General features: G+C 72.6%; 116 protein-coding genes, 1 tRNA gene and 3 pseudogenes (2 of these 120 cut by a window edge). 66 read left to right on the forward strand and 54 right to left on the reverse strand.

Annotated elements, in window-relative coordinates:
• The 7 genes in view from BJ989_RS08165 to BJ989_RS08195 are tightly spaced (at most 56 nt apart) and all read left to right on the forward strand, a layout consistent with a single transcriptional unit that may run on beyond the window.
• Positions 1-626: the 3' end of a hypothetical protein gene (locus BJ989_RS08165; RefSeq protein WP_179517782.1), read on the forward strand. 739 nt of this gene lie to the left of the window's left edge; 626 of the gene's 1365 nt are visible here — the last part of the coding sequence; its start codon lies beyond the left edge, outside the window; it ends in the stop codon at positions 624-626.
• Positions 619-1599, forward strand: a complete 981-nt coding sequence (locus BJ989_RS08170; RefSeq protein WP_218848768.1) for a complex I subunit 1 family protein — start codon at positions 619-621, stop codon at positions 1597-1599. The genes BJ989_RS08165 and BJ989_RS08170 overlap by 8 nt, the downstream gene beginning before the upstream one ends.
• On the forward strand, positions 1596-2165 hold the full coding sequence (locus BJ989_RS08175) for an NADH-quinone oxidoreductase subunit J (RefSeq protein WP_218848769.1): 570 nt from the start codon (positions 1596-1598) through the stop codon (positions 2163-2165). Before BJ989_RS08170 ends, BJ989_RS08175 begins: the two co-directional genes overlap by 4 nt.
• The gene (locus tag BJ989_RS08180; protein WP_179517783.1) at positions 2162-2464 is read left to right on the forward strand and encodes an NADH-quinone oxidoreductase subunit NuoK; all 303 of its coding nucleotides are present in this window, start codon (positions 2162-2164) and stop codon (positions 2462-2464) included. Before BJ989_RS08175 ends, BJ989_RS08180 begins: the two co-directional genes overlap by 4 nt.
• 56 nt (positions 2465-2520) lie before the next feature.
• Positions 2521-4392 carry a proton-conducting transporter transmembrane domain-containing protein gene (locus tag BJ989_RS08185; RefSeq protein ID WP_218848770.1) on the forward strand — a complete coding sequence of 624 codons (1872 nt, stop codon included), beginning with the start codon at positions 2521-2523 and terminating at the stop codon, positions 4390-4392.
• Positions 4389-5885 (forward strand): NADH-quinone oxidoreductase subunit M, encoded by a 1497-nt coding sequence (locus BJ989_RS08190; RefSeq protein WP_218848771.1) that lies wholly within the window; start codon positions 4389-4391, stop codon positions 5883-5885. Before BJ989_RS08185 ends, BJ989_RS08190 begins: the two co-directional genes overlap by 4 nt.
• 15 nt (positions 5886-5900) lie before the next feature.
• Positions 5901-7307 carry an NADH-quinone oxidoreductase subunit N gene (locus tag BJ989_RS08195; RefSeq protein WP_246283887.1) on the forward strand — a complete coding sequence of 469 codons (1407 nt, stop codon included), beginning with the start codon at positions 5901-5903 and terminating at the stop codon, positions 7305-7307.
• 345 nt (positions 7308-7652) lie between these two features.
• On the opposite strand, the gene BJ989_RS08200 is transcribed toward BJ989_RS08195, so the two are convergent.
• The 3 genes from BJ989_RS08200 to BJ989_RS08210 form a co-directional block, all read right to left on the reverse strand.
• Complete coding sequence (locus BJ989_RS08200; protein WP_179517785.1) at positions 7653-7925, reverse strand: hypothetical protein; 273 nt, start codon at positions 7923-7925, stop codon at positions 7653-7655.
• A gap of 5 nt (positions 7926-7930) precedes the next feature.
• Complete coding sequence (locus tag BJ989_RS08205) at positions 7931-8650, reverse strand: hypothetical protein (RefSeq protein ID WP_179517786.1); 720 nt, start codon at positions 8648-8650, stop codon at positions 7931-7933.
• A gap of 111 nt (positions 8651-8761) precedes the next feature.
• Positions 8762-9148 carry a four-helix bundle copper-binding protein gene (locus BJ989_RS08210; RefSeq protein ID WP_246283416.1) on the reverse strand — a complete coding sequence of 129 codons (387 nt, stop codon included), beginning with the start codon at positions 9146-9148 and terminating at the stop codon, positions 8762-8764.
• A 409-nt stretch (positions 9149-9557) separates the two neighbouring features.
• Here BJ989_RS08210 and BJ989_RS08215 point away from each other — a divergent pair.
• Positions 9558-10305, forward strand: a pseudogene (locus BJ989_RS08215) (IS30 family transposase); the annotation flags it as partial.
• Between the two features lie 4 nt (positions 10306-10309).
• Positions 10310-10598 (forward strand): annotated as a pseudogene (locus tag BJ989_RS17640) (IS3 family transposase); the annotation flags it as partial.
• 80 nt (positions 10599-10678) lie between these two features.
• Here BJ989_RS17640 and BJ989_RS08220 read toward each other — a convergent pair.
• The 6 genes from BJ989_RS08220 to BJ989_RS08245 all read right to left on the reverse strand — a co-directional run bounded on the left by BJ989_RS08220 (position 10679) and on the right by BJ989_RS08245 (position 15537).
• Complete coding sequence (locus tag BJ989_RS08220) at positions 10679-11593, reverse strand: F510_1955 family glycosylhydrolase (protein ID WP_218848773.1); 915 nt, start codon at positions 11591-11593, stop codon at positions 10679-10681.
• A gap of 86 nt (positions 11594-11679) precedes the next feature.
• On the reverse strand, positions 11680-11892 hold the full coding sequence (locus BJ989_RS08225) for an SHOCT domain-containing protein (protein ID WP_246283888.1): 213 nt from the start codon (positions 11890-11892) through the stop codon (positions 11680-11682).
• Between the two features lie 175 nt (positions 11893-12067).
• On the reverse strand, positions 12068-12346 hold the full coding sequence (locus BJ989_RS08230) for a DUF2752 domain-containing protein (RefSeq protein WP_179517789.1): 279 nt from the start codon (positions 12344-12346) through the stop codon (positions 12068-12070).
• 175 nt (positions 12347-12521) lie between these two features.
• Positions 12522-13256, reverse strand: coding sequence for a c-type cytochrome biogenesis protein CcsB (gene ccsB / locus BJ989_RS08235; protein ID WP_343049189.1), 735 nt, complete (start codon positions 13254-13256; stop codon positions 12522-12524).
• Between the two features lie 323 nt (positions 13257-13579).
• Positions 13580-15100, reverse strand: coding sequence for a cytochrome c biogenesis protein ResB (gene resB, locus BJ989_RS08240; protein ID WP_218848774.1), 1521 nt, complete (start codon positions 15098-15100; stop codon positions 13580-13582).
• Positions 15101-15231: 131 nt separating this feature from the next.
• Positions 15232-15537 (reverse strand): copper resistance CopC family protein, encoded by a 306-nt coding sequence (locus BJ989_RS08245; protein ID WP_179517792.1) that lies wholly within the window; start codon positions 15535-15537, stop codon positions 15232-15234.
• Between the two features lie 503 nt (positions 15538-16040).
• Here BJ989_RS08245 and BJ989_RS08250 point away from each other — a divergent pair.
• The 5 genes from BJ989_RS08250 to BJ989_RS08265 all read left to right on the forward strand — a co-directional run bounded on the left by BJ989_RS08250 (position 16041) and on the right by BJ989_RS08265 (position 18216).
• Positions 16041-16532 carry a redoxin domain-containing protein gene (locus tag BJ989_RS08250; RefSeq protein WP_218848775.1) on the forward strand — a complete coding sequence of 164 codons (492 nt, stop codon included), beginning with the start codon at positions 16041-16043 and terminating at the stop codon, positions 16530-16532.
• Positions 16510-17394, forward strand: coding sequence for a cytochrome c biogenesis CcdA family protein (locus BJ989_RS08255; RefSeq protein ID WP_179517793.1), 885 nt, complete (start codon positions 16510-16512; stop codon positions 17392-17394). Before BJ989_RS08250 ends, BJ989_RS08255 begins: the two co-directional genes overlap by 23 nt.
• A gap of 239 nt (positions 17395-17633) precedes the next feature.
• On the forward strand, positions 17634-17765 hold the full coding sequence (locus BJ989_RS18230) for a hypothetical protein (protein WP_281363163.1): 132 nt from the start codon (positions 17634-17636) through the stop codon (positions 17763-17765).
• A complete protein-coding gene (locus tag BJ989_RS08260) occupies positions 17765-17995 on the forward strand; it encodes a hypothetical protein (protein WP_179517794.1) in 231 nt (76 codons plus the stop codon). The genes BJ989_RS18230 and BJ989_RS08260 overlap by 1 nt, the downstream gene beginning before the upstream one ends.
• Positions 17992-18216, forward strand: coding sequence for a hypothetical protein (locus BJ989_RS08265; RefSeq protein ID WP_179517795.1), 225 nt, complete (start codon positions 17992-17994; stop codon positions 18214-18216). Before BJ989_RS08260 ends, BJ989_RS08265 begins: the two co-directional genes overlap by 4 nt.
• 250 nt (positions 18217-18466) lie before the next feature.
• Here BJ989_RS08265 and BJ989_RS08270 read toward each other — a convergent pair whose 3' ends face one another.
• Both BJ989_RS08270 and BJ989_RS08275 read right to left on the reverse strand, forming a co-directional pair.
• Positions 18467-19432, reverse strand: a complete 966-nt coding sequence (locus BJ989_RS08270; protein WP_179517796.1) for a M48 family metalloprotease — start codon at positions 19430-19432, stop codon at positions 18467-18469.
• Entirely contained in the window at positions 19429-19815 is a 387-nt protein-coding gene (locus tag BJ989_RS08275; RefSeq protein WP_179517797.1) for a BlaI/MecI/CopY family transcriptional regulator, read from the reverse strand. The genes BJ989_RS08270 and BJ989_RS08275 overlap by 4 nt, the downstream gene beginning before the upstream one ends.
• A 304-nt stretch (positions 19816-20119) precedes the next feature.
• Here BJ989_RS08275 and BJ989_RS18235 point away from each other — a divergent pair, with 304 nt between their 5' ends.
• The gene (locus BJ989_RS18235) at positions 20120-20896 is read left to right on the forward strand and encodes a DUF3152 domain-containing protein (RefSeq protein WP_281363294.1); all 777 of its coding nucleotides are present in this window, start codon (positions 20120-20122) and stop codon (positions 20894-20896) included.
• A 28-nt stretch (positions 20897-20924) separates the two neighbouring features.
• Here the strand turns inward: BJ989_RS18235 and BJ989_RS08285 are convergent, their stop codons facing one another.
• The gene (locus BJ989_RS08285; protein WP_179517799.1) at positions 20925-21596 is read right to left on the reverse strand and encodes a peptidoglycan DD-metalloendopeptidase family protein; all 672 of its coding nucleotides are present in this window, start codon (positions 21594-21596) and stop codon (positions 20925-20927) included.
• A 575-nt stretch (positions 21597-22171) separates the two neighbouring features.
• Here BJ989_RS08285 and BJ989_RS08290 point away from each other — a divergent pair.
• From BJ989_RS08290 to BJ989_RS08300, 3 genes are all read left to right on the forward strand, one after another.
• Complete coding sequence (locus tag BJ989_RS08290; RefSeq protein WP_179517800.1) at positions 22172-22537, forward strand: flagellar basal body-associated FliL family protein; 366 nt, start codon at positions 22172-22174, stop codon at positions 22535-22537.
• A 150-nt stretch (positions 22538-22687) separates the two neighbouring features.
• Positions 22688-23053, forward strand: a complete 366-nt coding sequence (locus tag BJ989_RS08295; RefSeq protein WP_179517801.1) for a BlaI/MecI/CopY family transcriptional regulator — start codon at positions 22688-22690, stop codon at positions 23051-23053.
• Positions 23050-24024, forward strand: coding sequence for a M48 family metalloprotease (locus BJ989_RS08300; RefSeq protein WP_179517802.1), 975 nt, complete (start codon positions 23050-23052; stop codon positions 24022-24024). The genes BJ989_RS08295 and BJ989_RS08300 overlap by 4 nt, the downstream gene beginning before the upstream one ends.
• A gap of 30 nt (positions 24025-24054) precedes the next feature.
• On the opposite strand, the gene BJ989_RS17645 is transcribed toward BJ989_RS08300, so the two are convergent.
• The 8 genes and pseudogenes from BJ989_RS17645 to BJ989_RS08340 form a co-directional block, all read right to left on the reverse strand.
• On the reverse strand, positions 24055-24417 hold the full coding sequence (locus tag BJ989_RS17645; RefSeq protein ID WP_343049190.1) for a M15 family metallopeptidase: 363 nt from the start codon (positions 24415-24417) through the stop codon (positions 24055-24057).
• A gap of 425 nt (positions 24418-24842) precedes the next feature.
• Entirely contained in the window at positions 24843-25565 is a 723-nt protein-coding gene (locus tag BJ989_RS08310; protein ID WP_179517803.1) for a GNAT family N-acetyltransferase, read from the reverse strand.
• Positions 25566-25591: 26 nt separating this feature from the next.
• Positions 25592-27283: an apolipoprotein N-acyltransferase gene (gene lnt / locus BJ989_RS08315; protein WP_179517804.1), complete on the reverse strand. Its 1692-nt coding sequence runs from the start codon at positions 27281-27283 to the stop codon at positions 25592-25594.
• A 137-nt stretch (positions 27284-27420) separates the two neighbouring features.
• Positions 27421-30153 (reverse strand): FG-GAP-like repeat-containing protein, encoded by a 2733-nt coding sequence (locus tag BJ989_RS08320; RefSeq protein ID WP_179517805.1) that lies wholly within the window; start codon positions 30151-30153, stop codon positions 27421-27423.
• Positions 30154-30517: 364 nt separating this feature from the next.
• On the reverse strand, positions 30518-30892 hold the full coding sequence (locus BJ989_RS08325) for a TetR family transcriptional regulator (protein ID WP_179517806.1): 375 nt from the start codon (positions 30890-30892) through the stop codon (positions 30518-30520).
• 643 nt (positions 30893-31535) lie between these two features.
• Positions 31536-32303, reverse strand: coding sequence for a F510_1955 family glycosylhydrolase (locus BJ989_RS08330; RefSeq protein WP_179517807.1), 768 nt, complete (start codon positions 32301-32303; stop codon positions 31536-31538).
• A 199-nt stretch (positions 32304-32502) separates the two neighbouring features.
• The gene (locus tag BJ989_RS08335; protein ID WP_179517808.1) at positions 32503-33105 is read right to left on the reverse strand and encodes a DUF305 domain-containing protein; all 603 of its coding nucleotides are present in this window, start codon (positions 33103-33105) and stop codon (positions 32503-32505) included.
• 730 nt (positions 33106-33835) lie between these two features.
• A pseudogene (locus BJ989_RS08340) lies at positions 33836-35116 on the reverse strand (IS3 family transposase).
• Between the two features lie 473 nt (positions 35117-35589).
• Between BJ989_RS08340 and BJ989_RS08345 the strand changes: the two are divergent.
• The 3 genes from BJ989_RS08345 (at position 35590) to BJ989_RS08355 (ending at position 37607) form a co-directional block, all read left to right on the forward strand.
• Positions 35590-35838, forward strand: coding sequence for a hypothetical protein (locus BJ989_RS08345; RefSeq protein WP_179517809.1), 249 nt, complete (start codon positions 35590-35592; stop codon positions 35836-35838).
• Positions 35839-36226: 388 nt separating this feature from the next.
• Entirely contained in the window at positions 36227-36430 is a 204-nt protein-coding gene (locus tag BJ989_RS08350; protein WP_179517810.1) for a helix-turn-helix transcriptional regulator, read from the forward strand.
• Positions 36423-37607: a tyrosine-type recombinase/integrase gene (locus tag BJ989_RS08355; RefSeq protein ID WP_179517811.1), complete on the forward strand. Its 1185-nt coding sequence runs from the start codon at positions 36423-36425 to the stop codon at positions 37605-37607. Before BJ989_RS08350 ends, BJ989_RS08355 begins: the two co-directional genes overlap by 8 nt.
• On the opposite strand, the gene BJ989_RS08360 is transcribed toward BJ989_RS08355, so the two are convergent.
• Together BJ989_RS08360 and BJ989_RS08365 are read right to left on the reverse strand one after the other, a co-directional pair.
• A complete protein-coding gene (locus tag BJ989_RS08360; RefSeq protein ID WP_179517812.1) occupies positions 37604-38239 on the reverse strand; it encodes a nucleotidyl transferase AbiEii/AbiGii toxin family protein in 636 nt (211 codons plus the stop codon). The two genes, BJ989_RS08355 and BJ989_RS08360, sit on opposite strands and share 4 nt — an antisense overlap.
• On the reverse strand, positions 38236-38748 hold the full coding sequence (locus BJ989_RS08365; protein WP_179517813.1) for a helix-turn-helix domain-containing protein: 513 nt from the start codon (positions 38746-38748) through the stop codon (positions 38236-38238). Before BJ989_RS08365 ends, BJ989_RS08360 begins: the two co-directional genes overlap by 4 nt.
• 137 nt (positions 38749-38885) lie before the next feature.
• Between BJ989_RS08365 and BJ989_RS08370 the strand changes: the two genes are divergently transcribed.
• Positions 38886-39389, forward strand: coding sequence for a hypothetical protein (locus BJ989_RS08370; RefSeq protein WP_179517814.1), 504 nt, complete (start codon positions 38886-38888; stop codon positions 39387-39389).
• A 7-nt stretch (positions 39390-39396) separates the two neighbouring features.
• On the opposite strand, the gene BJ989_RS08375 is transcribed toward BJ989_RS08370, so the two are convergent.
• Positions 39397-40629, reverse strand: coding sequence for a DUF6880 family protein (locus tag BJ989_RS08375; RefSeq protein ID WP_179517815.1), 1233 nt, complete (start codon positions 40627-40629; stop codon positions 39397-39399).
• Positions 40630-41064: 435 nt separating this feature from the next.
• On the opposite strand from BJ989_RS08375, the gene BJ989_RS08380 reads away from it, so the two are divergent.
• On the forward strand, positions 41065-42015 hold the full coding sequence (locus BJ989_RS08380) for an integrase core domain-containing protein (RefSeq protein ID WP_179517816.1): 951 nt from the start codon (positions 41065-41067) through the stop codon (positions 42013-42015).
• Here BJ989_RS08380 and BJ989_RS08385 read toward each other — a convergent pair.
• A complete protein-coding gene (locus BJ989_RS08385) occupies positions 41906-42595 on the reverse strand; it encodes a DUF6361 family protein (RefSeq protein ID WP_179517817.1) in 690 nt (229 codons plus the stop codon). The two genes, BJ989_RS08380 and BJ989_RS08385, sit on opposite strands and share 110 nt — an antisense overlap.
• An 84-nt stretch (positions 42596-42679) precedes the next feature.
• Here BJ989_RS08385 and BJ989_RS08390 point away from each other — a divergent pair, with 84 nt between their 5' ends.
• The 3 genes from BJ989_RS08390 to BJ989_RS08400 all read left to right on the forward strand — a co-directional run bounded on the left by BJ989_RS08390 (position 42680) and on the right by BJ989_RS08400 (position 45344).
• Positions 42680-43162 (forward strand): hypothetical protein, encoded by a 483-nt coding sequence (locus BJ989_RS08390; RefSeq protein WP_179517818.1) that lies wholly within the window; start codon positions 42680-42682, stop codon positions 43160-43162.
• 67 nt (positions 43163-43229) lie between these two features.
• Entirely contained in the window at positions 43230-44372 is a 1143-nt protein-coding gene (locus BJ989_RS08395) for an ADP-ribosylglycohydrolase family protein (RefSeq protein ID WP_179517819.1), read from the forward strand.
• Between the two features lie 351 nt (positions 44373-44723).
• Positions 44724-45344, forward strand: a complete 621-nt coding sequence (locus BJ989_RS08400; protein WP_179517820.1) for a hypothetical protein — start codon at positions 44724-44726, stop codon at positions 45342-45344.
• 32 nt (positions 45345-45376) lie between these two features.
• On the opposite strand, the gene BJ989_RS08405 is transcribed toward BJ989_RS08400, so the two are convergent.
• Together BJ989_RS08405 and BJ989_RS08410 are read right to left on the reverse strand one after the other, a co-directional pair.
• A complete protein-coding gene (locus BJ989_RS08405; RefSeq protein WP_179517821.1) occupies positions 45377-45664 on the reverse strand; it encodes a hypothetical protein in 288 nt (95 codons plus the stop codon).
• Complete coding sequence (locus tag BJ989_RS08410; RefSeq protein ID WP_179517822.1) at positions 45661-46080, reverse strand: DUF1622 domain-containing protein; 420 nt, start codon at positions 46078-46080, stop codon at positions 45661-45663. Before BJ989_RS08410 ends, BJ989_RS08405 begins: the two co-directional genes overlap by 4 nt.
• A gap of 132 nt (positions 46081-46212) precedes the next feature.
• Here BJ989_RS08410 and BJ989_RS08415 point away from each other — a divergent pair, with 132 nt between their 5' ends.
• Positions 46213-46701, forward strand: a complete 489-nt coding sequence (locus BJ989_RS08415) for a pyridoxamine 5'-phosphate oxidase family protein (RefSeq protein WP_179517823.1) — start codon at positions 46213-46215, stop codon at positions 46699-46701.
• On the opposite strand, the gene BJ989_RS08420 is transcribed toward BJ989_RS08415, so the two are convergent.
• On the reverse strand, positions 46650-48260 hold the full coding sequence (locus BJ989_RS08420; protein WP_179517824.1) for a flavin-containing monooxygenase: 1611 nt from the start codon (positions 48258-48260) through the stop codon (positions 46650-46652). The genes BJ989_RS08415 and BJ989_RS08420 overlap by 52 nt on opposite strands.
• Positions 48261-48397: 137 nt before the next feature.
• On the opposite strand from BJ989_RS08420, the gene BJ989_RS08425 reads away from it, so the two are divergent.
• Positions 48398-49627, forward strand: coding sequence for an acetyl-CoA hydrolase/transferase family protein (locus BJ989_RS08425; protein WP_343049192.1), 1230 nt, complete (start codon positions 48398-48400; stop codon positions 49625-49627).
• Between the two features lie 36 nt (positions 49628-49663).
• On the opposite strand, the gene BJ989_RS08430 is transcribed toward BJ989_RS08425, so the two are convergent.
• Positions 49664-50275: an NAD(P)H-dependent oxidoreductase gene (locus tag BJ989_RS08430; protein WP_179517826.1), complete on the reverse strand. Its 612-nt coding sequence runs from the start codon at positions 50273-50275 to the stop codon at positions 49664-49666.
• 48 nt (positions 50276-50323) lie between these two features.
• On the reverse strand, positions 50324-50791 hold the full coding sequence (locus BJ989_RS08435) for an SRPBCC family protein (RefSeq protein WP_179517827.1): 468 nt from the start codon (positions 50789-50791) through the stop codon (positions 50324-50326).
• A gap of 30 nt (positions 50792-50821) precedes the next feature.
• Here BJ989_RS08435 and BJ989_RS08440 point away from each other — a divergent pair, with 30 nt between their 5' ends.
• From BJ989_RS08440 to BJ989_RS08450, 3 genes are read left to right on the forward strand one after another with little or no spacing between them, the layout of a single operon-like run.
• Positions 50822-51574 (forward strand): mycothiol-dependent nitroreductase Rv2466c family protein, encoded by a 753-nt coding sequence (locus BJ989_RS08440; protein ID WP_179517828.1) that lies wholly within the window; start codon positions 50822-50824, stop codon positions 51572-51574.
• Entirely contained in the window at positions 51571-53073 is a 1503-nt protein-coding gene (locus BJ989_RS08445) for a fused MFS/spermidine synthase (RefSeq protein WP_343049194.1), read from the forward strand. The genes BJ989_RS08440 and BJ989_RS08445 overlap by 4 nt, the downstream gene beginning before the upstream one ends.
• Positions 53074-53083: 10 nt before the next feature.
• On the forward strand, positions 53084-54325 hold the full coding sequence (locus tag BJ989_RS08450) for a hypothetical protein (protein ID WP_179517829.1): 1242 nt from the start codon (positions 53084-53086) through the stop codon (positions 54323-54325).
• A gap of 560 nt (positions 54326-54885) precedes the next feature.
• Here BJ989_RS08450 and BJ989_RS08455 read toward each other — a convergent pair.
• A complete protein-coding gene (locus BJ989_RS08455) occupies positions 54886-56094 on the reverse strand; it encodes a chymotrypsin family serine protease (RefSeq protein ID WP_179517830.1) in 1209 nt (402 codons plus the stop codon).
• Positions 56095-56242: 148 nt separating this feature from the next.
• On the opposite strand from BJ989_RS08455, the gene BJ989_RS08460 reads away from it, so the two are divergent.
• A complete protein-coding gene (locus BJ989_RS08460; RefSeq protein WP_179517831.1) occupies positions 56243-56482 on the forward strand; it encodes a hypothetical protein in 240 nt (79 codons plus the stop codon).
• A 13-nt stretch (positions 56483-56495) separates the two neighbouring features.
• Here BJ989_RS08460 and BJ989_RS08465 read toward each other — a convergent pair whose 3' ends face one another.
• The 3 genes from BJ989_RS08465 to BJ989_RS08475 form a co-directional block, all read right to left on the reverse strand.
• Entirely contained in the window at positions 56496-58274 is a 1779-nt protein-coding gene (locus tag BJ989_RS08465; protein WP_179517832.1) for an amidohydrolase family protein, read from the reverse strand.
• A gap of 70 nt (positions 58275-58344) precedes the next feature.
• Complete coding sequence (locus BJ989_RS08470) at positions 58345-59943, reverse strand: MXAN_6640 family putative metalloprotease (RefSeq protein ID WP_179517833.1); 1599 nt, start codon at positions 59941-59943, stop codon at positions 58345-58347.
• 82 nt (positions 59944-60025) lie between these two features.
• Positions 60026-60424 (reverse strand): FAD synthase family protein, encoded by a 399-nt coding sequence (locus tag BJ989_RS08475; RefSeq protein ID WP_179517834.1) that lies wholly within the window; start codon positions 60422-60424, stop codon positions 60026-60028.
• 118 nt (positions 60425-60542) lie between these two features.
• Here BJ989_RS08475 and BJ989_RS08480 point away from each other — a divergent pair, with 118 nt between their 5' ends.
• From BJ989_RS08480 to BJ989_RS08500, 5 genes are all read left to right on the forward strand, one after another.
• Complete coding sequence (locus BJ989_RS08480; RefSeq protein ID WP_179517835.1) at positions 60543-61559, forward strand: extracellular solute-binding protein; 1017 nt, start codon at positions 60543-60545, stop codon at positions 61557-61559.
• Positions 61556-63196, forward strand: a complete 1641-nt coding sequence (locus tag BJ989_RS08485) for an ABC transporter permease subunit (RefSeq protein ID WP_179517836.1) — start codon at positions 61556-61558, stop codon at positions 63194-63196. Before BJ989_RS08480 ends, BJ989_RS08485 begins: the two co-directional genes overlap by 4 nt.
• Positions 63193-64308, forward strand: a complete 1116-nt coding sequence (locus BJ989_RS08490; RefSeq protein WP_179517837.1) for an ATP-binding cassette domain-containing protein — start codon at positions 63193-63195, stop codon at positions 64306-64308. Before BJ989_RS08485 ends, BJ989_RS08490 begins: the two co-directional genes overlap by 4 nt.
• Positions 64305-65573, forward strand: a complete 1269-nt coding sequence (locus tag BJ989_RS08495; RefSeq protein WP_343049195.1) for a DUF445 domain-containing protein — start codon at positions 64305-64307, stop codon at positions 65571-65573. Before BJ989_RS08490 ends, BJ989_RS08495 begins: the two co-directional genes overlap by 4 nt.
• A gap of 100 nt (positions 65574-65673) precedes the next feature.
• Positions 65674-65928, forward strand: a complete 255-nt coding sequence (locus BJ989_RS08500) for an RNA-binding S4 domain-containing protein (protein ID WP_425490016.1) — start codon at positions 65674-65676, stop codon at positions 65926-65928.
• Positions 65929-65966: 38 nt separating this feature from the next.
• Here BJ989_RS08500 and BJ989_RS08505 read toward each other — a convergent pair whose 3' ends face one another.
• The 3 genes from BJ989_RS08505 to hisN all read right to left on the reverse strand — a co-directional run bounded on the left by BJ989_RS08505 (position 65967) and on the right by hisN (position 67832).
• A complete protein-coding gene (locus BJ989_RS08505) occupies positions 65967-66344 on the reverse strand; it encodes an FKBP-type peptidyl-prolyl cis-trans isomerase (protein ID WP_179517839.1) in 378 nt (125 codons plus the stop codon).
• A 46-nt stretch (positions 66345-66390) separates the two neighbouring features.
• Positions 66391-66822 carry a CBS domain-containing protein gene (locus BJ989_RS08510; RefSeq protein WP_179517840.1) on the reverse strand — a complete coding sequence of 144 codons (432 nt, stop codon included), beginning with the start codon at positions 66820-66822 and terminating at the stop codon, positions 66391-66393.
• Between the two features lie 98 nt (positions 66823-66920).
• Positions 66921-67832, reverse strand: coding sequence for a histidinol-phosphatase (gene hisN / locus BJ989_RS08515; RefSeq protein ID WP_179517841.1), 912 nt, complete (start codon positions 67830-67832; stop codon positions 66921-66923).
• A 78-nt stretch (positions 67833-67910) separates the two neighbouring features.
• On the opposite strand from hisN, the gene BJ989_RS08520 reads away from it, so the two are divergent.
• The gene (locus BJ989_RS08520) at positions 67911-68387 is read left to right on the forward strand and encodes a DUF2231 domain-containing protein (RefSeq protein WP_179517842.1); all 477 of its coding nucleotides are present in this window, start codon (positions 67911-67913) and stop codon (positions 68385-68387) included.
• Here BJ989_RS08520 and rsgA read toward each other — a convergent pair.
• The 4 genes from rsgA to BJ989_RS18240 all read right to left on the reverse strand — a co-directional run bounded on the left by rsgA (position 68384) and on the right by BJ989_RS18240 (position 73453).
• The gene (rsgA, locus tag BJ989_RS08525) at positions 68384-69382 is read right to left on the reverse strand and encodes a ribosome small subunit-dependent GTPase A (protein WP_179517843.1); all 999 of its coding nucleotides are present in this window, start codon (positions 69380-69382) and stop codon (positions 68384-68386) included. The genes BJ989_RS08520 and rsgA overlap by 4 nt on opposite strands.
• A complete protein-coding gene (gene aroA, locus BJ989_RS08530) occupies positions 69379-70689 on the reverse strand; it encodes a 3-phosphoshikimate 1-carboxyvinyltransferase (RefSeq protein ID WP_343049197.1) in 1311 nt (436 codons plus the stop codon). The genes rsgA and aroA overlap by 4 nt, the downstream gene beginning before the upstream one ends.
• A gap of 42 nt (positions 70690-70731) precedes the next feature.
• Positions 70732-71262: a DoxX family protein gene (locus BJ989_RS08535; protein WP_179517844.1), complete on the reverse strand. Its 531-nt coding sequence runs from the start codon at positions 71260-71262 to the stop codon at positions 70732-70734.
• Positions 71263-71329: 67 nt separating this feature from the next.
• Positions 71330-73453: a sigma-70 family RNA polymerase sigma factor gene (locus BJ989_RS18240; protein ID WP_343049198.1), complete on the reverse strand. Its 2124-nt coding sequence runs from the start codon at positions 73451-73453 to the stop codon at positions 71330-71332.
• A 72-nt stretch (positions 73454-73525) separates the two neighbouring features.
• On the opposite strand from BJ989_RS18240, the gene BJ989_RS08545 reads away from it, so the two are divergent.
• The 6 genes from BJ989_RS08545 (at position 73526) to BJ989_RS19005 (ending at position 76964) form a co-directional block, all read left to right on the forward strand.
• Complete coding sequence (locus BJ989_RS08545) at positions 73526-74233, forward strand: hypothetical protein (RefSeq protein WP_179517846.1); 708 nt, start codon at positions 73526-73528, stop codon at positions 74231-74233.
• Positions 74234-74277: 44 nt separating this feature from the next.
• Positions 74278-75102 (forward strand): SOS response-associated peptidase, encoded by an 825-nt coding sequence (locus BJ989_RS08550; RefSeq protein WP_179517847.1) that lies wholly within the window; start codon positions 74278-74280, stop codon positions 75100-75102.
• A gap of 1 nt (position 75103) precedes the next feature.
• The gene (locus BJ989_RS08555; protein ID WP_179517848.1) at positions 75104-75757 is read left to right on the forward strand and encodes an alpha/beta family hydrolase; all 654 of its coding nucleotides are present in this window, start codon (positions 75104-75106) and stop codon (positions 75755-75757) included.
• Positions 75758-75840: 83 nt separating this feature from the next.
• Positions 75841-76521 (forward strand): sigma-70 family RNA polymerase sigma factor, encoded by a 681-nt coding sequence (locus tag BJ989_RS08560; RefSeq protein WP_246283419.1) that lies wholly within the window; start codon positions 75841-75843, stop codon positions 76519-76521.
• Positions 76518-76799 carry a mycothiol system anti-sigma-R factor gene (gene rsrA, locus BJ989_RS08565; RefSeq protein ID WP_179517849.1) on the forward strand — a complete coding sequence of 94 codons (282 nt, stop codon included), beginning with the start codon at positions 76518-76520 and terminating at the stop codon, positions 76797-76799. Before BJ989_RS08560 ends, rsrA begins: the two co-directional genes overlap by 4 nt.
• 90 nt (positions 76800-76889) lie before the next feature.
• The gene (locus BJ989_RS19005) at positions 76890-76964 is read left to right on the forward strand and encodes a 50S ribosomal protein bL37 (RefSeq protein ID WP_369759046.1); all 75 of its coding nucleotides are present in this window, start codon (positions 76890-76892) and stop codon (positions 76962-76964) included.
• Positions 76965-77098: 134 nt separating this feature from the next.
• Here BJ989_RS19005 and BJ989_RS08570 read toward each other — a convergent pair whose 3' ends face one another.
• The 4 genes from BJ989_RS08570 to BJ989_RS08585 are packed head-to-tail and all read right to left on the reverse strand — an operon-like array spanning position 77099 to position 80679.
• A complete protein-coding gene (locus BJ989_RS08570; protein WP_179517850.1) occupies positions 77099-77533 on the reverse strand; it encodes a thioesterase family protein in 435 nt (144 codons plus the stop codon).
• Positions 77530-78042: a GNAT family N-acetyltransferase gene (locus BJ989_RS08575; protein WP_179517851.1), complete on the reverse strand. Its 513-nt coding sequence runs from the start codon at positions 78040-78042 to the stop codon at positions 77530-77532. Before BJ989_RS08575 ends, BJ989_RS08570 begins: the two co-directional genes overlap by 4 nt.
• A 6-nt stretch (positions 78043-78048) precedes the next feature.
• Positions 78049-79791, reverse strand: a complete 1743-nt coding sequence (locus BJ989_RS08580; protein WP_179517852.1) for an acetolactate synthase — start codon at positions 79789-79791, stop codon at positions 78049-78051.
• A gap of 42 nt (positions 79792-79833) precedes the next feature.
• A complete protein-coding gene (locus BJ989_RS08585) occupies positions 79834-80679 on the reverse strand; it encodes a DUF2785 domain-containing protein (protein WP_179517853.1) in 846 nt (281 codons plus the stop codon).
• A gap of 67 nt (positions 80680-80746) precedes the next feature.
• Here BJ989_RS08585 and BJ989_RS08590 point away from each other — a divergent pair, with 67 nt between their 5' ends.
• Entirely contained in the window at positions 80747-82222 is a 1476-nt protein-coding gene (locus BJ989_RS08590; protein ID WP_343049199.1) for a histidine kinase N-terminal domain-containing protein, read from the forward strand.
• 27 nt (positions 82223-82249) lie between these two features.
• Here BJ989_RS08590 and BJ989_RS08595 read toward each other — a convergent pair whose 3' ends face one another.
• Positions 82250-82501, reverse strand: coding sequence for a WhiB family transcriptional regulator (locus BJ989_RS08595; protein WP_011755173.1), 252 nt, complete (start codon positions 82499-82501; stop codon positions 82250-82252).
• A gap of 195 nt (positions 82502-82696) precedes the next feature.
• Here BJ989_RS08595 and BJ989_RS08600 point away from each other — a divergent pair, with 195 nt between their 5' ends.
• Positions 82697-83107: a hypothetical protein gene (locus BJ989_RS08600; RefSeq protein WP_179517854.1), complete on the forward strand. Its 411-nt coding sequence runs from the start codon at positions 82697-82699 to the stop codon at positions 83105-83107.
• 9 nt (positions 83108-83116) lie between these two features.
• Here BJ989_RS08600 and BJ989_RS17160 read toward each other — a convergent pair whose 3' ends face one another.
• From BJ989_RS17160 to sodN, 3 genes are all read right to left on the reverse strand, one after another.
• Positions 83117-83920, reverse strand: coding sequence for an RNA polymerase sigma factor SigF (locus tag BJ989_RS17160; RefSeq protein ID WP_343049201.1), 804 nt, complete (start codon positions 83918-83920; stop codon positions 83117-83119).
• A complete protein-coding gene (locus BJ989_RS17165) occupies positions 83917-84354 on the reverse strand; it encodes an ATP-binding protein (RefSeq protein ID WP_218848776.1) in 438 nt (145 codons plus the stop codon). The genes BJ989_RS17160 and BJ989_RS17165 overlap by 4 nt, the downstream gene beginning before the upstream one ends.
• A gap of 125 nt (positions 84355-84479) precedes the next feature.
• Positions 84480-84881 carry a superoxide dismutase, Ni gene (sodN, locus tag BJ989_RS08610; protein ID WP_179517856.1) on the reverse strand — a complete coding sequence of 134 codons (402 nt, stop codon included), beginning with the start codon at positions 84879-84881 and terminating at the stop codon, positions 84480-84482.
• 84 nt (positions 84882-84965) lie between these two features.
• Here sodN and BJ989_RS08615 point away from each other — a divergent pair, with 84 nt between their 5' ends.
• From BJ989_RS08615 to BJ989_RS08640, 6 genes are all read left to right on the forward strand, one after another.
• Positions 84966-85337, forward strand: coding sequence for a S24 family peptidase (locus BJ989_RS08615; protein ID WP_343049202.1), 372 nt, complete (start codon positions 84966-84968; stop codon positions 85335-85337).
• Positions 85338-85587: 250 nt separating this feature from the next.
• Positions 85588-86808, forward strand: coding sequence for an NAD(P)-dependent malic enzyme (locus BJ989_RS08620; protein WP_179517857.1), 1221 nt, complete (start codon positions 85588-85590; stop codon positions 86806-86808).
• A gap of 28 nt (positions 86809-86836) precedes the next feature.
• Positions 86837-87862 carry a serine hydrolase gene (locus tag BJ989_RS08625; RefSeq protein ID WP_179517858.1) on the forward strand — a complete coding sequence of 342 codons (1026 nt, stop codon included), beginning with the start codon at positions 86837-86839 and terminating at the stop codon, positions 87860-87862.
• A 9-nt stretch (positions 87863-87871) separates the two neighbouring features.
• Positions 87872-88840: a zinc-binding dehydrogenase gene (locus tag BJ989_RS08630; RefSeq protein ID WP_179517859.1), complete on the forward strand. Its 969-nt coding sequence runs from the start codon at positions 87872-87874 to the stop codon at positions 88838-88840.
• Entirely contained in the window at positions 88837-89535 is a 699-nt protein-coding gene (locus BJ989_RS08635; protein WP_343049203.1) for an SDR family oxidoreductase, read from the forward strand. The genes BJ989_RS08630 and BJ989_RS08635 overlap by 4 nt, the downstream gene beginning before the upstream one ends.
• A 16-nt stretch (positions 89536-89551) precedes the next feature.
• The gene (locus tag BJ989_RS08640; protein ID WP_179517860.1) at positions 89552-90322 is read left to right on the forward strand and encodes a hypothetical protein; all 771 of its coding nucleotides are present in this window, start codon (positions 89552-89554) and stop codon (positions 90320-90322) included.
• 45 nt (positions 90323-90367) lie between these two features.
• Here the strand turns inward: BJ989_RS08640 and BJ989_RS08645 are convergent, their stop codons facing one another.
• Entirely contained in the window at positions 90368-90541 is a 174-nt protein-coding gene (locus BJ989_RS08645) for a hypothetical protein (protein ID WP_179517861.1), read from the reverse strand.
• A gap of 79 nt (positions 90542-90620) precedes the next feature.
• Positions 90621-91304 (reverse strand): TetR family transcriptional regulator, encoded by a 684-nt coding sequence (locus BJ989_RS08650; RefSeq protein ID WP_179517862.1) that lies wholly within the window; start codon positions 91302-91304, stop codon positions 90621-90623.
• 195 nt (positions 91305-91499) lie between these two features.
• On the opposite strand from BJ989_RS08650, the gene BJ989_RS08655 reads away from it, so the two are divergent.
• The 3 genes from BJ989_RS08655 to BJ989_RS08665 are packed head-to-tail and all read left to right on the forward strand — an operon-like array spanning position 91500 to position 94041.
• A complete protein-coding gene (locus BJ989_RS08655; RefSeq protein ID WP_179517863.1) occupies positions 91500-92615 on the forward strand; it encodes a ferredoxin reductase in 1116 nt (371 codons plus the stop codon).
• Between the two features lie 26 nt (positions 92616-92641).
• Positions 92642-93769 (forward strand): fatty acid desaturase family protein, encoded by a 1128-nt coding sequence (locus BJ989_RS08660; protein ID WP_179517864.1) that lies wholly within the window; start codon positions 92642-92644, stop codon positions 93767-93769.
• A gap of 11 nt (positions 93770-93780) precedes the next feature.
• Positions 93781-94041 (forward strand): hypothetical protein, encoded by a 261-nt coding sequence (locus BJ989_RS08665; RefSeq protein WP_343049204.1) that lies wholly within the window; start codon positions 93781-93783, stop codon positions 94039-94041.
• Positions 94042-94131: 90 nt separating this feature from the next.
• Here the strand turns inward: BJ989_RS08665 and BJ989_RS08670 are convergent, their stop codons facing one another.
• Together BJ989_RS08670 and BJ989_RS08675 are read right to left on the reverse strand one after the other, a co-directional pair.
• Positions 94132-94308 carry a DUF6104 family protein gene (locus tag BJ989_RS08670; protein ID WP_179517865.1) on the reverse strand — a complete coding sequence of 59 codons (177 nt, stop codon included), beginning with the start codon at positions 94306-94308 and terminating at the stop codon, positions 94132-94134.
• A gap of 9 nt (positions 94309-94317) precedes the next feature.
• Positions 94318-98187: a multifunctional oxoglutarate decarboxylase/oxoglutarate dehydrogenase thiamine pyrophosphate-binding subunit/dihydrolipoyllysine-residue succinyltransferase subunit gene (locus BJ989_RS08675; protein ID WP_179517866.1), complete on the reverse strand. Its 3870-nt coding sequence runs from the start codon at positions 98185-98187 to the stop codon at positions 94318-94320.
• 203 nt (positions 98188-98390) lie between these two features.
• Here BJ989_RS08675 and BJ989_RS08680 point away from each other — a divergent pair, with 203 nt between their 5' ends.
• Together BJ989_RS08680 and BJ989_RS08685 are read left to right on the forward strand one after the other, a co-directional pair.
• Positions 98391-98981: a hypothetical protein gene (locus BJ989_RS08680; RefSeq protein ID WP_179517867.1), complete on the forward strand. Its 591-nt coding sequence runs from the start codon at positions 98391-98393 to the stop codon at positions 98979-98981.
• The gene (locus BJ989_RS08685) at positions 98978-99958 is read left to right on the forward strand and encodes an LCP family protein (RefSeq protein ID WP_343049205.1); all 981 of its coding nucleotides are present in this window, start codon (positions 98978-98980) and stop codon (positions 99956-99958) included. Before BJ989_RS08680 ends, BJ989_RS08685 begins: the two co-directional genes overlap by 4 nt.
• 262 nt (positions 99959-100220) lie before the next feature.
• Here the strand turns inward: BJ989_RS08685 and BJ989_RS08690 are convergent, their stop codons facing one another.
• Both BJ989_RS08690 and BJ989_RS08695 read right to left on the reverse strand, forming a co-directional pair.
• Positions 100221-101771, reverse strand: coding sequence for a hypothetical protein (locus tag BJ989_RS08690; protein WP_179517868.1), 1551 nt, complete (start codon positions 101769-101771; stop codon positions 100221-100223).
• Positions 101772-102039: 268 nt separating this feature from the next.
• Positions 102040-102111: transfer RNA gene (locus tag BJ989_RS08695), tRNA-Arg, on the reverse strand.
• Between the two features lie 111 nt (positions 102112-102222).
• Between BJ989_RS08695 and argS the strand changes: the two genes are divergently transcribed.
• The 9 genes from argS to BJ989_RS08740 all read left to right on the forward strand — a co-directional run.
• Positions 102223-103905, forward strand: a complete 1683-nt coding sequence (argS, locus tag BJ989_RS08700; RefSeq protein ID WP_179517869.1) for an arginine--tRNA ligase — start codon at positions 102223-102225, stop codon at positions 103903-103905.
• A gap of 7 nt (positions 103906-103912) precedes the next feature.
• Positions 103913-105316: a diaminopimelate decarboxylase gene (lysA, locus tag BJ989_RS08705; protein ID WP_179517870.1), complete on the forward strand. Its 1404-nt coding sequence runs from the start codon at positions 103913-103915 to the stop codon at positions 105314-105316.
• Positions 105313-106632 (forward strand): homoserine dehydrogenase, encoded by a 1320-nt coding sequence (locus BJ989_RS08710; protein ID WP_343049206.1) that lies wholly within the window; start codon positions 105313-105315, stop codon positions 106630-106632. The genes lysA and BJ989_RS08710 overlap by 4 nt, the downstream gene beginning before the upstream one ends.
• Positions 106629-107726 carry a threonine synthase gene (thrC, locus tag BJ989_RS08715; protein WP_343049207.1) on the forward strand — a complete coding sequence of 366 codons (1098 nt, stop codon included), beginning with the start codon at positions 106629-106631 and terminating at the stop codon, positions 107724-107726. Before BJ989_RS08710 ends, thrC begins: the two co-directional genes overlap by 4 nt.
• A 20-nt stretch (positions 107727-107746) precedes the next feature.
• Complete coding sequence (thrB, locus tag BJ989_RS08720) at positions 107747-108634, forward strand: homoserine kinase (protein ID WP_179517871.1); 888 nt, start codon at positions 107747-107749, stop codon at positions 108632-108634.
• A 183-nt stretch (positions 108635-108817) separates the two neighbouring features.
• The gene (gene rho / locus BJ989_RS08725; RefSeq protein ID WP_343049208.1) at positions 108818-110803 is read left to right on the forward strand and encodes a transcription termination factor Rho; all 1986 of its coding nucleotides are present in this window, start codon (positions 108818-108820) and stop codon (positions 110801-110803) included.
• Between the two features lie 136 nt (positions 110804-110939).
• Positions 110940-111311 (forward strand): response regulator, encoded by a 372-nt coding sequence (locus BJ989_RS08730; RefSeq protein WP_179517872.1) that lies wholly within the window; start codon positions 110940-110942, stop codon positions 111309-111311.
• A gap of 9 nt (positions 111312-111320) precedes the next feature.
• A complete protein-coding gene (locus BJ989_RS08735; protein ID WP_179517873.1) occupies positions 111321-112457 on the forward strand; it encodes a HEAT repeat domain-containing protein in 1137 nt (378 codons plus the stop codon).
• Positions 112454-112726: the start of a glycosyltransferase gene (locus BJ989_RS08740; RefSeq protein WP_179517874.1), read on the forward strand. The gene runs 1194 nt beyond the window's last position; 273 of the gene's 1467 nt are visible here — the first part of the coding sequence; it begins with the start codon at positions 112454-112456; its stop codon lies off the right edge, out of view. The genes BJ989_RS08735 and BJ989_RS08740 overlap by 4 nt, the downstream gene beginning before the upstream one ends.

Below are 112726 nucleotides of genomic sequence, written 5' to 3' on the forward strand. Positions count from 1 at the left end.
ATGTCCTGGACGTTCGGCTGGGGCCCGTGCTGCCACACTGGCCGGCGGGGCTGGTGCTCCGTTGCTCGCTTCAGGGTGACGTCGTAACCGAGGCGCGGGCCGAGCTCCTGGACGGCGAGCAGCCTCGCGAGGCCGCGGCCGCACCGCTCGCCCGCCGGCTCGACAACATCGCCTCGCTGCTGGCGCTGGCCGGGTGGGACGACGCCGCTGCCGAGGCGCGCAGCCTCCGCGACGTCGTTCTCGCGCCCGGCGACGATCCGACGGTCGGCCGGGTCGCAAGGCTTCGCCGCAGGGTGCGGCGTTCCTGGACGTTGCGCTGGTCCCTGCGTGGCGTCCGGCCGCTGAGTGAGGACGACGTGCGCCAGCTCGGTCTGCCGGCGCACGCGGGCGGAGACGCCTACGACCGGCTGATCGGCATGCTCGACCGCGCGGCGGCCGGCGACGAAACCGCGTCCACCGGCGACGCGGCAGGCCACACGCACGACGTCGACAGGACTCTGTCGGCCGACCTGCTGGCACACCTGGTCACGGGTCTGGACCTGGCCACGGCGCGACTGGTCGTGGCGAGCCTCGACCTCGACGGCCTGCGGGCCGGACACGCCGAGCACGAGATGTCGCATGGCTGAGCCCATGCCGATGCCCAGGTCGGGCGCGACGGATTCGACCATCGTCACCGTCGCGCCGGGCTGGGCGGTCGTGGCCGTGGCGATCCTCGGTGCGCTGGTCGTGGCCGCGGCGGCTCTCGACGGAGCACTCTCGGCGCGGGCGAGCGGCGAGGGCGGCGGTGGGTCGGGCGGCGTGGCCAGGCCCTTCGGGGAGGCCGCGCGGTTGATGCGGCAGCGGCGTCGTACCACCGTCGAGGCCGACAGCCTGCTGTGGCGTGCCGGCGGTGGTGGTCTGCTCATCACGGCCGTGCTGATGGTCACGGTGATTCCGCTGGGGGAGTGGACGGTCTTCGACCTCGACGTCGGCGTGATGTGGTTCAACGCCATGGACGTCCTGGTGTGGGCGCTGGTGTGGCTGACCGGGTGGGGACCCAACTCCGCGCACTCGCTGGTCGGCGGCTACCGGTTCCTGGCGCACGGGCTCGGCTACGAGCTCCCGCTCATGTTCGCGCTCGTCGCACCGGCGATCGCCGCCGAGAGCCTGAACGTCGGCGAGGTCGCGGCCGCCCAGGAGGGCCTGTGGTTCGCGGTGTGGATGCCGGTGGCGTTCCTCGTCTACCTGCTCGGAGTGGTGGCCTTCTCGGTCTGGGGTCCCTTCTCCCCGGCCCTCGGCACGGACATCGCGGGCGGGGCACGTGCAGAACTGGCGGGCGTGGACCGGCTGGTCTTCGAGACCGGACGGTACGCGTTGCTCGCGGCCGGAGCGGCGTTCGCGGTCCCGATGTTCCTCGGCGGGGGCGCCGGGCCGCTGCTGCCGACGTGGGCGTGGGTGTTGGTGAAGACTGCGGCGGTGCTCGCGGTGCTGGTGTGGCTGCGTCGGCGGGTGCCGGCGTTCCGGCCCGACAAATTCATGGAGGTGGGCTGGATGGTGCTGATTCCGGCCGTGCTGCTGCAGGACCTGGTTGTTGCCGTCGTCATGGTGGGGAGGTCGTGACCGTGCTGCTCGACATCGCCTTCTGGGCGCTTGGGCTGGTCGCGGTGCTGGCCGGCGCAGCGGTCTTCTACGTCGACTCGATGGCACGGGCGACGTACGCGCTCGCGCTCTCCTTCATCGCGGTGGGGTTGCAGGTGCTCTTCCTGCAGCAGAACTACGTCGGCGTGGTGACGATCCTGATGATGGTCATGGAGATGGCGATCATGGCCGTCTACATGGTCATGTTCATGGGGATGAACCCCGCGCTGATGCCGATGAGCATGGTGCACGACCACCGGGCAGCCCTCGGCGTCGCCGCTGCCACGTTCCTCGGGCTGGCCGCGGGCATCCTCGTCGTCGACTGGCCTGAGCGCCGCGGCAGCCCACCGCCGGACGTGACGGTGGCGCTCGGTGAGGCGCTGATGGGGGAGAAGATGCTGGTGATGGCGGTGATCAGCCCGGTCATGGTGGCCACGATCGTCGCTGGTGTGGTGCTCGCGGCACACCGCACGCGCTACGACCGGTTCGGCGACAACTTGAAGCGGCGCCCCGCGGACGACCCGCAGGCGGGAGGGGTGGGCCGATGACGCTCGATGCGACCCTGCTGATCGCCGCCGGGATCTTCAGTGTCGGCCTGTATGGCGCGATTTCCCAGCAGGTCGTGGTGATGGTGATGATGGGCCTGGAGTTGATGATCAACGCGGTCATCCTCGCGGCCGCCGGCTTCTGGTGGTTCCTCGCACCCGATCCCAGCGGGCAGGTGCTGCTGATGGTGATCATCGCCGCGATGACCCTGGAGATGGCGATGGGCTTCGCTGTCGCCACGCTGTTGCACCGGGAACGCAGCGCCGACATGACCGACATGGCGACGGACCTGTCGGGGTGAGCATGGCGCAGGTCTCCCTGTGGCTGGTCGTGCTGCTGCCCGCTGTGGTGGGCGGCGTGCTCGCCGTGTCCCGGCTGGAGCGGGCAGCGGCGCCCGTGTCGGTTGCGACCGCTGCGGCCAGCACAGCCCTGGCGGTGGTGGTCGCCGTCGCTCGGCCCCGGGTGTCGACGCCGTTCATGGCCGGCAGCGACCTCGCTCTCGGCGTGGACGGTCTCTCGGCGCTCGTCGCGCCCACGGTGGCGGTCGTGACGCTGCTGGTGCTCGTCGTCTCCGCCGGCGAGATCCGCGCGTCGCAAGCCCGGTTCCATGGGCTGATGCTGCTTTTCGCCTCCGCGGCCCTGATGACCGCGACCGCCGAGACGCTGCCGGCGCTGCTGCTCGCGTGGGAGGTCATGGGCGCGACGTCGTACGCCCTGATCGGCTTCTGGTGGCGCGACGACCACCGGGTCTCCGCGGGTCTGACGGCGTTCGTGACCACCCGTACGGCGGACCTCGGCCTCTATCTGGCCGCCGGCGCGGCGCTCGCCGGAGGAGCCGGGCTGACGCTGGCCGCTCTTCCGGCGAGCAGCGAGGGCTGGCGTCACGTGGTCGCCGCAGGTGTCCTGGTCGCGGCGCTCGGCAAGGCCGCGCAGCTGCCGTTCTCGTTCTGGTTGTCCCGGGCGATGGAGGGCCCGAGCCCGGTCAGCGCGCTGCTGCACTCGGCAGCGATGGTCGCCATGGGCGGCTACCTGCTGCTGCGCACCGAGGCGCTGCTCGCGTCGACCGGCTGGGCCGCATCGACGGCGGCCTGGGCCGGCGGGCTGACCGCCCTGCTGCTCGGTGTCGTGGCGGTGGCGCAGCGTGACCTCAAGCAGCTGCTCGCCGCCTCTACTTCGGCGCAGCTGGGGTTCGTGGTGATGGGCGCGGGGCTTGCCTCGGTGAGCGGTGGAGCCGCGCACCTGGTCGCGCACGCCTCGACCAAGGCGCTGCTGTTCCTCGCTGCCGGGGCCTGGCTGACCGCCCTCGGCACGAAGCAGCTCACCGGTCTGCGGGGCGTGGCCCGGCGCTGGCGCCTGGTCGGCTTGACCAGCACGGTTGGCTTGCTCTCGCTCGCGGGCGTCGCCCCGCTGGCGCTGTGGGCGACCAAGGACGCGGTCCTCGCGGCGGCGCTGGAGGAGTCAGCGTGGCTCTACGCCGTCGGGCTCGCCGCGGCCGCTATGTCCGCGGCATACGCCGGGAAGATCCTGGTCGTGTTGTGGCGGCACGTCCCCGACACAGAGCGTGCCGAGGTCGAGCGGCATCATGACGAGGAGGAGCGGGGCACCCGCCATATCGGGATGCTTGAGCAGGCGCCGCTGGTCCTGCTCGCCGGCGGCGCGATCGTGCTTGGTCTGCTCGCCCTGCCGCCCGTGGGTGACACGATCGCCCGCGCGCTCGGGGAGGAGCCGCTCCACCCGTCCCTGGGGGAGATGGCCGCGTCGGTCGTGATCGCGTTGGTGGTGCTGGCGCTCGTGTGGTGGAGGCCGCTGCCGGAGCCACGCTGGGCTCTGGCCTGGCTGGGGCTGGAGCGCGCCACGCAGGCCTCCGTCGTACGCCCGACCGTGCGCCTGGCCGAAGCGCTGGCTCACTTCGACGACCGGATCCTGGACCGGGCTACCACAGGGGCGGCCTCGGCCACGCTCGCGGTTGCACGGCGGGCCGCGACCTTCGACGACCGGGTGCTCGACGCCGCCGTGGAGGCGACCTCCCGTGGCTCGTTGCGCGCCGCTGAGCGCGCCGCCCGGGACGACGACCGGTGGCTCGACGGGGCCGTGGAAGGGATCGCCGGCTGGCTTCGCGGCCTCGGCCGGCTCGCCCGGCAGCCCCAGACCGGTCAGCTGCACCAGTACTACATCCAGGCCGTCGCGGCGCTCGCGGTCGGTGTCCTGCTTCTCGTCACGGTGAGGTGAACGTGCTCAGTCTGATCGTCTTCCTGCCCCTGGCCGCCGCCCTGGTGCTGGTCGGGCTGCCCCGCCTCGGCGACACCGCGGCGCGGTGGACGTGGGTCGCGGTCGCAGCAGTCGACCTGGCTCTCGTGGTCGCGGTGTGGCTGCGCTACCAGACCCCGGAGCCGGGGCGGCTGGCGTTCGAGGAGCGGGCGGAGTGGATCCCCGGCGTGAACAGCAGCTACCACCTCGGCGTCGACGGGCTGTCGCTGCCGCTCATCGCAATGACCGCGGTGATCTTCCTGGCCTGCGCTATCTACGCACTACGCGAAACCGACCGGCCGCGGACCCAGGCCGCACTGTTCCTCTTCCTGCAGAGCGTCAGCATGGGCCTGTTCGTCTCCGCCGACCTGATCTTGTTCTTCCTATTCTTCGACTTGTCCATCGTCGGGATGTACTTCGTGATCGCCGGCTGGGGCCACGGCGACGCCGCCCGCTCGGCGCTCAAGTTCTTCCTCTACACCTTTCTCGGCTCCCTGGCCCTGCTGGTGGGGTTCATCGGCCTCTACATCGCCGCGGATCCGCATACCTTCGACATGATCGAGCTCACCCAGCAGACCCCGCTCGCCGGCTCCGGTCTCGCCGGCGGTCTCGTGCTCGCGGCGATCCTCGTCGGGCTGGCGGTGAAGACACCCACCGTGCCGTTCCACACCTGGCTGCCGCCGGCACACACCGACGCGCCCGCGATCGGTTCGGCGGTGCTGGCCGGCGTCCTGCTGAAGATGGGCACCTACGGCTTCGTCCGGATCGCGATGCCGATGCTGCCCGAGGCGTGGCGGACGTGGGCCTGGGCGATCGTGGTTGTCGGCATCGTGTCGGTCGTGTACGGCGCTCTCGTCGCCCTCGCCCAGACCGACTTCAAGCGGATGGTCGCCTACACGTCGGTGAACCACATGGGCTACATCGCCCTCGCCGTCGGCGCTGCGGGGATTCTCGCCGAGGACACCGCGCAGGCGCGAGGCGTCGCGGTCACCGGCGCCGTCACCCAGATGGTCAGCCACGGCCTGATCACCGGCGCGCTGTTCCTCCTCGCCGGGGTCCTCCAGGACCGGGCCGGCACCTACGACATGGGCTCCTACGGCGGCCTCGCGGCACCCGCACCGCGCTTCGCCGCGCTGTTCGCCGTCGGTGCCTTCGCCTCCCTCGGCCTGCCCGGGCTCTCGGGCTTCATCGCGGAGTTCCAGATCTTCACCGGCAGCATCGCCGCCGCCCCCGTCACCGCGGTCGCGCTCGTCGGCATTCTCATCACCGCCGCGCTGTTCCTGCGCGCGCTGCAGCGGATATTTACCGGCGAGACCCGCGGCCGCTCCGCCGGCTTCGGTGACCTGCGGGCCGCCGAGGTCTGGTCGGTCGGCCCGCTGCTGGCGCTGTCGCTGCTGATTGGGGTCCTGCCCCGTCCGCTGCTCGACGTGATCGAGCCCGCGGCCGAGGTGGCCGTCGAGCTCGTCGGGAGGTAGCCCGCAGTGGAGTCGATGGCCATGCGCCCGGCCCTGCTGCTGCCGGAGATCGTGTTGTTCCTCGGCGGGCTCGTGGTGCTCGTGAGCGGCTCCTTCCTCCCGCGGACCCGGCAGTGGGTCACCCGCGTCGTTGCCGCGGCCGCGCTCGTCGGGACGGCCCTGCTTGCGTTGCTGGACCTGCCCGGCCCGGCCCAGCCAGCGATGGAGGGCACCTTCACCGTCGACACCGCCACCGGAGTGGCGCGGATCGTCGCCGCCCTCGGCACGCTGATCGTCCTCGTGCTGGCCTCCGACGAGATCGCCGGGTCGCCACGGGAGAGCGAGACCTACGCGCTCTTCCTGTTCTCCGCCACCGGCACGCTCGTCCTCGCCGGGGCCGACGACCTGCTCGTCGTAGTGGTTGGGTTCCTGCTCGCGAGCATCCCGCTCTACGGCCTGATCGGCATCGGGCGTACGCCCCGCGGAGCCGAGGCCGCGATGAAGACCTACCTGCTGGGTGCCCTGTTCGGCATCCTCCTGCTGGTGGGAGTCACGCTCCTGTACGGCGTGTCCGCGACGACGTCGTACGCCGACCTCACCGGGCGTCTCGCCGACGCGCCGGCAGGCGCTGTGGCCGCCGGAGTCGTGGCCGTGCTGGGTGGGCTGATGTTCAAGGCCGGCGGTGTCCCCGCGCACTTCTGGGTGCCGGACGCCGCACAGGGCGCGGGTGGCGCGGTGGCGGCCTTCCTCACCACGGTGCCGAAAATCGGCGCTGTCGTCGCCGCCTACCGGCTCGTCGCGATGCTCCCCGACACGCTGGCCTGGCCGTTGCTCGTCGCGGTCCTCGCGGTGGCCAGCATGACGCTGGGCAACCTCGCGGCCTACTGGCAGAGCGACCCGCGGCGGCTGCTCGGCTGGTCCACCGTCAGCCAGATCGGCTACCTGCTGGTGCCGGTCGCGGTGGCCGGGCGCAGCGACCTCGCGCTGCCCTCCCTGCTGCTCTACCTCGCCGGCTACACCGTCACCAACCTGGCTGCGTTCGCGGTCACCACCGCCTTCCCCGATCGGCGAGACCTCGACTCCTACCGCGGCATGGGGCGAGCGCGGCCGTGGCTCGGCGCCTCACTCGTGGTGGCGCTCCTCGGGCTGGTCGGCACACCGCCGACCGTCGTCTTCGTCGGAAAGCTCACCACGACCGCCGCCGCGTGGGACGGCGGCCACGCGTGGCTGGCCGTGGTGGTCTTCGTCAACACCCTGGTCAGCCTCTTCTACTACCTGCGCTGGATCGCCCCCGTCTACGGGCGTGGCGAGCCGCCGGCGCGCACGATGCCCGGCCCTTTCCAGCCGGAGCGGTGGTCCGCGGCGGCGGCGATGACGACTGCCGCGATCAGCGTCGTGCTCGGTGTTGGAGCCGGGGCTCTGTGGGCAGCGTTCTCGACCTGACTCGGTTCTGCGACCGGCATACCGCGAGAGCGAGCCCTGTCGCGACACCTCGATGATGGAGGTGCTGTGGGGCAGACCAGCTGGATGAATGAGCTGATAGGTAGGGCGCCGATGAAGTAGCCCGGGAAGCCGTGGCTTCGCCGCGACGTGGAGCGCTTGTTCTGGCGTGTGAGAACGCCAAGGGACTGATCCGTGTAGACGCCGCGATCACTGTCGGGGCGTCGCAGGCGCCGGCAGCCGTGGGTCTCGAGAGCGCGTCGGGCATGCCCCTGTTCATGCTCGCTTTCCAGATCGTCGCGGGTCCGTGTTGGTGCCAGTAGGGACTTGCGGGTGCAATACGGGCGGCTATCCGGCGCCTTCCCATGACCAGCCGTCGCTGGCCACGAGGCGATGCAACTGGGTGCGGCGTTCCTTGTGGTGCTCGGCGGCCCGGTGGACGGCGGACTGGCTGATCGAGACGCCGGCCTCGATGGTCTGAGTGGTCTCGGGCGGAGGTGGAGCGCTGACTCTTGGTGCCCAGGACGTGCTGGAGGCGGTGCTGAGGTAGCGGCCAATGGACGACCTCAGCGAATCCAGCACCGCCGGCTGGGGGCGCAGCGAGGCGTCCAGGGTCCTCATCAACGTCAACGCCTCGCGAGGTGTCCGATGGCGACTGATGCGGCCAGGTCTCGGCTGCCGTAGTGGAAGTAGTGCAGCACCGGGTACGCGAGGTGCTGCTCGGCCGAGGTGGCCACCGAGGACGACAGCGAGATCAGCTGCTGCTGGAACATAGCGTCGAACCCGTCGCCGGTCCAGCCTTTCCGCAGGATCTGGGAGGGGCTGTCACCGAGGCCATGGATCTCTTGGGCGAGTACGCGGCGGGCGACGACCGCGGAGGGGATCGAGAGCAGGTAGGTGATGGCGAGAGTGATGAGGAACAGACCCGAGAACGCCGCCAGGGCCATGGCGATCCGCCAGCCCGCCGAGGACGCGACGAAGCCACCGGTGCCCAGGGTGAAGATGGTGAAGCCGGTGAAGTAGACGACGTCGGCGATGCCCGCGGGTCGGCCCTGCTGCGCGGTCACGACGGAGTCTGAGCCGAGGAAGAGCAGTGTCCAACCGGCCCAAAGAGCGGTTACCCACGGCAGCACGGTGAGGATGAGCATCATCGGTCCGGCGAACCTCAGAAGGCTGAACGTCTGGTCCCGTCGGTGCAGCCGCAATGCCACCCGCCAGGCGCCACCGAGGATGCGGGTCGTCAGCGGTCCGGCGCCGCCGGACACCGCCAAGGTGGTGGCCAACGCGTCGACGAAGACGAGGGCGACGGCGAGCGCGCCGGCGAGGATCAACCAAGTCTCGAGCAAGACGGTCCTTGGCGGTAGGGAGGCTCGCCGCCCAGCAAGCTTCCGACCCACAGGAGGCGATCAGCGGCCCGCTGCCAGCATGGGACAGCGAGCCGCTGCCGATCCCGGCGGTCAGAGCGCGGCGAGTAGTTCGCGGCAGGCGTTCTCGCACCGGCGGCACGCTTCGGCGCACACTTCGCAGTGCTGGTGCATATCACTGTGCTTGGCGCACTCGTCGCCGCACGCCTTGCAGGCGGCTGCGCAGGCCTCCAGGATCGTGCGGACGACATTGCCGTCACCGGCGGTCTGTCGCGACAGGATGGCCCCGGTCGCGGCGCACACGTCGGCACAGTCGAGGTTGTTGCGGATGCATGCGCGCAGGTCGGCGACCATGTCCTCAGCCAGACAAGCATCAGCGCAAGCCGTGCACACCTGGGCGCACTCGAAGCAGGCGGCGATGCACGCCGCCAACTTCTCCTGGTCGATGTCTCCTACGTCCCCGGGGTACGCCTTGAGCATCTCTTGATGTGTCATCGGTCCTCCTGGTCGATCACGATCGATTCGGGCCGCTCTGGTGGCAGCCCGGGCGCCGGCGGCATCCACGCAGGACGTACCCACCTGGCACTCACACATCGGTATGGGTAGACGGATGTGCGATGGATGCCCGGGTCGCGGCTCGGGCGCCGCCCTCGAGGCCGTCGCCGGCAGGCTGGTCAGTCCTTTCCGGGTGCAGGACGGGGCGGGTGGCGTTGTTGGCGGGCTCGTCTGCACGTCTAGTCTCTTGACCGTCGACATGCCCCGACCGAGCGAGGAGATAACCAGCAAGTGGTTTCTGCTCGATGGATGCGGCAGGGGTGGTCGGTGGACCACACCCCCGGGCGCCACGCCGCGCGGCGAGCTCGTGTGCGTCAGGTCGGGACTCATCGTGTCCATGCAGATCAGCCACGAGGTGACCTATCGAGCGCTCTACGTCGAGGCCGTGGCGCACTCAAACGAGAGCTGGTCTCCTGCCTTCGCACCGGCCGGGCGCTTCGAGTTCCTCGGGCCCGGAACCGATCGAAGGCCTAGGGCCAGGTCACGAACGAGGTGTTGATCAGCGAACGGCAGGCCCGTCGAAGCCGACGACCGGGCGGTTCCCGGGCACTGGGAAGGCGACCTGATCGTCGGGCTGCAGCGCTCCGCCATCGGCACGCTGGTCGAACGCACGACCCGATTCACGATGTCGGTCCACCCGCCTCGTGAGGAGGGTTGCGGCGTGATCGCGCGGACCAAGAACGGTCCGGCGCTGGCCGGCTACGGCGCCATCACCATGAAGAACGCACTGGCGCAGACGATGACCAGCCTGCCCGAGCAGTTGCGCCGGTCGCTGACCTGGGACCGCGGCAAGGAACTCTCCGCCCACGTCGCCTTCGAGATCGAGACCGGCATCCCCGTCTTCTCCGCCGACCCCCATAGCCCTTGGCAACGCGGCACGAACGAGAACACCAATGGCCTCCTGCGCCAGTGCTTCTCCGAAGGCACTGACCTGGCTCGCTGGAACGACGACGAGGTACAGGCCGTCGTAGCCGCCCGGCAACAACCGGCCTCGCAAGACCCTCGGATGGAAAACTCCCTCCGAGGCCTTCGACGACCACCTGCGGTCTGTTCAAGCAGCGGATGGTGCGACGATCGGTTGAACCTAGTCGGTTTCGGCCCGGAAAGCTGGTCCACCAGCTCAACCGTCATCACATGGTCGGCTCCATGGGCCGCGTCGCGCGGCGGGCGACAACGCTGCGATGGAGTCCTCCTTCTGCTGCAGAGGAACGTCTTGGACCGCCGCGCGTAGGCGACCCGAAAAGAGCTGCAGATCGCGATTGTGACCTGGATCGAGAAGACCTACCACCACCGTCGCCGACAGGCCGCCCTCGGCCGATTGACCCCGGTCGAATACGAGTTGATCATGCTCTCAACCGCCACCCAGGCGGCCTAACCGAACCTGACACCCGTTCGTGCAGCAGACCCCCCGCGCGCAGTCCGGGCAGTGTCGGCAGCGCTCGTGAGCCGGCTGGATCAGGCAGACGGGTATCGGGCGAAGGTGCGTGCGCCGTCGGTCGAGCGGTACAGGCGGCCGCTGGCGGAGGCGTAGACCGTTCCGTCGTCCGCTGCCTGGAGTGCCTCTGGTTCGGCGCCGAGTGAGCCGACCTTGTCGAAGTCGGACCCGTCGGCGCTGGCATAGGCGATGCCGGAGGGGTCCAGCCCCACCAGGGTGCCTTCCTCGGCCCAGCTGACCAGCAGGAGCAGGGGCGCGTCCTCGACCAGGGCGAAAGTGCGTCCACCGTCGGTGCTGAGCGCCGGCCCCTCGCCGGTCGTGGCGATGATCGTGTCGGGGTCGGTGGGGCTGATGGCGAAGTCGGCCAATGGCAGGGTGGAGCGGGTGTCCCAGGTCTCCATGTCGTCGCTGACCATGAAGTCGCCGGTCATCGCGTTGGCGCCGTACACGAGGCCGTGCCGGTACTCCAGGGCGTGGAAGTCGGCTTCGCCGGCCAGCGACCTGGTGGTCCAGGTCCGGCCGCCGTCGGTGGACTCGATCAGGCCGAGCGAGCTGGGACCGTCCTGTCCTTCGCCGGGGTGGCCGGAGGCGAGGAAGTGGTCGGGGCCGGCAACGGTGAAGCCCATGTAGTCCTGCACCCGGTCGGCGATCGGGCCGGCGACGGTGCCACTGTCCTCCTGTACCTGGAACAGGCCGTAGTGACTGCCGACGTGCAGGGTGTCGTCCGCCGGGTCGACGCCCAGCCCGTGCACGTGCTCCAGGTCGGCCGAAGCGCCGCCTGAGGCGCCGTCGGTGGCGCTGCGTACGAGCCAGCCGGCGAGTGCGACGACGGCGAGGAGGACGACGATGGGGAGCCACCGTCGACCCGACGTCGCGGTGTCATCCCGGGTGGGCGACGGACGTCGGGACTGCTGGGCGGGTGGGGTCTTCGGCACGGTGTGCTCCTGGAGGCGGATCGGTGTGGTTCGGGCGCGCGGTCAGGCGGGTTCGCTCACGGCGAGGGGGTACGTGGTCGGAGTGGTCACCTCTCCAGCGTCGAGCGGCGGCGCTCGTACTCGTCCTCGTCCAGCTCACCGGCGGCGTAGCGGCGGCGGAGCACCTCGTCGGCGCTCATAGGGCCGGATCCGGCACTGGGAGCGTGGCCGCGGCGAAGCAGCTGCACGACGCCGAAGACCGCCAGCCCTAGGACGACCAGCACCGCCGCGGCTCCGCCCAGCATCCACCAGCCCATCATTGCTCCCACGCCGCCCATTCCATCCATGTCGCAGACTCCGTCCACATCGTCCTCCGGTGCTCGGGCCGTTCGCCACCAGCCTATCTACTAAGCATCATCGTAGTACGTGGGTGGACGGGTGGGATCCCGATCGCCTCGTGGCCGCCGGATCCGGCACGTGTGGGTCCATGCAGCGTCAGCGCTGGACGAGCAGGTCGGCGATGAGCTGCTGCCGGACCCAGAGCGCGAGGAAGGCCGTGGCTGTGAGCGTCCAGGAGGCTCGCGTCGCCGTCCTCGTCGACCGGATGCGCACGTCGATCCACCGACCGCCCACCAGGCCGAGCACCGTCCTGGCGGTGACCGCGAAGGCTGCGAGGACCGCGGCGATGCCCAGCGAGTTGTAGCGCCGGGCCCCTGCCAGGTCGCCTTGCATCGTCAGGCGCGCCGCCCGGGTGCCCCCGCACAGCGGGTCCATCGCTCCCAGGTGGTGCTAGTGGGGGTGGAGGTCGATCGGCGGCAGGCCGAGCAGCAGCAGGGCGGGGCTGGCGGCAGCGCCGAGCGCAGCGGCGTAGGTCAGCCCGCGGTGCCGGTCTGTCCGCGGTGCCGGTCCGACCGGGTGAGGGACAGCTGCAGCTCCATCGGACGCCGTCTCAGACCCCGGCGTAGGAGTGGAGCCCGGAAATCCACAGGTTGACGCCGAAGAAGTTGAACAGGAAGGCCAGGTAGCCCACGAGGGCGAACCAGGAGGCCCGGGAGCCGCGCAGTCCCGCGGTGCTCTGGGCGTGGAGGTAGGCGGCGTAGAAGACCCAGGTGATGAAGGCCCAGGTCTCCTTGGGGTCCCAGCCCCAGTAGCGGCCCCACGCGTTCTCGGCCCAGATAGCTCCGGCGATGACGGCGAACGTCCAGACCGGGAAGGCGAAGACGTGGACGGCGTGGGTCGCCCGGTCCAGCGAGGAGGCCGTGGGGAGGGCGGCGAGGTAGCGGTGCGAGCGGGCTGCGGTGGGTCTGGCTTCCCACCGCTTGCGCACGATGCTCAATGTTGCGGTGGTGGCGCCGACGGTGAAGACGCCGCCGGCCACGATCGCGGCCGCGACGTGGATGATGAGCCAGTAGGAGTCCAGGACCGGCACCAGGTCGTCGACGGGTGTGTAGAGGGTCGTGACGGCCAGGCCAAGCGCCAGCAGCACCAGAGCGACGACCCAGACCCCGGCCTCGCGGACGGCGCGGCGCCGGGCGAGCACGGCGTAGGTACCGCTGGCGGCCAGAGCGATCACCAGGACGAACTCGAACATGTTGCCCCACGGCGCCCGGCCGGCGGCCAGGCCGCGGAAGACGACGCCGGCGGCAAGCAGCAGGGTCGCGAGCACGGTGAGGCTCACTGCCACGGCGCCGACGACGTGTCCGGGTTGCTCACGCTCTGCGGCGCCTGATCCGCTCGCGTCCGCCTCGGAGGGCGAGGGCAACCGGCCATCGCCGATCACGTCGTGGACTCCACCGGTGGACGCCGTGGGCCCCGTGGACCCGATGGCACCCGCGGTGGCCGGCGTGAGCGCACTGGAGGGGGTGTGGTCGGTCGCCGCCGCGTCCGGGTGTCGCCGAGGCAGGGATCGCAGCGCGGTTGCCGCTGCGTGGGCGAGCAGCGCGAGAGCCAGGACGGCGGTGGCGGAGTACACCAGGCCGTCGGAGAGGCTGGCGAGGAGGTCGGTGTTCACGGTGCGTCCTTTCGGCGGGACTGTCGGCGGCGGTCGAGCTCGCGGCGTACCTCGTCGGCGATCTCGTCGATCTCGCCGGGCGGCAGGCCGCGTCGGGTGCTGGCCTGGCCGGCGTACTCGACCGCGACCGTCCCGGCTTCCTCGTGCAATCGCACGTAGGCGCGGCGGCGGCGGACGACCAGCGAGATGGTCAGCCCGCCGAGCAGCATCAGGGCCGCGACCAGCGAGAGCTGCTTGCCGGGATCACGGGCGACCTGGAAGTTGGCGAACCGGCGCACCCCGTCGAAGGTCACGGTGCCCAGGTTTCCGGGCAGCCGCATCGTCTGGCCCGGGGCCAACACGGACCGGAAGGGACGGTCGGAGCCGGGTCGCAGAACCTGCTCCAGCCGGGACTTGTCGAGGGTGTAGACCGACTGCGGCACCCCGTCGTCGAGCCCGAGGTCGCCAGTCCAGGCGGTGAGCAGCAGGCGGGGATTGACCAGGTCCGGGTAGGCCGAGAAGGCGCCGTCGCCGGCGTCGGCCGCGGTCGGCAGGAAAAGTCCTTCGAAGCCAAGCTGGGTTGGGCGGGCGTCCGGTGCCTTGATGACGCCGTCGGAGGTGAAGTTGTTGTCTGCCGGGAGGAAGATCACCGGCCCGGAGTACGCCGTCGCCCCGTTGCCGTCGCGCACCGTCACCACGGGCGCGTAGCCGTGCCCGGTGAGGAAGACCTTCGTGCCGTTGACGTCGAGCGGGTGGTTGGGGCGCACGCGTGCAGTCCACGTGTCGTCGGGGGATTCGACTTCGAGGCGAGCGTCGAACGAGCGTGGCTCGCCCCGGCGGGTCCCGGAGGTCTCGAAGTCGGCGTCGAAGGACTGCAGCCGGAAGCTGAAGGGTTCGAGCCTGTTGACGTCGGTCCACACCGACGGGCTGAAGTCGTCGTACTGGGAGGCGACGTTGGTGAACGACTCGCCCGCCACGACCGCGACCCGGGCCTCATAGCCGTACAGCCTGCCCCCGGCGACCCCGAAGAGGAGGACCAGCAAGGACAAGTGGAAGAGGAGGTTGCCGACCTCACGGACGTGCCCCTTCTCGGCGCTCACCGTCTCGTCGTCGCGCCGGGTGCGGAATCGGCGGCGCCGCAGCACCGTCTCGATCGCGTCGAGTGTCTCGGCTCGCCGTTGCCGGTCGTCACCTTGGTCGAGCGGGTCGGAGACCACGTCCCTGCGGTGCACCTCGAGGTGGGACAGGCGGGTCGGGACTCGTGCCGGCTCGCTGCGGTAGTCCCGCCACAGCTTGGCGCACCGGGGCAGCACGCATCCGGTCATCGACACCAGGAGCATCAGGTAGATCGCGGCGAACCACGGCGAGGCGTAGACCCCGAATAGGCCGAATCGGTCCAGCCAGGGAGAGATGTCCGGGTTCTCGACGTAGAACTGCTGCACCGCGGCGGGGTCGCTCGCCACGCCGCGTTGGGGCAACAGACTGCCGGGTATCGCGCCCAGGGCCAGCATCGTCAGCAAGATCACCGCGGTGCGCATGCTGGTGAGCCGGCGCCAGCCCCACCGCGCCCACCCGACTGCTCCGATGCCCGTGGCCGGTGGCGGCGCGTTCGTCGCGGCAACTACGTCGCTCGAGTCCTCGCGGCGCTGTTCGCCTTCGTGCAGCTGGGTCATCGGGCACCGGCCGTGTCGGCGGCGGAGGGCTGCGGCGATGTGTGCCGTACGGGCAGGAAGGCAACCGCGGTGATTCTCATGACGCGACTCAGACTACTATGACTGTTAGTAGGGATCGGCTGGGGCCGCCGGAACGCGGGTGAAGCCGCCACCACCGGCTCGTTGAAGACCAGGGTGATCGAGCCCGGGGGCTCCGGAACGGCGCCGTCCAAGGCCGGATCGCTGAAGAGCAGGACCGGGTGCGCGCTGGCCGGGGCTGCGGCGGCCAGCGTCGCGACCGCGGCGAGCAGCGCGGCCAGCACCAGCCGAATCGTACGCGCTCGCCGGAGCCGTCGGTGGACGCTCCTGCACATGACATCCTCTTCACTGAACTACGATGCATAGTAGTAGCGGGTGCTGGCCGTCCGCGCGGCCCGTGGTTTCGTTCTGGGGGGGTAGGCGGCGGGTGGGGTTGCTCGCGCCAACGGCCGCGTTCGCCCACGACGCGGTGGTCAGAACCTGGCCGCGAACGGGGAGAAAGGTCGCTGCGCTTCCTTGACACCACGCTGAGTGAGGCGCGGGTGACTTCCCCGTGAGCATCAATGGGTGGCCGTCATTCCGTGCGTACACGCATTGCTACGATGATGCTTAGTAGAGACTCGGCGCTAGAGCGGAGGCGATGATGCGGAGACGCGGGGCGCGCGCTCGTGCCGCGGGGGCTGTGGTGGTAAGCGCAATGGTGCTCGCCGCATGCGGCTCCCCATCTGCTCAAAGCGGTGGCGGGCCCGGGTACGTGACCGGCGAGGGCGTGGTCGAGCAGACTGCCGTGTCTGACCGCGAGCCGCTGCCGCGGCTGCGCGGCGGGACGCTCGACGGCTCGCAGTTCGACACCGCGGAGCACGACGGGTCGGTGCTCGTCGTCAACGTCTGGGGATCGTGGTGCCCGCCCTGCCGCGCCGAGGCGCCGGGGTTGCGGCGAGTCTGGGATGAGAGCCGCGCCGACGGCGTCCAGTTCGTCGGTCTCAACGTCCGCGACACCGATGCCGCCGCGATCGCCTTCGAGCGTAGGTACCGCATCACTTATCCCAGCATCACCACGGAGGAGTCGGGCGAGGCCCTGCTGGCCTTGCGCACCATGCTCCCCCCCAATGCCATCCCCAGCACGTTGGTCGTCGACCGCGACGGCAACGTCGCCGCACGGGTCATCGGTCGGACCACCTACCGCACCCTGCGTGCCCTGGTCGACGACGTGCTCGAGTCGGCGAACGGCGCGGCGAAGTCGAAGGAGGCGGTCGATGTCCGCAGCGACGCTGGCTGAGGGTGTGCAGGAGCTCGTCTTTGAAGGGCCGCTGATCCTGGCCGGTCTCGTGGCGGTGGCGGCGGGACTTCTGTCCTTCTTCTCACCCTGCTGCCTGCCACTGGTGCCCGGCTACCTCTCCTACGTCGGGGGCCTCGCCGGCCAGGACGTGCCGTCCGTCGACGACGCGGCGCGAGGTGTCTCGGTTCCTGCGGCTGCCGGCGGTGCAGCGGCGGGCCGCTGCCGTGACACCTCGCCGCTTGGGTCGGGAGGCGTTCAAGCTGCCGGGCGACGTCGACGAGGGCGCGCCACGACCGGTGCGGTGCTGTTCGTGGCCGGCTTCGCTGCCGTCTTCACCGGGTATGGCGCCCTGTTCGGCTCGCTCGGGGCGCTCCTCTTCGAGCACCAGGAGACCTTGACCCGGATCCTCGGCGCGATGACGATCCTGTTCGGCCTGGTCTTCAGTGGGGTGTTGTGGCGGCTGCCGTGGCTGAACCGAACGGCGCGGATCAATCGGCGCCCGCCCGACGGCCTGGCCGGCGCCCCGCTGGTCGGTGCACTGTTCGGGCTCGGATGGACACCCTGCATCGGGCCCACCCTGGCTGCCGTCCTCTCACTGGCGACCAGCAGCGCCGACGCGGGTCGCGGCGCGGCACTCTCCTTCGCCTACAGCGCCGGGCTGGGCATCCCCTTCATCCTCGTCGCAGCCGGCATGCAACGCTTCATGGGCTCGGTCGCCTGGGCGCGCCGACACGCCCGCGCCGTCACCGCCACCGGCGGCTTCATGCTGGTGCTGCTCGGTCTGCTGCAGGTCACCGGTCTCTGGACCGCGCTCATCAGTCGGATGCAGGGCCTCATCGCAGGCTGGCAACCTCCGATGTAACCGCCGAACCGGCCGGCCGCAGCCCACCCGGCCCGTGATCCAATTCGGTCGGGCTCGCTTGCCCACTGGAACCGGACGGTACTCCACTAATTTGCCTAGTAGAAGGGGGGTTCTCGTGAACTCCCGTACCCGAGTGACGATCATCGTCGCCACCCTCTTCGCCTCTACCGCTGCTGCTGCACCGGCCCTTAGCTGCCGGCCCTGACGACGGGAAGTCGTCCGGCCACCAGGGCATGGGCATGGCACTGATGCACGACCAGATGACGTCTGGTGACGATCGCGGCCTGAAGCGTGCGCACGAGAAGATGAAGTCGGGGGAGAACCCCGCCATGCAGCGGATGCACCGGGCCAGCACGAAGGCGGCGCGTTGATGGGTGAGACGTTGTACGCCCTGGCCGTGCTCGCGTGCCCGGTCGGCTTGGGCGCGACAATGTGGTTCATGATGCGCGGAAACAAGCAGCAGGAGACTGCTTCGCCGGCTGCTGCGGCACATGGTGAAGCCGAGGTCGTCGCGCTGCGCGCCGAGCTGGACCAGTTGCGCGCCGAGCTGCGGGACGAGCGGTCGTCCTCACGCACGACCGCGGAGGATGGTCCGCGGTGAATGAGCTGGTGGTGCCAGGGATCGTCCTGGCGCTGTCTCTGGCGGCCGCGTCGTTACTCTGCCTGCGACCGATGGTCCGGGGGCAGCACGGCGGACTGGCGAGGAACACCCGGGCCACGGCGTCGCCGTCCAGTGACCCGGAGGAGTTGGGACGGCTCCGCGGCGAGTTCGAGGAGCTACGCGCAGAGTTGGTCGCGCACCGCCGCGCGGCGATCGACTGAGCTGTCACTCTCTGCCGTCGAGGTAGGGTCAGGCGCCGCCACCGGCTGATCGCCGGGGCGGCGTTCCTCTGTTCGGTGGAAGGCGATTCACGGTGGTTCGCCGCCGGGTCACGGGCGCTCCCACACGGTGCCTTGAGCGTCCGAAGGTGACCTGAGCTCCGCGCCTCGCGCAGCGCTGGCAAAGCCGATGGCGCCCGCGTGGCCGTAATTTCGAGCAGGGCCCGGCCCGCCACCACGCGTGGTCGCACGATCAGACAATGTCGACCGGAAACTCGATCGGGCACAGGTCGGCGGTCGCTGCGACTACGGCAGGTGCGACCAGGATTCCCACGGGGGCGAGGACCAGCATCGCGGCGGTCGCCAGCGCCGCCGCCACGCCGCCCACCCGCAGCGGGTCCGCTGGTGCGAGCATGCGTCGTACTCGCGCCACGGACGTCGGCCCGCCGGCGCCGAGGGCGGCGGCGGGCGCCTTCGACTCCGCCAGGCGGACCAATGCTGTGGCGATGTTGAGGCGCTCGTTGCAGCTAGCGGCGACGTCGTCGGCGTGCATCTCGACCAGTCGCATCAGCGCCTCGTGTGCGTCGCGGAAGACCGGCACGCGCGGGAACGCCCTTGCCAGTGCGCTCGAGACGGCCAGCACGAGATGGTGACGCGCGTCCAGGTGAGCGCGTTCGTGCGCCAGGACGGCCGCGAACTCCTCGTCGCCCAACGTCTCGAGCGCTGCACTGGTTACCACGACCCGACCGCCACGGCCGGGCAGGCAGTACGCCACCGGTACGCCGTGGTCGAGCACAAGGGCCCCGGTACGTACGTCGGGCTGGGCAAGGACGGCAAGCGAACGCAGGTGCCGCGCCCGCTGGTTGCGCGCCAGTGTGACCTCGGCCGCCAGGCAGTAGAAGACCCGGCCCAGCACGCCCGAAGTCAACACGGTGCCTGTCGCGCTGGCCGCCGTGCCGCCCGGCGTCTCGTACTGCGCGCGCAACGCCGCACCGCAGGCAGAGAGCAGCGCGGCCAGGTCGTCGCTGAGGGGCACCGCAGGCAGTGCGAGCGCCGCTCCCGCCAGCACCGCTGCAGCAATCGCTGAAACGCTGAGACTCTGCCACAGAACGATGCCGACCCACGGCGAACGCTCGATCCATGTGGAGCCTCGCAACAGCCTCGGTCCCGACGTCGCGGCCAGTGCGGCTACCAGGAGGAGAGCGATCTCAGCAATCACTCGTGCTGGCTCCGCCCGAGATCCCGCCGGTCGAGAGCCGCCCGCAGCCGATCCAGCTCCTCGGTCGGCATCTGCTCAACGAAGTGCAACAAGGCATTCGCGCGATCGGCGGTGTCTGCCAGGACTTCACCCATGAGCACGGCCGTGTGCTCGTCGCGACTTTGCGCCGGATAGTAGTGATAGGCCCGACCGACGCGCTTGCGCTGCAACAGGCCCTTGCGGTGAAGGTTGTCCATCACCGTCATCACGGTGGTGTAAGCGAGACCACGGTCGTGCGCCAGCTCATCGAGCACGTCCCGCACGGCCGTGGGGCGGTTGCGCGCCCACAAGTGCTCCATGACGACCGCCTCGAGCGGACCGAGTTTGTTCACCCGCTGGTGCATGCCTCACCGTCCATTTGCCGCGTCGCGGCGCAACGTTCGAGTCCGATCCTACATAGTAGAGACGGCGGTGCTCGACGGGCTCGCCTGCACGTCTAGTGTCTTGACCTTCGACGTTTCCCATCCCGAGCGAGGAGATGATCAGCGCGTGGTTTCTGCTCGATGGATGCGGCAGGGGTGGTCGGTGGACCACACCCCCGGGCGCCACGCCGCGCGGCGAGCTCGTGCGCGTCAGGTCGGGACTCATCGTGGTAGGCCGGAGTGGCGCTGGACGACGACCCGACGGTTGGGCGCGCTGGCTTGCCTGATGGGTCTGGTAGGCGGGGCCATCGTGTTGGCGGGTCTCGACGCCGTAGAGCCATCTGGGGGCGCGCCCCCTGCGCCGGGTGGCTTGCTCGCTCCTCAGCACCACCATCTCGTCGCGCTGCGTCGTGATCCGGGCAGTTTCGAGATCCCGCGTCGAGAGTTGGCGTCGGGAGCTGTCGACGGCGGAGTGGCGACCTATCGTCCACAGGCGCAGCAGTCCACGACTGTCGGCCGGCCCGCTGTGCCGGAGAGGGCCTCTCGCACCTTCGATGCCGCGCGCGTGCCCGAGCTGTCGATGGCGGCGGGTGCGACTCTCTACGCCGTCCAGGTCGAGCGCGGACTGCCGACGAGTGCGCAGAAGTTCGCGCGGGTTGTCGACTCGGTGTTGGGGGACACCCGCGGGTGGGCCTCCCGCGGCCACGTGCTTCGCCGCTCGACCCTGGATCGGGCGGCGTTTCGCGTGGTGTTGGCGTCTCCCAAGACCGCGGACGAGCTGTGTGCGCCGCTCGACACTGACGGTCGTCTGTCGTGCCGCGTCGGAGAGCGAGCAGTCATCAACGCGTGGCGCTGGTGGAACGGCGCGCAAGGTTACGACCGGCTCGAGCGCTATCGGACCTACGTCGTGAACCACGAGGTGGGGCACGCGTTGGGCTACGCCCACGCGGGTTGCACGGGCATCGCGGACGTCGCACCGGTGATGCTGCAGCAGACCATCGGGCTCGACGGCTGCCGCCCGAACCCGTGGCCAGCGTGGGAGAGGCGCGCGGCAGCGCCGTGAGGCACGTGCTGTGCGGGAACTGTTCAGATCAGAGCAGTACGCCGAGGGCGGCTAGTGCGGTTTGGGGGTCGACCGGCGCTCCGCCGCCAGGACGGAACTCCAGGTGCAGGTGCGGCCCGGTCACGTTCCCGGTCGAACCGACGGTTCCCACGCCCTGGCCTGCTTCGACCTGTTGTCCTGTCGTCACCCCGATCGAGTCCATGTGCGCATACCAGGTCTCGGTCCCGTCGTCGTGCCGGACGACCACCTTGTTGCCGTAGGAGCCGTCGTACCCGGCGCTGACGACCTCTCCGGCACCTACGGTGGCGATGGGCACTCCCGTCGCGGCCGCGAGGTCCACGCCGGTGTGCACGGTCGACCACAGATAGCTGCTCTGGCCGAAGGTCGCGGTGATCCGGTAGCCCGTCATGGGCAGGACCCATCGGTTCTCTGTGAGGTACGTGCTCCGTGCAACCGCGCGTTGGGCGAGGGACCTCAGTGCGGTCTGACGCGCACGGGCAATCTCCGTCGCCTCCTGCACGGCATCGTCGGCGGCCCGTTGCTGGGATCGACTCACTCCCGAGGCGCGGTCGAGGAGAGCCGCGCGGGCGTCGGCGGTGTCGACCTGCGCGGCGGGCGAGAACGAATCGGAGGCCGGTCGTGCCGCGGTCAAGATGTCGTTCGGCTGCGACGCCACCGCGGCGGAGGCTCCCAGTGCCACGACCGAGATGCCCGCGAGCGCCAGGACGGGTGGTCGTCGAGCTGGGCTGGGTCGCACCCGTCGCCTGCGGCCGCCCGGCTGCTGCCCGCCCATCGCGGGCGTTGTTGGCTCACGGTGTGCCACGTGCTCGGGCCGCCCCGTGGCGCGGTGCTTCGACAAGCGGATGACCTCCTAGCGCCCGTGGCGAGCGGGCTCTGATTGAGTGAGGCGGCGCGCCGACACGGTGCCGGGGGGAAGTGGCCGGCGCGCCGCCGGCGACTCCTTTCGGGAGCCGTGGTGGACCATACCTGAACTACTAACACTTTTAGGAGTCCGGGCCAGTCGGCCGCTCGACGTTGTGTCGGTCGTTGCACGGCGGCACGACGGGGAGCGTGCTGCGGCGTCTCCGCGACGCGGCCCGCGAGATCACCGGGTCCCGCAGGGCTGTTGGACGCCCGCCCGCTGCGCTGGGAATTCCACCCATCTCTCCTACTCAGATTAGTAGCGGGGTGGTCGATGGTGGCGGCATGAGTACAGCGGAGAACAAGGTCAAGCCTCTTGAGGCTGAGGTGAGGTCGAGTCGGAAGCGGCTCGTCGTGAGCGTGGTGCTGGTGTTGACCGTCGTCGTGGCGGCGGGCTGGATCCTGTGGCGGCCAGCAGCAGGTGGCGAGGCGAAGCCGGAGCTCGGCGAAGTGGTGGCCCTGGAGCCGGTGCAGCTCAATCTGAGCGGCGGGCGGTTTCTGCGGATCGGCATTGCGCTGCAGTTGGCCGAGGGCGCGGAGGAGGTCGAAGGGAGCAGGGCGTTGGACGCGCTGATCAGCGCCGCGAGTGGTCGTCAGCTGGCCGAGATCAACTCGCCGGACGGACGCGAGGCGTTGCAGTCAGAGATCCGACGAGACGTCCTGGAGCGCTACGAGGAGGCAGTGCTCGACGTCTACCTCACCGAGTTCGTCACCCAGTGAGGTGAGAGCCCGCGCCTGCTAGCGGCCGCTGCTCCGACGCAGCCGGCATGAGAGGGCGTCACCACTTCCCGCGGTGGGGTGAGCACGGGGTGTCACCACAGAGCTCGCGAGCTGGAGTGCGCCGGCGGGGGCGCGTGAGACGATGGCTGCGTGAAGCAGTTCGGCGATCTCGAAACAGTGCTCATGGACGTGCTTTGGGCCAGTCGTAGGCCGCTCACGACGCGTGACGTGCTCGAACTCCTCGACGAGGACCACAAGCGCGCCTACACCACCGTGATGACTGTCCTGGACAACCTGCACCGCAAGGGTTACGTCTCGCGACGACGCGACGGTCGCGCTTTCGCCTACCGTCCCGTGCGCTCGCGCGAGGAGCACACCGCGGCGCTCATGGAACAGCTCCTGACGGTCGGCGGCGACCCCGCCGCGACCTTGCTGCACTTTGTCGAGCACCTCGAGGAGGAGGAGGCCACGCAGTTGCGGGCCATGCTGGATCGTCTCGGGGAGGGAGAATCGTGACCGCGCCGGTGTTGTTGACGCTGCTCGCGGTCGTCGCTGGGGCGCTGGGGCCACAGGTGCGGCGGCTTCGGTGGCTGCGCCGTTCACCTCGTGGTGGCATCTTGGTGTGGCAGGCACTGAGTTGGTGCTTCTTGTCATCGGTCTTCCTCGCTGGCGTCGCCCTGATGTTGCCGGCCGTTCCGCTCGAGGTGGATCACGGGTTCGCCGCGTTGCTCGGAGCCTGTGCCGAGGCGATCGGCAAGCACTACTCGAGTCCCGCACAAGGGGTGGTCTCACTCGCCGGTGTGCTGACCGTCGCTGGCCTGGTGCGATTGTCGTTGCTGGGGCTGCGAGAGTCCCGCGAGTTGCGAGCTGCGCGCACGCGGCAACGTGGTGCACTGCAGCTCGTCGCCCGGCCTGGTCCGGGCGCGGGCGTGTGGGTCGTCGACGACCCGCGGACCGCGGCCTATTGCTTGCCGGGGTCGCGGGGGATGGTGGTGATCTCGACCGGTGTGGTGGACCGGCTCTCGCCGGATGAGCTCTCGGCGGTGCTGGCTCACGAGCGCGCCCACCTGCGTGGGCGACACCACCTCGCGCGCCACCTCAGTGACGTGCTCTCGCGTGCTTTTCCACTGGTCCCGTTGCTTCGGACGGCCGCCGAAGAGGTGCCGAAGCTGCTCGAGCTGCGGGCCGACGACGTCGCGGCTGCGGTTCACGGGCGGCGCGCCTTGGCGCGCGCGCTGGTGCGGTTGGCCGCGGCGCCGGCGACACCGGTGCCGGCGACCTCGGGGGCGTTGCACGCTGCCGCGATGCAGACGCTGGCGAGGGTGGAGCGGCTCACGGCTCCGTCTGACCGGCGACGTGGACCGTTGACCGCCGGGATCGTCGCGCTGTCGGTCAGCGCCGTGAGCATCGCTCCGCTCGTGGCAGTCGCAGCGCCAGCCGTGCTTGCACTAGCTCATCACTACTGCCCGGAACTCCTCCCGTTCTGAGGGATCGCGCTCGGCCACCCCTCGTGCTCGTCAGCTGCTGGGTGTGGACGGTGTCGGCACCCGGCGGGGCGGTTCGAAAGGCGCGGAGGGGTAGCCGGTGTCGAAGTGCATGTAGTCCGGAACGTCGATGTTCTGCCAGATCCAGCCCTCGCGCGTGAAGGCCCGCCACACGGGGCCGCCGCGCAAGATCACACCGGGGCCGGGGCGGCGGAACCGGGTCCCCGCCGTGGGGGACCAGCAGTCGCACCGCAGGTCCAGCCAGGGGTTCTCGCGCGGATTGACGTCGATGGCGCGGCCGTTGGCGTGCGGTGAGGCGAGGACCGGGGCGTTGATCTGGTCTGCGCGACGGCAGTTGAAGCCGGAGGTGCTGTCGGCCTCCAGGCTGGCATCCACGTCTCCGCCGTAGAACTCGGCTGGCCGCATCCTGCGGATGGGGAATCGCTCTTCGTACAGGGACGTGAAGATCCTCGCGACGCTCTCTGCTACGTCAGCGTTGACGACCAGGACACCGCGCGTCGTGCCCCCGGCGAACGTCCAGTGGTTGACCTCGACGCGTCGTAGTTCGTCACGTCCCACCGGGCACTCGGGTCGCCACACTCCCGTGGCGACGATCCGGCGCCACTGCTGGCGCGGTACAGGTGTGATCCGAGGCGAGGCCGATAGTGGGGGTGTCGGAGAGCTGGGGCCAGCCGTGGGGGTTCGCGTGGCTGGGGTGTCCGTCTCGGGGGAGGTGCCTGTGGGGGAGGTCGTCGCGGTGCAAGCACTCATGAGAAGGGTGACGCCGACAGCCCAGGCGGTCGTGCGTCGAACGGTGCCGATCACGAGGTGCGGTCCTCCTTCTCGTAGGGAGCGTCGTCGTCGCGGTGCTGGTGAGCTGGACCTTCGTCTTGGGCTTCGCTGCGGTTCGGCCCCAGGCACAGGCTGAACGCCGTGAGCCACGTGCCGTCCATCGTGCAGTGGGGTTCACGACGGGTCCACCCGCGGGCCACGTAGAAGTCCTCGGCCGGCCCGCCTGTGCGGGTCACCAGGATGATCTGCTCACGTCGCGCCGTGGCGGCGGCGTCCACGAAGAACTCCAGCAACGCGGTTCCTACGCCGCGACCCTCGGCGGACGGATCAACGACGATGTGCTGCAGCACGGCGATGCGCTGACCCTCGCCGGGGCCGACTCTGTCCGGCGGGGCGAACAACTTGCGCGTGTAGGGCACGAGGCGGGTTTGGACGAACCGCGGCCACAGGTGCGGTCGTGTCACCAATGCTGCGATGCCGGCAACCGCGAGCCTTGATCGGTGGGTCTCCAGCAAGTGAACGCGGTGCGCGCGGGGGTCGATGACGCCTACGGCGAAACCGACGGTACGGCCGTCGCGGTCGGCCGCCACTGCAGCGGCGGCGTCCGAGCTGTCGAGGTAGGTGCGGTAGTACGTGCGGAGGTACTGCGAACCCAAGCGAGCGAAGAAGCCGGTCGGGAAATGTTCGAGGTGTTGCTGCACCACGACGTCGAGGTCACTCGACGTCATGGGGCGGATCGAAATCGTCGTCACTGCTCACCTGCTTTCTACTAACGAGACTAGTACGGCGCGGGACCTAGTCGCCCATTCGACGTGTCCGCCCGCCCGACCGCCAGTCGAGGCACCTCGCTCGGCGCAACCGACGCCGACCTCACCTCGCCTGAGCTCACGGGATCGACTGAGGTCATCGGCACCGTCGCGGACCTCGGGTGGAGGTGCGCGTGCGGGTCCGCCCGGCCGGCTCGCCGGCGAAGGTGCACGATGCCCGCCCCCATGAGCAGGGCGGCGAGCGCCACGCGGGACACCCAGGGCCCGACGACGATGGCGGGCGCGATGCGGCTGCGCAACGGCGCCGAAGCGGTCAACACCTGCCCAGTTCGGCCCCTCGATCGCACCGAGACCTCGCCATCCGGAGTGATGATCGCTGAGACGCCGGTGGTCGAGGCCACCACCACGGTCCTGCCCGCCTCGACAGCTCGTGCCCGCGTGATCGCCAGTTGTTGCTCGAGTTGGCGGGTGCCGGTGAAGGTGGCGTTGCTGGTCTGGACGACCAGGAGTTCGGCGCCGTCGATCACCAGGTCAGAGACGGAGTCGCGGGCCGCGACGTCGAAGCAGATGAGGATGCCCAGGGTCGCGCCGGCGACCCGAACCGGGCGCTGGCGTGGCCCCGGGAGCATGTCGCGGGGCACCTCTGTAACGCGTCCGACACCCAGGCGGGTGAGGGTGTCGCGCCACGGCACGTATTCCCCGAAGGGGACGACATTGCGCTTGGTGTACACGGCCCCTTGGTCGGCACCACGCTGCCAGACTCGGGCCTGGTTGTAAGCCGTGTCTGGGGTCGGGCCGTCAGTGATCGTCCCGACCAGCAGGGGAGCGTCGATCGCCGCGCTGGCCCGCTCAAGTTCCTCGCGGACTCGGTCAGAGCGCCGCGGGTCAGCCGCGGTGGCGTTCTCTGGCCACACCACAAGATCTGGTCGCTGAGTTCCCAGCTCGTCGACGGTCAGGCTGGCGAGGGACGCTGTCACGGCTTCACCGTTGGCAGCAACATCTCTGCTGCCTCCTGGCACGCCGCTCTGCACTGCGGCAACACGCAGGGCCGCGGTGGACTCGACGTCCAGCGGGGCGACCAGGGCGGCGAAGAGCGGCGACAGTGCCACCAGGGAGGTGGCGATCGCGATCGAGGCCCGGGTCGCGAGCGTCGGCGGTGCGGGCTGCGCCCACCCGGGCCTGTGTCCGACGAATGCTGCGAGCACGCAGCCACAGCCAGCGACCACTGTGGTCGCCGCCGAGACGCCGCCCCACCTCAGCCAGCCCTCCCACGGCGCATCCACCACCGTCCACGCCAGCCGCAACCAGGGGAACCCCCCGAGCGGCCAGCTCGCCCACGCGTCCTCCGCGACCGTCCAGACCAGGGCAGTCCACAACGGCCAGCCAGGCCATCGAGTGACGAGTCGAGCAACCGCAGCGACGAGGGTCAGCCACAGCGCCATCACGGCGCTGAGGGCCACGAGAGCGGCGCCCCCGACTGTCGTGATCCACGACGCTGTCAGCACCGTCCAGGCCACGCCGGTGACCCCGCCCAGCAGCAGCACGTCAGTGGCTGAAGGTGTGCGTGCCGACGACACGAAGACGGCCACCGCGAACGGTGCAGCCCACCACCACCCCAATGGCTGCGCGGCGGCAGCGAGCCCCGCTCCGCTGACGACGCCAGCCGCCACGGACATCGAGTGCGTGCGGAGGGAGGCAGTCACCCCACCCACTCTACTATGTTGGTTAGTTGAGAAGCTCTCCTCCGGGGTCCTCGCGACGTCGGGCTGCGTCGAGGTCGGCTCGCAGCGGCGCGCGAGGCAGGACAAGCGGGCGGGCACGCGACAGCGCGGGCGTCGCTTCAGCCCACCAGGTCCGCCGCAGACGGCGCCGCAAGCCGCCGCAGACCGGAGAAGCGTGGGCCACTGCGCGGTAGCAGCCACAGGTCGGCCCCACTGCTGCTGCTACGCAGTAGCAGCAGGTCTGCTCGTCCGTCACCCGTCAGGTCCCCGGCGGCGATCACGTCGATCGCCCACCGCGGCACCCGGCCCACGACGCGTGCGGCCCCGAATCGTCCTGTCCCGGTGCCGCGGCGGAGCCGCACCTGCCCGCCCGCCGAGACTTGGACCAGGTCCGGCTTGCGGTCGCGGTCCCACTGGACAGTTCCGGCGAGGTGACGGGCTGCGGGTCCTAGATCGATCGAGCGCCGAAACCTGCCGAGTCCACGCCCGGGTGCAATAACGGTCCGGCCGTTGCTGATGCCGACCACGTCCGGCCATCGGTCACCTGTGAGGTCGCCCGCACCTCGCACCTGCGTGAGGCCCTTCGGGTTGCCTGCGAGGAGCTTGGGGGCGTCGAAACCACCTTCGCCGTTCCCGGGCACGAGCAGCACACGATCGTCGCCTCGTAGGAACGCGACATCGCCGTCGCCGTCAAGGTCCCAGTCCCCCGCACTCAGCACGGCTCGAGCGCGACGCAGGGAGACTCGCGTCCGCACCGCGGGCTCCACGTCGGCTCGGCCGACGCGCGACAACAGCACAAGATCTCCAGAGGGAGCCGTCGCGAGAACCGACGCGTTGCGCGTCGTCCGGCGACCCCACCTGCCGAGGGCGACCGGCGTTACGTCACGGAGCCCGGGAACGGCTCCCACTGCGCTGGTCCACCCGCCACCGGGCCGGCCCGGCAAGATGACGAGTGCCCCGCCGGGTCTCCGAGCGACTAGGTCAGGGTGTCCGTCGAGCGTGAGGTCCACGCCGCTCGCGATGGCGTTGAAGGGCCACGAACCAGGAACCGGTACGGGGTCGCCGAGTCGCCGCGCACCGATGTCGTGGGTCCAGGCGCGACCATCACGAGTGAGGAGCACCTCCCACATGCCGTCGCCATCGTGATCGGCAAGCGGGGTCGCGGTGGAGATGTCGGACCAGTCGGTGCGCATGAGGCGTGATCTGGTCAGCGCTCCGCCGCGCTGACCAGAGAGCAGCACGACGCTGCCGTCGCTTCGGCGACCGAGGACGTCGGCGAACCCGTCCCGGTCGACGTCTCCCGCGCCCACGAGTTGGTCAAGGCCACGTAGATCGTCGACGCGGGGGCCAGCGCGCAGGGGTCCGCGCCGCGTGCTGAGGTAGCTGCGGAGCACCCCATCGACCTCCAGCACCAGGTCTCGGCGGCCGTCGCGGTTGAGGTCGCCCGGCGCCAGCACGAGCCGCGCACCGGCAGGGACGCCGTCGATCGGGGCCGGAGCCGCGAATACCAAGCCACCTCCGCCAGGCAGCACCTGAAGCCTCTTGGTGCCGGGGTCGCGGAGGAGCACGTCGGCTATCGGTGAGCCGAGGACCTGTCGAGTGGGCACGGGAGGTGTGCTCGATGTCGGTGGACCCTCGGTAGGTGGTCGACTGGGCTCGGGTGTTGCGGCTGCGACCCGTGCTCGGATGTCCGCCAGCCGCTGGTAGAGGTACCGGCCGGGGCATGCAGTGCTGTCGGCGTCGCTGTGTCCGCTGACCACGTCGAAGCTGTTGCCGTCGACGGTGACCCGTCCGGAGCGCATGACGCCGTGGAGGTCGAGCTTCCACGCGAACAGTGAGGTGTACGCGTCGAGCATCGCTTGGGTGGGGCGGGTGGTCTCGAAGTTGCCGAGGGCCGACATCGCGAACGAGTCCTCGTTGAAGCCACGCGTGTGAGCGCCGACCACCGCACGTTCTACGCCGCCGGCACGCCCTTCCCAGATGCGGCCGAAACGGTCGACGAGGAAGTTGTAGCCGATGTCGCTCCACCCACGCGACCGCGTGTGGTACGCGTAGATCCCCCTCAGCAGCGCTGGGACGTCAGCAGCCGTGTAGTCGTTCGCGTTGACAGTGTGGTGGACGAAACCCATGCGAACGGTGCCGAAGTGGAGCGAGTCCTTGTCGCGGAGCGTCTCGTCGGCCCCCCACTGACGCCGAGAGAAGATCGGCGGCGCGGTCGCGGATCGCTCCCCGTCTTGGCCGACGGTGGCCGCGTCGCCCGCGGGCGCGAGCTCCGCTCTTTCCTCGCGGACAAGCCGAGGGGTTCCTGGATCCACCACGGACAGGGTCAAGCTCGGGGGCACCCGTTGGCCGGGGGGCACGGTGGCCCGGACCTGCACAGAGTCGACCCGCCCGACCGGGTAGGGATCCGTTCCGGCCCGAGAACGACGTCCTTCGGGCGTCGAGAGATCAGCGTCGTGCTCGGCGTCGTACTCCATGTCGACCCACTGGCTTGCTTCGCCTGCGGTCATGGTGCGGACCTCGAGACGCAGATCCGGTGCCCGCGGGGACTCGTCCCGATCCCACACCAGGCCGACGGTGGCGTAGCCCGCTGCCGGCACCGCCAGCGACCGCACCACCCTCAGTGCATCCGTTCGCCCACCGGCAGTTCGGGAGTAGCCGAGCCTCCCCGGCACAGTCGGCAACACCGGGTACTCCTCGACGACGACGTCGATCGGCGCCATCGACACCAGCGCCACCGCCCGACGACCCTCGGGTGCAGCGCGAGGCAACGCGACGACGGCCGTCACGCCGACGAGGGCAAGGGTCACCAAGAGGGCCAGCGCTCGGAACCGCCACGATTCGGGGCTCACCGGTCGAGTCATCGCGCGGCATCCTTCGCAAGTCAGGAGAGCAGGGACGTACCGGCAGTCACATCAGGCACACCATACTAAGCCGATTAGTAGGAGCGGGCTCCTTCGCCGATGTTCGTGTCGCACGAACTTCGACGTTCAGCAGCATGCGTTCTGAAGCCCTGGTCGCGCGAAGCCGACCGGCGCGTGACCTGACCGAAGAGTTCAGGCCTGGTCGAGGTGCAGCATCTCGCTCACCAGCGAGATGAGCCGGGACAGCGCGGCATCGTCCTGAACGTCGGTCGCAGCGCTCATGGCGTGTTCGACCACCGAGGCGAGCTCGGGCGCGTCGAGGTCATCACGCGCTTGTCCCGCGACCTGCGCCTCAGTGATAGCGCAGGTGAGCAGGTCGCGGATGGCAGATCGATGACGTGCGTGCTGTGCCCGGCGTGGACGAGGGCGTCGACGTCGAGCGGCACTGGTGGCCACGATGCGCGCAAATTTGGCCGTAGCTGCCCAACAAGATCGCCAGCGCGTCGCCGGGGGTGCTGGCGCAGGAACGCGCCGCTTCGAGGGCTGCGAGGTGGCTCGCGACGTGCTCGGCATGCGCGGCGACGAGAATGTCATCGACGCCTGGAAAGTACTTGTACAACGCCGCGCGGCTGATGCCGGCCGCGTTGGCGATGAGGCCCATGGAGATGCCTCTGACGCCGCGGGCGTGGGCCAGTGTCATGGCGGCCTTGAGGACGGCCGCTCGCACGTCGCGGCGATGCTCCTCGACGGTGGCAACTGGTTCGCGAGGTGAAGGCGGGGCCGCGTGGCCGGCGCCTGCTCCTCTCTGCCCACCTAACGGCCTCGGTAAGGTGGGTCGGCGCCGTTCTCGCCTACCTCTCGCTGGCGCTGGCTGTGCCGGCGACTCAAGACCCTGGGGTCGTGCAGGCTGTGTGGGTCGGGATGGACGTGATCGGTTGGCGAGTGATCGTGCCTCTCGCAGTTGCCACGGTCGTGTCCGGTGTGGCGTTGGCGAGGACGAGCAGGTGGGGGCTGTTGCGACGTTGGTGGGTCGTGGTGTCCCTGGTGGGCATCACCGTGCTGGCAGCGGTGCTGGTGCTGCACATGCCGGACGTGAGCACCAGGGTGACCTCGCTCGAGTGGCAAATGACGAGGTGCTGTTGCGGATGGGCAGCGACGTCGGGCACGCCATGCTCCGCCGGGTGTGCTTGATGAGTCTTATTGTGCTCAACGTTGTGTCAAGCCTCGCGGGGTGACAAGGTACGGCTGGCGCAAGGACCGCGCGGAGCGAGCCCGGGCTCCGGGCGGAGCGTATGTCGGTAGGCCGCTGACCTCGAACAGGGATGCCGCTTTCCCGTGATCGGACTCGGCAACACGGCAGCAGCAGCTGGTCAGCGAAAGCGGACGAGTGGCTGCCAATTGGCGCCTTCATCATACGACCGGAGCACGGCGGTGTCCGTCGCAGCCAGCCAGACCTCGTCGCTCACGTCGAGCGCTTGCACCGGTCCGGAGACCGACCCTGCGGCGACCCAGGTGCGTCCTCGGTCCGCGCTGCGGTGGAGCCCACCTCGGGCGTCGGCGCCGACCAGGAGCGTGTCGGTGGGCCAGTCGACGGGGCCGAGGCGCGGCGCGTTCGGCAAGGGCGTCGACCGGGCTCCGTCGCGGTGCAGTGTCAGGCGGCCCTCCGGGTCGGAGACGAGGACGGCGCCGGTTCGTGCGGGATGAGCCGCGAGGTCGAGCACTGGTCCGGCGTACAGCTCCGTCCATGCTTCCTGTCCGGACGACCGCAGGACCCGCCCGGTGAGCGAGTCGTAGCCGAAGACCGTGTTGTCCGCGACGTCCAGCGCGTGGAAGTCGGCCCCGCCGGCTAGCGAACGGGCCTGCCAGGTCTGCGCGGCGTCGTCGCTGGCGATGAGTCCGAGGTGGATCGGGAGATCGAGCTCGCTGCGCTCCTGGAGGTCGGGGTGACCGCTGGCGAGGAATTGGTCGGGCCCAACCACGGTGAAGCCCATCGTGTCCTGGTAGCGGTCCGCAACCCTTCGCGGAGCCGCATCATCCGAGACGCGGTACACGCCCGTGTGAGTAGCGACGTAGACGTCGTCGTCGGCCGGGTTCATCCCAATGCCGTGCACGTGTCCCATCGCGGGCAGCACGGGCACGGAACCGGAGGAGAGGCCGCCTGGCCTGCTCGCAGGCTCACTGCATGCCCCGAGTGTCAGCGCCGTCAGGGTCACCCCGACAGCCAGTCGTGACAAGGCGCGGAAACGGTGTTGCGGCACGGAAGCTCCCGTGGTCAACGGTGAAAGGGTGGCGGCCCCGGGACAGGTGCGATCGCATGTCACGGGGCCGCCGTAGGGGTCAGAGCTGCTCGAGCAACGCCTGCATCCGCTCGATCTCCTCAGCTTGCGCGTCGGCGATCTCGCCGGCGAGGTCGACGGCGGGGTCGAATTCGCCCTGGTCCTGCTCGGTCTCGGCCATCTCGATGGCCCCCTGGTGGTGTTCGACCATCATCGAGAGCCACAGCTGCTCGAACTGGGCACCCTCGGCCGTCTCGAGAGCGGCCATGTCCTCGGCGGTCATCATGCCGGGCATCTCCATATCCATTCCCATGTCACCAGAGCCCATGTCCATGCCGGAGTGGTCCATGGCAGCCGGGTCCGGCACGTCCTCGCCCCACTGCTCGAGCCAGCCGCTCATCTGCTCGATTTCGGGTGCCTGCGCGGCCTCGATCTCGGCGGCGAGTTCCTCTACTTCGGACGAGACCTCCTTGCCGTCGACCATCTGCGCCATGTCCAGCGCTTGCGCGTGGTGGACGATCATGTCGCTGGCGAAGGCCACGTCGGCCTCGTTGTGGTCGGCCCCGGACGAAGCCTCGTCGCTGGAGCAGGCGGCGAGGGTGATCGCGGCGAGCAGGGCCGTGACGGTGCCGGCGGTGGCGCGGCGAAGTTGTGTTGTGTGCATGTTCAATTCCTCTCAGGTAGCGGATCGGTTGCTGTTCGCGCACGAAGGCACGCTCAGCAGCGCATCACCTGGAGGGCGTATGGCGGTGGGTGTGGTCGGTGCGTCCGCGCTGGAGCGGGGAGGGGGAGGGCAGATGACCCGAGAAAGCCGACCCAGCCCACCGACCAGCCCCGTCGAACCCGTCCCACCGTCGTCGCGACGAACCAAAGGATCGCCAGGCAAAGACCGGTCACGAGGGCATCGGTTGCGCGGTCCGGCTGGCCCGACTGCGTGGCGGCGTGCGACCCCCCAACGATCACCTGTTCGATGTGTGCCACCGCGCCGGCTCGAGCCGGCGCCGGGTCCGCGTGGGACCCATGCGCGGACAGTCCGTGCATGCCAAACAACCCAAGGAGCACCAACAGAGCGGACGCAAGCCACCCGGCAGGTGAAGCGTTCGACGCGGACCAGTGCACGCCACGAGTCTAGGAGCAGCCCTGCAACAACCACAGTCGCGGTGGCCAGATCTGCCGCAGTATCGGCTTGAACGCCAGCGAGAGCCCCGGTGATGCCAAGACCCTCGCTCTCCGAACAGTGAGTCCGAACTTCACGTGCGTAGATGACTCGAGTTCGTAGTTCCGACCGCAGAATCCGGTCTGACCCGCTCAAATCACCCCGCCAAGATGGTCAGGGTCGCACGCGGGGCCGCTCACGTCAGGCTGAACCGCACTGGGTTTGATGGAGGCTCTGGTCATTTGATTTCAACCAGGGCCTGGTCGCCCTGCTGGGTAGCGTAGGACCTCCCCTCGAACTCTGCTGGCGGTACGTCGTCGAGGTAGCCGTGCAGCCGCTGGTGGTTGTGCCAGTGCACCCACCCCAGGGTCGCGAGCTCGACGTCCTCGATGGTGCGCCACGGCCCCGGCCGGGCAGGCCCGCGGATCAGTTCGGCTTTGTAGTAGCCGTTCACGGTCTCGGCGAGCGCGTTATCGAAGGAGTCCCCCCACGGTCCCGATCGACGGCACGGCACCGATCTCGGCCAGCCGCTCGCCGTAGCGCAGGCTCGTGAATTGCGACCCGGCATCGCTGTGGCATCGCAGCCCGGTCAGCCGGGTGCCGCGGGACCAGCGGGCCATCTCGATGGCATCGAGCACCATCTCGGTGCGCATGTGCGAGGCGACCCGCCACCCCACGATCGTGCGGGAGTAGGCGTCGACGATGAAGCACACGTAGGCGATCCCGGCGAACGTTGGCACGAACGTCAGGTCGGTGACCCAGAGCTGGTTCGGGCCGGTGGCGGTGAAGTCCCGCTTGACCAGGTCCGGATGACGCGCCGCTGTGTCGTCACGCCGGGTCGTGCGGACCCGCTTGGTCCGCATCGCGCCGGCGATATCTTCGGCGCGCATCAGCCGTGCGACCTGGTCACGCCCGACCTCCCAGCCGCCACGCCTTGCGGCTTTCCACAGTTTCCTCGCGCCGTAGACCCTGTAGTTGTCCTCCCACAGCTGGCGGATCGCCGGGCGAAGCACCGCATCACGCGTCGCCCTTGCTGAGTTCGGCCGGGTCTTGGCGGCGTAGTAGGTGCTCGGAGCCACCTGCAGCCCCGCCCTGGTGAGCGTGGTGCAGATGGACTCGGCTCCGAGCTTCTTACCCTCCACGACGTCGTCGCGGTTGGCGTCGATGAACGCGACTACTTCTTGTGTTGGCGGTCGAGTTCCGCCCCGAAGAAAGAGGCCGCTCGCTTCAGGATCTCGTTGGCTCGCTTGAGTTCGCGGTTCTCCTGCTCGAGCTCTCGGATCCGCCGCGCCTCCACCGTGCTCACACCCGGGGTGTGGCCGTCGTCGACGTCGGCCTGCTTGACCCACTGACGCACCGACTCCACGCCGTAGCCCAACTGCGAGGCGACCCGCTGGACCGTCCCATGCTCGGTCCCGAGCTCTGCACGCAACGTGCGGACCATCCGGACCGCCGCTGCCTTCTCCTCCGGGGAGTATCGCCGCGTCTGCGGCTTCCCGGGCACCTGCTCCTTGGGCATGTGCTCATCCTCGTTTCCAAGGTCACGAGCCTCCAGGAAACCCAGTGCGGTTCAAACCTCCAGCGCGTGCGCTCTATTGTAAACGTCGAGGTCGACTTCGAGCCGTTTCGCCCCACTGCTCGGGCCCTGGTGAGTGCAAAAGCGCTACTACTGGTGCTTCTGCGATCCGAGTTGAGAGAGCTCCTTGTGTGGCCGGACGAACAGACAGGTGCAGATGACCTCACCCGCGTAACTGCAGCTGTGCTGGCTGGCCGGCTGCGCGGCCTGGCGCGAGAGTCGACCACGCTCCGATCGTTGGCGCTCGACGATCTCACCGCTGATTGGGCTGTGCGCGTCGCCCGAGGGGGACCCAATGCCCTAGGGAAGGTGCGGTTCTCTGCCACCCCCGTGGCACCTCCCTCAAACTTGATGGTGTTGAGCTGTCGACGCAGGCTGCCTTCTTGCCTGATCCCGTTGCCAAGTACCAGAGGGTCGTGGCGACCAGGAAGGAAGCTGTACGGATCGCCGTCTCGCGCGCGGTTGGCTGGCCGGTCACGCACCGTCTCTCGGTGCCCCCCGGCGCGACCACCACCGAGGATGCTGGAGTGCTCACAATTCTCACGTCCGCTGAAGTCGGGTTGTCGGTATCGGTCGATGAGGAAGAGTTCCTCTCCAAGCTCGGTGCGCTCACCGGAGAGGGCAAGCGCCGGCCGCTGTCTGCCTTCGACCTTCGCAAGCGATAGCCGGGCGGGCCGCAAGGACATGCCCCGGGCGCGGCCCCTCGTTGCCCGCCCGCGACACGGGCGCGACAGGGCCGTAGGGGCGGCGGTGTCGCAGGTCTGTGCTTCGATCGGGTCATGACGAACGGGTGGCAGTTGCCCTGGCAGGCGTCCAGCGCCGCGGGATCAGGACGAGGGGCAACAGAGAGATCGCAGGTCTGCGATCTCCCCCCGCTACGAAGGAAGTCCAGGTCAGCCCATGGTTGACCTGGACTTTCGCTTTGGGGGCGAGATGCGATCCCATCGTTTACCCATCACATTGACAGGTGCGCAGCGCCGCCCAGGCGGGCAACAGCGCCGTTGCTTCCGGTCGCTTCGGGCTCGCTCGGCAGCGGTCGTCCACCTACTCGGCATGAGTACGACGAAGCTGGGGCTCGAGCCCCTGATCGGGGTCGAGGAGCTCGCCGACTACCTCGGTGTCCCCGTGCAGACCATCTACGACTGGCGGCTCTCCGGTCGGGCGCCGCGGGCCTTCAAGCTCGGTAAGCACCTGCGGTTCGCGGTCAGAGACGTGCAGCAGTGGCTCGAGGACCACCACGAGGCCGACCATGAGTAGGCCGCGGATCCCGATCGGCGGGTACGGCGAGATCGCGTTCATCACGCGCGGCAGGGGCAAGGTCGAGGCGCGCACGCGTTTCCGGGACTGGGACGGCCGGACCCGTCTCGTCCAGGCGACCGCGTCGTCACGGCCGGCGGCAGAGGTGGCGCTGAAGAAGAAGCTCACGCAGCGCAACGCCTTCCAGCCCGTCGACACGACGCTGACGCCGGACAGCCCGTTCCCGGCGCTCGTCGACTACTGGCTCGCCGACCTCGACCTCGAAGGCCGGATCGCACCCGCGACCCGGTTCAACTACGAGCGCGACATGCGCCGCCTGGCCCTGCCGGCGTTCCAGGGCTTCACCCTGCGCGAGATCGGGGTCGCCCGTTGCGATGCCCTGCTGAAGCAGTTGGGCAACAGCTCGTACTCGTCGGCCAAGCGCGCTCGGACCGTGCTGCGGCAGTCGTTCGCACTCGCGGTGAGGCACGAGGTGCTCCCGCGCAACCCGATCGACAACGTCTCCCGCCTCCACAAGCCGAAGCGCACACCGACCGCCCTGACCGCGGCGGAGGTCAACGCCATCCGCGCGGTGATCAAGGCCTGGGAGTCCGCAACGGGCACCTCCGGCCCGAACCCCGATGGACAGCTCGGCCAGATCGTCGAGGTCATGCTCGGCACCTCCGCCCGGATCGGCGAGGTGCTGGCCATCCGCCGCCGCGACCTAGACCTGACCACGCCGGCCGCGACGCTGCGGATCTGCGGAACGGTGATCTCCGAGCGTGGCACGGGGAGCTATCGCCAGGAGCATCCCAAGACCGACGCGTCGAGCCGGGTGATCGCGCTGCCGAGCTTCACCGCCGAGGCCTTGCGTCGGCGGATGGCGATCATGCGGGACCACTCGCTCGACGCCCTGGTGTTCTGCAGCCGCGAGGGCACGCCGCTGACGACCGCGAACGTGCGCCGGCAGCTCCGCAAGGTCCTCGGCGACGCTGGCATCGAGGGCGTCACGCCCCACATGTTCCGGCGGACCGTCGCCACCGTGGTGAACGAGCAGGCAAGTCTCAATCTCGCCTCCGAACTGCTCGGTCACACCGACCCGAAGGTGACCGTCGAGCACTACGTCCGCCGCAACGAGCAGGTGAACCCGCTGACCGCCGAGCTGCTCGACCAAGCGTTCGCTCGGGAGGACGACTAACGCGGGTCGATTTCGTCGGCCCAGGCGTCGAAGTAGGTCCGGATGTCGGTGATGGGTACGCCGACGTCCGGGAAGTCCTGGTCCTGGATGCGGCCATGGGTCCGCAGCGTCGCGGCGAACATCGCGAGATCGAAGCCCGGATCGGCCTCGGCCGCCTTCCGGAGCGTCTCCTCGCGGTCGAACCGCTGGTGCAGCACGTAGACGTCGACGAAGTCACGCGGCTCCGCACGGCCGAACAGCGCGAGCGTCTTGCGGATCGCGAGTTCGTCGGGAGCGAAGCTCGGCCCGGCGATCGTGACGGTCGGAGTGCTGGCGGCGGGACTGTCGACCGCGAGGTCCACGAGAACCGTCTCCGGGCCGGTGATCGACCACCGCCGAAACTCCTCGCCGGTCCGCACCAACTTGTGGCTCCACCCGCGAGCCGTGACCGCGGCGATGAGCGCTTCGCTTGCCGCCTCGACGCTGCCCGCGCGACGCGATGTGAAGAAGTCGAGGTCTTCGGTCGGCCTCGGCACGATCCCCTGGGCGATCAGAGCCCCGCCGCCGGCGAGCAGGAAGCCTGCCGACTCGGGCAGGGCGAAGAACACGTTGGCCAGTTCGACCTGGAAGTCGCTCAGCCTTGAGTCGCTCACGCGATGGCACCGAATGACACGATGAGCGGCTCCCAGGCGCTGCGGATCGTCCGCGGGATGACGAGGTCGTCCCAGAGGTCGACGAGCAGGGCCCCGTCCAGGTAGGCGAGCAGGTCGGCCGGCTCACCTTCGCGAAGAACGATCTCGTAGACCCTGGCCCGGTCGCGCCGGTCGCGAAGGTTGTAGGGACGCGACGGGCCGGACCAGTGCAGATGCTGGGGCAGCGTCACCGTCGCGAAGGCTGTGGCAGTGTCGAGACGCCACAGGCGATCAGGGACGACGAACGGCTCGCCACGGGCACCGGAGTGGATGGTGAACTCGACGCGGGGCACGAGGTCGAGATCGAAGCCACTGCTGTTGACGATCCGCTCGGCCACAGCGAGCGTCGGCGACTTGGTGCCGTGCTCGTAGGTCGAGAGCGTTGGCTGCGAGGTGCCCGAACGGCGCGCCAGTTCCCGCTGCGACAGTCCACTGCCGCGGCGTGCGCGCGCGATGATCGTCCCGGCCATGTCCACCACGATATCCGCTTAGATATCGCTCCTCAAGGTCTCGCCGGCGCGCCACCGGAAATCGCTTGGTCATGTCGGAGGCGATCCGTAGCGTCGATCGCGCCCAGGAGGCAGTCAGAGGAGCAGAGGGGCCGGCTGTGCAGAAGATCGTCGTGAACGCGAAGCCCGGAGGCTTCGGGCTGTCCCGCGAAGCCGCCGCTGCGCTCGGACTGGAAGTCGACGAGAAGTCGTCGTTCATGCAGCCATGCCGAGTCATCGGCGAGAACGCGCTCCGCAGAAACGATTCTCGCCTCGTTGACGTCGTGGAGACCCTCGGCCAGGCCGCGAGCGGCCCCAACGCCGAGCTCGTCGTGATCTGCATCCCCGACGGCGTCGACTGGGGAATCGCCGACTATGACGGTGCCGAGTGGGTGGCCGAACGGCATCGCACATGGACACCGAAGGAGAGCGACGTAGAAGGCTACGGGGGTGTGCTCCAGGCACCTGCAGCCGTTGTCGCGCCGCGCCGCCACATAGCCGCGCTGCTCGCTGCGGAAGCCGAGGTTGCCGAACGTGCGGAGGCGACCAGCGACCCGAACGAGCCGCTGCCGCCCCACGTCAAGGTCACCCGCGGCAGGTCGCCTCGGGCCGACGGAGACTGACGCGCCGTCAGGGCAGCCCTGCCCGGTCGAACTCCTGCTGCAACCGCGGGCGACGCCGATGGATCTCGCGCAGGTCCGCGATCAGGTCGTTGACCTCCGCCGACTTCTCGGACCCGGCACTGAGCTTCCGCATCTTGGCCAGTCTCCGGGCTGCCAGCCGGTAGTGCTGGGCGCTGGCCTCGACCAGCTCGTTCTCGACGAGGCGCTGATGGATCGGCAGCGTGGCGATCGGGTCGACCTTCTCGTACGCCTTCACCAGTTCACTCCAGGTGTGGTCGCTATCGAGGGCCAACGAGTGAGCGAGGTTCCAGGCGAACTCGGGCTCCTTCAGGGTGAGGAGCGCGAACAGGACCGCGTCCCGCGGACTCGCCGCCAGCGTCGCTACAACCTCGTCGCGATAGTCCGGCCAGGACTTGCCCGCCGCCTTGTGCACCCGTGCCGCCGACGACGAAGACGGCCACTTGCGGAACACCGAGAGCCGGGCGTCCAGCGCTTCGCTCGGTCGGTGGGCTTCCAGCAGACCGCACCAGTAGTCCGCGGCCTTGAGCGACTGGTGCCCGCGGTCGAGGTCCGTGGCCTGCTTCGCCCAGTCGATGGCCAGATCGATCTCGCCGATCTCCTCGAACGCCTCCGCCGTGTCCTGCAGCCACGCCGCGACCTTCCGGTCCTTCGCATGGGTGCGGATGATCGCGTCAATGTCGTGGTCGAGGACGGCGAGCCGCTGCGCGTTCCAGTCGAGTGTGAACCACGCGTGCGAGTGAGCTGACGACAATCGCTCGCCCTCCGATGGGCGCGGCCCGAGCGTCGCCTCGACCTCCGCCAGGCTCTTCCGATAGGCGGCCATGCCGGCGTCGCCGAGCGCCGACGCGTAGGCCACCGGGTCGAGTTCGAAGTAGTCGACCCCGTCGTCGTCGAACTGGAACTTGATCATCCAGTCGATCAGCTTGCCGACCGGCGTCCGGGCTGCAGCGGCCGCCTGCGGGTGGAGTTCCAGCAATCGGCGACAGGCGTCGCCGATGATCCCGGCGGAGTCGTCCGCGCGAGCGATGACCCTGACTGAGGACGCGAGCGCCTTGTGGGTCACGGCATAGATCTCGACAGGGTCCGTCGTCGGGATCGCCTGCTCCAGGATGTCGATCGCCTCGTGCATGTCCCTGCCGTGCGAGTAGGCGGCGCTGTAGCTGTGAAGATCCGAGCGGGTCCGGATCAACGGGAGAACGGCGTCGGCCAGCGAGGTCACCCGCTCATTCTTCACACCCCAGGATCCATCCCTTCAACCCCTCGGCGCCCCGCCCCGTCTGTCGCGCGTCAGGATTTCTGGCAGGGACGTTTAGTCAGTCCCTGAAGGAGAATCCACGACATGGGTAGACCCCCTGTGATCCCGGCCGAGCAGAAGACTCGGATCGTGCTGAGCGTGTTGGCCGGAGAGATGACCGCTCGCCGAGGCGGCTCGGCGGGAGAAGGTCAGCGAGCAGTCCATCGGCCGGTGGAAGGCCGACTTCCTCGAAGCCGGGAAGACGGCGCTGGCGGCCGGCAGGTCCGGGCCGTCGACACGGGAGCAGCAGCTCGAGGCCGAGGTCGCTGATCTGACCCAGGCGCTCGGCGAGGCCGCGGTCGAGCTACGCGTGTGGAAGAAGTCAGCGGAGGGCAGGTTGGGCCCTTCGAGGACCTCGAGGTGATCCGCATCGAGGCGGGCATGTCGACCGCGAGGTTCTGCCAGCTCATCGCCATGCCCGAGCGGACATGGCGACGTTGGCAGGCCAAGACCAGGGCCGGTGGCCAGACCAAGGGACCGTGGCCGCAGCCGGCGCGCGAGTCGGCTCGCGACCGGGTGCTCTTCCACGCCAACAAGCGCCCGGCCTGGGGCCACCGCAAGATCTGGGCCATGGTCCGCCACGACGGGCACGTCGTCAGCGAGGCGACCGTGCTACGGCTCCTGCGCGACGAGGGGCTGATCCTGCCGGCGCACTACCAGCGCGAACGCCGCAAGCTTGCCGAGCGACGCAAGGCAGCGTTCGCAAACGACCCGACCGGGCCGAACCAGGTCTGGCAGATGGACTTCTCCGAGTTCGAGACCACCACCGGCGGCACCTGGCGGCTGGCGGGCTGTCGGGACTATTGGAGCAAGTACGAGCATCCGTTCCACGTCTCGCCGACCGCGAACCAGTTCGACGCGATCGATGCCGTCGAACTCGCGCTGGCCGACTACGAAGCCATGTTCGGCCACCCACTCGCATATCTCTGCGAGATCGACACCGAGACAGGTGAGATCAAGCCGGTCGTCACGATCGTCACCGACAACGGCGGCCCGTTCCGGTCCTTCAGGTTCGAGGCCTTCATCCTCGCCCACCCCGAGCTGAGCCACGTCCGCACCCGGGTGAAGTCGCCCGGCCAGAACGGGTCACGCGAGCGCGGGTTCGGCACGCTGAAGTACGAGCGGCTCTACATCGACGAGATCGACGACGCCGTCATGCTCGCCAAGCACGCCGAGGAGTACCGCATCGAGTACAACCAGATCAGGCCCCACGAAGCACTGGCCTGGAACCGGCCCAAGGAGGTGCACCTCGGCCTGGCCAGCCCGACCGTCCCGACATTCCAAACCACCGAAAACCTGCCAACTCCTTGACGCGGGACATGAGCTGGAAGTCGACCGCCTTCAACCAGTCGTTCGGAGCGGGCGGAACGTGAGGATCGAGGCCCGAGCCGGGGAGCAACTCGCGCGCCTCGAGGTCATCGGCCTTCACGGTTCGTGTCGAGAGTTGGCGGTAGTCGTGTTGGCGGCGGAAGTAGCCCTCTGTAGAGAAGTCGCCCTGCCGGATCTGCCAGGAGCCGAGAGCTGCCCAGTACATGCCACTGGGCATGCGCTTGAGGTTGTTCCGAGCGCGGTTGCCGATGACTCCCAGTTCTTCGCCGCCAGCCATGAGGCTGCCGATGAGTCGGTACTCGAGTGTCCGGAACTCGGCGCTCATTTCCGTGGGGGAGGGCTTGTGCGCCGCTTGCTGCATCAACCAGGGAATGAACATGACGTACCGCAGGCGGGTGTGCAGCACGGACGTTCCGGGGAAGAGTGAGTCGGCGAGAGCGTCGCGAATGGAGCCGATGCCGAGCTCGTCGACGGTGCCCTCTTCTTTGAAGAGGTCGACGACTTCCAGCATCTTCCTGCGCTGCTCGCTGTCTGTGTCGAGCCACCCGAACGTCGAAACCACGGTCCGATCATGCCGCGAGCGGCCGACAGAAGTGGCCGCTGCCGTCGAACGTCCTTCGGCCGCGGCCGCCGTAGGTTGGCGTCTATGACCACTCACCAGAGCGACTCCGCCGTCCAGCGGGATGCCGAGCGAGCCATCATCGACGCCCTCGCCGCCCAACTCGGAGTGGTTCTGGTCGGCGGCGGAGCCTTGTCGCTCAGCGGGGGAGTGCGCATCCAGCTCGACGCCCGCAGCGAGGACGGGAGATTCGCGGTGGAGGCCTACGCGCGACAGGGAACGCTGAAGGGCGGGCAGTTGAAGAAGATCGCGCAGGACGTCCTGAAGCTGGCACTCCTTCGACAGGAGCCGGACCATGCCGACGTGCGACCGATCATCGTCTTCGCTAGCGAGGACGCCCGCTCTTCAATCACGGGCTGGGTCAGGCGGGCCGCTGATGTCTTCGGTGTCGAACTGCACGTGGTCGACATCGCCCCTGAGCTTCGCGAGGAAATTCTCGCCACCCAGGAAGCGCAGAAGATGGTCAACGTCGAGCTTCCAACTGCGGCGGACGACCTCACCATCGAGTGAGCGCAGAGCGGCTTCTCGTCGCTCGAATCCGCCGGATCTGTCGGCCCTGCCCCATAGCGTTGCATTCATGACAACCGGTAGGGCGCCCGAGCGACACGGACTCGAGAACTATCGCTCTCGAGTCCGAGGCAGCCTGCTGGGCGGGGCAATCGGGGACGCCCTCGGGGGCCCGGTCGAGTTCTGGAGCCTCGATCGGATTCGTGCCGAGTGCGGACGGGACGGAGTCAAGGAGTACCTCCCGGAAAGCGTCGACGGCGCCCGCATCTACGGCCGCATCACCGACGACACCCAGATGACCCTCTTCACCGTCGACGGGATGATTCGTGCCTCGGTCCGCCAAGACCGCGGTCTCGGCTTCACCGTGGGGGTTCTGCATCACGCTTACGACCGGTGGCTCGACACGCAGCTTCAGGACGGCCCCGACGGCGAGCGCGACGGCTGGCTGATCAACGAACGATGGCTGTACTCCCGGAGGGCTCCCGGCAACACCTGCATCTCTGCACTCGAAGTCCCGCGGGGCGGTCGCCGCAAGTTGGAGCAGTTTGGCGCGGAGGCGACCAACTCCTCCAAGGGGTGCGGCGGGGTCATGCGCAGCGCTCCGTTTGGTCTCGTACCTCCCTGGGTGTGGCCGTTGGAATGGCAGTTTGACGCGGCGGCGGAGGCCGCCGGCTACACGCACGGCCACCCCACCGGACAGATGGTTTCGGGGGCGCTGGCGGTTCTCATTGGCGCGCTGATGCGTGGAAACAATCTCGATCGAGCGATCGGTGAGGCGATGACCCAGCTGCGTGCTCGTCACGGCCACGCGGAGGTCTATCAAGCGATTGAGCAGGCGATCGAGACGGCCCGCCGCGGCCCGAGCCCTGAACACATCGAGTCGCTCAGGGGAGGCTGGGTCGCCGAGGAGGCTCTAGCCATGGCGATCTATGCCTCGCTCGTTTACCCAGAACCCAGCCAGGTGGTCGATGCCCTGGCCCTGTCCGTGACGCACTCGGGAGACAGCGACTCGACCGGCGCGATCTGCGGCAACATCCTCGGAGCACTTTACGGCGAGACGGCGTTGCCGCCCCAGCTCGCTTTCGAAGTCGAGGGCCGCGACACGATCCTCACCCTGGCCGATGACTTCGTCTTCGAGTTCGCATCCGGCGATCGCCTCCATGGCGACTACGGCCCGTTCACCAGATGGACGGACCGGTACCCGGGATGGTGAGCGGATCGGAACCGATGCTCCGCGGTGGGGATTCGACCCGGTACCACCTACTGTCCAGAAACGGTCGGATGCTCTCGGCACCACTCGGGTATCGTGAGGTTTGGAAGCGAGGGCGAACCCCTCACCAAACCGAGCGAATCGGTAGCTTCCGACCCGAGACCGACGTAGTCGCGAAGCCTCTGAGTTAGTCCAGAGGTCGCAGGTTCAAATCCTGCCCCCGCTACCACTCACCAGAGGCGGCCACCGGATTCCGGTGGCCGCCTCCGGTGCTTCCGGGGACGGGCACTGCACGCCGGTCCTCGCCGGCCGAGGGCGACGGGCCCGCCTTCGCCCCGGCGCTATCGTCGCGGCGTGCCCGGCTTCCAGCGCATCCACGTCGTGAGCACCGCCGCCGGACCCGACGACGTCCGCGTGCTCGGCCGCGAGGTGGGCCGCGGCGCCCTGGTGCTGACCGCGCCGACGGGGGAGGCCAAGGCGGTGGCGCGGGGCATCACCGAGGCGGTGGCGGGCGAGGCACGACCCGAGGTGCCGCTCGCCCCGGTGCGCTTCCCCGACGCCGGCCGTGGCGACCGGCTCGACGCGCTCGTGCGGGAGCATGCGCTGCGCGACCGCTTCCGCGACGTCGTGGTCGTGGCCGACCAGGCGACGCTGACGCTGCTCCTGCGCGCGCTCGCCCCGGACCAGCTCGCCGACGGGGGACCGGTCACGGTGGTGGGGCTGCCGCGCGCCGACCCACCCGTGTCGCTGCGGCGGGTCGCGGTGCTCGGCGGCGTGGTCGGCGTGCTGTCGGCAGGCCTGCAGGGGCTCGCGCCGCTCTTCGCCCTCCCGCTTGCCACGGCGGCCGTCGGGCTGGTGCTGCTCGCCGTGCCGTCGCGCCGGCACACGGGCCGCGAGGTGCTGCTGGCGGCGGCGCTCGGCGCGGTCGTCTTCGTGATGATCGTGGCGGGGTCGCGCCGCTTCCCGGCGGCGTAGGTCGACGGCCGCGCCGGTGCACGCCGCGCGGCTCAGGTGGGGAGCAGCCGGACCGGCGGGGCGCCGGCAGCCTCCTCTGCCCGCCCGCTGCGACGCTCGACGAGCGTGACCCCTCGGCGCACCAGCACCAGCACAGCGGCCGCGGCGACGGCGCGCCAGTCCGGGTCGGCCGCGAGCCGCAGCAGTCCGGCGGCGAGCAGCAGCTCGAGCAGGACCGGGACGGCGGGGGACCACGCGCGCGTGACGGCGTACACGAGGGCGGCCACGACGACGGCCGCGCCGGTCACGAGCACGGCGAGCCCGGCGAGCAGCGCGGTCACGGCGGGTCCGCCGGGCCGGGCGCGGCGCCCCTCGTGGCCGCGCGCTCGTGCCGGCTGCGCGCGACCTGCTCGCTCTCCTCGCGGATCTCGCGGGCCAGGAAGTAGTTCAGCGCGGTGCGGATGGCGGCGACGGCGGCCAGCTTGCCGAGCTCCTCGAAGCTCGGCGCGACCGCGGTGCGCAGCACGTCGGACGCGAGCTGGAACTCCAGCCCCAGCGCCAGGAAGCGGCCGAGGGTGAGCCGGACCTCGGTGAAGCGCGACGGCCGCCGGCTCGGCAGCACGCGCAGGAACTGCACGACGGCCACGACGGCGCCGAGGAAGATGACCGCTGCTCCAGCGGCCTCGACCAGACGCACGAGCAGGTCGACGCCCTCGCGCAGCGTCTCCTCGGGCAGGACCTCAACAGCGCTCAGCACGAGGTCTGGTACCCCTGCGCGGCCCCCTCACGCGGTCGGCGCGAGCGCCCCACGCCTGCCGCCGCCCGCCGCGGGTACCGGCCGGTCGGCGGCGCGGAGGGCGTCGCCGACCCGAGCACCGGAGGAGCACCTGTGGACACCGACGGCACGACGAAGGTCGCGGCACTGGTCGACGACGCCCGCACCTGCCTGCTGACCACCATGACCGACGACGGCCGCCACGTGAGCCGGCCGATGGCGCTGCAGGAGGTGGAGTTCGACGGCGACCTGTGGTTCTTCACCTACGACGACTCCGACAAGGTGCGGCAGGTCCGTGCCCACCCGCAGGTCAACGTCGCCTTCGAGGGCAAGGACGCGTGGACCTCGGTGTCGGGCGCGGCCGAGGTCGTGCACGACCGGGCGCAGGCGGAGCGGCTCTGGTCAGCGCCGCTCGAGGTGTGGTTCCCCGACGGCCTCGACACCGCCGGGCTCGCGCTGCTCAAGGTGCACGCCGAGACCGCGGAGGTCTGGGAGTCCTCCCACAGCCGAGTGAAGAAGCTGGTCGGCGGCGTCCGCGCCGCCGTCAGCGGTCAGCCCGAGAAGTTCCCCTCCACCAACGAGACGGTCGAGCTCGACCGCTGAGCAACACCGGGCGACGCGGCGCGGTCGGCCGGCCCCGAGAAGTGCAGCCCCTCCGAGACGAGGGGGCCGCTCAGCAGCTTGCGGTCGGCCTGGTAGTCCATCGACATCACCCACGGCGCCTCGGGACCCTGCTTCGGCAGGTCGGCGAGCGAGCGCTGCACGTAGCCCGCGCCGAAGTCGAGCAGGGGTCGCAGCGCCATGTCGGGGTCGGCCTCGACCCAGGCGGTGTCGAGGCCGTGCTCGTCGAGGTGGCGCAGCAGCTGACAGAGGTACTCGCAGAGGATGCCGACCTTGAGCGTCCACGACGAGTTCGTGTAGCCGATGGCGATCGAGAAGTTCGGCACGCCGGTCAGCATCGTGCCGCGGTGCACGACGGTCTCGGAGGGCACGACCGGCTTGCCGTCGACGGCCAGCTCGATGCCGCCGAAGAGCTGGAGGTTCAGCCCGGTCGCGGTGACCACGACGTCGGCGTCGAGGTGCTCGCCGCCCTCGAGCTGCAGGCCGGTCTCGGTGAAGGTCGTGATCCGGTCGGTGACGACGTGCGCCTTCCCGGCGCGGATCGCCTTGAACAGGTCGCCGTCGGGCACGGCGCACAACCGCTGGTCCCACGGGTCGTAGGGCGGGTTGAAGTGGGTGTCGACGTCGAAGCCGTCCGGCAGCTGCTTGGTGTTGACCCACCGGATCACCTTGCGCGCCGGGCCGGGGAAGCGCTGGCACAGCTGCCAGACCAGCCGCTGCTGCGCGATGTTCTTGCGCCGGGCCAGCGCGTAGCCGCGCGCGGGGCCGAGCCACTTCTGCAGCGCCACCGCGATCGCGTCGACCCGCGGCACCGGCAGGACGTACGTCGGGGTGCGCTGCAGCATCGTCACGTCGGCGCCGAGGTCGGCCAGCGCGGGCACCAGCGTCACGGCGGTCGCGCCGGAGCCGATGACCACGACCCGCTTGCCGGCGACCTCGAGGTCCTCGGGCCAGTGCTGCGGGTGGACCAGCTCGCCGGCGAAGCGGTCACGGCCCTCGAAGACGGGGGAGAAGCCCTGCTCGTAGTCGTAGTAGCCGGTGCCCGCGAAGACCCACCCGGCCGTCATCGCGAACCGCTCACCGGTGTCGCCCCGCTCGACGGTCACGGTCCACCGCGCGTCGTCGCTCGACCAGTCGGCGGAGACGACGCGGTGCCGGTAGCGCACCTTCTCGGCGATCCCGTTCTCCGCCATCGTCTCCTCGAGGTAGCGCAGGATCTGCGGCGCCCCGGCGATCGACTCCTCGTCGCGCCACGGCTTGAACTCGTAGCCGAAGGTGTGCAGGTCGGAGTCCGAGCGGATGCCCGGGTAGCGGAAGAGGTCCCAGGTGCCGCCGGGGCGCTCGCGGCCCTCGAGGACCACCACCGTGCGGTGCGGGTGCTCGACGGCGAGGTAGCGCGCCGCGCCGATGCCGGAGATGCCGGCGCCGACGACGAGCACGTCGACGTGCTCGGTGGGAGAGCCGTGCTGCTCCGGGCGGCCGACGGGCTGCTCGGCCGTCGATCCGGTCGTGACGTCGGCGGGCGGGGTGGTGGTGCTCATCGGGACCTCCGGCGGGCGGCGTCGTGCTGCGGTCGTCGCTCCGGGCGGCGGGGCAGCAGGGGTGTGGCCGCTAGTGTGCACCGGTTCAGCAGCGGGTGGGGGTCGCGGTCGCCCACCGGCCTGCTGTCATGGGAGGGGTGGACGCCTCGCTGACCCTCGCCGCCGCCCTCCGCCGGCTGCCGGAGGACCCCCGCGTCGTCGTGACCGGCAACCACGCCACCCCGTGGCACCTCCTGGGTCTCGTCGACGCCGCGCTGCCGGCGTACCGCCTGTGGACCCTCAACGGGCAGCCGGGGCTCCCGGACCGCGAGGGCGTCGTGCTCGAGACCTGCTTCGTCGGGCCGGGGCAGCGGCGCAGCCCGCGGCTGTCCTACGTGCCGTCGCGGCTCTCGCTGGTGCCGACGCTCTTCTCGACCTCGCTCCCGCCCGACGCGGTGCTGCTGCACACCACGCGGCCCGAGGGCGGCCGGGTCTCGCTCGGCACCGAGGTCAACGTGCTCCCGGCCGCCGTGGAGGCCGTGCGGGCGCGGGGCGGGCTCGTGGTCGCGCAGGTCGACGCGCACGTCCCGTGGACCTACGGCGACGCCGAGCTCGACCTCGACCTCGTCGACGTGCTGGTCGAGGCCGACGAGCCGCCCGTGCACGCCCCCCTCGTCCGGGTCGACGACGAGGCCGCCCGCATCGGCGAGCTCGTGGCCGGGAGGGTGGCCGACGGCTCGACGCTGCAGGCCGGCATCGGTGCCGTGCCCGACGCCGCGCTGCGCGGGCTCGCCGACCGGCGCGGGCTGCGGGTGTGGACCGAGATGTTCTCCGACTCCGTGCTCGCGCTCGAGCGGGCGGGCGCGCTCGACGCCGACGTGCCGGTGACCGCGTCGTTCCTCTTCGGCTCCGAGGAGATGCACGACTGGGTCGACCGCAACGAGCGCGTGCGCCTGCTGCGCACCGAGACCACCAACGACCCCGCCCTCATCGCGCGCAACCCGCGGATGGTGAGCGTCAACACCGCGCTGCAGGTCGACCTCTTCGGCCAGGCCAACGCCTCACGGATCGCCGCGCGCATCCACTCCGGCTTCGGCGGCCAGACCGACTTCATCGTGGGGGCGCTCCACAGCGCGGGCGGCCAGGCGGTCATCGCGCTGCGCTCGTGGCACCCCAAGGCCGACGTCTCGACGATCGTGCCGCTGGTCGAGGAGCCGGTGACGTCGTTCCAGATGAGCGCGGTGGTCACCGAGCAGGGCGTCGCCGAGGTCTTCGGCCGCGACCAGGGCGAGCAGGCGCGCCAGCTGGTCGAGCACGCCGCCCACCCGCAGGTCCGCGAGGAGCTGCGGGAGGAGGGCGTCGCGCTCGGCCTGCTGCCGCCGCGCTGAGCCGGGGTCCCGGGGGCGGGCCCGCGGGCCGGGGGGTCAGCCCTGGGCGGGGTACGGCGCGCCCTGCAGCAGGCGGGCGAGGTGCACGGCGTTGGCGGCCGCGGTGTCGTTGGTGCCGGCGGTCGCCTCGGGCTCCGGGCTCTTCTCGGAGTAGTCGGTGCCCTGCATGGCCTCGCCGACCCAGTAGGTGCTGCCGTTGGCCGGGACGGTGAAGCCGACGTCGTTGAGGGCCTGGAAGCACTCGGCGTGGCTGTGGTGGGCGCCGTCCTCGTTGCCGACGACGGCCACGATCGCGACCTTGCCGTACATCAGGGGCCGGCCCTCGTCGTCGGTCTCGCTGATCTCGGCGTCGAGGCGCTCGAGCACCATCTTGGCCACCGAGCTCGGCTGGCCCATCCAGATCGGCGTGGCGAGCACCAGCACGTCGGCGTCGAGCACCTTCTCGCGGATCGCGGGCCACTCGTCGCCGTCGCCCTCGTCGGTGCTCACGCCGAAGCGGACGTCGTGGTCGACCACCCGCACCACCTCGCCGGTGGCGCCGTGGGCCTCGAGCCGCTCGAGGACGCGGCGGCCGATCAGCTCGGAGCTGGACTCCGACGGGCTGGGCTTGAGGGTGCAGACGAGGACGAGGGCGCGGATGTCGGACACGTTTCTCCCAGGGTCGAGGTCGGGGTCGAGGTCGGGCCGACCGGACGGTCAGTCGGGTTCGACGGTGCCACGGCGGTGGGAGACCCGACCCTCCACGAGGAGGGCGAGGCGGCGCAGCGCCTCGTGGTTGCGCCACAGCATCGGCGGCTGCCGCACGAAGGCCGGCACGAGGCGGCCCGGGCCCTGGTGGGCGTCCTCCGACATGGTCACGTCGGTGGCGCCCCCCTCGGCGGGGGCGAGCTCCATGACGACGCGGGCGGTGCCGAGCGGCCAGCCCTTGGCGTGCAGCTGCAGCAGCCGGTCCGGCTCGGACTCCTCGACCACGGTCTGGTCGTCGATCACGAGCGGCCAGGCGCCGACGGAGTGGTGCAACCGGGAGCCGACCGCCGGCCAGTGGTCGTCGACCGCCCGCATCCGCGTCGCGCCGACGACCCACAGCGGGTAGAGCCAACCGTCCGCCAGGACCTCCCAGACCTGGGCGGGCGTGGCCTCGATGCGTCGCGTGTGGGAGATCATGCCTGCAGGTCCCCACCTAGGCTCCTCCGCATGAGTGATGCGAGCACCACACCTGCGCCGGCCGACGTGCGCTTCTGGTTCGACCCCGTGTGCCCCTTCGCCTGGATGACCTCGCGGTGGCTGCGGATGGTCGCCGAGCAGCGCGGCGACACCGTGGAGTGGCGGCTGATCTCGCTGCGCCTGCTCAACGCCCACGTCGACTACGACAGCCACTTCCCGGCCGACTACGAGGCGGGCCACACCGCCGGCCTGCGATTGCTGCGGGTGTGCCACCGGGTGCGCGAGGAGCACGGCGGCGACGCCGTCGGGAGGTTGTACGCCGCGCTGGGTGCCCGCACCTTCGACGCGCCGCCGCTCGACGAGCCGGTCCGCGACGGCGTCGACGTGCGCGGCACCGCGGGGTTCCTGGCTCCCGCCCTGGCCGAGGCGGGCCTGCCCGAGCACCTCGTGGCCGCGCTCGAGGACACCGAGCGCGACGAGGCGATCCGGGCGGAGACCGACGAGGCGCTCGCCCTCACCGGCAAGGACGTCGGCACGCCGATCATCCAGGTGGACCCGCCCGACGGGGTCGCCTTCTTCGGCCCCGTCATCAGCCGCCTGCCCGACCCCGAGGGGGCCGTGGCGCTGTGGGACCACGTGCTGGGCCTGGCACGCTTCCCCGGCTTCGCCGAGCTCAAGCGCAGCCTGCGCGAGCTGCCGCAGCTGCGTGCCCTCGGTGTCGAGGAGGGCGAGGTCGGCGCGAGCGAGGACTGGCACGGCGGCAGCCGTCGCCAGAAGAAGTGAGCGGACGCGTCGCGGGCGCGCTGGTCTTCTGGACCAACGCCGCGGTGCTCGTCGTCGAGCTGGTCGCGCTGCGCCTGCTCGCGCCCTACCTCGGCCTGACGCTGCAGACCAACACCCTCGTCATCGGCACCGCGCTCGCGGCCATCGCCGCCGGCTCGTGGCTCGGCGGACGCGCCGCCGACCGGGTCGCCCCGCGGCTCGTGCTGGGGCCGCTGGTCGGGGTGTCGGGCGCGGCGGTCGCCGTCACGCCGTTCCTCGTGCGCGGGGCCGGCGCGACCGGCGACGGGCTGCTGCTCCTGCTCGCTGCCGGCGGCACGATCCTGGTGCCGGGGGCGCTGCTCTCGGCCGTCACGCCGATGGTCACCAAGCTGGTGCTCACCGACCTCGACGAGACCGGCACCGTCGTGGGACGGCTCTCGGGGATCGGCACGGCCGGCGCGATCGTCGGCACGGTCGTCACCGGCTTCGTGCTGGTCTCGACCGTGCCCGTCACCGGCATCCTCGTGGGCCTCGGCGTCGCGCTGCTGCTCACCGCCCTCGCCGTCGACCTCGGCGTGCGCGGGTGGAGCCGGCGCGGCCGCGCGGTCACCGCCGGCGTCGTGGCGGCCGGCGGGCTGCTCGCCGTCGTCGCGCCGGGCGGCTGCGACGTCGAGACGACCTACCACTGCGCGCGGGTCGAGGCCGACCCCGAGCGCGAGGGCGGCCGGGTGCTGGTGCTCGACACGCTCCGCCACTCCTACGTCGACCTCGACGACCCCGAGCACCTCGAGTTCGCCTACGTGCAGGCCATCGCGTCGGTCGCCGACACCGCGTTCCCGGCCGGCGAGGCGCTGCGCGCGCACCACCTCGGCGGCGGCGGGCTCACGCTGCCGCGCTACCTCGCGGCGGTGCGTCCCGGCACCACCAGCACCGTCTCGGAGATCGACCCCGGCGTGGTGCAGGTCGACGAGGAGCGGCTGGACCTCGGCGACGTGCCCGGCGTCGAGGTGCGGGTGGAGGACGCCCGGCTCGGCCTCGAGCGGGTCGCCGACGACAGCGTCGACCTCGTCGTCGGCGACGCCTTCGGCGGGGTCAGCGTGCCCTTCCACCTCGCCACCCGCGAGGCGATGGTGCAGGTGCGGCGTGTGCTGGTCGACGACGGCGTCTACGCCGCCAACCTCATCGACTACGGCCCGCTCGCCTTCGCCCGCGCCGAGCTCGCGACCCTGGGCGCGGTGTGGGAGCACGTCGCGCTGCTCGGCGACCCCGACACCCTCGCGCGGCGCGACACCCCGGAGGCCGGCGGCAACGTCGTCGCGGTCGCCTCCGACGCGCCGCTCGACACCACCGCGCTGGCGCGGCGCCTCGATGAGCGGGGCGTCGGCTGGGACGTGCTGAGCGGCGACGCCCTCGAGGCGTGGGTGGACGGTGCGCAGGTCCTCACCGACGACCACGCGCCGGTCGACCAGCTGCTCACCCCCTACCCCGCCGTCGTCCGCTCGGGCCACACCCGCAGGTAGGTTCGAGGCCATGAGCGACAGCCTGGTGTCGGTGGGCGACGACGGCGTGCTGGTGGCCGCCGGGGTGGCCGGCACGCCCGACGACGCCCAGGTGCTGCGGTGGTACCCCGCGCTCGACCACGACCTCGCCGACCCGGCCGACCGGGCGGTCACGCCGGGTGACGGACGGGTGGCGCAGGTGGCGCGCACGCATGCGCTGCTGCTCTCCCAGCCGTGGTGGTCGTGGGGTGCCGAGACGGGCGCCAACGAGCACGGCGTCGTGGTCGTCCGCACCCCGGCGGCGGTCAAGGCGCGGGTGCGCGGGGGCGACGCGCTCGGCTCGCGCGACCTCGTGCGGCTCGCCCTCGAGCGCGGTGCCGACCGCCGCGAGGCCGCCGAGCACCTCGTGACGCTGCTCGAGGAGCACGGGCAGGGGGGAGACGGACGCGGCGAGGCCGGCACGGCGTACGTCGTGGCCGACCGGGAGGGCGCGACCGTCGTCGAGACCGCGGGCCGTGCCCACGCCACCGCCGAGGTCGACGGCACCCGCGCCCTCAGCGGCGGGCTGACCATCCCCGACTTCGCCGCCGCCCACGCCGACCGGCGCGCCGAGCGGCGGCTGCTCGTCACCCAGCGCCGCACGCGCGGCGAGGCCTACCTCGCCACGCTCGGCGAGGGTGCGGACGGCGCCGGGGCCGACCCGGTCGGCCGACTGACCACCGCCCTGCGCGACCACGGCCCCAAGTCGCGCGGCCTCGGCCCGCACTACCGCCGCCGCGCCGGCGCGGTGGGCGGCGCCTGCATGCACGCCGGCGGCCTGCTGTCGTCGACGCAGACCGTCTCGGCGTGGGTCTCCGACCTGCGCGGGCCGGCCGGCCTGCACTGGGCCACCGGCACCTCGACGCCGTGCACGTCGGTCTTCGTGCCGCTGCGCGTCGACGACCCCGCCCCCCTCGACCCCGTCGACCCGCCGCTCGGGCAGGAGTACGACGGCCGCTACCTGTGGTGGCGCCACGAGCGGTTGCACCGCCTCGCCCTGCGCGACCCCGAGCGGGCGCTGCCGGTCGTGACGCAGGTGCGCGACCGGCTCGAGGCCGACTGGCGCGCGGCACCGCCCACGACCGACGAGGCGCTGGCGCTGGGCGACGCGTGGCGCGACGACCTCGTCGACCACCTCACGGTCATGACCGAGATGCAGCTCGGCGACACCCGCCCCGTGCGCGTCGCCGCCCAGTGGCGGCGCTGGAACCGCGACGCCGGCCTCGGCGCCTGACGGGGCGGCCTCGAGACGGCCCTGGCGGGCCTCCTCGACCACCCGACTCCGCTGGTCGAGGAAGGCCGCCAGGCTATGACTTGCCCGCACCCGCCTTGTCCGCGCTAACGCGCAGTGAGCGAGCTGAAACCCACGCGAGAACTAACGGGCTAGCTCGATCCCATTCGCCGTGCGTCAGGGCGCGCTGAGCGGGAGGACCAAATCGTTCCGACCATCGACAATGGTTCGGTCCCCCACTATGGCCTTGAGCTCGACAGTCGCCGTAGCAAGACGGGCGGAGGCCGGGCAGTCGCCTGTCGGGCCTTTGTCTACTAGCGCATGGATGACGACTCTCGACGCGGACTCCTCGACCTCAATCCGACTTTCGGCTCCACAAGAAGCGGGCGGGGCCAGGTAGGTCACCTCGAGAACTTTCGAATCGTCACGTCCCGCAACCGAGCGCACCTGTGTGGATTCCGCGCCCTCCAGGAACCGCCATGTCAAGAATCCCACTGTCAAGAGGAGTGCGAGCGCGACGAGGGCTACCCGCACGGGGCGTTCGAGCCTTAGTAGGGTGCTGTTCACGTTCCCAGTACCGGCCCGTCAGTGAGCACGGCCTGGACGCCAACCTGATTCATTGCATGCTGAATGTGGACGTAGACGCACGTATCGTTGAACGCTTTCCTTACCTTGACGCTGATGAGGCCCCTCGCCTGAGTGCCTGATAGAGCTGGGCCTCTGGAGTCACCGGGATTGCAATCCACCCTGATCTCTCTCCCTGTGCTGTAACTCAAGAATCTCCCGTCATCCAGTGGAATGCCTACCGCATAGGACCGGGTCAGAATCTCGCCACACCGGAGGTCTGCAAAGTTCTGCCCTGTGATGCAGCTAATCTGGCCGACAACATCGTTCGACGGAAGCTGGGAGGAACTGATCGTGCGATAGCGCGCTTCAGTTGCAAGCGTGGGTGTAAACCACAGTGTGACTTCGTTGGTCAGGAAATTTGTCTTGACTGGAACTCGCAGCGCGTCAGTCCCGGTGACGTCAGACAAATCCGTAATTTCGACAAATGTTCCAATCTGGTCCCACACATCCCCGCGCTGTGCGCAGTGGCCCGCAGTGAGGACGGCCAGACCCTCCGCTCCTCTCACTGCGAAGCCGGACGTGCACGAAGTGCCCGCTGTACTATTCATGGCCTGTCCGCCGCGGAGGGGGGGAGAATTGTTGAACTGTGTTCCGACCGCTTCAATGCTTGCTGCCACGAATTGCACTGGCGCCTCGCCGCCAACTTTTGCCTCTACCCATCCTCGGACCTGGTCTAGCGGCTGGGGTGTGACTACAACAATGACATTGGCCCGTTCGTCAACACGGATGCCGTCAAAGTACGTTGCGTTCTCTCCTTGTGCGGTAACCAATGTTTCCGCTACGTCATTTAGGGCACGAAGTGAATGACGTGCGCTGACAACTCGAAGCGCTTCTGGATATTGAACCAAACCCTTCAGGTAACGCTCGACCTCATCTGGGGCAGAAGTAACGGCAACTGTCAGCACACCTCCGGCGTCGTGATCCATCCACAACCCTGCTAGGGCGATAGGGTCACGGAAGGAGCGCATTGCCTTGCGAACACGTGGAACGTCGGCGGCGATGATCTGCTCACGACGACGCAACTCATTCAGCTCATTGTCCGTCAATGCTGCTCCAAATTCGGATCGCGACGCGTTTGTCGTGGCCTCAGCCGCTTTGAGGGCTTCCGTCGACGTGCTGAATCCTAGACTGCGCCGGAGGCTCAAGGCTGTATGCTGATCGGGGAAGCGTCTGAGTAGACTGGTCTGAAGTATGGGTTGCGTTTGCGGAAGATGCCGGCGTCAGCAATCCGAGAATCGTCGCGAGAATCGATACGCATAGGCCGGCCTGCAGCGCTTCGCCCGAGAATGAGTCATGCGAGCCCAACGATTCAGTGGCGAGCAGGTTACGCCTTCACGCCGTGCGCCCCTGCAAGCAGCCGATGGTGCGGCGCCGCCCACGACCGACGAGGCGCTGGCGCTGGGCGACGCCTGGCGCGACGACCTGGTCGACCACCTCACGGTCATGACCGAGATGCAGCTCGGCGACACCCGCCCCGTGCGCGTCGCCGCCCAGTGGCGGCGCTGGAACCGCGACGCCGGCCTCGGCGCCTGACGGGGCCGCCGCCTCAGCCGGCGCGCAGGAAGCGGCCGGTGCGCTGCTCGCCGAGCAGGGCCGTGGGCACGCCGTCGACCACGACGTGCTCGCCGGCGACGAGCACCGACGGCACGGCGGCGTCGTTGCGGTTGACCATGCGCGGCAGCCCGTCGTACGCCGGCACGGGCGCCTCGGCGTAGGCGTCGAGGCGGTCGTCGAGCGCGGCGGGGTCGACGACCACGAGGTCGGCGCGGTCGCCCTGGCGCAGGTGGCCCGCGTCGAGGGAGTACCAGTCGGCGAGCTCGCCGGTGAGGCGGTGCACGGCCCGCTCGAGGGTGAGGAACGGCGTGCCCGCGCGCTCCGCGTCGTGCACGTGGCGCAGGAAGCGCAGCCCGAAGTTGTAGAAGGCCATGTTGCGCAGGTGGGCACCGGCATCGGAGAAGCCGAGCTGCACGCCGGGGTCGCGGGCCAGCTTGCGCAGCACCGACGGGCGGTGGTTGGAGATGGTCGTGCGCCACCGGACCTTGGTGCCGTGCTCGACGACGAGGTCGAGGAAGGCGTCGACCGGGTGCAGGCCGCCGCGCTCCTGGCCGACCTGGCCGAAGGTCTTGCCGATGACGGCGTCGTCGGGGCACTCCACGACCTGGGCGTCGAAGAAGTCGCGGTGCCACACTCGCATCCCGAAGCGGGAGTCGTAGTCCTTGCGGAACCAGCGGCGGTAGTCCTCGTCCTGCAGCAGCGCGTTGCGCTCGACCTCGTCGGCCAGGTGCAGCGCGGCCGCGCCCGAGCCGAACTCCTCGAAGATCACCAGGTCGATGCCGTCGGCGTAGACCTCGAAGGGCACCGGCAGGTGCTGCCAGCGGAAGTCGCCGCCGAGCCGGTTCACCGCGGCCGCCATCGGGCCCATGATCGAGACCAGCGCCGGGTTGGCCTTGATGTCGGCGGCCGAGAGCAGGCTGGTCTTCAGCTGCCGGCGGCCGCGCCCGCCCGGCCCGGGCAGCGTGCCGAGCACCATCGAGGCGATCGAGCGCGGCGAGGCGATGTCGGGCCCGCCCTGCAGCACCCGGCCGCGCTCCCGCAGCACCGACTCGAGCCGGCGGCGCTCACGGGCCTTCGCGTAGGTCGACGGCAGCGTGCGGGAGCGGCACCGCTCGCCGTCGAGCTTGTCGAAGAGCAGCTGCTGGGCCGACATGCCGACGAAGCCGGCGTCGAGGGCCTCGGCCAGCCGCAGCTGCATGGTGGCCAGCTCCGCCTCGGTGGGGCGCACCTCGTCGCGCGTGGCGCGGTCGAGGCCCATGCCTGCGGCCCGGATGTCGGAGTGGCCGAGGAAGGCCGCGACGTTGGGGCCGAGGGGCAGGGCGTCGAGCGCCTCGGCGTACTCGGCGGCGCTGGTCCACCTCTGGTGGCGCTCCAGGGTGTCGACCACGTGGCGGCGCGGGATGGCTTCCACCCGGCCGAAGAGGTCACCGGCGTCCTCGGGGGAGCAGTGCACCGTCGACAGCGAGCACGAGCCGAGCAGCACCGTCGTGGTGCCGTGCCGCACCGACTCGGCCAGCCCCGGCTGGTCGAGCACCTCCACGTCGTAGTGGGTGTGGACGTCGACCATACCCGGCATCACCCACCGGCCGGTCGCGTCGACCAGGCGGGCGCCCTCCTCGGGCAGCGGGCTCGCCGAGACCGCGGCGACCACGCCGTCGCGGATGCCGAGGTGCCGCACGCTGCTCGGCGCGCCGGACCCGTCGAACCAGCGCCCGCCGCGCACGACGGTGTCGAAGGGACCGCGGGTGGCACGGGGAGTGTCGGAGGTCACGTGCAGATGACACCCCGGCGGGGGCTCAGCGGTCAAGCATGCCGACGGTACGCGAGCGCCGCCCGGGGCCTCAGCGCACGGCGTAGACGCTGAAGCGGTAGCGGGCACCGTCGTCGAGCGGCACGCCCCGGCACGACCACTCCGTGCCGCGGCCGCAGCGGTAGCGGGTCGAGGCGTTGGCCAGCGTGACGGTCACCTTGGTCACGCCGGTGTGGAACGGCAGCCGCACCCGGGCCCCGCCCGAGCGGTCCAGGCGCACCACGCGCCGCTGCACCTCGCCGCCGCGCAGGTGCACGAGCGCGTGGGCCGCCGGGCTGGTCGCGCGACCGGGACCGTCGACGCGCAGCAGCAGGCGCCAGCGACCCGGGAGGGCGCCGCGGCGCACGTCCCAGCTGGTCGAGGACAGGTGGGCGAGCCGGGTGGCGACCTGCCCGGTCCCGCGCTTGCCAAGACGCAGCGTCCAGGAGCCCTTCACCGGGGTGCGGGGCCACGCGGCGCCCTCGCTGTAGGACTGCGCGGGGACGGTGCCGGCCGCGGCGTACTGCGCGAAGAGGGTCGGGAAGGCGACCTTGCGCGCGGCGACCACGCTGCGCACGGCGGCGGTGCTGTGCTGGTCGGGTGCGCCGCGGAAGTCGCCCGCGCGCCGCCACACGGCCTTGACCACGCCGCGGCCGAAGCGCTGCGAGAGGTGCTCGAAGAAGACCCAGTTGCCGTAGGGCGTGGAGGAGCCATAGTCGAAGAAGTCCAGCGACGTGCGCGGACGGCGCAGCTGGCTAGCGAACAAGTACTGACGGTTGTCGTCGACGTCGTCGGCGAACTGCTCCTCGATCCAGGTGGCGGTGGCCTCGAGCAGCCAGCGGTCCTCGGCGAAGTCGTAGGCGTACTGCACGGCGTGGAAGAACTCGTGGGCAGCGGTGACCCGCAGCGTGTCGAGCGGCACGCCGCCGAACTCGTCCTTTGCGAAGTCGTCGTCGAGCACGCAGTAGCCCGGGGCGGTGCGCGGCGCGGAGGCGCGGCGCCCGCCGGGGATCTCGGGCGCGCAGTAGCCGTAGTAGCCCTGACCACCGAGACTTCCGAGGTCCTTCAGGTAGACGTCGAACTTGCGGTCGCCGCCGCGGGCGCCGTCGAAGAGCGGCGCGCGGTAGCCCAGGGTCCCCACGTGGTGGTCCCACACCTGCTGCACCACGTCGAGCGTCGTGCGCTCCCAGCCGGCCGGCGGGCGGTCGTTGCCGGAGGTCACGTGGTGCACGCAGACGTTCTTCGTGCAGTTGACCTCGGGCTTCGTGGTGTACGGCGCCGAGCCCTCCGGGGCGACCGGGTCGCGAGGGTCGGTGGGCCGGGCGTCGGGGCGGGCCAGGGCCGCCTCGGCCTCGCGGCGGTCGGTGCCGCGCAGCGCGGGCAGCGCAAGGGCCAGGTCGCGCAGCGCGACGGTGGGGGAGGCGTCGCCCGGCAGCGCGTCGCCCTCGAGCACCCGGGTGGCCGTCTCGAGGGCCTCCTCGGCCGCCGGCGCCGCCGACCCGGGCAACACGGGGAGCACGGGTGACGCGCCGGCCCCGCCGGGCTGACCGGGGTGACCGGGGTGACCGGGGTCCGCCGCGGCGGGCAGCGCGGCCGCGCCGAGGGCGGCGACGAGCAGGACGGTGGCGACGGTGCGGGCCGAGCGGCGCAAGGTTCCCCCGGGGAAGGATCGCGTCAGGCGGACGCTGGGGCGTCCGGGTGGGCTGCGCCCGATCCTCCCACAGCGCGGCCGTCTAGACCGAGCCGGCGATCTTCTCGATCAGCGCGGTCGTCGAGATCGCGGGGGTGCGGGGCAGGTAGACGACCTCGCACACGTCCTCGAACTCGTCGAAGCGGCCCGCCCAGTCGTCGCCCATCACCAGCACGTCGGCGCCGTGCTCGAGGATGTAGTCGCGCTTCTGCTCCAGGCTCTCCTCGACGAAGACCGCGGAGACCGGCTTGAGCGCGGCCACGATCGCGAGCCGCTCGTCCTGGCTGAAGACCGGCTCGCGGCCCTTCTTGCGCAGGTTGAGCGCGTCGGCCGACACCCCGACGACGAGGCGGTCGCCGAGCGCCGCGGCCCGCTCGATGACGCGCAGGTGCCCGACGTGGAAGACGTCGAAGGTCCCGAAGGTGATGACGGTGCGCGGCATGACGCGCATCCTGCCACTGCGCGACGGGCAGGCCCCGGCCCGACCCCGCCAGGGGCAGGTTAGCCTTGCCTCACCTGTCCGTGCCGGTGATGCCGGCCCGCCGCCCCCGAGGTGCCCGATGCGTCGACCTGCCCTGATGACCGCGAGCGCCCTGCTCGCCTGCACCGCGCTCTCCGGTTGCGGCGTCCTCGGCGAGGAGGAGGCGGACCTGCAGGTCTACTCGGCCCGCAAGTACGGCTCCGAGGACGTCTTCGCGCAGTTCACCGAGGAGACCGGCATCACCGTCGACTTCCTCTTCGCCGACAACGCGGCCCTGCTCGAGCGCATCCGCACCGAGGGCGCCGACAGCCCCGCCGACGTCTACATGACCGTCGACGCGGGCAACCTGTGGAACGCCGACCAGCAGGGCATCCTCGCGCCCCTCGACAGCGAGGTGCTCGAGGCCGCCGTCCCCGCCGCGGACCGCGCCGACGACGGCACGTGGTTCGGCCTGGCCAAGCGCGCCCGCACGGTGATCTACGACCCCGACCAGGTCGACCCGGCCGACTTCGACGCCGAGGACACCTACACCGGCCTCACCGACCCGCAGTGGCGCGGTCGGCTGTGCATGCGCGACCTCGACGAGACCTACATGACCTCGCTCGTCGCCTCGCTCATCGACCTGCACGGCGAGGAGGGCGCCCGGGAGATCGTCGAGGGCTGGCAGGCCAACGAGGTCGAGGTCATGGGCAACGACGTCCTCGTGATCGAGGCCGTCGAGGCCGGCACCTGCGAGGTCGGCATCGTCAACCACTACTACCTCGCGCGTGAGCAGGCGGAGGGCAAGGCGCAGGGCGTCGAGCTCTACTGGGCCTCGCAGGAGGGTGCGGGCACCCACGTCAACGTCTCCGGTGCCGGTGTCGTGGAGACCAGCGACAACCCCGCCGACGCGCAGCGGCTGCTCGAGTGGCTGGCCACGGAGGGGCAGGCCGCCCTGATCGACGGCAACCACGAGTTCCCCGTGAACCCCGACGTCGAGCCCGACGCCGAGGCGGCGGCCTACGGTCCGTTCACCGAGATGACCCTCGACGCCGAGGTCTACGGCAGCCTCAACGCGAGGGCCGCCGAGCTGCTCGTCGACGCCGGCTGGGAGTGAGCGCCGGCCGGGGCCGCGCGGCCTGGTCGGGCGCCGTCGTCCTGGCCGCCGCCCTCGTGGTGGCGCCGGTCGCGGCAGTGCTCCTCGACGCGGTCGCGGGCTCGGGCCGGACGGCGGGGTGGGAGGTGCCCGCCGGCCTGGCGCGGATGGTGCAGCAGACGACGCTGCTGCTGCTCGGCGTCGCCGCCGGCACGCTGGTGCTGGGCTGCGGCCTCGCGTGGCTGGTGACCGCGCACCGCTTCCCCGGGCGCGACGTGCTCGTGTGGCTGCTCGTGCTGCCCCTGGCGATGCCCGCCTACATCCTCGGCTTCGTCTTCCTCTCCACCTTCGACGTGGCCGGCGACGTGCAGGTGTGGCTGCGCGAGGTCACCGGCACCGGGCTGCAGGTGCCGGTGCGCGGGGTCGGCGGCGCCGCGGTGGTCATGAGCCTCACGCTCTACCCCTACGTCTACCTCCTCGCCCGCGCCGCCTTCGCCCAGCAGTCGCCCACCACCTGGGAGGCAGCGCGGTTGCTCGGCGCGAGCCGGCGCCGCGCCTTCGCGGGCGTGCTGCTGCCGCTCGCCCGGCCCTCCCTCGCCGCCGGCCTGGCGCTGGTGATGATGGAGGTCCTCACCGACTTCGCCACCGTGCAGTACTTCGGCGTGCGGACCGTGTCGGTCGGCGTCTACACGACGTGGCGCCAGACCTACCGCTTCGACCTCGCGGTGCAGCTCGCCGGGGTCGTGCTGCTCTTCGCCGTGGCGGTGCTCGCGGGCGAGCGGCTGCTGCGCGGGCGGGCCCGCTTCACCCAGCGCGGCGGCCGCGGCGGCGGCCCGACGCCGAGCCGGCTCGCGGGCTGGCGCGGGTGGCTGGCCACCGGCGTCTGCGTCCTGGTGCTGGCGGGCGGCTTCGCGGTGCCGCTGCTGCGCCTGGTGCTGTGGGCCGCGGCGCAGCTGGCCGGGGACGGCCAGCCGGTCGACCCCCGCTTCGGCGGCTACCTCCTCAACTCCGTCGTCGTCGCCGTGCTCGTCGCGCTCGCGTGCGTGGCCCTCGCGCTCGTCGTGGGGCACGCCGTCCGTCTCGGCGGCGGGCGCGTCGTGCGCGGTGCCGCGCAGCTGACCACCGTCGGGTACGCCGTGCCCGGCGCGGTCGTCGGCATCGGCACGCTCCTGGCCCTGGGCGCGGTCGACGACCTGCTCGAGGCGCTGGGGGTCCCCGGCGGCACCGGCCTGCTGGTGACCGGCTCCCTGGTGGCGATCGTGCTCGCCTACGTCGTGCGCTTCCTCGGGCCCGCCCACCAGGCCGTGGACGCGTCGTACGCGCAGGTGCGCCCCCAGCTCACGCAGTCGGCGCTCTCGCTGGGGGCCGGGCCCTGGCGGGTGCTGACCCGGGTGCACCTCCCGCTCGTGCGCCCCGGTGTCGGCGTCGCCCTGGTGCTCGTGTCCGTCGACGCGGTCAAGGAGCTGCCGGTGGTGCTGATGCTGCGCCCGTTCGGCTTCACTACGGTGTCGGTGTGGGTGCACGAGCTGGCGTCGGAGAACCTGTGGAGCCTCGCCGCGCTCCCGGCCGTGGTGATCGTCGCCCTCGCGACCGTGCCGGTCGTGCTGCTCTTCGGCCAGGTCCGGCGCGCCGACCGGCGCGAGCAGGCGAGCCGGTGAGCGCGCCCGGGCCCGACGGCGCCGACCTGCCGCCGGCGCTGGTGCTGCGCGGCGTCTCGAAGCGCTTCGGAGCGGTCGAGGCGGTGCGCGCCGTCGACCTCGAGGTGACGCCGGGAGAGGTGCTCGCGGTCATCGGTCCGTCGGGCTGCGGCAAGTCGACGGTGCTGCGGCTCGTGGCCGGGCTCGAGTCACCCGACGCCGGCGAGGTGCTGATCGCGGGAGCGACGGTCGCCGTCGGCGGCGGCCGCGCCGTCCCGCCGGAGCGCCGCCGGGTCGGCATGGTCTTCCAGGACCACGCGCTCTTCCCGCACCTGACGGTGGCCCGCAACGTCGCCTTCGGCCTGCACGGCCGTCCGGCCGCCGAGCGCGAGGCCCGGGTGTCGGAGGTGCTCGAGCTGGCCCGGCTCGCCGACAAGGGCGACCGCTACCCCCACGAGCTCTCCGGCGGCGAGCAGCAGCGGGTCGCCCTCGCGCGCGCCCTGGCGCCCCGGCCCGCGGTCGTGCTGCTCGACGAGCCCTTCTCGAGCCTCGACGAGAGCCTGCGCGCGCAGGTGCGCGCCGAGCTCGTCGGCGTGCTCCGCGCGAGCGGCGCGACGGCGCTCCTCGTCACCCACGACCAGACCGAGGCGCTCTCGGTGGGCGACCGGGTGGCGGTGCTGCGCGACGGGGTCGTCGAGCAGGTCGGCACCCCCGACGCGGTCTTCGAGCGCCCCGCCACGCGCTTCGTGGCCTCCTTCATGGGCGACGCCGACTTCCTGCCGGCGCAGGTGCACCACGCGCTGCTGACGTGCGAGATCGGGGTGGTCTCCACCGTCCCGGGCTGGGGCGCCGCCGACACCGCGGTCGAGGTGGTGCTGCGCCCGCACGAGGTCGCGCTCGAGGTCGCGCCGCCCGGCACGGCCGAGCCCGCGGTGGTGGTCGGCGTGGAGTACCACGGCGCCTTCCTGCTCCACACGGTCCGCCTGGCGTCGGGGCGCACCCTGCGCTCCTGGCAGCCCCACGGCGTGCGCCACCCCGTCGGCACCGCGGTGACCGCCCGGGTGCGGCCCGGCCTGGTGCCGACGCTGCTCGTCGACGACCGCGCCGTCAGCGGCCCTCCGGGTGCGCCGTGAGCGCCCCCGCCGCTCCCGTCCTCGCCGCCGACCCCGTCGCCGACGAGCTGCGCCGCCGCGGCCTGCAACGGATGCGCACGGTGGCGGTCTCGCTGCTCGTGCTCGCCGCGGTGGTCTACCTCCTCACCCGCGGGCAGGACGGCGTGTGGGGCTTCGTCAACGCCGGCGCCGAGGCGTCGATGGTGGGCGCGATCGCCGACTGGTTCGCCGTGACCGCGCTCTTCCGCCACCCGCTCGGCCTGCCCGTGCCCCACACCGCGCTCATCCCGAGGCGCAAGGACGAGCTGGGGCGTGGGCTGCAGGAGTTCGTGGGGGAGAACTTCCTGCAGGAGGACATCGTCCGCGACCGGGTCGCCGTCGCCCAGGTGGCCTCCCGCGTGGGGCGCTGGCTCGCCGTGCCGGCCCACCAGCAGCGCGTCGTCGACGAGGCCTCCGAGGTGGTCGCCGCCGGGCTGCGCCGCGTGCGCGACGAGCACGTCGCTGCCCTGGTCACCGACGCCCTCGTGCCGCGCTTCCGCGAGGAGCCCGTGGCGCCGCTCGCAGGTGGCCTGCTCGCCGAGGTCGTGCGCGACGGCACCCACCGGGGCCTGGTCGACCTCGCGGTCACCGAGCTGCACGACTGGCTGGTGGAGAACCCCGAGACCTTCGCGGAGGTGCTCGGCGAGCGCGCGCCGTGGTGGAGCCCGCCGCGGGTCAACGAGGCCGTCACCGCCCGCATCCACGTCGAGGTGGTGCGCTGGGTCGCCGACATCCGCGACGAGCCGCAGCACCGGGCCCGCGCCGCGCTCGACTCGATGCTCGCCCAGCTCGCCGACGACCTGCTGCACGACCCGGCGACCCAGGAGCGCACCGAGCGGCTCAAGGAGCGCGTGCTCGACCACCCGCAGGTCGTCGCGACCGGCACGTCGCTGTGGAACGCCCTGCGCCGCGCCCTCCTCGGCTCGCTCGAGGACCCGCACGGCGCCGTGCGCGAGCGCGCGCTGCTCGAGCTGCGCGGCCTCGCCCGCCGCCTCGCCGACGACCCCGCCCTGCGCGCCCGCCTCGACGGCCTCGTCGCCGACGCGGTCGTCTTCGTCGTCGGCCGCTACGGCGAGGAGCTCACCGCCGTCATCACCAGCACCATCGAGCGCTGGGACGGCCGCGAGGCGGCCCGGCGCATCGAGCTGCACGTCGGGCGCGACCTGCAGTTCATCCGCATCAACGGCACCGTCGTCGGCGGTCTCGTCGGCGTGCTGATCCACGCCGTCGACGTGCTGCTCGCCTGAGCCGCCTGCGGCGCGCCCGCCCCTCGTGCCGGCTCCCGCCGTCGGGCGGGGGAGGATGGGCTGCGTGAGCGCCGCAGACCCCCAGCCCGTCGACGTGTCGATCCGCGACGAGGCGATCCGCCTCGGGCAGTTCCTGAAGCTGGCCGACCTCGTCGAGACCGGGGCCGAGGCCAAGCCGGTGGTCGCCGAGGGGCTCGTGCGCGTCAACGGCGAGGTCGAGACCCGGCGGGGCCGGCAGCTCGTCGTGGGCGACGTGGTCGAGCTGGGCGGGGTGGCGGCGCGGGTCGCCGGGCCCGCTGGCCGCGACGGGGGTGCCGGGGGAGACGACGACGGCGGGGAAGGCCTGCCCTGGTGAGCCGGCCGCCCCCGCCGCGGGGTCGGTGAGGGGTCGGGTCAGGAGACCCCGAGCAGGTCGACGACGAAGATGAGGGTCTCGCCGGGCTTGATGACGCCGCCGGCACCGCGGTCGCCGTAGCCCAGGTGGGGCGGGATGACGAGCTGGCGGCGGCCGCCGACCTTCATGCCCTGCACGCCCTGGTCCCAGCCCGAGATGACCTGGCCGATGCCGAGGCGGAAGCGCAGCGGCTCGCCGCGGTTCCAGCTGGCGTCGAACTCCTCGCCGGTGGAGTGGGCCACGCCCACGTAGTGCACCGACACGGTCTGGCCGGCGGCGGCCTCGGGGCCGTCGCCCTCGCTCAGGTCGGTGACGACGAGGTCGGCGGGCGGGTCGAAGTCGGGGAAGTCGATCTCGGGCTTCTCGGGGGTTGCCATGCGCCCGAGTCTGGCACGCGACGGGAGGGCGGCCGGGCCCCGGGGCTCAGGACTGGTGGACGTAGGAGTCGAGCTGGTCGCGCTCGAACTCGAGCTGGTCGATGCGGCTCTTCACCACGTCGCCGATGCTCACGATGCCGACGAGGAGACCGTCGTCGACGACCGGCACGTGCCGCACGCGACGCGCGGTCATCGTGCGCATCAGGTCGTCGACGGGGGTGTCGGGCGGGCAGGTGTGCACGTCGGCGGTCATGATCGCGGCCACGGTGTTGTGCACCACCGTCCCGTCGCGGTGCAGGTGGCGCACCACGTCGCGCTCGCTCACGATGCCCTCGACGCGCCGGCCGTCGCGGCTGACGACGAGCGCGCCGACGTCGTGCTCGGCGAGCAGGGTGAGCAGGTCGCGGACCCCGGCGTCGGGGCTGACGGTCACGACCTCGCGGTCGGTCTTCGCCTGCAGCACGTCGCTGATCTTCACCGCGGACCTCCTCGCCGGCGGGCGCGCGCCGCACCGTGCGACCACGCTAGGGCCTGCGGGCCCCGCCGGGAAGACTCGGGAGCCCTGCCCTGGGCGCGTCAGCCCAGCGGGACGTCGCCGGGGCCGGCCTGGTCGGCGCGGCTGCGGTGGCGGCGCAGGTCGGAGACCGAGCCGGGCCCGGTGCGCGGGCGCTCGTCGTCGGGGTCGTCGCCGCTGGCGCTGCCGAGGAAGGCGAGGGCGGCCTCGTGGAGGTGGCCGTTGCTGGCCACGGCCGCACCGCCCCACGGGCCGGGGGTGCCGTCGAGGGAGGTGAAGGTGCCGCCGGCCTCGCGCACGACGACGTCGAGCGCGGCCATGTCGTAGAGCTCGAGCTCGGGCTCGGCGGCCAGGTCGACCGCCCCCTCGGCGAGCAGCACGTAGGACCAGAAGTCGCCGTAGGCGCGGGTGCGCCAGCAGCGCCGCGACAGCGACAGCACGTCGTCGAGCTGACCGCGCTCCTCCCAGCCGGTGAGCGAGGAGTAGGAGAACGAGGCGTCCTCGAGCCGCCGCACGTCGGAGACGCGGCACTCGGTGGCCTTCATCAGCGAGCGGCCGGTCCAGGCGCCGCCGCCCTTGCTGGCCCACCAGCGACGCTGCAGCTGCGGGGCGGAGACGACGCCGACGACGACCTCGCCGTCGACCGCCAGCGCGATCAGCGTGGCCCACACCGGCACCCCGCGCACGAAGTTCTTCGTGCCGTCGATGGGGTCCACGATCCACTGCCGCTGGCTGTGGCCGGTGCTGCCCTGCTCCTCGCCGAGCACCGCGTCGCGCGAGCGGGTGCGCGACAGCGTGCGGCGGATGCCCTCCTCGACGGCCTGGTCGGCGTCGGTGACCGGCGTGAGGTCGGGCTTGCTCATCACGTGCAGGTCGAGGGCGCGGAAGCGGGCGGACGTCAGCGAGTCGGCGTCGTCGGCGAGCACGTGGGCCAGGCGCAGGTCGTCGGTGAAGTCGGCGGCTCCGGGGGGCATGGGCGACAGGCTAGGCCACCGGCCCGCGGGGCCGGCGCTCACAGGTTCTCCCGAGGATCGGCCGCTACGTTGCGCAGCATGACCGTCAACGGCCTGCCGCTCCACGCCCTCGTCGTCCACGCCGCCGTCGTGCTCGGCCCCCTCGCGGCCGTCGCCGGGGTGGTGCTCGCGCTGGTGCCGCGGTGGCGGTGGGCCACGCGCTGGCCCACCCTCGGGCTCGCGGCCGCGGCCGTGGTCTCCGTCGTGGCGGCCTACACCTCGGGCAGCAGCCACCTCGACGCCAACCCCGCGCTGGCGCAGCTGCCGGCGGTGGCGACCCACCAGGAGCGCGCGGTCGTGCTGCTCGCGGTGGTCGCGGCGTACGGCGTGGTGGCGGTCGCCGCGGCGCTGCTGCTGCCGGGTCCGACAGCGCTCGCCTCCGGTCGCGGTGCACGCGCGTCGCGCGGGGTGGTGCTCGACCGCTTGCTGGTCGCGGGCGTGCTGGCGCTGTCGGTGCTGATGGCGGTCTACGTCGTGCTGGTCGGCGACGCCGGCGCCCGCGCGGTCTGGGGCTAGTCGGCCGCGCCCTCGCGGGCGGCGAGCAGGCGGCGGAAGGACTCGACGCGGTCGGGGTCGGCCTCGCCGGCCGCGAGGGCGGTGTCGAGCCCGCACTCCGGCTCGTCGGCCCCGTGGGTGCACCCGCGGGGGCACTCCTCGGTGAGCTCCTCGAGGTCGGGGAAGGCGCCGATGAGGTCCTCGGGGCGCACGTGGGCGAGCCCGAAGCTGCGGATGCCCGGGGTGTCGACGATCCAGCCGCCGTCGCCCCACTCGTCCGGGAGCGGCAGCATCAGCGCCGAGGTGGAGGTGTGCCGGCCGCGGCCGGTCACGGCGTTGACGTGGCCGATCTGGCGGTCGGTGCCGGGCACGAGCGCGTTGACCAGCGTCGACTTGCCGACGCCGCTGTGGCCCAGCAGCACCGAGGAGCGGCCGGCGAGGCGCGCGCGCACCTCGCCCAGGTCACCGCCGCGCGCGGTCACCACCCACGGCACGCCCAGTGAGCGGTAGGTCGACAGCAGCGTGTCGGGGGAGGCGAGGTCGGCCTTGGTGAGGCAGAGCAGCGGCGCCATCCCGGCGTCGTACGCCGCCACGAGGGCGCGGTCGATGAGCCGCGGGCGGGGCTCGGGGTCGGCGAGGGCCGCGACGACCACCAGCTGCTCGGCGTTGGCGACGATGACCCGCTCGACGGGGTCGTCGTCGTCGGCGGTGCGGCGCAGCACGGTGCGCCGCTCGGCCACCTCGACGACCCGGGCGAGGGTGTCCTCGTCGCCGGAGACGTCGCCCACCACGCGCACGCGGTCGCCGGTGACGACCCCCTTGCGGCCCAGCGGCCGGGCCTTGACCGCCATGACCAGGCGCCCGTCGACGCGCACCGTGAGCCGGCCGCGGTCGACGGTGACGACGACCCCGTCGACCGCGTCGTCGTAGGTCGGGCGGTCCTTCGTGCGCGGCCGCGTGCGGCGCCGGGGGCGCTCGTAGTGCTCGTGGTCGTGCTCGTCGTAGCGCCGGCTCACAGCAGTCGCGACCAGGCCTCGGCGAAGTCGGGGAAGGTCTTCGCCGTGGTGGCGACGTCCTCGACCAGGACGCCGTCGACGGCCGCGCCGACGACCACGCCGGCGTGGGCCATCCGGTGGTCGGCGTAGGTGCGGAAGACGCCGCCGTGCAGCGTCGCGGGCCGCAGGTCAAGGCCGTCGGGGTCCTCGGTGACGTCGGCACCCAGGGTGCCGAGCTCGCGGGCGAGCGCGGCGAGCCGGTCGGTCTCGTGCGCGCGGATGTGGGCGACGCCGCGCAACCGCGACGGGCTGCCCGCCAGTGCGCAGAGGGCGGCGACGACCGGTGTCAGCTCGCCCACGTCGTGGAGGTCGAGGTCGACCCCGGCCAGCGCCGCGGCGCCGCCGTCGGGGCCGGTGACCTCCAGCCCGTCGTCGCCGAGCGAGACCCGGCAGCCCATCGCGGTGAGGATGTCGCGCAGCGCGTCGCCGGCCTGGGTCGTGCTGCGGGGCCAGTCGCGCACGGTGACGGTGCCGCCGGAGACGGCGGCGAGCGCGAGGAACGGGCCGGCGTTGGACAGGTCGGGCTCGACGGTGCGGTCGAGCGCAGCGACGGGCCCGGGGGCGACGGCCCAGCGGTTCGCGTCGTCGTCGTCGACCTCGACGCCCTGCTCGCGCAGCATCGCGACCGTCATGTCGATGTGGGGGAGCGAGGGCACCGGCTTCCCGTCGTGGCGCACGTCGACGCCGCGCTCGTAGCGGGCGCCCGCCAGCAGCAGCGCGGAGACGAACTGCGAGGAGCCCGACGCGTCGAGCACGACCGTGCCGCCCGGCACCGCGCCGCGGCCGCGGACGGTGAAGGGCAGCGCGCCGCGCCCGCCGTCGTCGACCTCGACGCCGAGTGCTCGCAGTGCCTCGAGCACCGGCCCGACGGGGCGGTTGCGCATGTGGGGGTCACCGTCGAAGGCGACCGCGCCCGTGGAGAGCCCCGCCACCGGCGGCACGAACCGCATGACGGTGCCGGCCAGGCCGCAGTCGACCTCCGCGTCCCGGTCGAGGGTGCCCGGCACCACCTCCCAGTCGTCGCCGGAGGTGTCCACGCGGGCGCCGAGGCCGGTCAGGGCCGCGGCCATGAGCGAGGTGTCGCGCGAGCGCAGCGCGCGGCGCACGACGGACGGCCCGTCGGCCAGCGCCGCGAGCACGAGCGCGCGGTTGGTCAGCGACTTGCTGCCCGGCAGCGACACCGTGGCACGCACGGGCTCGTGCGCACGGGGCGCCGGCCAAGGCTCAGCGGGCGTCGCGCGCGCGGTGGCGCCGGGGGTGTCGCTCACGCGGGCAGCCTAGGCGACGCGGCACCCGCCCCGGGCGGGCGCTCAGCCGACCTTGGCGGCGGCGAGCTTGGCCTCGCGGCGCGTCGCGGTGGCGAGGTGACCGGCCTCGCGGCGCGCGTCCTTGGCGGCGCGGCGGGCGCGCCAGGCCACGCCCGGGCGGCCCTCGGTGTCGACGGCGCTGATGAGCAGCCCGCCGAGCATCGAGACGTTCTTGAAGAAGTGGACCTGCTGGTCGCCCTTCGCCGCGGGGTCGGTCTCCTCCCAGAAGCGGTGACCGGCTGCGGTGGTGAAGACGGTGCTGCCGGCGAGCAGCAGCGAGGAGAGTCGCGGGGCTCGGCCGGTGGCCAGCGCGAGCCCGGCCCCGAGCTGCAGCACGCCGTTGAGGCGCACCCACTGCTGCGGCTCGTGGGGCACCGGCACCTGGGGGGCTGCCTTGCCGACGGTCGCCTCGAGCTTCTGCGTCACCGGCGCGGCGGCCGGGGCGAGCTGGGCACTGTTGCGCAGGGCGTGCACGCCCCCGACGACGAACATCGAGGCGAGCAGCGGGCGGGCGGCGGTCCTCACGACGGTCATGCGCCCCTTCCTACCGCAGGAGTCGCACCGGGCGCCTCACCCGCGTCGGGTGCGCCCGGTCCCCGCGTCACGAGGGGCCGAGGCCGCGACGGGTGAGGCGTACGGCGTCGCTCCCGCCGGCCGGGGACGCGTCGGGAGTGCCGGGGTCGGCGGTGATCGTGAACGTGAGCGTGCGCGGGCCCAGCAGCTGCCGCGCGCGGAAGGACAGGCTGGTCGGCCCGTCCGCGAGCCGGCAGGTGACCTCCCACCGGCCGGTGCGGGCGCACCGGGGGTCGGCCACCCGGGCGAGCACCGGGCCGTCGGCGCGGACCACGAGCGTCGCCGAGCCGCCTGGTGCGAGCCCGGTCACGGCGGCACCGACCCGCCACAGCGGGCCCTCGCGCTCCGCGGACGCGTCGACCGCCAGCTCGGGCGCCGGTGGGGCGCTGGGCTCCGGGTCCACGGGTCCCGACGGGGCGGGCTGTCCGCCGCCGGCACCCCCGCCGGCACTCCCGCCGGGGCCCGTGCCGGGCTGGTCGCCCGGCCCGGCGGGGTCCGAGGCGGGCGGAGTGCTCCCGCTGCCACCACCGGCGCCGCCGTCCGCACCGTCGTCCGCGCCGCCGTCCGCGCCGTCGCCCGCGCCGTCGCCCGCGCCGTCGTCCGCGCCGTCGTCCGCGGCCCCGGGCTCTGCGGCGCCACCCTCACCGCCGGCGGCCGACGGGTCGCTCCCGGCCTCGGCGGTGGGGTCGGCGCCTGGGTCGGTAGAGGGGCCGGCAGAGGGGGCGGCGGAGGGGTCCTCGGCGGGGGTGGAAGCGCCGTCCGAGGGGCCCGCCGCAGGCTGGCCTGCGCCGTCGGTGGGGGTGTCGGAGGCCGTCGCGGCGCCGGGCACGAGCGGCGCGACGGCTGCCGGCCGCTCGCGCGCGGCGTCGTCCGCCCCGGCCTGCTGCACCACCAGCACCGTGCCACCGGCGACGACCGCGGTCGCGGCCACGGCTCCCGCGGCGGTCGCGGTGGCGGTGCCCCCGGCCGCGGCGACGGCCGCGCCCAGGCCGCCGACGGTGCTCGCGGCACCCGAGGCGACCGCGCCGGCGCCGGCCGCGACGCCGGCCGAGACCGAGGAGGCCGCCGACGAGACACCGGCCGCGGCGCTCGAGGCCGCGCCCGAGACGGCGCTGCCGGTCGCCGAGGTGGCGGCGCCGACCTGCGCGACGACCGCGTCGCGCGCGCGCCCCAGCGCTGCCAGCAGCGCGGTCCCGACGCCGAGGGTGCCGGCCCCGCCGGCCGCGCCCGCGGCGTACGCGAGCCCGGCCCCGCCCAGCAGCAGCGGGGCGAGCAGGGCACCCAGGCCGCTGTTGACCTCGGCGAGCTCGAGGTGCACGGCCGTGCAGGGCCGGCAGCCGTGCAGGTGGTCCTCGACCTTGGTGGTGTCGCGGCGCGACAGCGCACCGCGCACGAAGCCGCCGAGGTGGGCGTGGGTCCAGCGGCAGGTGTCGTCGTCGACCTCCGCGGCGTGCTCACCCAGGTAGGCCTGGCGCAGGCCCTCGCGCGCCCGGTAGGCGAGCGCGGCGACGGAGTTCGGGCTCATGCCGAGCAGCGGCGCGACCTCGGCGGGCTTCTGGCCCTCGACCTCGGTGTGCCACAGGACCAGCTGCCAGCGCTCGGGCAGCGAGGCGAAGGCGCGCGCGGCCGCCGACCCCTCGAACCCCTCGACCGCCGTGTCGCGGAAGGGCGTGCCCGGGTCGAAGGGCTCGAGGTCGTCGGTGGGCTGGGTGCGCCGGCCCGCGCGCACCCGGTCGACGTGCAGCCGCCGCACGGCCGTGAGGAGGTAGGCACGGAAGGCCAGGTCGGGGCCGCCACCACGCTGCAGCACGCCCAGCACCTTGCCGAAGGCGTCGGAGACCAGGTCGTCGGCGTCGCTGGGGGAGAGCTGGCGCGCCAGGCGTCGCGCGCTGGCGACGTGGCGGCGAAGAGCGCGCCGTACGCCTCGAGGTCGCCGCCGCGCACAGCCGAGAGCAGCTCGGCGTCGCTGCGCTCGTCGACGAGGGCGAGGGGCCCCGGGGCGGTGGTCACGCGGTCTCAACGAGCGAGTCGCCGCGAGGTCAGGGGTGGGGCCCGCGGGATCGCCGCCGGGGCTGGCCACGGGCTCGTCGAGGACGGCCTCGGAGAAAGTCCTGCGGAACCGCGTCACGCCCCGCTGCCGCCACCGTCCCACCGGTGCCAGCCGCGGAGGGAGCGGCTGGACGCCACCGGCTCGGCGGTGGAGGACGTCCCGGCAGGAGGCACCGTGAGGCTCTTCGCAGCGGCAGGGCGGCGCGGCACGACCGCGCTCCCCGGGCCTGCGGTGCCCCTGCTGGACGAGGTGGCCGACGCCCTGCCCGACGAGGACCGGGTGCTCGACGCCGCCGCGGAGGCGGGCCGACGGCTGGCGGGGGAGGGAGTCCCGCTCGCCGAGGCCCTGCAGCGCCTGCGCGCGACCTGGGGACCGCTCGTGGGGGGCGGTCTCCAGGTCGGCGCGGCGGAGTCGCTGGCGGTCGCCTGGAGCGAGGCGGCGCTGGCCTACGTGCACCGCCTGGGCTGCGAGGACCCGCTCACGGGGCTGGCCGCCCCCGCGCACCTGCGCACCCGGCTCACCGAGCTCGCGCGGCCGGCGGGCGCCTCGCCGGCCCGCGACCACGCGTTGGTGGTCGTCGAGCCGCGCGACCCGGCGTACGCCGCCCGTGGCGCCGACCCCCTGGCCGGGGGGCTGGCGCAGGCCCGCCTCGGCGAGCAGGTCCGCGACGTCTTCGCGGTCGAGACCGTCGCCGCGCTCGGCCCCCGGCGGCTCGCCGTGCTCGCGGCCCGCGACGACCTGCTCGAGCGGCGCGTGGCGCTGCTGCGCCGCATGCTCGCCACGCTCGCCCCTGCGGGCGCGCCGCCGCGCGTGTGGGTCGAGCCGCTGCCCGCCGCCGACCCGGCGCTCGGGGCGCTGGTCGAGGAGCTCGTCCGGGCCTGAGCGGCGCTGGGCCCGCGTCGCCGCCGCCCCCTAGGCTGAGCGGCATGTGCGGCCGCTACGCCTCGAGCCGGAGCACCGACGACCTGGTCGCGGAGTTCGACGTCGTCGCGCCCCGCGTGGCCGCCCCGCTCGCCCCCGACTGGAACGTCGCCCCCACCAAGGAGGTGTACGCCGTGCTCGAGCGCCCGCCGCGCCCCGAGGACGGTGGCGGCGACGGTGCCAGCGACGGTGCCGGGCCGGAGCCCGAGCGCCAGCTGCGCGTGCTGCGCTGGGGGCTCGTGCCGAGCTGGGCGAAGGACCCCTCGATCGGCAACCGGATGATCAACGCGCGCCGCGAGACCGTCGCCGAGAAGCCGGCCTTCCGCAGGGCCTTCGCGGCGCGCCGCTGCCTGGTGCCCGCCGACGGCTACTTCGAGTGGTACCCCACGTCGCAGACGACGAAGGCCGGCAAGCCGCGCAAGCAGCCGTTCTTCATCCGCCCGCGCGACGGCGGGGTCCTCGCGATGGCGGGCCTCTACGAGATCTGGCGCGACCCCTCGCGGGCCGAGGACGACCCCGAGCGCTTCCGCTGGACCTGCACCGTGCTCACCACCGAGGCCGAGGACGCCCTCGGCCGCATCCACGACCGGATGCCGCTGATGGTCGAGCGCGACCGGTGGTCGCGCTGGCTCGACCCGCGCACCGACGCGGAGGCCGACCTGCTCGACCTGCTGGCCCCTGCCGCCCCCGGGCGCCTCGAGGCCTTCCCGGTCGCGACCACCGTGAGCAACGTGCGCAACAACGGCCCCGAGCTGGTGGCGCCGCTCCCGCTCGACGAGGTGCCCTCCGAACTCGAGGACGCCGTCGTCACCGGGGCCGAGGACGCCTGAGGTGGAGGAGCGGCTCGTCGAGACCCCGCAGGGCCCCGCCCGGTTGCTGACGCGGCGTGCGCGCAAGCCGGTGGTGACGCTCGTGCTGCAGCACGGCGCCGGTGGCGGCGTCGAGAGCCACGACCTGCAGGCGCTGGCGACGCACCTGCCGCGCCACGGCGTGACCGTGACGCTGCTCGAGCAGCCGTGGCGCGTCGCCGGGCGCCGGCTCGCCGGGCCGCCGCGCACCCTCGACGAGGCGACGGTCGCGGCGGTCTCCCAGCTGCGCACCCGCTCGCCCCTCGTGCTCGGCGGCCGGTCCGCCGGCGCCCGCGCGAGCTGTCGCACGGCGCGCACCCTCGCCGCGGCCGGGGTCCTGTGCCTCGCCTTCCCGCTGCACCCGCCCGGCCGGCCCGAGCGCAGCCGCGCCGACGAGCTCGCCGGGGCGGGCGTCCCGACCCTGGTGCTGCAGGGGGAGCGCGACCCCTTCGGCCGCCCCGAGGAGCTGCCCGAGGGCCTGTACCACGTCGACGTCGCAGTCGTGCCGGCCGCCGACCACGCGCTCGCGACGCCGCGCACCTCGGGGCTCGGCCCCGCCGACGTGGCCGACGTGCTGGTGGAGGCCACGCTGGAGTGGCTGGTGCGCGAGGTCGTCGGGAACACCTCCCGCCCCTGAGGTGTTCACCTCCCATGCTCGTGCTCACCCCCGACGCCGGTCCCGGGCCCACGTCCGCCGCCCCGCGGCTAGGCTGGTCCGCGATGACCGACACCCCCGCACCCACCGACGTGGCCGCTGCCGGCACCCCTGCCGACGGCGCCGAGGTCGACCCCGCCGAGCTGCTGGCCCGCGAGACCGACGCCGAGCGCACCGCCCGCTTCGAGCGCGACGCGCTGCCGTTCCTCGACCAGCTCTACAGCGCCGCGATGCGGATGACCCGCAACCCGCAGGACGCCGAGGACCTGGTGCAGGAGACCTTCGCGAAGGCCTACTCCTCCTTCCATCAGTTCCGGCCCGGCACCAACCTGAAGGCCTGGCTCTACCGCATCCTCACCAACACCTTCATCAACACCTACCGCAAGAAGCAGCGCCAGCCGCAGCAGTCGATGTCCGAGGACGTCGAGGACTGGCAGCTCGCCCGCGCCGAGTCGCACACCTCCAGCGGCTTGAAGTCGGCCGAGACCGAGGCGCTCGAACACCTCCCCGACTCGCAGGTGAAGGACGCCCTGCAGCGGCTGCCCGAGGAGTTCCGCCTCGCGGTCTACCTCGCCGACGTCGAGGGCTTCCCCTACAAGGAGATCGCCGAGATCATGCAGACCCCGATCGGCACCGTCATGTCGCGGCTGCACCGCGGGCGCCGGCAGCTGCGCGACATGCTCGCCGAGTACGCCCGGGTCAACGACCTGCTGCCGGTCGGGCAGCGCGAGGGGAGCGAGTCGTGAGCCAGCACGTCCACGCCCACGGGCCCGCCGAATCCGAGGGCTGCGCCGACTACCTCGAGCGGATCGTCTACTTCCTCGACAACGAGCTCGACGAGGCCGACTGCTCCGCGGTGCAGGCCCACCTCGACGAGTGCGGCCCCTGCCTGGAGAAGTACGACCTGCAGCGCACGGTCAAGACTGTCGTGGCCCGCTCGTGCTCCGAGGCGGCCCCTGAGGCGCTGCGCGCCCGGGTGCTGCTGCAGATCCGCGAGGTCCAGGTCCGCATCACCGAGGGCTGAGGCGTCCGCACCCGGCCGATTGGCCCCGCACCGCGGGCGGCTGCGATGATGACCGACGGCCACCCGGCCGCGACCTACCAGGAGGACACCATGGGCAAGACCGGCCGCAAGCGCCGCGCTCGCAAGAAGAAGGGCGCGAACCACGGCAAGCGCCCCAACGCCTGAGCGCACCACTCAGCACTGAGCCCCCGAGCACCCCAGCCACGGCTGCGGGCCGGGGGCTCGCTGCGTCCCGGGCCCCCGTCGGGCAGCCGGGACCGGCTCGGGTGGCCGGTGACCGGCCGCCCGCTGGCGCGCCGTCAGCCGAGGCGGGCGAGGAACCGTGCGACGTCGACGACGACCCGGGTGACCTCGCCCGTCGCGACCACCTTGCCGGCGTCGGGTGCGTCGCCGGCGTGGCGCACCGCGACGGTGAAGCGGTGCAGCCGCCCGTCGACGTGGCTGACCGACGCGCTCACCTCCACCTCGCGCCCGACCGGGCTCGCGCCGCGGTGCTCGAGCTCGACCCGCGTGCCGACCGACGTGCTGCCCTCCGGCAGGGTCGGCTCGAGCGCCGCGCAGGTCGCGGCCTCGCACCACGCGAGCACCCGCGGCGTGCCGAGGACCGGCAAGCTGCCCGAGCCGACCGCCACCGCGGTGTCGTCCTCGCCGACCGTGAAGGTGAGCGTCGCGCTGGGCGTGCCGGAGCTGCCAGGCCGGCTCGAACGGGCGGGTGTGCGCGGGGTCTCGGTCATCGGGGCTCCTGCAGGTCGAGGCGGTAGGCGAGCAGCCGCACGTGCGGCACGGGCGTCCAGTCGAGGGCGGGCGCGCGGGTGAAGCCGAGCCGCTCGTAGAGCCGGTGCGCCCCGGCCATGTCCGGCAGGGTCGACAGCAGCACGCGGCGGGCGCCGTGGTCGACGGCGCGTGCGACGGCGTGCTGCACCAGTGCCTCGCCGACACCGCGGCCCTGCGCGGCGGGGTCGACCGCGAGCATCCGGAACTCGCCCTGCTCGGGGTCGTCGGCGTCGGCGAGCTCGCGCCACGGGGAGCCGGGTGGACAGGCGGTGACGCTGCCCAGCACGCGGCCGTCGTCGCTGCGGGCCACCCAGAGCTCCGCCTCGCGGGCGCGTGCGGGCGCGTCGCGCAACCGCGCGGCGTACGGGTCGTCGGGCCCCAGCAGGAAGGGCGCGTAGGCCGCGACCGTCGCCTCGCCCACCGCCGAGAGCTCGTCGGGGCGGGCGAGGCCCAGCGCCAGGTCGACCACGTGGGTCTAGATGCCGAAGGTCGCGCGGGGGTAGGCCGCGTCGACGTCGGTGATCACGTTGACCAGGTAGGGCACACCGGAGGCGAAGGCGCGGTCCAGGGCCGGGCCGACCTGGCGGGGGTCGGTCACGGTCTCGCCGGCGCCGCCCAGGGCCTTGACCACCTCGTCGTAGGCGGTGCGCGGGGCGAGGTCGGCCACGACGTCGTAGCCGTAGAGCATCTGCATCGGGCCCTTCTCCAGGCCCCACGCCGAGTTGTTGCCCATCACCATCACGACCGGGAGGCCGTGGCGGACCAGGGTGTCGACGTCCATGAGCGAGAAGCCGGCGGCGCCGTCGCCCAGCAGCAGCACGACCTGGGAGGACGGCCGGGCGATCCGCGCCGCGATCGCGGCGCCGAGGCCGGCGCCGAGGCAGCCGTAGGGGCCGGGGTCGAGCCAGCCGCCCGGTCGCTTCGGCTCGACGAACTTCCCGGCGAAGGAGACGAAGTCGCCGCCGTCGCCGATGACGACGGCGTCGTCGGCCAGCCGCGGCACGAGCTCGCCGTAGATGCGGGCCGGGTGCACCGGGTCGGCCTCGGCCGCGAGCAGACCGCGGTCGCGCTCGACCGCCGCGCGGACGCCGTCTCGCAGCGTCTGCGCCCAGCCGCTCCAGTCGGGCCGGTCGCGGTCGAGCGCGGTGAGGACGCCGTCGAGCACGGCGGAGAGGTCACCGCTGACGGAGGCGGCGAGGTCGGCGTGCTGGGCCACCTGGCCGGGGGAGTCGGCGACGTGCACGACGCGGGCGGGCGCCGCCCCCTCCTTGCCGCCGAAGACGCCGTAGCCGAGCCGGAAGTCGAGCGGCGTGCCGACCACGACCACGAGGTCGGCCGAGCCGAGGGCCGTGCTGCGCGCCTTGGTGACGAGCAGCGGGTGACCGCCGGGGACCACGCCGCGGCCCATGCCGTTGGTGAGGGCGGGGATGCCCGCCTGCTCGACCAGGCGCAGCGCGGCCTCCTCGGCGCGGTCGGCCCACACGTCGGTGCCGAGCACGAGCACGGGGCGCTCGGCGGCGCGCAGCAGCGCGGCCACGCGGGCGACGGCGTCAGGGTCGGGGTCGGCGCCGCGCAGGTCGCCCACCACCGGCACGTCACCGGACGCGGGGGCGAACAGCTCGTCCATCGGCACGTCGACGAAGACCGGGCCGCGGTGCGAGGAGCCCGCGGCGGTGAAGGCCTCGTGCACGCCGGGGAGCACGTCGCCGGCGGTCGGCAGGGTGCGGGCGAGCTTGGAGACCGAGGCGACGATGGGCGGCTGGTCGAGCTCCTGCAGGCTGCCGGAGCCCCACCGGTTCTGCGGGGCGCGGCCGCCCAGGACGACCATCGGCGAGCCCGCGAACTGCGCCTGGGCGATGGCGCTGACGCCGTTGGTCACGCCGGGTCCGGCGGTCAGCACGGCCAGGCCGGGCACGCGCGTGAGCTTGCCCGTGGCCTCGGCGGCGAAGGCGGCCGTCTGCTCGTGGCGGACGTCCAGCAGCCGCATCGGCGGGTCGGCCTTGACCGCGCCGTCGTAGACCGGGAACACGTGGGCGCCGGAGAGGGTGAAGACGGTCTCGACACCGTGGGCGCGGGCGACCGCCACGACGGCGTCGCCGGCGTGGCCCGCCAGAACGCCGGGAGTGCCGGGCGCGCCGGGAGCGCCGGGAGCGCCGGGGGTGCTCGAGGTGCCGGGGTCGCTGGTCGGGGCCGCGCCGGAGCCCTCGGTGGTGGTCATGCGCCGCAGGCTACCCGTGGGTCACCTCGACGTCAGGCACCCTCAGGACAGTGCGTGCGGGTTGCTGCGGCGCAGCGCGTCGACGACGACGAGCAGCAGGTCGGCGCGCACCTCGGGCGGTCGCGGCGCGAGCGCGAGCTGCAGGTGCAGCGCCCGCAGGAAGGCCTCGGGGTCGCCGGTCGAGAGGAAGGGGTCGCGGTCGCCGAGCGGCGGCGCGGTGGCGGCCGCGGCGATGCGCGCGACCCACGGCTCCAGCACGGTGAGCGGCACGAGCTCGCGGCGCAGCACCGCCATCGTCGCCATCGCCATGCGGTCGGGCTCGCCGGCGACCAGCAGCGTGCCGGGGGAGGAGAGGAGGCGGTCGGCGAGCACGTCGAGCACCACGGTCAGCTCCGGCGCGCCCAGGTGGCGCGAGCCGGCCAGCGCGCCGAGCGCGTCGGCCCCGTGGGCGAGGGCGTGGGCCCACCCCTTGCCCGGCACGAAGCCGCGCAGGTCGCGCTCGCGCAGGAACCAGGTGGCGAGCCGGTCGCCCCAGTCGAGCACGGTGCCGGCGCCCAACAGGCCGAGCTGCTGGTCGCGCTGCAGGCACTCGGCGAGGACGAGCGCGGAGAAGCTGCGGCGGAAGACGCCGTCGCCGCCCGGCTCCTCCCCGAGGCCGACGCCGAGACCGGCGGCCATGCCGTCGCCCAGTCCGGCGAGCAGCTCGTCGTAGACGCCGCGCCCGAGCCACGTGGCGAGCGTGGGGTAGGCGGTGCCGTCGCGCTCCTGCGGGTCGGGACTGCCGAGCATGCGCGTCAGCTCCGCCGTCAGGTCGTCCAGCGGTCGGTCCGTCGGGACCGCGAGCCCTCCGGAGAGGACCTGCTTCCAGTAGGCCGAGGTGCTGGGCATGGGGGCCATCCTGCCAGCCCCCGGCGGCGCTCCGGACCGGCCCGGGGCCCGGCCCTAGGCTGTCGGCGTGCCCACGCTGAACGAGCTCGTGCGTGCCCACACCGACCTCACCGAGGACGACGTGGCGTGGCTGCACCTGCTCCTCGCCGACTGGCAGATCCTCGCCGACCTGTCATTCGCCGACCTGGTGCTGTGGCTGCGCGACCGCGAGGACGTGGGGTGGTGGGCGGGCGCGCAGATGCGGCCCACGACCGGCCCCACGGCGTACGTCGACGACGTCGTCGGCACCTTCGTGCCGGTGGGGCGCCGCCCGCTGCTCGACCTCGCCTGGGGGCAGCAGCGCACGGTGCGCGAGGGCGACCCGGAGTGGCGCGACGACGTGCCGGTGCGCGTCGAGGTGATCCCGGTGCGGCGCGGTGACCGGCTGCTCGGCGTGGTCGCCCGCAACACCAACCTGCACGGTGTGCGCACCCCGAGCCGGCTGGAGCTGTCCTACCTGCAGACGGCGGCCGACCTCACCCAGATGATCGCCTCCGGCCACTTCCCCTCGCCGGGGCAGCGCAGCGACCACGCCGACTCCCCCCGCGTGGGCGACGGCTTCCTCCGCGTCGACGCGTCCGGCCGGGTCGCCTACGCCAGCCCGAACGCGCTCTCGGTCTACCGACGCCTCGGCCTGACCGGCGACCTCGCCGGCACGGTGCTGGCGGAGGTCACCCGCGACCTGGTGCCCCCGCGGCGCCGGCCCGACGAGGAGACCCTGTCGGCCGTGCTGGGCGGGCGGGTGCACCGCGACACGGAGATCGCCGTGGACGACGTGGCGCTCATCGTGCGGGCGATCCCGCTGCGACCGGGCGGCGAGCACCTCGGCGGCCTCGTGCTCGTGCGCGACGTCTCCGACCTGCGCCGGCGCGACCGCGAGCTGGTGACCAAGGACGCCACGATCCGCGAGATCCACCACCGGGTGAAGAACAACCTGCAGACCGTGGCCGCGCTGCTGCGCCTGCAGGCACGCCGCACGGACGCCCCCGACGCGCGCGCGGCGCTGGAGGAGGCCGTGCGCCGCGTGGGCACCATCGCGATCGTGCACGAGACGCTGAGCCAGGCCGAGGCCGAGCAGGTCGACTTCGACGACGTCGCCGACCGGCTCGGCCGCATGGTCGCCGACGTCGGCGGGCTGGCCGGCCGCGTCGCCGTCGAGCGGGCGGGCTCCTTCGGCGTGCTCCGCTCCGACACCGCCACCGCGCTGGCGACCGTGCTCACCGAGCTGCTGCAGAACGCCGTCGAGCACGGGTACGCCGGGTCCCCGGCGGAGGTCTCCGGGCGCATCACCGTCACCGCGCACCGCGCGGCCGGTCGCCTCCACGTCGCGGTGGAGGACGACGGGCGGGGGCTGCCGGAGGCCTTCGACCTCGCCTCGTCGAGCAGCCTGGGGCTCTCGATCGCGCGCACGCTCGTGGAGTCGGAGGTGGGCGGCGAGCTCGCGCTCGGCCGTGGAGCCGGCGGACGCGGCACCCGGGCGCGGCTCGACCTCCCGGCCGACTAGGTCGCCCGGGAGGCCGCGGTCACGGTGTCAGGCGGTGCGCACCCGGGCCCGGGCGTTGCGACGCTTGAGCGCCCGGCGCTCGTCCTCGCTGAGCCCGCCCCACACGCCGTGGTCCTGGCCCGCCTCCAGCGCCCACGCGAGACACTGCTCGCGCACCTCGCAGCGACGGCACACCTGCTTGGCCTCCTCGATCTGGAGGATGGCCGGACCGGTGTTGCCGATCGGGAAGAACAGCTCCGGGTCCTCGTCGAGGCACGCGGAACGGTGGCGCCAATCCATGGCTGGGGTGACCTCTTTCGTCGGACGTCTGGTGGCAGGGTGACCCTGCGGTCGGCGCGCCGCAGGCAGGTGCCGAACACGTGCTCGAGGGCACGCCCGCAGGCCAGCGCGTCGTACAGCCTCCCAACTCGCGCGGCCCCGCACAACCCCCGTCGGTGGTCTCGTCCGTCACAGACCCTCGGTACGCTCGCCGTCGTGCGCGCCCCCGACGTCCCCGCCCCCCTGGTCACCGCGGCCTCGCTGGCCGCCGTCGAGGGGCTGCTGCTGGTGCTCGTCGGGGTGGCGGAGGTGGCCTCGCTGACCGGCGGCAGGCTCACGATGGGTCTGACGACCGCAGTGTTCTTCCTCGCCGCGGGCGGCGGCCTCGTGGCGTGCGGCTGGGCCCTGGCGCAGGGACGCGCGTGGGGCCGCGGGCCCGTCCTGCTGGCGCAGGTGATGGCGCTGGCGGGGGCCTGGTCGGTGCGCTCGACCTACCTGCTGGTCTCGCTGCTGCTGCTCGTCGTGGCGGTCGTCGTCGCCGTGGGCGTGCTGCACCCCGCCAGCATCGCGCTGCTCGAGGGGAGCCGGCTCCACGACGAGCCCGACGACGTCGACCGGGAGCGGTAGCAGCGCGGCTCAGTCGCGCTCGAGCGAGGCGCGCAGCTGCTCGAGCGTGCGCGCCAGCAACCGGGAGACGTGCATCTGCGACACCCCGACCTCGGCGGCGATCTGCGACTGCGTCATGCCGCGGAAGAAGCGCAGCAGCAGGATCGTGCGCTCGCGCGACGGCAGCGCCTCGAGCAGCGGCTTGAGCGACTCGCGCACCTCGACGTGGGCGAGGCCCGCGTCGTCGACGCCGATCGCGTCGAGCATGCTCGCGGGCCCGTCCTCGCCCTGCTCGCCGGCGTCGAGGCTGAGCGTGGCGTAGGCGTTGGCCGACTCGAGGCCCTCGACGACCTCCTCGACGGTGCAGCCCACCCGCTCGGCGAGCTCGCGCGGCGTGGGGGAGCGGCCGAGCTGCTGGGTGAGGTCGGCCGTCGCGGCGGTGAGTTGCAGCCGCAGCTCCTGCAGGCGCCGCGGCACCCGGATGGCCCACCCCTTGTCGCGGAAGTGGCGCTTGACCTCGCCGAGGATGGTCGGCGTGGCGTAGGTCGAGAACTCGACGCCGCGGTCCTCATCGAAGCGGTCGACGGACTTGATGAGGCCGATCGTGCCGACCTGGACGAGGTCCTCGAAGGGCTCGCCGCGGTTGCGGAAGCGGCGTGCGCAGTGCTCGACGAGCGGCAGGTGCAGGTGCACCAGCGCATCGCGGGCGGACTGCCGCTCCTCATCGGTGCTGGCGGGGTCGCGCAGCGTGGCGAACAGCGCGGCGCTGCGGCGCCGCACCTCCTCGGTGCGCTCGGAGCGTCCGACGTCCTCCCCCTCGACGTCCACGCTCACCGGGTCGAGCCGGCCCCGCTCGCGACCTCGGTGCGCATCACCAGCCGGACCTCCAGCGACCCGGCGGTGGCCTCGGCGCTGGCCTCGCTGGCCAAGGTGGCGAGCACCTGCCAGGCGAAGCTGTCCTCGTCGACGGCGGGCTGGCCCGCGGTGTCGACCGAGACGCGCACCACCATCACGCCGTCGCCGAGGCCGAAGCGGCACCACAGGTCGGCGTCGGGGGCGGCCTCGGGCAGGACCATGGCGCAGGCCTCGCCCACGGCGATCCGGAGGTCCTCGATGTCGTCGATGGTGAAGTCGAGGCGGGCCGCGAGGCCCGCGGTGGTCGTGCGGAGCACCGAGACGTAGGCGCTGTCGGCCGGCACCTTGAGCTCGACGTCCGCGCGTTCGTCCCCGTGGCCGGGCACCTGCCCGTTGACCGTCATCGACGTCATGGCTCCTCGTCCGGCTCGCCTCGCGGCGGTGCAGCGGCACCGCCGCGGCCAACCCTACAGATGCCGGACGCCCGGCCGCGCGAGGCGCGGACCGGGCGTCCGGACAAGGTCTGCGAAGGGACCGCTCAGGCCTTCTTGGTCTCCCAGAAGATCTCGGCGATCTCGTCGATCTTCGCCAGCAGCTGGTCGGCCACGTCGGCATCGAGGGCACCCTTGGCGCCCGAGGCGCCGGCGAGCTTGGTGGCCTCGTTGACCAGCTGGTGCAGCTGGGGGTACTTCTCGAAGTGGGGCGGCTTGAAGTAGTCGGTCCACAGCACCCACAGGTGGTGCTTGACCAGCTCGGCGCGCTGCTCCTTGATGAGGATCGCGCGGGTGCGGAAGTCGGGGTCGTCGTTGTCGGCGACCTTGGCGATGATGCCCTTGATCGACTCGGCCTCGATGCGGGCCTGGGCGGGGTCGTAGACGCCGCAGGGCAGGTCGCAGTGGGCGGAGACCTCGAGGGTGGGGGCGAACAGCTCGCGGAGCATGCGTGACCTCTCTGACTGGGTTTTCGCGGTCGGCCGCGCTCGCCCGCGGGCGGGCGGCGGCCCTCGGCTGCGACACTACTCCGCGTGCGAGGGCGACAGCGGGGGAGTGCCCACCCGTCCGGGGACCCGGTCGCCCGTCGTCGCCGGCTGGGCTTCGCCGTCGTCTCCGGCGCCTCGATGCAGCCGCTGTTGCGCCCCGGTGACCGGTTGCTGGTGGTCCACGGGCGCCGCCCGCGCGCCGGCGCGGTGACGGTCGCCCGGTTCGCCGACGGCACGGTCGTGGTCAAGCGGGCCGTCGAGCGGCGTACGACGCGGGGCGGCGCCCCGGGGTGGTGGCTGCTGAGCGAGGACCCGGCCGTCGGCGTCGACTCCCGTCACCGCGGGCCCGTGCCCGACGACGACGTGCTCGCCGTCGCCGTGGCCCGCGTGTGGCCCGCACCCCGCCTGCTGCGCTAGCCGCCCCGGCACCTCCGGCACCTCCGGCACCTCCGGCACCTCCCGCCACCTCCGGCACCGCCGCGGTGTCGCGTTCCCCACACCCGGCGCGGGCACGCGCTGTGCCAGACTGGCCGCCCCGGGGAGACCCCCCTGGGCCGCCGTCGGCCGTCACCGCCCACCCCGTGGTGCCCGCCCTCCGCCGCGGCCCCCGGCGGCACACGCCCCGCCCCTGGTCCCGCCCCCGATGCCTCTGCGAGGAAGACGCCTGATGGCTGCCACCGAGTCCCGTCCCGAGCCGCGCCTGGAGCCCCGTCCGGTGGGCCCCCACCCGCACGAGGGCGACCCGGTCTTCGACCTGCACGTCGGTGGCAAGCTCGAGACGGTCTCGACCGTCGCGCTCGTCGGCCGCGACGACCTGTCGAAGGCCTACACGCCCGGCGTGGCCCGGGTCTGCGAGGCGATCGCCGCCGACCCCGCCATGACGCAGCACTACACCTGGGTGCCCAACACCGTCGCCGTCGTCACCGACGGCACCGCGGTCCTCGGCCTCGGCGACATCGGCCCGGCCGCCGCCATGCCGGTGATGGAGGGCAAGGCGGTGCTGTTCAAGCAGTTCGGCGGCGTCGACGCCGTGCCGATCTGCCTCGACACGACCGACACCGAGGAGATCATCGAGACCGTCGCCCGGCTGGCGCCGAGCTTCGGCGGCGTCAACCTCGAGGACATCTCCGCGCCCCGGTGCTTCGAGATCGAGGACCGGCTCAAGGAGATGCTCGACATCCCGGTCTTCCACGACGACCAGCACGGCACCGCCGTGGTGGCGCTGGCCGCGCTGAAGGGCGCGCTGCGCCTCACCGGCCGCGACATCGGCTCGATCCGCGTGGTCATCTCGGGCGCTGGCGCCGCGGGCGTCGCGGTCGGCAAGATCCTGCTCGAGGCGGGCGTGCGCGACCTCGCCATCACCGACCGCAAGGGCGTGCTGCACTCCTCCCGCTCCGACCTCACGCCGGTCAAGCGCGCGGTCGCCGAGGTCACGGCCGACCTGACGGGGCGGCAGGGGTCGCTCGCCGAGGTGCTCGACGGCGCCGACGTCTACATCGGCGTCTCCGGCGGCACCGTGCCCGAGGAGGACGTCGCCCGGATGGCCGAGGGCTGCGTGATCTTCGGGCTGGCGAACCCGACGCCGGAGGTGCTGCCCGAGGTGGCGCACCGCTACGCGCGGGTGGTGGCGACCGGCCGCAGCGACTTCCCCAACCAGATCAACAACGTGCTGGCCTTCCCCGGCATCTTCCGCGGCGCCTTCGACACCCGGGCCACCGCGATCACCGAGGGCATGAAGCTGGCCGCGGCCGACGCGCTCGCCGACCTGGTGGGCGACGACCTCGCCGAGGACTTCATCATCCCCTCGCCCTTCGACCCCCGGGTCGGCCCGGCCGTCGCGACCGCCGTCGCGGAGGCCGCGCGCCGGGACGGCGTCGCCCGCCGCTGACCCGCGCGCAGGCGCTAGCCTCCCGCACGTGGCGGGGGAGGCGGATCCGGAAGGGCTGCTCGCGGACCTGGTGGCCCGCGGCGCGCGCCGTCGCACGGGCCTGGTGGCCGGCGTGCTGCGCGGCGGTGGGCGCTGGGTGCGCGGCGGCGGCGGGCGCGCGGGCGGGGCGCCGCCCGACGGCCGCTCGCTGCTCGAGGTCGGGTCGCTGACCAAGACCTACACGTCCCTGCTGCTGGCCGACGGTGTGGTGCGGGGGGACTGGCGCCTCGACACCCCGGTGCGCGAGCTGCTGCCGGCCGGCACGGTGGTCCCGTCGCGCGGGGGCGTCGAGATCACCTTGGAGCACCTCGCCACGCACCGGTCCGGACTGCCGCGGGTGCCGCTGCCCACCGTGCGCGGGTCGTGGCAGATGCTGCGCAACCGCGACCCCTACGCTCCGCTCACGACCGAGCTGCTGCTGGAGCAGCTGGCTGCGACCCGGCTGCGCCGCACCCCCGGCACCGGCGGGGTCGGCTACAGCAACACGGGCGTCGGGCTGCTCGGCCTCGCCCTCGCCCACGCCTGCGGCACCTCGTACGGCGAGCTGCTGGCGCGGCGGGTCACGGCGCCGCTCGGCCTGCACGACACCACGACGCCCGACCTCCTCCACGCGGAGCAGAGGGCCCGGGTGCGTCCGGGGCACCGGCGGTCCGGACGGCCCGCCCCGTCCTGGCCGATGACGGCGATCCCCGCCGCCGGTGCGCTGCTGTCGACCGCGGAGGACGTGCTGTCCTGGCTGGCGGTGCAGCTCGACCCGCACGAGGGGCCGTTGTCCGAGGCGGTCGCCCTCACGCAGGTGCCCCGGGTGCGCGGGCGGCGCGGGGGGACCGGGCTCGGCTGGATGCGGCTGGAGGGGCCGCACGCGGCGTGGTGGCACAACGGCGGCACCGGTGGCTACCGCTGCTTCGCGACGTTCGTGCCGGAGCACCGCACCGCGGTCGTGGTGCTCTCGAGCGACGCCCGCAGCGTGGACCTGCTCGGGCTGTGGGCACTGCGGCGCCTGACTGGGCGCTAGCCTCTCAGCATGTTCGCCGTCTACGCCGAGTCCTTCTCCTCCGACGACCCGCTGAGCGGCCTGGTGGTGGGCGAGCGCCCCGACCCGGTCGCGCCCGACGGCTGGACCACCGTCACGGTCAAGGCCGCCTCGCTCAACCACCACGACGTGTGGTCGCTGCGGGGCGTGGGCCTGCGGCAGGAGGCGCTGCCGATGATCCTGGGCTGCGACGCGGCCGGCCTCGACGAGGACGGCAACGAGGTCGTCGTGCACGCGGTCGTCAGCGACCCGACGTGGCGCGGCGACGAGACGCTCGACCCGAGGCGCTCGCTGCTCAGCGAGCGGCACCAGGGCACCTTCGCCGACCAGGTGGTCGTGCCGCGCGGCAACGTCGTGCCGAAGCCCGCGTCGCTGTCGTTCGAGGAGGCGGCGTGCCTGCCGACGGCGTGGCTGACCGCCTACCGCATGCTCTTCACGCAGGGCGGGCTGAAGGCCGGCGACACCGTGCTGGTGCAGGGCGCCGGCGGCGGCGTCGCGACCGCGCTGATCATCCTGGCGCGGGCGGCGGGGCTGAAGGTGCTCGCCACCAGCCGCGACGAGGGCAAGCGCGCCCGCGCGCTCGAGATCGGCGCGCACGAGGTCTTCGAGTCCGGCGCCCGGCTGCCGGTCAAGGTCGACGCCGTGATGGAGACGGTCGGCCGCGCCACCTGGTCGCACTCGGTGCGCTCGCTGCGTCCCGGCGGCGCCATCGTCATCAGCGGCACCACCTCGGGCCCGCAGCTCGACGACGCCGAGCTCACCCGCATCTTCTTCCTGCAGCTGCGCGTCATCGGCTCGACGATGGGCACCCGCGACGAGCTGGCCTCGCTGGTCACGATGCTCGACGCCACCGGCGCCCGGCCGCTGCTCGACCGGACGCTGCCGATGACCGACGCCCGCGACGGGTTCGCCGCGATGGCCGCGGGCGACCTGTTCGGCAAGGTCGTCTTCACCCGGTGACGGCGGTGACCTCGGGGGCCCGCACCCACCTGGTCACCGGCGCCGGCTCGGGCATCGGCGCGCTGCTCGCGCGGCGCCTGCTCGACCGCGGCGACGGGGTGCTGGCGGTGGCACGCTCGGCGTCGCGGGCCGACGACCTGCGGCGCGACCTGCCGGGAGCCGAGGTGCTGGTCGCCGACCTCGCCCACCCCGAGTCGGTCGAGGCGCTGGGCCTGCCCGAGCGGCTCGACTCGGTCGTGCACGCGGCCGGCGTCGTCACGCTCGGCACCGTCGAGGAGCTCTCGGTCGCCGCCTGGGCGGAGCAGCTGCGGGTCAACCTGGTCGCGCCCGCGGCACTCACCCGCCGCGCGCTGCCGCCGCTGCGGCGCGCCGGCGGCACCGTCGTCATGGTCAACTCCGGCGCGGGGCTGCGGGCCAACCCCGGCTGGTCGGCCTACGCCGCCTCCAAGCACGGCCTGCGCGCCCTCGCCGACGCGCTGCGCGTCGAGGAGGCCGGCAGCGGCGTGCGCGTGACCTCGGTCTTCCCCGGCCGCGTCGCGACGCCGATGCAGGAGGAGGTGCACCGCCAGGAGGGCAAGGAGTACGACGCCGGGCAGTGGGTCGACCCCGGCACCGTGGTCGACGCGATCGTGCACGTGCTCGACCTGCCCGCCGACGCCACCCTGACCGACCTGACCCTGCGCCCGCGGGGCTGACCGCCCTCTCACGCCGATGGGTCGGGGCCGGTTGCTCGCCGCCTGCGCGGTGCTCGCCGCAGTCGCCGTGCTCTTCGCCTCCACGGGCGTCGTCGCCGCCCTGGCTGGCGGGTCCTGGTGGCAGCGCGGCGCGGGCGTGGGCGCGGTGGTGATGGTCGTCGGGTCCGCGTGGGCCCTGCTCGGCCCCCGGGACCGCTCGGCCCGCCTGGGCCTGGAGCAGGCGGTGGCCGGCGGTGCGTGGGTGCTGGTGGTGCCGCGGCGTCCCTGGCACCGGGTAGCCGTCGTGGCGGGGGCGCTCGGAGCCGCGGTGGCGACCGCGGGCTTCGGCGCGCACGAACTGTTCGTGGAGGGCCTCGACGGTGACGAACCGCGAGGGCCGGCGAACCTCGTCCTCCTCGCGCCCGTCGTCACGGTGGGCGCGGCGTGGCTGACGGTGGCGGCGCTCCGGGGCCGGCCGCGGCTGACCTTGGGTGCCGGCAGGGTCGAGGTGGCCGGCCTGTTCGCCCCCCTGGTGATCGAGCACCGCGACGTGGTGCGGTGGCTGCCGGGCCGGGAGCCTCGCAGCAGCGTGCAGGTGGAGCTCCGCGCGACCCGCCGGCGCGACACGCACCGGGTGCTGGGCGCGGCCTCCTGCGCCTGGGACGGTCGGCAGCTCGTCGAGGTGCTGCGGTGGGTCGACGCTCACGAGCGGGAGATGCGTGTGCTCGGTCCGGGCGCGGCGCCGGACGACCGCGACGCGTTGGCCGAGACGCTCGAGGCCATCGCGCACCGGGTCGTCCGCGGCTGAGGTGCGGCTCCTGCCCTCGCGGGGCTGAGCGGGGCGGCCGACGCCTCAGTGGTCGCGCAGCGCGGCGTGCTGGTCGACGTTGCGCCCCGCGAAGGGGTCGGGAGGAGGACCCGGGTCGACGGCGGCGAGCGCGTCGTCGAGGCGGGGCGACGGCGGCAACGTGCGGTAGGGGCCGTCGGGTGTGCCGGCGGGGGTGGGGTCGTCGTCGCGGGTGTCCATCCCGGTGACGCTACCCCCGCCGGCCCGCCACCGTCCTCCCCCGGCGCTCACCGGGGGAGGACGGTGACGTCGAGGCGGCTCAGGTGTCGCGCGAGCGCCAGTGCAGCGCGCCGACGAGCACCATGCGCAGCTGGGTGCGCGCGGTGGCGGCCAGCTGCTCCTCGGCCGCCCGCCGGCCTGCGGCCGCGACGATCTGCTCCGCGCGGGAGACCATCGAGGTCACGATGAGGTTGGCCAGGATGCGCAGGTCCTCGGCCGACCAGTCCTCGGTGCCGGGCAGGCGCGCGATGTCGGTGGCGAGCTCGCGCTCGATGAGCTCGATGCCGTGGCGGATGGCCTCGCGCACCGGCGGGGGACCGGCGATGCGCTCGCGGGCGATGAAGCCGAAGTGGTCGCGGCGGCGGTGGACGTGGTCGACCAGCACGTCCACGGAGCGGTCGATCATGTCCCAGAAGGTGGGGTCGGCCTCCTCCGGGCGGCGTACGTCGCGCAGCATCGCCCGCAGCGACACGAGCGACTCGTCGACCAGCTGCAGCCCCACGTCGTCGAGCGAGGCGAAGTGCCGGTAGAACGCGGTCGGCACGATGCCGACCTCGCGGGTCACCTGGCGCAGGGAGACCGTGGAGAGCGTGCCCTCGGCCGCGAGCCGCAGTGCCGCGGCCACGATGGCTGTGCGGGTGCGCTCCTTGCGCTCGCCCCGCGACTCGGCGCGCACGTCCTCGCTGCGCGCAGGAGAGGCCGCATCGGGCGCCGAGCCAGGCATGGGCGGCATCCTAGCCCGCGGCGGCCATCGTGATCCGGTGCACACGGAGTCACCGGGAAGCGCGGCACCTCGCCCGCGGGGCAGTGGACTGACCACCCGTGGGCGGTGTCACGTCGACGGCCCGTTGACCGAGCGGGGGCCTGCTCGGCACCATGTTGGGTGTACGCACGTTCACCGAACCGACCAGGAGTCACCATGGGCCTCGCAGGCACGCTGCTCCGCTCCCGCGCCGTCGCGGCGCTGGCCTCGCCCCACGGCGTGGACCGCTACCTCGAGCTGGTCAACCCCATGTGGGCGGCCCACGACGTGCGTGCGCAGGTGGTCGGTGTCGTGCAGGAGACCGGGGGAGACCACCCCGTCGCCACCCTCACCCTGCAGCCGACCAGCACCTGGCGTGGCCACCGCGCCGGGCAGTACGTCCAGGTGGGCGTCGAGGTCGACGGTGCCCGCCGCACGACCCGCTGCTTCTCGATCTCCTCGGCCGCCTCGCTGCCGGGTGAGCCGTTCACGATCACCGTGCGTGCCCAGGACGACCTGCCGGGGCGCCCGAGCGTCTCGCGCTTCCTCGCCACCCGCGCCACGCCGGGCCTCACCGTGCACCTCTCGCAGGCGGAGGGCGACTTCACGCTGCCCGGCAGCCCCGCGACCCCGCACGGCGCCGCGCCGGTGCTGATGATCAGCGGCGGGTCGGGCATCACCCCGCTGATGTCGCAGCTGCGGACGCTGCTGCGCGACGGCTACGACGGTCACGCCGGCCGCCGCGTCACCTTCCTGCACTACGCCCGCACCCCGGCCGACCAGATCTTCGCCGACGAGCTGCGCTTCGTCGACCGCGCCGACAACGGCGTCGACGTCCACCTCGTGCACGACCAGGCGGGCGGCGAGCCCTTCAGCGTCGAGTCCTTGGAACGCCTCGTGCCCGACTTCCGCGAGACCGACGCGTGGGTCTGCGGCCCCGCCGGTCTGGTCGAGAAGGTCCGCGAGGCCTACGGCGACTCGCCGCGCCTGCGCATCGAGTTCTTCAAGCCGGCCACGATCGGCACCCCGAGCGGGGCGACCGAGGGCGACGTCGCCTTCGCCCGCAGCGGCGCCTCCGCCGCCAACACCGGCGAGACGCTGCTCGCCCAGGCCGAGGCCCTCGGCCTGCGGCCCGAGAGCGGCTGCCGGATGGGCATCTGCTTCTCCTGCACCTCCCGCAAGACCAGCGGCACCGTCCGCAACGTCGTCACCGGGGTCGAGAGCTCGGCCCCCGACGAGGACGTCCAGATCTGCGTGTCCCAGCCCGTCGGCGACTGCGTCGTCGACCTGTGAGCCCCCGAGCCGAAGGAGCCACCACCATGACCAGCCCCACCGTCACGCTCACCCCCGAGCAGGTCGACGAGCTCGGCCGCCGCATGGACGACATCCGCCAGCGCGTCCTCGCCGACCTCGGCGAGGACGACGCGGCGTACATCCGCGACGTCGTCAAGGCCCAGCGCGCCTTCGAGGTCGCCGGCCGCGCACTGTTCTACCTGCCCCCGGCCTGGCCGCTGGCCGTCGCCGCGCTCTCGGTGTCGAAGATCCTCGACAACATGGAGATCGGGCACAACGTCATGCACGGCCAGTACGACTGGATGGGCGACCCCGGTCTGAACTCCCGCATGTTCGAGTGGGACAACGTCTGCCCGAGCGACCAGTGGAAGTACAGCCACAACTACGTGCACCACACGTTCACCAACGTGCTCGGCAAGGACCGCGACATCGGCTACGGCATCCTGCGCATGGACGAGGACCAGCCGTGGCACCCCTACTACCTCGGCAACCCGGTCTACGCCTTCCTGCTCATGGTCTTCTTCGAGTGGGGCGTCGCGATGCACGACCTCGAGGTGGAGAACCTCGTCGCGGGCAAGCGCAGGATCGAGGAGAACACGGCCCTGCACGCCGGCATCATGCGCAAGGTGAAGCGCCAGGCGCTCAAGGACTACCTGCTCTTCCCGGCGCTGACCGGCCCGCTCTTCCCGCTCACGCTGGCCGGCAACGCGACGGCCAACCTGGTGCGCAACGTGTGGGCCTTCAACATCATCTTCTGCGGCCACTTCCCGGCCGGCGTCGCCACCTTCACCGCCGAGGAGTGCGAGGACGAGTCGCGCGGCCACTGGTACTACCGCCAGCTGCTCGGCTCGGCCAACATCTCCGGCGGCAAGCTCCTGCACCTCATGTCGGGCAACCTGTCGCACCAGATCGAGCACCACCTCTTCCCGGACATCCCGGCGCGCCGCTACCCGCAGATCGCCGAGGAGGTCCGCGAGGTCTGCGAGGAGCTCGGCCTGCCCTACAACACCGGCCCGCTGCACAAGCAGCTCGGCTCGGTCTTCGGCAAGATCTGCCGGATGGCGCTGCCCGACCGGCTCCCGAAGGCCGTGCCGTTCGTGGGCCGCTCGTCCCGCCAGGCGTCCGGGGCTGGTCGCGAGGCTGCGGCGGCCTGATGATGGTGCCCGTGCCCTCCCGCGACGACCGCCTCGACCGCCCCGACCGCGAGCGCCTCAGCCCGCTCGAGATCCGCAAGGACGCCCTGCAGGGCACCGTCGAGGCCGCGGCGGGCACGGTCGGCCAGGTCGCGACGATCCTGACGACCGCGGTGAAGGACGTCGCGGGCGCGGTGGGCGGCTTCGCCACCGAGGTCTTCGAGATCCGCGAGTCGGTGCGCCGGGCGCGTGCCGAGCACGACCCCCGGGGTCCGGTCGACGCGCAGGACTGAGCCCGCCCGACCCAGCACCACGCACGACGCCCCGGAGGACCTGGTCCTCCGGGGCGTCGTCGCGTGCGGGCTGCGGTCAGCCCTGGCTGCTCAGTCGTCGGGGTCGTCGAGCCGCGCGAGCCAGGTCGCGAACCGCTCCACGGCCACCTCGTGCTCGGGGTGGGCGTCGGTGAACTCCTGCAGCCGCTCGGCGAGCCACGCCAGGGTCACCTCCTCCTCACCCCGGCGCCGCTCGAGCTCCTCGAGACCGCGGTCGGTGAAGTACACCGCCGCCCCTCAGTAGTCGTCGCCGGCCGCGGGGCGCACCGGCGCGAACGCCGCGTCGAGCAGCCGCTTCTGCTCCTCGACGTGGCGCTTCATGGTGCCCACCGACGGCGAGGAGCTCGCGGGACGCGTGACCGGCTCGACCTCGTGGTCCAGCTGCGGCCAGACGTTGAGGGCGTAGTTGGGCCACGGGCCCATGTTGACCGGCTCGTCCTGCACCCAGCGCACGGCCTTCAGGTTCGGGTACGACGCCAGCTCGGCCGCGATGTCCTCGACCGGGCGGGGGTAGAGCTGCTCGACGCGGCCGATCGCGAAGCGCTGGCCGTCCTCGCGCTTGCTGCGCTCCACCACGAGGTCCCAGGTGACGCGACCCGAGCAGAGCAGCACGGTGTCGACGGCCTCCTTGTCGGCGCCCTCGTCGCCGATGAACGGGCGGAAGGTGCCGGAGGTGAAGTCCTCGGGCTGCGAGGCGGCCTCCTTGCGCTTGAGCATCGACTTCGGCGTGAAGACCACCAGCGGGCGGTGCTCCTCGCCGAGCGAGTGGCGGCGCAGCAGGTGGAAGTACGACGCCGGGGTGCTCGGCTGCGCGACCACGAAGGCGTCCTCGGCGGTCATCGTCATGAACCGCTCGATGCGCGCCGAGGAGTGGTCGGGGCCCTGGCCCTCGTAGCCGTGGGGGAGGAGGAGCACGACGCCGGACTGCTGGCGCCACTTGGTCTCGCCCGAGGAGATGAACTCGTCGATGATCGTCTGCGCGCCGTTGACGAAGTCGCCGAACTGCGCCTCCCACAGCACGAGCGCCTCGGGACGCGCGACGGAGTAGCCGTACTCGAACCCGAGGGCGGCGTACTCGCTGAGCAGCGAGTCGTAGACGTGGAACTTCGCCTGGTCCTCGGTGAGGTTGGACAGCGGGGTCCACTCGTCGGCGTTCTGGCGGTCGATGATGGTGGCGAAGCGCTGCACGAAGGTGCCGCGGCGCGAGTCCTGACCGGCCAGGCGCACGGGGCGACCGTCCATCAGCAGCGAGCCGAAGGCCAGGATCTCGCCGGTGCCCCAGTCGATCGGGCCCTCGGTGATCGCGGTGGCGCGTCGCTGCAGCTGCGGCATCACCTTGGGGTGCACCGTGAAGCCCTCGGGCGGGGTGACGTAGGCGTCGGAGATGCGCTTGAGAACCTCGGGGCCGATCGCGGTCGCGGTCTCCCCGGCGGGCTTCTCGGGGTAGTCGGGGACGGTGGTCCACTCCGAGGGCTGAGCGGTGGCCTCGCGGACCTCGGTGAAGACCCGCTCGAGCTGCTGCTGGTAGTCGCGCAGGACCTGCTCGGCCTCCTCGACGGTGATGTCGCCGCGACCGATCAGCGACTCGGTGTAGAGCTTGCGCACCGAGCGCTTCTGCTCGATCAGGTCGTACATCAGCGGCTGGGTGTACGACGGGTCGTCGCCCTCGTTGTGCCCGCGGCGGCGGTAGCACACCAGGTCGATGACGACGTCCTTGTTGAAGGCCTGGCGGTACTCGAAGGCCAGCCGCGCCACCCGGATGCACGCCTCGGGGTCGTCGCCGTTGACGTGGAAGATCGGGGCCTGCACCATCCGCGCGACGTCGGTGCAGTAGAGCGAGGAGCGCGACGCGCCCGGCGAGGTCGTGAAGCCGACCTGGTTGTTGACGATGACGTGGATCGTGCCGCCGGTGCGGTAGCCGCGCAGCTGGCTGAGGTTGAGGGTCTCGGCCACGACGCCCTGGCCCGCGAAGGCCGCGTCGCCGTGGACCAGCAGCGGCAGGACGGGGTAGTCGGTGCCGCGGTCCAGCACGTCCTGCTTGGCGCGCGCGATGCCCTCGAGCACCGGGTCGACCGCCTCGAGGTGCGAGGGGTTCGCGGCCACCGAGACCTTGATCCGGTCGCCGGTGCCGGCCTCGAACTCGCCCTCGGCGCCGAGGTGGTACTTCACGTCGCCGGAGCCCTGGACCGTGCGCGGGTCGATGTTGCCCTCGAACTCGCGGAAGATCTGGGAGTACTTCTTGCCGACGATGTTGGCCAGCACGTTGAGGCGACCGCGGTGGGCCATGCCCATCGCCACCTCGTCGAGACCCGCCTCGGCGGCCGCCTCGCAGATCTCGTCGAGCACCGCGACCGTCGTCTCGCCGCCCTCGAGGCTGAAGCGCTTCTGCCCGACGAACTTCGTCTGCAGGAAGGTCTCGAACGCCTCGGCCTGGTTGAGCTTGAGCAGGATGCGCAGCTGCTCCTCGCGGGGCGGCTTGGTGTGCGGCTGCTCCACCCGCTGCTGGAGCCACCGGCGCTGCTCGGGGTCCTGGATGTGCATGTACTCGATGCCGGTGGTGCGCACGTAGGAGTCGCGCAGGATGCCGAGGATCTGGCGCAGCTTCATGAAGCGGCGGCCCTCGCCGCCGAACGAGCCGGTCGCGAACTCGCGGTCGAGGTCCCACAGCGTGAGGCCGTGGCTCTCGATCTCCAGGTCGGGGTGGCTGCGCTGGCGGTACTCGAGCGGGTCGGTGTCGGCCATCATGTGGCCGCGCACGCGGAAGGCGTGGATCAGCTCGAGGATCCGGGCCTGCTTGCCGATCTCGTCGTCGTGCGAGGTGGCGATGTCCTGCGCCCAGCGGATCGGCTCGTAGGGGATGCGCAGCGAGCGGAAGATCTCGTCGTAGAAGTCCTCCGCGCCCAGCAGCAGCTGGTGCACGCGGCGCAGGAACTCACCCGACTGCGCGCCCTGGATGACGCGGTGGTCGTAGGTCGAGGTGATCGTCATGATGCGGCTGATCGCGTTGCGCGTCAGCGCGTCCTCCGACGCACCCTGCCAGCCGGGCGGGTACTCCATCGCGCCGACGCCGATGATCGCGCCCTGGCCCTTCATCAGGCGCGGCACCGAGTGGTTGGTGCCGATCGTGCCGGGGTTGGTCAGCGAGATGGTCGTGCCCTGGAAGTCGCCGACGGTGAGCTTGCCGTCGCGCGCCTTGCGCACGACGTCCTCGTAGGCGGTCCAGAAGGCGGCGAAGTCCATCGTCTCGGCGGCCTTGATCGACGGCACGAGCAGCTGGCGGGTGCCGTCGGGCTTCGGCACGTCGATGGCGAGGCCGAGGTTGACGTGGGCCGGGGTGATCAGGTGCGGCTTGCCGTCGACGACGTCGTAGCCGACGTTCATCTCCGGCATCGAGCGCAGCGCCTTGACCAGCGCGAAGCCGATGAGGTGGGTGAAGGAGACCTTGCCGCCGCGGGCGCGGGCCAGGTGGTTGTTGATGACGACGCGGTTGTCCCACAGCAGCTTGACCGGCACCGAGCGCACCGAGGTCGCGGTGGGCACGCTCAACGACTCGTCCATGTTCTTCGCGGTGCGCGCCGGGGCGCCGCGCAGCACCGTCACCGTCGGCGCGTCGCTGGCCTCGGAGGGGGCCGGCGGGCGGGGGTCCTTCGCGACGGGCGTGCCCTCGCCCCGCGCGGGCTCGGCGGCCGCGACCTCCGGGCGCTTGGTCGCCTTGGGCACGGGGTTCGCCTGGGCGGCGGGGGCCTTCTCGGGAGCCTTCTGGGGGGCCTTCTGGGGGGCCTTCTCGGGGGCCTTCTCAGGGGCCTTCGCGGGAGCAGAGGAGCGGGCCGGCGCCTTCGCCGGACCGGCGGAGGTGCGGGGGCCACCCGACGCCGCGGGCGCACCGGAGCCGTTCGACGCGCCGTTCGACGCACCGTGGGAGACGCCGTCGGCCGCGGCCGGGGCGGCGGTGCCCTCGAAGAACGCGCGCCACGCCGGGTCCACGCTCGCGGGGTCCTTGCGGTACTGCTCCTGCATCTCCTCGACGAGCCACTCGTTGGCTCCGAAACCGGCGGCGTCCGCCGGCGTCGTGTCGCTGGGAGACTGGTTGCCAGGGGACTGCGGCACGGCTGCGTTCGCCTCTTCCGGATCTGCGCGCGGGTGTGGGGTGCTGCGACGTCCCAGGCTAGTCCCACGCCGCGCCGAATGCAGGGTCCGGGGCCATGTTTCGGGCACCGTATGACCCGAGCCACACCCACGGGGTCGGTGCGCGGCGAGCGGGCGCCGCGACGTACCCTGCCGCGTTCTGCCGACCTGCCCCCGGAGGTCTCGTGCCACCCCGCTCGACCCCGCTCCTCGCCGTGCTCGCCGTCCTCGTCGCCCTGCTCGCCGGCTGCACCGACGGCCCCGCGCCGGAGCGCGGCTCCGGCGACGACCCCGCGACCGCCGACCGGGCGGCCGGCCGCCCGGCGCTCACGACGACGGTCCGTCCCGGCGAGGTCGTCGGCCGGCTGCCGGTGCGGGCCCGGCGGGCGGCCCTGCGCGGGGTGCGGGAGGCCGTCGACGGGTGGGTCGACGCGGCGTACGTCGCGGGGCCCTGGCCGCGTCGCGACTTCTCGCGGGCCTTCCCCCGGTTCACCCGCGGCGCGCGGCAGCAGGCCTACCGCGACGCGCGCCTGCTGAGCAACGTCGGCATCGGCCCTCGCGTGGAGGCCGTGCAGGCCACCCAGCGGCGCGTCGTCGTCGACCTGCTCGCCCGCGACCGCCGCGTCCAGGCGGCGACCGCCCGCGTGCGCCTGGCCTTCCGCACCCGCGGCGAGGTGGAGCGCACCGTCCGCGTGCGTGGCCGCCTCTTCCTGACCCTGTCGCCCGGTGGGTGGCGGGTCTTCGGCTACGACCTGGTGAAGGAGGGCCGGCCGTGACCGCCCCGTCCCGCGTGCTGCCCCGCGTGCTGCCCCGCGTGCTGCCCCGTCTGGTGCCCCGACTGTCGTCCCGACTCCTGCCCCGGGCCGCACGGCGGGGGGTCGCCCTGGTGAGCGTGCTCGCCGCCGTCGCCGTGGCGGTGCCCGACGCCGCGGTCCGACCCGCCGACGTCGTGCTCGTCGACGTGGCGCGGGCGCAGGGCGTCGACCTCACGCCGCGGGTGGTCTGGGTGCTGGCGGTCGGCTCCGACGCGCGGCCCGGCCAGCGGATGACCCGCACCCGCGCCGACGCGCTGCAGCTCGTCGGCGTCGACACCCGCCGGGGCCGGGCGGTGGCCTTCGGCTTCCCGCGCGACTCCTGGGTGGAGGTGCCGGGCTACGGCAAGGGGCGCATCAACTCCGCCCTCACCTACGGCGGGCCCGCACTGCTGGCCCGCACCGTGCAGCGGCTGACGGGGATCGAGCCCGACCACGTCCTCGTGACCCGCTTCCCCTTCTTCGAGCAGATGGTCGACGACATCGGCGGCATCACGGTCGACAACCCGCGCGCCTTCGCCGACGACGACCTCAAGCCGCAGGGGTTCCGGAAGGGACGCATCCGACTCGACGGCTACGGCGCGATGGCGTTCTCCCGCATCCGCAAGTCGCTCGCGGGCGGCGACTTCGACCGCTCGGCCAACCAGCAGCGCGCGCTGCGCGGCATCCACCGCGCCATCCGGGCCCGCGCCGACCGCCCCGGCTTCGTCGAGCGCGGCGTGCTCACGGTGCTGCGCCACACCGACACCGACCTGTCGCCCGCGGCGCTCTACCGCCTCGCGCAGGCGGTCGCCCAGGTCGACCCCGCGCGGGTGCGCACCTGCGTGCTGCCGGGCCGCATCGGCCGGGCGGGGCCGGCCAGCGTGGTCTTTCCCGACGTCGCCCGCGCCCGCCGGTGGGGCGCCGCCGCCGCGCAGGACGCCGCGCTGCGCCGCTGCTGAGCGGTCGGCCGGGGGCCAGGGGCCGGGGGCCGGGGGCCGGGGGCCGGGGGCCGGGGGAGGACGTCGGAGAGGGCGACCCCCATGGGCGTGCCGCCCTCTCCGTCTGCCTCAACGACCCGGGCGCCCGGAGGTCACGCGGGCCGCGGCGCGCACGGCGTACGCCGGGTGGTGGCGGTCGTGGGAACGCCGACGGGGCGGCCCTCCCGCAGGAGGACCGCCTCGTGGCGGACGTCGTGGTGACGCCGGGTGGCGCTGTCGGGCGTCAGCCCTTCTGCTTGGCGAAGATGTTCGCCTCGCCGATGCGCATGGTGAGCACGTCGAAGCCGGGCGCGATGAGCTTGAGCACGAGCGGCTTGTAGGCGCGGCCGAGGCGGCCCGTGCCCGACGGCAGCGCCGCGAGGATGCCCTCGCCGCCGTTGCCGAAGGTGAACTCGAGCGGCTTGCCGACCACGGGCAGCGGCAGCACCTGGTCACCCAGCTTGACCTTGCCCGCCACCGTGGCGCGCTGCACGTAGGTGCGCAGCGGCTGGTTCTTGACCTTGATCAGCTTGCGGGTGTTGACCGCGACCTCGGTGGTGAGGTCGGTCAGCGTGAGGCCGGCGAAGGGGATCGAGATCTCGCCGACGTCGGTGCGCATGACGCCGCGGCTCCACGGCTGGTTGGTGACGCGGCCCTTGACCACGCGGCCGCGGGCGAAGTGCTCGCCCTTGTACATCGACTTCGCGCCGCCGACGGAGATGACGCCGAGCTGGGTCAGCAGGCTGCCGATGGCGTGGTTGCGGGTGACCCACTGGCCGCCGGTGCCCTGGCAGGGCAGGACCGCCGGGGTGTCGCTCTGGAAGGTGAGCGGCTCCAGGCCGAGCAGCGAGACCGAGAGCGGCACGCTGTGCGAGCGGAAGACAGTGCCGTAGACCGGGCCGCCGATGGCGGCGCGGGCGCGGCCGAGCTCCACCGCGGTCTGCGCCCAGTCGTCACCCCCGGTGACGTTGCCCTGGGCGTCCTTGGTGATGGGACCATCGGGGTCGACGACAAAGGTAAGCGGACGCGCAGCAGCTAGCGCGCCACGGTTGTCATCGCGCTCGACGAAGCCGCGGAGCTGGAGAGCTCCCAGGTTTGGGATGACCAGCCCGCCCGCGCTGAGAAGGGCTTTCTCCACCTCGGCGAGGAGGGCGGAGACAGGAGCGGCGCCCGCTTCTACCTGCTCAAGCAGGTCGAGGATCGGCTGGAGCTGCGGGGTCACCGGGTTGTCCCCGAGGTCCAGGTCGAAGTCGAGCAGGCTGAAGTCGGTGCGAGCGGAGTAGCCCCCGCTCTTGCTGTGTTGGGCTATGGCCTTCGAGACGACGGTGCCGAGCTCGAGGCGCGGCAGCGTGCCGAAGCCGTCGATCGGGATACCGCCCAGCTCGAGTCCGGCGAGGCGGGACACCGACTCGCTCACGTGGAGCCGGCCGCCATTCGCGGTGTAGGACCGGCTCGACGTCGAGAGAGGACCAGAGTTGATGATCTCGCGGACTTCCTCGGGCAGTGCCGCTTCGAACTGCTCAGTCAGGATGCCGCGCTCCTGCGCGGGCGCGTTCGCGACCTGGGTGCAGCGCAGCGTGGTGGCGCCGAGGCGCAGCGCGAGCGGCTCGATGCCGTCGACGACCAGCCGGCTGGCCGAGGTGTTCGCCTGGAAGGCGAAGGGGGTGCGCACGGGCTTGGCGCCCCCGTCGGCAGCCGCGGCAGCGACGGGGCTGGCGGTCATGGCCAGCGTGCCGGCGGCCGCGACGGCGGACGCGGCCGTGGCGGCGAGGGTGCGCCGCAGGGTGGTCTTCACGATGTTGTCTCCCGGGGTGGAATGGTCCGCAGGCCGCACGAATCGGTGGGATCCCTCCCACGGCCTCTCGTGCGGGCAACGGCAGGATGACAACCGGGTCACGCCCGACGTGGCGAAACGGACCGGCGGTCCAGACCACTTCATGGCCCAGGTCACACCTGCCGAGACCCCGGGGTCGTGGCGGCGCTGCCGACACGGGAGTGACTCGTGGTGCCGGTGGTGCGGTGGAGCACGGCGACCCGCGCGCAGAGGCGGGTCGGGCGGTGGGTACCCCCGGTAGGATTCGAACCTACGCTCCCGCCTCCGGAGGGCGGTGCTCTATCCCCTGAGCTACGGGGGCTCGGGTGCGACCACCGTACAACCACGGCTCGCGCCGCGTGCAACCGCACCGGTCCGTCCGCGCCGGGCGACGGGTTCGGAGCGCGGCCTGGCCCGCCCTTAGGCTGGTGGGGTGACCCCCGAGCAGCTCTCCACCGCGATCGTCGACGTGCTGACGACGCTGTCCGACGAGGGCGCCCTGACCCTCCCCGACGGCGTCCCGACCACGGTGACGGTGGAGCGACCCCGGCAGAAGGGGCACGGCGACTACGCCACCAACGTCGCGCTGCAGCTCGGCAAGCGTGCCGGCATGGCTCCGCGCGACCTCGCCCAGCTGCTGGCGACCCGCCTCGAGGGCGTCGACGGCGTCGCCGCCGTCGAGATCGCCGGTCCGGGCTTCCTCAACCTCACCGTCGCCGCCGGCGCCCAGGGCGCCGTCGCCGCCCGCGTGGTCGCGGAGGGTGCGGCGTACGGCCGCACGGACACCTTCGCCGGCGAGCGGGTCGACGTGGAGTTCATCTCCGCGAACCCCACCGGCCCGCTCCACCTGGGCCACACCCGGTGGGCGGTCGTCGGCGACGCCCTCGCGCGGGTGCTGGAGGCCGCCGGGGCCGACGTGACGCGCGAGTTCTACATCAACGACCGCGGCAACCAGATGGACCTCTTCGGCGCCTCGCTCGAGGCGGCCGCCCTCGGGCAGCCGACGCCGGAGAACGGCTACCACGGCGGCTACGTCGCCGACCTCGCCCGCGAGATCGTCGCCGACCGCCCGGACATCCTCGACCTCGAGGGCGCCGAGCGCACGGTGGCGTTCCGCGAGGCCGGCTACGCCCTGCAGCTGCGCCAGCAGCAGCAGCAGCTCGAGCGCTTCCAGACCCGCTTCGACGTGTGGTTCTCCGAGCGCTCGCTGCACGAGGCCGACGACGTCGCCGCCTCGCTCGAGCGGCTGCGCGCCCAGGGCCACCTCTACGACGCCGACGGCGCGCTGTGGATGCGCACCTCGGACTTCGACGACGACAAGGACCGGGTGCTCATCCGCTCCAACGGCGAGCTGACCTACTTCGCCAGCGACACCGCCTACTACGTCGACAAGCGGCAACGCGGCTTCGACCGCTGCGTCTACCTGCTCGGCGCCGACCACCACGGCTACGTCAACCGGCTGCGGGCGATGGCGGCCTGCGCCGGCGACGACCCCGACCGCAACATCGAGGTGCTGATCGGGCAGCTGGTCAAGATCCTGCAGGACGGCGTCGAGCTCAAGCTCTCCAAGCGCGCGGGCACGCTGGTCACGCTCGAGGAGCTGATGGACCTCATCGGCGTCGACGCGCTGCGCTACACCCTCGCGCGCTACCCGGCCGACTCACCGCTGACGCTCGACGTCGCCGAAATGACGAAGGCCAGCAGCGACAACCCCGTCTTCTACGTGCAGTACGCCCACGCCCGGGTCTCCTCCATCCTGCGCAACGCCGCCGACCTGGGCCTCGTGCCCGACGGCGACCCGGGGAAGCTGGTCGACGAGGTCGACCCCGCGCTGCTCGCGCACGAGAAGGAGGGCGACCTGCTGCGCGCCCTCGCGGAGTTCCCCCGCGTGGTCGCCTCGGCCGCGCAGCTGCGCGAGCCGCACCGCGTCGCGCGCTACCTCGAGGAGACCGCCGGGGTCTACCACCGCTTCTACGACAGCTGCCGCGTGCTGCCGATGGGGGAGGAGGAGCCCGGCGACCTGCACCGCGCCCGCCTGCTCCTCGTCGCCGCCACCCGCACCGTGCTCGCCAACGGCCTCGGCCTGCTCGGGGTATCCGCCCCCGAGCGGATGTGAGGCGACGGTGCCCACGCACGCGGCCGGCTGGGCCCACGCCGACGGCGCCCTGAGGGGCCCGTCCTGGCTCCGCCCGCCCACCGACCCCAACGCCCTCGTGCCCACGCTGTGGTCGCGCACCGCGCGCAAGGTCGACGGCGTCCTCGAGGTCGGGGGCGTCTCGGTGTCCGAGCTCGTCGCCGAGCACGGCACCCCGGCGTACGTCCTGGACGAGGCCGACTTCCGTGCCCGGGCCCGCGCCTTCCGCGAGGCCTTCGCCGACTACGACGTCTTCTACGCCGGCAAGGCCTTCTTGTGCACTTCGGTCGCGCGCTGGGTGGCCGAGGAGGGCCTCAGCCTCGACGTCTGCACCGGCGGCGAGCTCGCGGTCGCCCAGCGCGCCGGCTTCGACATGGCGCGCGTGGAGTTCCACGGCAACAACAAGTCGGTCGCCGAGCTGCGACGCGCCGTCGAGGCCGGTGTCGGGCGGGTGGTCGTCGACTCCTTCGACGAGGTCGCGCGGCTGACCCGGGTGGTCGCCGAGACCGGCACGGCCGTCGGCGTCATGGTGCGCGTCACCCCCGGCGTCGAGGCGCACACCCACGAGTACATCGCGACCGCCCACGAGGACCAGAAGTTCGGCTTCTCCATCACCGCCGGCGACGCGCTCGAGGCCGTGCGCCGGGTGCTCGCCGCACCGGGGTTGGAGCTGCAGGGGCTGCACTGCCACATCGGCAGCCAGATCTTCGACACCTCCGGCTTCGAGGTGGCCGCCCGCCGGGTGCTGGCGCTGCACGCGACCGTGGCCGCCGAGCTGGGTGTGGAGATGCCGGCGATGGACCTCGGGGGCGGTTTCGGCATCGCCTACACCACCCAGGACGACCCCGCCGACCCCGCGCAGCTGGCCACCGAGATGACCGGGATCGTCGAGCAGGAGTGCCGGGTCCTGGGAGTCGCGGTGCCCCACCTGTCGATCGAGCCGGGCCGGGCCATCGTCGGCCCCTCGACCTGCACCGTCTACGAGGTCGGCACGGTCAAGGAGGTCGCGCTCGACGGCGGGGCGCGGCGCACCTACGTCTCGGTCGACGGCGGGATGAGCGACAACATCCGCACCGCCCTCTACGACGCCGACTACTCCTGCACCCTCGCCTCGCGCCGCAGCGACGCGGCGCCCGTCCTCGGGCGCGTCGTCGGCAAGCACTGCGAGGCCGGCGACGTGGTGGTCAAGGACGAGTTCGTGCCCGCGGACCTCGCCCCGGGCGACCTGCTGGCGGTCCCGGGCACCGGCGCCTACTGCCGCTCCATGTCGTCGAACTACAACCACCTGCTGCGGCCCCCGGTGGTCGCGGTGCGCGACGGCGCGTCCCGCGTCGTCGTGCGACGAGAGACGGAGGACGACCTCTTGGCCACCGACGTGGGGGACCAGTCGTGAGCGCGCCCGACCAGCGACCCCTCGGGGTGGCCGTGCTGGGCTGCGGGTCGGTGGGCTCGCAGGTCGTGCGGCTGCTGGCCGAGCAGGCCGACGACCTCGCCGCCCGCGTGGGCGCGCCGGTCGAGCTGCGCGGCGTGGCCGTGCGCCGCCTCGAGGCCGCGCGCGAGGTCGAGGTGCCCGCCGACCTGCTGACCACCGACGCCACGGGCCTCGTGGCCCGCGACGACGTCGACCTCGTGGTCGAGGTGATCGGCGGCATCGAGCCGGCCCGCTCGCTGATCCTCGGCGCGCTCGAGTCCGGCGCGAGCGTCGTCACGGCCAACAAGGCGCTGCTCGCCGAGGACGGCCCCACCCTCTTCGAGGCGGCCGAGCGGGCGGGGCGCGACCTCTACTACGAGGCCGCCGTCGCCGGCGCGATCCCGATCCTGCGGCCGCTGCGCGAGTCGTTGGCCGGAGACCGCGTCACCCGGGTGCTCGGCATCGTCAACGGCACCACCAACTTCGTGCTCGACAAGATGGACACCTCCGGCGCCGGCTTCGCCGAGGCGCTCGAGGAGGCCCAGGCGCTCGGCTACGCCGAGGCCGACCCGACGGCCGACGTCGAGGGCTTCGACGCCGCCGCCAAGGCCGCGATCCTGGCCTCGCTGGCCTTCCACTCCCGGGTCACGGCGAGCGACGTGCACCGCGAGGGCATCTCCGAGGTCACCGCCGCCGACGTCGCCTCGGCCGCCGACATGGGCGCCGTGGTCAAGCTGCTCGCGATCTGCGAGCTGCGCCGGGGGCCCGACGGCGAGGAAGCCGTGTCGGTGCGCGTGCACCCCGCGATGATCCCGCGCAGCCACCCGCTCGCCTCCGTCCGCGAGGCCTACAACGCGGTCTTCGTCGAGTCCGAGGCTGCCGGCCAGCTGATGTTCTACGGCCCCGGGGCCGGCGGCGCCCCGACGGCCTCCGCCGTGCTGGGCGACCTGGTCACGGTGGCGCGCAACCGCCTCGCGGCGACCCGCGGCGCCGGCGAGTCGGCGTACGCCGACCGGCCCGTGCTGCCGATGGGCGAGACGCTCACCCGCTACCACGTGGCCATCGACGTCGAGGACCGCGCGGGCGTGCTGGCCTCGGTCGCGCTGGCCTTCGCCGAGCACGGCGTCTCCATCCAGACGGTGCGCCAGGAGGGCCGCGGCGCCGACGCCCAGCTCGTCGTCGTCTCCCACCGCGCGACCGACGCACAGCTGCGCGCCACCGTCGACCACCTGAGCACCATGGACACCGTCCGCGAGGTCACCTCGGTGATGCGCGTCGAGGGAGAGTCGGAGCAGTGAGCACCGTGAGCACCCAGGCCCCGGAAGGCGCCCGTCACCAGTGGCAGGGCGTCATCGAGGAGTACCGCCCCCTCCTCGACATCCCTGAGGGCGTCCCGGCCGTCACGCTCGGCGAGGGCGGCACCCCGCTGGTGCGCAGCGGCTGGCTCTCCGGCCTCACCGGCGCCGAGGTGTGGCTCAAGGTCGAGGGCGACAACCCGACCGGGTCCTTCAAGGACCGCGGCATGACCACCGCCATCTCCGTCGCCAAGCACGAAGGCGCGCAGGCCGTGGTCTGCGCCTCCACGGGCAACACCTCGGCCTCGATGGCGGCCTACGCCGCGAAGGCCGGCCTCAAGCCGCTCGTGCTCGTGCCCGAAGGCAAGATCGCCGCGGGCAAGATGGCGCAGGCGATCATGCACGGCGGCCAGGTGATCATGGTGCGCGGCAACTTCGACGACTGCCTCGACCTCTCGCGCGGCCTCGCCGAGCGCTACCCGGTCGCCTTGGTCAACTCGGTCAACCCGGTCCGGCTCGAGGGGCAGAAGACCGCGTCCTTCGAGGTCGTCGACCGGCTCGGCGACGCGCCCGACTTCCACCTGCTGCCGGTCGGCAACGCGGGCAACATCTCGGCCTACTGGCTGGGCTACCGCCAGTACGCCGACCTCGGCCGCGCCACCAAGAAGCCGGTCATGCGCGCCTTCCAGGCCGAGGGGGCGGCGCCGCTGGTCACCGGCGAGCCCTTCCCCCACCCCGAGACCAAGGCGACCGCCATCCGCATCGGCAACCCGGCCTCGTGGCACCTCGCCGTCGCCGCGGCCGAGGAGTCCGGCGGGCGCTTCGCCGCGCTCAGCGACGAGGCCATCCTCGCGGCGCAGCGGCTGCTCGCCTCCCGCGACGGCGTCTTCGTCGAGCCCGCCTCCGCGGTGGGCGTCGCCGGCATGCTCGCCGAGCTCGAGGCGGGGGAGTCGTACGCCGGTGCGACGGTCGTCGTGACCGTCACCGGCCACGGCCTCAAGGACACGGTCACCGCGCTCGAGGCGTTCGGCGAGATCGTCGACACGGTCGTGGACGCCGACGTCGAGGCCGCGGCGGGCGCCGCGGGCCTGGCCTGAGCGCCGGACCGGGCGGCGCGGTGAGCTTCGTCGAGGGGCCGGTGCGGGTCCGGGTGCCCGCCACCTCGGCCAACCTGGGCCCCGGCTACGACGCCCTCGGCCTCGCGCTCGACCTGCACGACCACCTCGAGGCCGAGGTGACCGACGGTGGGCTGCAGGTCGAGGTGTCCGGGTCGGGCGCGGCCGACGTGCCGCGCGACGAGCGCCACCTCGTCGTCCGCGCCATGCGAGAGGCGTTCACGCTGCTGGGCGTGCAGCCGCCCGGGCTCGCGCTGCGCTGCGACAACGTGCTGCCGCACAGCCGCGGCCTGGGGTCGAGCTCCGCGGCGATCGTCGCCGGCGTCGTGCTCGCACGCGGCCTGGTCGCGGGGGGCGAGCTGCTCGTCAGCGACGACGAGCTCTTCCAGCTCGCGGCCCGGATGGAGGGGCACCCCGACAACGTCGCCCCCGCCTTCTTCGGCGGCTTCGTGGTCTCGGCGGCCGACGGCGACGGCTTCCTCGCCGTGCGCGCCGCGGTCGACCCGCGGGTCTCCGCGGTCGTCTTCGTGCCCCCGACCGGGTTGTCGACCGAGCTGGCGCGCGGGCTGCTGCCCCCGACCGTGCCGCACCGCGACGCCGCGGCCAACGCCGCCTCCGCCGCCCTGCTCGTCAGCGCGCTCGCCGCCCACCCCGAGCACCTGCTGGTCGCGACCCGCGACCGGCTGCACCAGGACTACCGCCGCCCCGCGATGCCGGCCTCGCTGGAGCTCGTCGACGCGCTGCGCGCCGACGGCGTGCCCGCGGTCGTCTCCGGCGCCGGGCCGACCGTGCTGGCCTTCGTCGACGGGCCCGGCCTCGAGGCGCGCTGCCCGGAGGGGTGGCGCGCCCACCACCTCGCCGTCGACCTCGACGGCGCCCGCCTGGTCTGAGGCTGCTCCCGGGCCGGTGGGCCCTGCCGGTGCTAGGCTGAGCCGCGCGCGTCGCCCGCGACGCCGACTCCTGCTCGGCCGTGGCCCGGACCTTCTCGTCCGGCCCGCCCCGGAGCTCCACCCCACCTCACCACCACGCCCACCGGTCGCGACCGGGGCGTGCACGACGTGCGAAGGACCCACGTGAGCGAGACGACCGGCGCTGGTGCGCCCGACGCGGGAGCCGACGGCACCGCTGCCCCCAAGAAGCGCGGCGGACTCAGCACGATGCTGCTGGCCGACCTGAAGTCGATGGCCGCGGGCATGGGCATCGCCGGCGCCGGCGCGATGAAGAAGGCGCAGCTGGTCACCGCGATCCGCGAGGCGCAGTCCGGCCCCCCGCGCACCGAGCAGCGCGCCGAGCAGCGCCCCGGTGCGGGCGCCGAGCGGGTCGCCGAGCAGCGCCGCGACGCGGGCACCGGACAGGCGGAGGCCCGCACGGGCGCCGCCGCAGCCGCGGGTGCCCAGGACGTCGCGGGTGCCCAGGACGTCGCGGGCGAGCAGGACCGGCCGGCACGCACGGGTCGCAGCCGTCGCCGTGCCGGTGGGGCGGGTGGTGCCGAGCAGGGGGAGCCGGCGGAGCAGGCGGCGGAGGCCGGGCAGGCGCCCTCGACGGACCAACCGGCGCGCGCGGAGCAGGAGCAGCCCGGCGGGCGGCAGCGCGAGCGTCGCGACCGTGCGGCCCAGGGCACGGCCCAGGAGGGCCAGCAGCAGGGCAAGGGCCAGCAGGGCAAGGGCCAGCAGGGCCAGGAGGGCCAGGGCGGCAAGCAGGGCAAGGACCAGCAGGGACAGCAGAACCAGCAGGGCCAGCAGGGACAGCAGGGACAGCAGAACCAGCAGAACCAGCAGGGCCAGCAGGGCCAGCAGGGCGAGCAGGACCTCGACGACGACGGCACGAGCCGCCGCAACCGCCGTCGCCGCGGTCGCGACCGCGACCGCGACCGCCCGGTGGAGCGCGCCGGCCGCGCGCCGGGGCGCGGCGAGCCCGACACGACCGTGCTCGAGGACGACGTGCTGGTGCCGGCGGCCGGCATCCTCGACGTGCTCGACAACTACGCCTTCGTCCGCACCAGCGGCTACCTGCCGGGTGCCGACGACGTCTACGTCTCGCTGTCGATCGTCCGCAAGTACGGCCTGCGCCGCGGCGACGCCGTGGTGGGCCAGGTGCGCCAGCCCCGCGAGGGCGAGCGTCGCGAGAAGTTCAACCCGATGGTGCGCATCGACTCGGTCAACGGCGCCGAGCCCGACTCGGCCCGCACCCGCCCCGACTTCGCCGCGCTGACCCCGCTGCACCCGACCGAGCGGCTGCGCCTGGAGACGGGCCCGGAGGACGTGGTCGGCCGCGTGGTCGACCTGCTCGCCCCGCTCGGCAAGGGTCAGCGCGCCCTGGTGGTCTCGCCGTCGAAGTCGGGCGGCACCTCCACCTTGCAGGCCGTGGCTGCGTCCGTGACCCGCAACAACCCCGAGTGCCACCTCATGGTGGTGCTCGTCGACCAGCGCCCCGAGGAGGTCACCGACTTCGAGCGGTCGGTCAAGGGCGAGGTCATCGCCTCCACCTTCGACCGACCGCCGGTCGACCACACGACGCTCGCCGAGCTCGCGGTCGAGCGCGCCAAGCGCCTGGTGGAGCTGGGCCACGACGTCGTGCTGCTGGTCGACGGGCTCACCCGCCTCGGCCGCGCCTACAACCTCGCGGCCCCGGCGAGCGGCCGGGTGCTGCCCGGCGGCGTCGACGCGGTGGCGCTGCACCCGCCCAAGCGCTTCTTCGGTGCCGCCCGCAACGTGGAGAACGGCGGCTCGCTCACGATCGTGGCCACCGCGCTGGTCGAGAGCGGGTCGGCGATGGACGAGGTCGTCTTCGAGGAGCTCGAGGGCACGAGCAACCTCGAGCTGCGGCTGCGCCGCGACCTGGCCGACCAGCGGGCCTTCCCCGCGGTCGACGTGCTGCGTTCCGGCACGCGCCGCGAGGAGCTGCTCTCGAGCGAGCAGGAGGTGGCCCTCGTCCGCGCGCTGCGCCACTCGCTGGGCGACCTCGCGCCGCGTGAGGCGCTCGACGCGTTGCTCGGGCGGGTGCGCGGCACCCAGAGCAACGTCGAGCTGCTCACGGCGGTGCAGCGCAGCGGGGCCTGAGACCCCGCCCGGGCACCGGGCCGGGACCAACGGCCCCCCTTGTGAGGGTCGGGTGCCCGGGCGGGTGCCGACCGCTACGCTGAGGCGGCTGGCCGGCGATCGCTGGGGGCACGGCCGAGACACAGGGAGACCACGCGTGGCGCGCATCCTCGTCGCTGACGACGACGTCGACATCCGGGAGCTGGTGGAGTTCAAGCTCTCCACCCTCGGGCACGACATCGTCGCGGTCGGCGACGGCGCGGCGGCGGTGGACGCCTGCCAGGCCGAGCGCCCCGACCTCGCGATCCTCGACATCATGATGCCGGGCATGTCCGGCCTCGACGCGATGCGCGCGATCCGCGACGACGAGGCGCTCAAGGACATCCCGGTCATCCTGCTCACCGCGCGCGCCCAGGAGGCCGACGTGGAGACCGGCTTCAGCTCCGGCGCTGACGACTACATCACCAAGCCCTTCAGTCCGCGCGAGCTCGCCTCCCGGGTGCAGGCCCTCCTCGCCCGCGCCCGCTGATCCTGCGCCGTGGACCTCGGCTTCTTCGCCCTCGTCGCGGGGGTGCTGCTGGCGCTCCTGTGCGTGGGGCTGGTGCTCGCGCTCGTGGCGGTGCGGCTCGGCACCGGCCGTGCCGAGCGTCGCCGCGCCGAGCTGCGCACCCCGGTCTGGCGGCTCGTGCTCACCATGACGACGGGTGAGGACGACGAGGTCGACGAGGCACTGGCCGGGCTCGAGCGCGCCTCGCGCTCCGAGGTCGCCGTGGTCGAGGCCGACGCGTTCGGGCTGCTCCCCAAGCTCCGCGGCGCCTCGCAGGAGCGGCTGCGCCAGCTGCTGCGCCACTGGGGGAGCGCTGCCCGGGCCGAGGCGCTCGTCGGCTCGTGGTCGGCGGTCCGCCGGTGCCGCGGCCTCTACCGCCTCGGCATGCTCGCCGACCCCGCCTCCCTGCCGCTGGTGCTCGACCGCCTCGGCGACCGCGACTTCGCTGTGCGCCGGGTCGCGGTCCAGGCGCTCGGCTCGCTGGGCGACGCCAGCGCGGTGCGACCGGCGCTCGACCTGGTCGCCGGCGAGCCCGTGCTGCGCCGCGACCTCCTCGCCGCGCTCTCCCGCATCGGCGCCGCCTCGGCCCCGGTGCTGGAGCAGGAGCTGGTCGAGGCCCTCGCCGGCGTGGGCGGGGCGAGCGTCACCGGCGCCGGTCCGACGGCCGAGGCCGGTGCGTCCGACGAGCTGCGGCCCGAGGAGGCGCGCGCCCGCCGGCGCGCCCAGCTCTCCGCCGAGGGGCTCGGCCTGGTCGACGCCGTCGGGGCCGCCCCCGTGCTCGCACGCGCGGCGCTCGAGGTCGACGACGTGCCGCTGCAGACCGCCTGCCTCGACGCGCTCGGGCGCCTCGGCTCGCCCGCCGGCTCGACCGCGCTCGAGGCGGGGCTCGGGCACCCGGTCGCCGAGGTGCGCCGCACGGCCGCGCAGGCCCTCGGCCTGCTCGGTGGCCCCCGGGCCGTACCGGCGCTCACCCCGGTGCTCGAGGACCCCGCGGTCGAGGTGGCCCGCGCGGCCGCGCAGGCCCTGGGTCGCAGCGGCCCGGCCGGCGCCGCCGCGCTCGAGGAGTCGACCGCCCCGGTGGCCCGCGAGACGGTCGCCCTCGCCGCGCTCGGCACGGCCCTGCGGTGACCGGCGTGGTGGAGGGCTTCGAGGCCGTGATGGTCGCGCTCGGCATCGCCTTCGCGGTCTACTCCGTGCTCATCAACAGCAGCTTCCTGGTCCTCACGGCCCTGGCCCTCGTCGACCTGTCGGGCTACCGTCGCCGCCTCGACTTCGCGGCGTACGACGAGTGGTTCCTCGACCCGAACTCCCGCGGCGTCTCGGTCCTGATGCCGGCCTACAACGAGGCCGCGACGATCGTGCAGTCGGTGCAGGCGATGACCGCGCTGCGCTACCCC

Origin of the sequence: Nocardioides perillae (genome assembly GCF_013409425.1) — a bacterium.
GTDB lineage: Bacteria > Actinomycetota > Actinomycetes > Propionibacteriales > Nocardioidaceae > Nocardioides > Nocardioides perillae.

Excerpts from the sequence above, each read along its gene's own strand:
- BJ989_RS08395 (WP_179517819.1), top strand. The coding sequence starts at position 43,230 with ATGACAACCGGTAGGGCGCCCGAGCGACACGGACTCGAGAACTATCGC.
- BJ989_RS08170 (WP_218848768.1), top strand. The coding sequence starts at position 619 with ATGGCTGAGCCCATGCCGATGCCCAGGTCGGGCGCGACGGATTCGACC.
- BJ989_RS08475 (WP_179517834.1), bottom strand. The coding sequence starts at position 60,424 with ATGCCGCGCACCGTCATCACCTTCGGGACCTTCGACGTCTTCCACGTC.
- BJ989_RS08480 (WP_179517835.1), top strand. The coding sequence starts at position 60,543 with ATGCGTCGACCTGCCCTGATGACCGCGAGCGCCCTGCTCGCCTGCACC.
- BJ989_RS08230 (WP_179517789.1), bottom strand. The coding sequence starts at position 12,346 with ATGGACCCGCTGTGCGGGGGCACCCGGGCGGCGCGCCTGACGATGCAA.
- BJ989_RS08355 (WP_179517811.1), top strand. The coding sequence starts at position 36,423 with ATGAGTAGGCCGCGGATCCCGATCGGCGGGTACGGCGAGATCGCGTTC.
- BJ989_RS08460 (WP_179517831.1), top strand. The coding sequence starts at position 56,243 with ATGCGAGCCCAACGATTCAGTGGCGAGCAGGTTACGCCTTCACGCCGT.
- BJ989_RS08450 (WP_179517829.1), top strand. The coding sequence starts at position 53,084 with ATGAGCGACAGCCTGGTGTCGGTGGGCGACGACGGCGTGCTGGTGGCC.
- sodN (WP_179517856.1), bottom strand. The coding sequence starts at position 84,881 with ATGCTCCGCGAGCTGTTCGCCCCCACCCTCGAGGTCTCCGCCCACTGC.
- BJ989_RS08225 (WP_246283888.1), bottom strand. The coding sequence starts at position 11,892 with ATGATGGGCTGGTGGATGCTGGGCGGAGCCGCGGCGGTGCTGGTCGTC.
- BJ989_RS08585 (WP_179517853.1), bottom strand. The coding sequence starts at position 80,679 with ATGCCCAGCACCTCGGCCTACTGGAAGCAGGTCCTCTCCGGAGGGCTC.
- BJ989_RS08640 (WP_179517860.1), top strand. The coding sequence starts at position 89,552 with ATGGGTCGGGGCCGGTTGCTCGCCGCCTGCGCGGTGCTCGCCGCAGTC.
- BJ989_RS08350 (WP_179517810.1), top strand. The coding sequence starts at position 36,227 with ATGAGTACGACGAAGCTGGGGCTCGAGCCCCTGATCGGGGTCGAGGAG.
- BJ989_RS08655 (WP_179517863.1), top strand. The coding sequence starts at position 91,500 with ATGGGCCTCGCAGGCACGCTGCTCCGCTCCCGCGCCGTCGCGGCGCTG.
- BJ989_RS08570 (WP_179517850.1), bottom strand. The coding sequence starts at position 77,533 with ATGACCGAGACCCCGCGCACACCCGCCCGTTCGAGCCGGCCTGGCAGC.
- hisN (WP_179517841.1), bottom strand. The coding sequence starts at position 67,832 with ATGCCCCCCGGAGCCGCCGACTTCACCGACGACCTGCGCCTGGCCCAC.
- BJ989_RS08505 (WP_179517839.1), bottom strand. The coding sequence starts at position 66,344 with ATGGCAACCCCCGAGAAGCCCGAGATCGACTTCCCCGACTTCGACCCG.
- BJ989_RS08210 (WP_246283416.1), bottom strand. The coding sequence starts at position 9,148 with ATGCTCAAGGCGTACCCCGGGGACGTAGGAGACATCGACCAGGAGAAG.
- BJ989_RS08435 (WP_179517827.1), bottom strand. The coding sequence starts at position 50,791 with ATGATCTCCCACACGCGACGCATCGAGGCCACGCCCGCCCAGGTCTGG.
- BJ989_RS08650 (WP_179517862.1), bottom strand. The coding sequence starts at position 91,304 with ATGCCTGGCTCGGCGCCCGATGCGGCCTCTCCTGCGCGCAGCGAGGAC.
- BJ989_RS08595 (WP_011755173.1), bottom strand. The coding sequence starts at position 82,501 with ATGGATTGGCGCCACCGTTCCGCGTGCCTCGACGAGGACCCGGAGCTG.
- BJ989_RS08420 (WP_179517824.1), bottom strand. The coding sequence starts at position 48,260 with ATGAGCACCACCACCCCGCCCGCCGACGTCACGACCGGATCGACGGCC.
- BJ989_RS08180 (WP_179517783.1), top strand. The coding sequence starts at position 2,162 with ATGACGCTCGATGCGACCCTGCTGATCGCCGCCGGGATCTTCAGTGTC.
- BJ989_RS08440 (WP_179517828.1), top strand. The coding sequence starts at position 50,822 with ATGAGTGATGCGAGCACCACACCTGCGCCGGCCGACGTGCGCTTCTGG.
- BJ989_RS08275 (WP_179517797.1), bottom strand. The coding sequence starts at position 19,815 with ATGCACCAGCGGGTGAACAAACTCGGTCCGCTCGAGGCGGTCGTCATG.
- BJ989_RS18230 (WP_281363163.1), top strand. The coding sequence starts at position 17,634 with ATGGCACTGATGCACGACCAGATGACGTCTGGTGACGATCGCGGCCTG.
- BJ989_RS08580 (WP_179517852.1), bottom strand. The coding sequence starts at position 79,791 with ATGACCACCACCGAGGGCTCCGGCGCGGCCCCGACCAGCGACCCCGGC.
- BJ989_RS08255 (WP_179517793.1), top strand. The coding sequence starts at position 16,510 with ATGTCCGCAGCGACGCTGGCTGAGGGTGTGCAGGAGCTCGTCTTTGAA.
- BJ989_RS17165 (WP_218848776.1), bottom strand. The coding sequence starts at position 84,354 with ATGACGTCGATGACGGTCAACGGGCAGGTGCCCGGCCACGGGGACGAA.
- BJ989_RS08535 (WP_179517844.1), bottom strand. The coding sequence starts at position 71,262 with ATGACCGTCGTGAGGACCGCCGCCCGCCCGCTGCTCGCCTCGATGTTC.
- BJ989_RS08630 (WP_179517859.1), top strand. The coding sequence starts at position 87,872 with ATGTTCGCCGTCTACGCCGAGTCCTTCTCCTCCGACGACCCGCTGAGC.
- BJ989_RS08365 (WP_179517813.1), bottom strand. The coding sequence starts at position 38,748 with ATGGCCGGGACGATCATCGCGCGCGCACGCCGCGGCAGTGGACTGTCG.
- BJ989_RS08200 (WP_179517785.1), bottom strand. The coding sequence starts at position 7,925 with ATGAGGACCCTGGACGCCTCGCTGCGCCCCCAGCCGGCGGTGCTGGAT.
- BJ989_RS08390 (WP_179517818.1), top strand. The coding sequence starts at position 42,680 with ATGACCACTCACCAGAGCGACTCCGCCGTCCAGCGGGATGCCGAGCGA.
- BJ989_RS08645 (WP_179517861.1), bottom strand. The coding sequence starts at position 90,541 with ATGGACACCCGCGACGACGACCCCACCCCCGCCGGCACACCCGACGGC.
- BJ989_RS08195 (WP_246283887.1), top strand. The coding sequence starts at position 5,901 with ATGGCCATGCGCCCGGCCCTGCTGCTGCCGGAGATCGTGTTGTTCCTC.
- BJ989_RS08520 (WP_179517842.1), top strand. The coding sequence starts at position 67,911 with ATGACCGTCAACGGCCTGCCGCTCCACGCCCTCGTCGTCCACGCCGCC.
- BJ989_RS08660 (WP_179517864.1), top strand. The coding sequence starts at position 92,642 with ATGACCAGCCCCACCGTCACGCTCACCCCCGAGCAGGTCGACGAGCTC.
- BJ989_RS08335 (WP_179517808.1), bottom strand. The coding sequence starts at position 33,105 with ATGCACACAACACAACTTCGCCGCGCCACCGCCGGCACCGTCACGGCC.
- BJ989_RS18235 (WP_281363294.1), top strand. The coding sequence starts at position 20,120 with ATGGGTCTGGTAGGCGGGGCCATCGTGTTGGCGGGTCTCGACGCCGTA.
- resB (WP_218848774.1), bottom strand. The coding sequence starts at position 15,100 with ATGCGCACCGCGGTGATCTTGCTGACGATGCTGGCCCTGGGCGCGATA.
- BJ989_RS08550 (WP_179517847.1), top strand. The coding sequence starts at position 74,278 with ATGTGCGGCCGCTACGCCTCGAGCCGGAGCACCGACGACCTGGTCGCG.
- BJ989_RS08560 (WP_246283419.1), top strand. The coding sequence starts at position 75,841 with ATGACCGACACCCCCGCACCCACCGACGTGGCCGCTGCCGGCACCCCT.
- BJ989_RS08620 (WP_179517857.1), top strand. The coding sequence starts at position 85,588 with ATGGCTGCCACCGAGTCCCGTCCCGAGCCGCGCCTGGAGCCCCGTCCG.
- BJ989_RS08260 (WP_179517794.1), top strand. The coding sequence starts at position 17,765 with ATGGGTGAGACGTTGTACGCCCTGGCCGTGCTCGCGTGCCCGGTCGGC.